We start from the raw sequence: 115,343 nt of genomic DNA on the forward strand, positions 1-115,343 counted from the left end.
GTGGGAGCTGGCTTGCCTGCGATAGCGGTGGGTCAGCCACTACCTTCAGCGACTGACACACCGCTTTCGCGAGCAAGCCCGCTCCCACATTGTTTTTTGTGGTGTTTGGGGGAGTGGCTTACAGCTGCGGGGTGTCTTCCGGCGGCTTGGTCTTGTCGACGCCCGGTACATGCAGGTTGCCTTCGACCACCTGGTTGCCTTCCAGCTGCGGCTGGGTCACCCAGGTGAGGATGTCGTAGTAGCGCCGGATGTTCGCCACGAAGTGCACCGGCTCGCCGCCCCGCGCATAGCCGTAGCGGGTCTTGCTGTACCACTGCTTCTGCGCCAGGCGCGGCAGCATTTTCTTCACGTCCAGCCACTTGTTCGGGTTCAGGCCTTCTTTCTTCGCCAGCAGGCGCGCGTCGTCCAGGTGCCCGGTGCCGACGTTATAGGCGGCGAGGGCGAACCAGGTGCGATCCGGCTCGGCGATGCTGTCGTCCAGCTCATCCTTGATCTTGGCCAGGTACTTGGCGCCGCCCATGATGCTTTGCTTGGCGTCCAGGCGGTTGGACACGCCCATCGCCTGGGCGGTGTTCTGGGTCAGCATCATCAGGCCGCGCACGCCGGTCTTGGAGGTGACCGCCGGTTGCCACAGGGACTCCTGATAGCCGATGGCGGCCAACAGGCGCCAGTCGACCTTTTCTTCCTTGGCGTAGGTGCGAAAGTGCTTTTCGTACTTGGGCAGGCGCTGCTGCAAATGCTGGGCGAAGGTGTAGGCGCCGACATAGCCGAGTACATCGACGTGCCCGTAATAGCGGTCTTTCAGGCGCTGCAGGGTGCCGTTCTTCTCGACCTTGTCCAGGTAGCTGTTGATCTCGTTGAGCAGGCTGTTGTCGTCGCCGGCGGCCACGGCCCAGCTCTGGTTGCTGGCATTGCCGAGGTCGAATGCCACGCGCACGTTGGGGAAGTACACCTGGTTCATCGCGACTTCGTTGGAGTCCACCAGGGTCAGGTCGATTTGCCCCTCGTCGACCATGCGCAGCAGGTCGACTACTTCAACGGCGTCGGATTCTTCGTATTCAATCGCAGGATTCTGCTTTTTCAGCTCCGCCAGTTGTTCGGCGTGGGTGCTGCCCTTGAGCACCATGATCTTCTTGCCCACCAGGTCCGCCGCGTTGGTCGGGCGTGACTGGCCGTTGCGGTAGATGATCTGCGGGGTGACTTCCAGGTAAGGGTGGGAGAAACGCACCTGCTGCTGGCGCTGCTCGCTGCTGACCAGGCCGGCGGCGGCGAGCACCGGACCGTTGGGTTTGCCCAACTGGCCGAACAGGTCATCGAGGTTGTCGGCGGTCTCGATCTCCAGTTTCACGCCCAGGTCATCGGCAAAGCGCTTGACCAGTTCGTATTCGAAACCGGTTTCACCGTTGCGGTCCTGGAAATAAGTCGCCGGGCTGTTCCGGGTGATCACCCGCAATACGCCATCCTCCTTGATTCGCTCGAGCGTGCTGGGCTTATCAACACAGGCGCTGAGCATCAGGAAGAGTCCGGTTGCGATGAGCCATTTGGCGCATCGCGGGCGCAAAGCAGTAGGGGAGAACATCTGCGCAGTATACGCAAACGGCCCACGGCGCCATATCTCGACAGCATGGGACTTGTCTGCTAGCGCCGGCAAAACTGTGCTGCAGCCCGCAGAAACGTGGCCTGGCAGCCGATTGTGACGGTTAAAATAACTGCTCCGAATAGCCGGGAAAACGCCCCGATACCGTGCAAACCGTGCCAACTGACGTCCGGCAGCGGCCACTGGTGCCGTTTCGGGTGCCGTTGGCGATGGTTTACGCTAGAATGCACGGCCTCAAAGCACACCCCCTTCCCGAGGCTGTCCCGAAGATGTTGATCCTGCGCGGCGCTCCTGCCCTTTCTGCCTTTCGCCACAGCAAACTCCTTGAGCAACTGAGCCAGAAGGTTCCAGCTGTTACAGGCTTGTATGCTGAATTTGCTCACTTCGCCGACGTTACCGGCGTCTTGACCGCCGACGAACAGCAAGTGCTCGCACGCCTTCTGAAGTACGGCCCCAGCGTTCCCGTTCAAGAGCCGACCGGCCGCTTGTTCCTGGTTCTGCCACGGTTCGGCACCATCTCGCCCTGGTCGAGCAAGGCCAGCGACATCGCCCGCAACTGCGGCCTGGAGAAAATCCAGCGCCTGGAACGCGGTATTGCCTTCTATGTAGCCGGGCAGTTCAGCGATGCCGAGGCCGAGCTGATCGCCAGCAGCCTGCACGACCGCATGACCCAGATCATCGTCAGCCAGCTGGAACAGGCCGCCGGTCTGTTCAGCCACGCCGAGCCCAAGCCGCTGACCGCGATTGACGTGCTTGGCGGTGGCCGCGCCGCCCTCGAGAAGGCCAACACCGAACTCGGCCTGGCCCTGGCCGAAGACGAGATCGACTACCTGGTCAACGCCTTCAACGGCTTGAAGCGCAACCCGCACGACATCGAACTGATGATGTTCGCCCAGGCCAACTCCGAGCATTGCCGTCACAAGATCTTCAACGCCAGTTGGGATATCGACGGCGAGAGCCAGGAAAAAAGCCTGTTCGGCATGATCAAGAACACCTACGTGATGCACAGCGAAGGCGTTCTGTCGGCTTACAAGGACAACGCCTCGGTGATCGTCGGCTCCGTTGCCGGCCGTTTCTTCCCGGACCCTGAGACCCGCCAGTACGGCGCGGTGCAGGAGCCGGTGCACATCCTGATGAAGGTTGAAACCCACAACCACCCGACCGCGATTGCCCCGTTCCCGGGCGCAGCCACCGGTTCCGGCGGCGAGATCCGTGACGAAGGTGCAACCGGCCGTGGCGCCAAGCCCAAGGCTGGCCTGACCGGCTTCACCGTGTCCAACCTGCAGATCCCGGGCTTCGAACAGCCGTGGGAAGTGCCGTACGGCAAGCCTGAGCGCATCGTTACCGCGCTGGACATCATGATCGAAGGCCCGCTGGGCGGCGCCGCGTTCAACAACGAATTCGGGCGTCCGGCGCTGACCGGTTACTTCCGTACCTTCGAACAATCCATCACCACCCCGCGTGGCGATGAAGTGCGCGGCTACCACAAGCCGATCATGTTGGCCGGCGGCATGGGCAACATCCGTGAAGAACACGTCAAGAAAGGCGAGATCCTGGTCGGCTCCAAGCTGATCGTGCTCGGCGGCCCGGCGATGCTGATCGGCCTGGGCGGCGGCGCCGCTTCCTCCATGGCCACCGGCACCAGCTCGGCAGACCTGGATTTTGCTTCCGTGCAGCGCGAAAACCCTGAGATGGAGCGTCGCTGCCAGGAAGTCATCGACCGTTGCTGGCAGTTGGGTGACAAGAACCCGATCAGCTTCATCCATGACGTCGGCGCCGGCGGTTTGTCCAACGCCTTCCCGGAACTGGTCAACGATGGCGACCGCGGCGGCCGTTTCGAACTGCGCAACATTCCAAACGACGAGCCGGGCATGGCCCCGCACGAAATCTGGAGCAACGAATCCCAGGAACGCTACGTGCTGGCCGTCGGCGCCGAAGACTTCGCACGCTTCCAGGCCATCTGCGAACGCGAGCGCTGCCCGTTTGCCGTGGTCGGCGAAGCCACTGCCGAGCCGCAACTGACCGTCACTGACAGCCACTTCGGCAACAGCCCGGTCGACATGCCGCTCGAAGTACTGCTGGGCAAGGCCCCGCGCATGCACCGTTCGGCGGTACGTGAAGCCGAGCTGGGCGATGATTTCGACCCAAGCACCCTCGACCTGGCCGACAGCATCGAACGCGTGCTGCACCACCCGGCCGTGGCGAGCAAAAGCTTCCTGATCACCATCGGCGACCGCACCATCACCGGCCTGGTGGCCCGTGACCAAATGGTTGGCCCGTGGCAGGTTCCCGTGGCCGACGTTGCCGTCACCGCCACCAGTTTCGACGTCTACACCGGCGAAGCCATGGCCATGGGCGAGCGTACGCCGCTGGCCCTGCTGGACGCCCCGGCGTCGGGCCGCATGGCCATTGGTGAAACCCTCACCAACATCGCAGCCTCGCGCATCGGCAAGCTGTCCGACATCAAATTGTCGGCCAACTGGATGTCCGCTGCTGGTCACCCGGGTGAAGACGCGCGTCTTTACGACACCGTAAAAGCGGTCGGCATGGAGCTGTGCCCTGAGCTGGGCATCACCATCCCGGTGGGCAAGGACTCGATGTCCATGGCCACCCGTTGGAACGATGAAGGCGTGGACAAGAGCGTCACCTCGCCGCTGTCGCTGATCGTCACCGGTTTCGCCCCGGTCACTGACATTCGCCAGACCCTGACCCCGCAACTGCGCATGGACAAGGGCACCACCGACCTGATCCTGATCGACCTCGGCCGTGGCCAGAACCGCATGGGCGCCTCGATCCTCGCACAAACCCACGGCAAGCTCGGCAAGCAGGCGCCGGACGTCGACGATGCCGAAGACCTCAAGGCCTTCTTCGCCGTGATCCAGGGCCTCAACGCCGATGGCCACCTGCTGGCTTACCACGACCGTTCCGATGGCGGCCTGCTGACCAGCGTGGTCGAGATGGCGTTTGCCGGTCACTGCGGCCTGAACATCGTGCTCGACAGCGTTGCCGAGGATGCTGCCGAAATCAACGGCATCCTGTTCAACGAAGAGTTGGGTGCGGTGATCCAGGTGCGCCAGGACGCAACCCCGGACGTACTCGCACAGTTCAGCGCCGCTGGCCTGGACGACTGCGTGGCGGTGATCGGCCAGCCGATCAACAACGGCGAGATCAACATCTCGTTCAATGGCGACACCGTGTTTGCCGGCCAGCGCCGCTTGCTGCAACGCCAGTGGTCCGAGACCAGCTACCAGATCCAACGCCTGCGCGATAACGCCGACTGCGCCGAGCAGGAATTCGACGTGATCCTGGAAGAAGACAACCCGGGCCTGAGCACCAAGCTCAGCTTCGACGTCAACCAGGACATCGCCGCGCCGTACATCAAGAAAGGCATCCGCCCACAAGTTGCCGTACTGCGTGAGCAGGGCGTCAACGGCCAGGTGGAAATGGCGGCCGCGTTCGACCGTGCCGGCTTCAATGCGATCGACGTGCACATGAGCGATATCCTCGCCGGTCGCGTTGACCTCAACGAGTTCAAAGGCCTGGTGGCCTGCGGCGGTTTCTCCTACGGCGACGTGCTGGGTGCCGGTGAAGGCTGGGCCAAGTCGGCCTTGTTCAACAGCCGTGCCCGCGACGCGTTCCAGGGCTTCTTCGAACGCAACGACAGCTTCACCCTGGGTGTGTGCAACGGTTGCCAGATGATGTCCAACCTCCACGAGCTGATCCCGGGCAGCGAGTTCTGGCCGCACTTCGTGCGTAACCGTTCCGAGCAGTTCGAAGCCCGTGTTGCGATGGTGCAGGTGCAGGAATCCAACTCGATCTTCCTGCAAGGCATGGCCGGTTCGCGTATGCCAATCGCCATCGCCCACGGTGAAGGTCATGCCGAGTTCGAAAGCGAAGAAGCCTTGCTCGAAGCCGACCTGTCCGGTTGCGTGGCCATGCGTTTCGTCGACAACCACGGCAAGGTCACCGAGACCTACCCGGCCAACCCGAACGGCTCGCCGCGCGGGATCACCGGTCTCACCAGCCGTGACGGTCGCGTGACCATCATGATGCCGCACCCTGAGCGTGTGTTCCGTGCCGTGCAGAACTCGTGGCGCCCGGAAGAGTGGAACGAAGACGGCGCCTGGATGCGCATGTTCCGCAACGCGCGCGTGTGGGTGAACTAAGGCGGTGTACAAGCTTGCCTTCTTTGTGCCCGACAGCCATGTAGAGACGGTGAAAACCGCCGTCTTCGCAGCCGGTGGCGGGCGCATCGGCGACTACGACAGCTGCGCCTGGCAAGTGCTGGGCCAGGGCCAATTTCGCGCGTTGGACGGCAGCCAGCCATTTATCGGGCAAGTCGGCCAGGTGGAAGTGGTTGAGGAATGGAAGGTTGAGCTGGTGGTGGCGGATGGGCTGATTGTGGCCGTTGTGGCCGCGCTGAAACTCAGCCACCCCTACGAAACACCGGCTTATGAAGTGTGGCAGTTGGCGGATTTCTGACCCGCAAGCTGTCATCAAGAAACCCGCTGGGCCAGGTTGGCCAGCGGGTTTTTTGTGGGCTGTCATCCAGCCGCAGCTGACACTTTACGGTGCGGGGACTAACCCCACTTCAACATGCAACGCGTCGATCAATATCTTTTCGTAGCTGAAGCGCTGGCCTTGCATCGGCGCCCAGCGGTCGACATAAAACAGCCCATCGTTATCGATCTTGATCGGTGTCGAGACGATCTCCCCGCTGCGGGAGTGATGCACCAGGTTGCTCTGTGACGGCGACGGGCGTTCGATCAGGTACAAGCCGGGTCGGTTCAAGCGCGACCTGTCCGCAGGCACAAAGGGGGCTGGAGCCTGGGTTCCGGCAACGCCGGCGTCGAGTATGAAATCGCCGCGCAAGGCCCTCGGGCTAATGCCCTCGTGCAGGGTCTCCCAGCCACCCGGACGAATGTTCTTGGCCAATGCCGGGGCCGTATCCCTGACATGCAGGCTGACCGCGCCTTGCAGTTCCGCCAGGCCCGGAACGCCCAGGTTCATGTTGGTGTGAGTGCTGCCAACGAAGGCGACCCATTTGTGAGGCCCGTTCGCCGCCTGGTCGGCCGCGATGACCTTGGAGGCGAAGTAGCTGAACATCTGGTTGCGGGCCAGGTCTTTCTCCGCCAGCCCCTTGATGTTGTAACTGGCGATGCAGTCCAGGGCGCGGATGCGCAGGCCGTGCCTGGCCGCCGCCTGGACAACCTCGGTATAGGTGTCGCTGCCTTTGTAATTGGGCATGTAACCCCGATCCAGTTGTTTGAGGTAGCGCTTGAGGTCGTCCGGAAGCCGTTGCGTGGTCAAGAACAGATCCAGCTGGGCCTGATGCATATCGGTCAGCAGGTGCTCCACGTAAAGGGTCTTGAATCCCAGCGTCTTGAGTTTCCCCATCGACTCGCGCAGCCACCGCTTGCTGGATCGTGCAGTTTGACCCTCACCGATTACGAGCCCTGCGAAGTCGCTCTGGCGCAGGTTGTCCAGGAACGCCTCCGCAGGCTTGGGCGAAGCCAGGATGGCGGGATCTGGCCGGGTTGGCGGTACGTGGGTGTCCAGGTAGTTTTTTGCATCTGTACTCAAGCGATGCCTGGCGTCCTTGAAGGCCTGGAACGCTTCGTGATGGGCCGGATTCTGCGGAACATAGATGGGATTGAGCCCATGCGGCACCTCCGCCTGGCGGGTGATGCTGCCATGTAGTGCGGGGGCAATGTCGTAGTCGCTGTAATGCGTCATCGCATCCGCCACCGCGCTGGACGCCGCTGCAGCCTTGGGCGCTGTGTACGGGGTCTGCAGGGTCAGGCGGTAATCGCCCTTGGCCAGCGAGTCACCGGCAATGGCGCCCGGCGCGTCGAGCCACACGCCGACAGGCTGATCCGCGGCCACATCCACCACGCGCAGTGCGACGGCGTCCTGCAGGTCTGCCAGGCCTGGGGTACCCTCGAACGTGCGCACGCGGGAATGATCCACCAAGGCTATCCAGCGCTCATCCAGCTCGTTGAGCGCATCGGCCTCAATGGCCTTGTGGGAGTAGAAATTCCTCACACTGTTGCTGCGTGGCAGAGTCGGTGGGGTGTCGCCCATCAGCAGGGCATCGTCCAGCAGGTAAGACGTGGAGGCGTCCAGGGCGTTGACCTTCATGCCCTTTTCCTGGGCCTTGCGCACCAGGCTGACGTAGGAATACTCGGCGTTTTCGGCAAAGCCCAAGGCTTTATCCACAGCCTTGAGATGCTTTTCGATGTGTAGCCAGGATTTGCCGCTGTTGAGCTTCTGCAGTTTCGAGCGGAAGACATCGGTGGGCAGGTACTCGATGTAGAGGTGTTTGAAGCCTTTGCTGATCAAGGTGTCCATCTGGGTGATCAGCAGTTGTTTGCTGGCGATGGAGTCGGGTATCGCGCCGATCACCAGGTTCTTGTTGGCGCTGAAGGCGTCGCTGGCGAGCAGTTGCGAGAACGGCATGCTGGCGTCGATCGCCGGTGGATCAGCGCGAACGGGCAGCGGGTCGAGGTTCTTGAAAAAATCCTCGGCGTCCGTGGCCAGGCGTTCGGCCTGTTGCAGGTACGCGGTGCGCAGGGGTTTGAGTTCCACCGCAGCACTGCCCAGAATCACGTTCGGCGAGTCGAAATTCCATTCAGACCAGCGCATCATCCCTTCGCGCACCTGCGGGTTGAGGACCGGCTCCAGTTTGCTCGCGTACTTTGCCGGCATCTCATAGGGTGTGAGCTGCAGCGGTGTGTCGGGTAGCCTTTCATATTTGGGCGCGCCACCGACAACTCCCGTACGGCGCCACACGCCTTGCGCGTCAGGAGCTGCCACGCGGGTGGTGGAAACCAGCTTGCCGGTGGCCGGGTCGAGCCGGTAGAGCAAATAGCGACCGATCGGGTCCGGGGTGTTTTTCGCCCACAGGGCTTCACCGTCAAACAGCACGGGTTGCATGTTCTGCGGCGCCGGCGGCTTGGGTTGCAGCGGCTCGACCAGGTTCAACCGCTCGCTCGACAGCGCGCTGCTTTTGGCGACTTGGCGTACGCCCGGACGTGCAAGCTGCTTGAGCGAGACCAGCGCCGGGCGCAGGTCGGTGAATGCTGCGCCGGCGCTGTTGAGCACGTAACCGATCAAGTGCTCCACGGCCGCTTCGTTGTCACCCTGCTGATAAGCGTGCAGGGCCAGCATGCCGTCCTTGAATGCCAACAGCATGCCCAGGCTCAGGCTGAGAGTCGGGAACGGCGCAGTGGCGATGGCGGTGACCCACTCCACGCAGGTCCACAGGATGCCGGTGACCATTCGGGTGCGGTTGTTCGTGGTGCCTTCAATGTCGTCGATCTTGCGCTGCAGCGGCATGTCATACAGGGCCCGGCGCAGATCCTGCAACGGTGTTTGCTCGCGGGTCGAATCATAGCGTGGCGGGCTGATGTCGGTGCGGTTCAGGCCCTCGGGCAGCTGTGCCTTGGCGGCATCCAGGAAGGCACGCACCCTGACCTGGGATTGGGTACCCACCCGCTGGGTGAAGTAACCGAGCATGGCGGGGATTTTTTTCAGCAGGTAGTTGAACTGCCGAGCCTCGCGAAAGCTGATACCATCCGGTGCATTGGGGGTGTAGAGCACTGTCGGGAAACCGGCATGGCTGAAGAGGAAATTTCCCATTACCCATTCGCCATCCAGCAGCAGGCGATGGATCGCATACGTGGTGCGCGTGGCGGGGGCGGTCTCGCCCATGCTGGCGATACTGCGCTCCAGCCATGCCCAATCACTTCCGGCGATCTCCCCCTGCAGGCGGCATTCAAGGCCGGCGTTCTGCATCTGGCGCTGAGTGATGGCCAGGGTCGCATTGCGTCGCAGGTCATAGTCCGCACTGCCGACGTTCAGCAGTTGGGCCTTGACCTTGTTGATGTAGCGTTGGCCGACCCAGGTGCCCGTCACCGAGCGCGCCACCGTGAGCGCGCCCGTGGGCCCCGTGATCGGGCTCAGGTCAACACCCTTCGGGCCTCTGAACCGCGCTGAGCGGGAGAATTTCTCGTCGAGAAAACCCACGCCATCGGCGTAACCGTCGCGGTACAGCTGTGTGTAGGTCATGGGCGCAGGGGTCGATGAGCCAATCAATGCCGGGGGCGAGAAGGCCCACACGGTGTCGGGGTCCACATCGTTGCCCCTGCGTCCCAACAGCAGGTTCAGGCGCTGTCTGGCCTGTTCATGCAGATAGTCATTGAAGCTTGGGAACTTCGCGTCAGACAGCGGAAACTCGTTATAGGTGAGCAGCGCGCCCTCGCCGTCTTCCACCAGCTTCAATAGCTTCTGGCGGGTGTCGATGCTGGTGGAGCGGAACCAGTTCGGGGTGCTGAATTCATAGTCATCGACCCGTGTGGCCAGCACGTGCGCCGCCATGGCCTTGAGGCACGCGGCGTGGCTGCCGATGTGGCCGAAGCTGATTTCTATGGATTCATGCGCACCTGGCTCGATGCTCATGCTGGTCAATACGTGTGTCATTGCTGCGCGAAAACGCAGCGCAACCCGCTTGATCAGGTAGTCGGTGAGCGTGCCTGGCGGATGCCGCGTGCCGTTGTCCAGGCTCCAGCCAAGAATATGGCTTCGGCACTCGCCCTCACTGTTGAACACCAGGAACTGCTGGTCTCGAGGCGCTTGCGGCGTGCACAGCAGCAGGCGGATTACAGCGCCGCTGGCGTCGGTTTTGCGCAACACCCACAGGTCCTGCAACTGCGCTTCGTGCAGCGACAGTGTGGCGGCGCTGAGGTGGGGGGCGTTGCCCTGGCGCAGGTCGGTGATCAGCCCGTAGTCCTCGTCACTGAGATGCCCCTGCAACACGGCGGTGTACGCCAGTGCGTTGATGCGTTGGTCGAGCATCCGTTCGATCGCCTGGCTGACGGCCGGTTTGGCATGCATCTGTTGTTGCAGGTCGGCGAACTCGATACGCGGTTGCAACGTGCCCAGCGTCTCCACCAGCCAGGCAGGTGTCAGGTCCCGGTAGGCCTTGGGCAGGGGGGCATCCTGGTAGGTCAGGGTGGTTTTGGTGAGGAAGTCCGAGCCCGCCAGCGCGTCGCCGGTTTGCAGCCCGCGCAGGGCCAGGTCGATCAGGCTGCGCTCGTGTTCATATTCGCCGATGGGATCGACGTAGCGCCGGGTGCTGATCATCAGGTCCTGTGGCGCCAGGTCGTGGATGTCCAGTTCATCGCTCAAGCGTTCGAGCCATTGGTAGCGCGCCAGGTCTTCAGGTGTGGTGACCGGGCCCAGCAGGTCGAGCAGCTGCTCGCGGGCCTCGTTGTAACTTGCCAGGTGGGTGGCGAGCGTGGCGCGGCGGGTGTCGCTGGCGCTGCGATACCAATCCGGCGCGCTCTGGCGCAGGTAGCGCTCCAGTAGCTGTCGGGCGCGCCAGCCCAGGCGTGCGTTGAAGTCCGCCAACGCTGCGGTGATGGCACGGTCCAGTGCGTCAATCAGTTGGGCGGCGTCGTGCGTCGGGTTGTCCTCCAGGCTCAAGGCGCGCTCGATGTCCTGGGTGCGCTTGTCGATCAGCGCGTCATAGGTGTGTTCAAACAGCGGTTTGTCACTGATCGGCGTCAGCGCCAGCGGCCAGATCGCCCCTGGCGTGATATCGCCATAGCGCGCGGGCAGCAGGTGCATGAAGGTGCGCCGTTGCTCGGCATCGTCCATCGCCTGCAGCCATTGGCTGTTCAACTGCGCCAGTGAGCCGAAGCACTCGATGCCGCGCGCAGGGGTGTACAGCATCACTTCCCCAACCGGCGGTGCAGATGTCAGGTCGGCGACCTGCGGGCTGGATTTTTCCGTCAGCACAAAGGCGCCCGCCAGTTCGACGGTGCGTTGCTGGTAGCTGAAGCTCAACGCATACAAGCCAGGGCGCAACGTGATACCCAGCGGCACACGCTCAAGCATGGCCTGTTGCTGCGGATGCAGCAGGCGATCCTCGGCACTCAGCGCGGTTTCGTTGGCCAGCGCCGTGTACCCGGCGTCAAACGTCATGAAGGATTTAAGGGGCTTGCCATCGATTTGCTCATAGCGATCGAGGTGCAGCAGGTGAGCGTTCAGTGTGGTCTTGAGCGCCGTCACTTGGGTGGGCAGATTGCTTGACGTCAGTCCTTGATAGAGGGGCCGGCTCTTGGCCAGGAATTGCTGGCGGTAATTCTTCAGGATCCGATTGATGCGCTCCAGATAAGCCAGGGCTGCGGACGGCGTGTGTTCGGGGACTAACGGCGACTCGACCTGGAGCAGGTGATGCCCGATCTGGTTGAGGTGGCCCTTGATGCCTTCAAAGGTCTGGGGTGTGGTGCTCACAGGCACGCTCTCCATGCTGGGGGTAAGAACCCTCAGCATGCGCAGGCGAGCAGTTGACCAGGCGGTAGATAACTAGCGCAGGCAGGTCTTATTCCGAGGTGCCAGCGCAACGGTAATCGGCGTCTGTGAGGCCCATTCGCGAGCAAGCCCGCTCCCACCCTTGACCGCATTGCCTGGTCGGGCACCGATCAACTGTGGGCGCGGGCTTGCCCGCGAATGGCCCGCACTGCCACCGCTGCGCTATACCTTGGCGCCAACCTCGCGGGCATTGACCAACCGTTCAAGCGCTTCGCTCAACCCCGACGCCTTGTCGCCAATCAGCAGGTGCCACACACCGCTGTCCAGCTGGCTCACCCCCTGGCACCCGAGCGCCGTCAGTTGAGCTTCGGACAACCCCGAATCATCGCCCAGTTCCACCCGCAGCCGGGTCATCGCCACCGCTTCCAGCTGGCGCACATTCGCGCGACCGCCGAGTGCGCTCAGCCATTGCTCGGCTTCCTGCACATTCACGGCGACAGACTTATCCACAGGTGCCCCTGCCACCGGTGCGCTGGCCACAAACGATGGCATGGCCAGCCGAATTTCATCGGCAATGCTGTCAGCCAGTGGCCCGACCACCACTTGCAGGCTGCCCCCATTGCCAGGCCGCACGACGGCCATCGCCCCCAGGGCTTTCAACTCGGCATCCACGGCTTTGTTGCGGTCGACCATGTCCAACCGCAGGCGCGTGGTGCAGGCGCCCACGCTGAGCAGGTTCGCCGCGCCGCCCAAGGCCTGGATATAAGCCGTGGCGCGCTGGTTGACAGTCATCGCTTCAGCCTGCGCCACCTGGATATCCTCGCGGCCCGGCGTTTTCAGGTTGAAGCGGCGGATGCAGTAACTGAAGACGCTGTAGTAGATCGCGGCATATGCCAGGCCAACCGGGACCACCAGCCAGCCATTGGTGGATTTGCCCCAGCCCAGCACCATGTCGATAAACCCACCGGAGAACGTGAAGCCCAGGTGGATATTCAACATATTGGTCAGCGCCATCGACAGGCCGGTGAGCAGCGCGTGGATCAGGTACAGGAACGGCGCCAGGAACATGAAGGCGAATTCAATCGGCTCGGTCACGCCGGTGAGGAACGAGGTCAGCGCCATCGACAGGAAAATCCCGCCCATCACTTTGCGCCGCTCCGGCAGGGCGTTGCGGTACATCGCCAGGCACGCGGCGGGCAGGCCGAACAGCATCACCGGGAACATGCCGGTCATGAACTGGCCGCCTTTGGGGTCGCCGGCAAAGTAGCGGGTCAGGTCGCCGGTGACCACCGCGCCGGTCACCGGGTCGGTAAAGCTGCCGAACACAAACCACGCCATGTTGTTGAGGATATGGTGCAGGCCGGTGACGATCAGCAGGCGGTTGAACACACCAAACACGAACGCGCCGAAGCTGCCGCTTTCCATCAGCAGCACGCCGAAGCTGTTGATGCCGTGCTGGATCGGCGGCCAGATCAGGCCAAAGATCACTCCCAGGGCCACCGCCGAAAACCCGGTGACAATCGGCACGAACCGTCGCCCGCCGAAGAACGCCAGGTACTCCGGCAGCTTGATGTCCTTGAAGCGGTTATACAGCGCACCGGCCATCAGCCCGCTGGCGATACCGGCGAGCATGCCCATGTTGATGGTCGAGTCCATCACCTTGAGCGTGGAGACCATCACCAGGTAGCCAATGGCTCCGGCCAGCCCGGCGGTGCCGTTGTTGTCGCGGGCAAAGCCCACGGCGATGCCGATGGCGAAGATCAGCGCGAGGTTGGCGAAGATTGCCTGCCCGGCATCGTGCATGACGGCGATGTTCAACAGGTCGGTGTCACCCAGGCGCAGCAGCAGGCCGGCAATCGGCAAGATCGCGATGGGCAGCATCAGCGCGCGGCCCAGGCGTTGCAGCCCTTCGATGAATAATTGGTACATGGCGGGTCTCCTTTTTCTTGTTGTTGTCAGCTCAGCGGCCAGTGGTGTTGACAGGCTTGGCGAACCGCCCTGGCACTGCTCAGGTCGAGCAGCCCTTGGCTCAGTTGCCGGCATTGCGCCGCGTCCAGGTGACGGACACGGTCCTTGATTTCTCCGATTTGCGGCGCACTCACCGACAGCTCGCTGACCCCCAGGCCGACCAGGACCGGCGTCGCCAGCGGGTCGGATGCCAGGGCGCCACATACCCCAACCCAACGCCCATGCTTGGCGGCGCCAACGCACGTCTGGTGGATCAACCGCAGCAAGGCCGGGTGCAAGGCATCGACCCGCGCGGCGAGGCCGGCGTGGTCGCGGTCCATGGCCAGGGTGTACTGGGACAGGTCATTGGTGCCGATGGACAGAAAGTCCGCATGCTTGGCCAACTGCTCGGCCATCAGCGCGGCGGCGGGCACTTCGATCATGACCCCCAGCTCCGGGCGTTGGGTCAGTTCCAGCTCAGCGCACAGCTCATCCAGGCGCTGGCGGATCTGCAGCAGTTCGTCGACCTCGCTGACCATCGGCAGCAGGATGCGGCAGCGCTCCAGCGGGCTGACTTGCAGCAACGCGCGCAGCTGCTGGTCGAGCAATTCCGGGCGCAGCTGGGCCATGCGAATCCCGCGCAGGCCCAGCACCGGGTTGGCCTCAACAGGCAGCGGCAGGTAGTCGAGCTGCTTGTCACCGCCGACGTCGATGGTGCGGATGATCACCGACTTGTCGCCCATCGCATCCAGCACGGCTTGATAGGCCTGGCGCTGTTCCTGTTCGTCCGGCGCAGTGCGGCGGTCAACGAAGAGGAATTCGGTGCGCAGCAGGCCAACACCGTCGGCGCCGTTCGCAAAGGCCAGTTGGGCCTCGGCGCTGGAGGCAACATTGGCCGCTACCTCGATGCTCACGCCATCGAGGGTGTGCGCCGGTTGCCCGGCCTGGGCCTGTTGCTGCTGGCGACGGCGTTGCTGCACGTCGCGAATCTGGTGCACTTCGGCGTGGCGCGCTTCGCTGGGCGCCAGTTCCAGGCGACCGTTGCCGGCGTCGAGCACCACGCGCTGGCCTTGCGGCACATCGAGCACTTCTGCCCCTAACGCGACCACACACGGCAGGCCTTTGCCCCGCGCAAGGATCGCCACGTGGGAGGTGGCGCCACCTTCGGCCATGCAGATACCGGCCGCGTTTTGCGCGCTCAGTTGCAGCAAGTCCGACGGCGTCAGTTCGTGCGCGCTGACAATCGCCCCGGCGGGCAATTCGACGTGCCAGGCTTCGCCGAGCAGCGCGCGCAGGACCCGCTGCTGCAGGTCGCGCAGGTCATTGGCGCGCTCGGCGAACAGCGGTTTGCCCAAGGCCAGCAACACTGCGCATTGCGCCTGGATTGCATCACGCCAGGCATGGGTGGCGGCGCTGCCCTGTTCGATGGCTGCGGTGGCGGCTTCCAGCAGGGTCGGGTCTTCCAGCAGGGCGAGGTGGGCGGCGAAGATCTCTTCTTCCTCGACGGCCTGGCGTTGCCGGGCGTGGTCCAGGGTCTTGCGGATTTCGCCGCGCACCTGCTCCAGGGCCGCGTCCAGGCGTTGCAGTTGTTCGTCGGCGCGATGCTGGCCGAGGTCTGCCGGCAGCTCGATACCCGCCAGGCGGAACAGTGGGCCACAGACCAGCCCGGGTGCCGCGCATACGCCTTGCAATACACCGGCTTCGGTATTCGCCCGCCGTGGGGCCGCGACGAGCGGCGCCGGGGGGGCCTCCTTGACCGCGACTGACAGCGCCGCGACCAGCGCCTGCAACGCGGCCTCGGCGTCTTTGCCGCGGCACGTCACGCGCACCTCGTCGCCTTCGCCGATCCCCAGGCCCAGCACACCGATCAGGCTGTTGCAGGCGGCCGACTGGGCGCCGAAATGCAACTGCGCCTGGCTGCTGAAGCCCTCGGCGGTTTTGCGGATCAGCGCCGCCGGCCGTGCGTGCAGGCCGCCGCGATGGGTGATGCGCACGCTCGCGCTGGCTTCAGTCAATGAGTTATCCACAGCGGTTTGGCCCGGCGCGGTTGAGCGCGGTATCACGTGCAGCAACGGTTCACCGACTTTGACGCTTTGCGCGGCCACCGGACGCAGTTCGAAGCGCTCGCCATTGGTCAGGATAATCAAGCTGACCAGGCTCTTGCACTGGCGCGCAATGCGGTCCAGGTCGAACTGCACCAAAGCCTGGCCACTGCTGACCCGTGCCCCTTGCTTGACCAGCAAGGCAAAACCTTCGCCGTTGAGTTCCACGGTGTCGATGCCCACGTGCATCAGCAACTCGGCACCGTTTTGCGCGCGGATCGTCAGCGCGTGCCCGGTGCGGGCGACATGAATGATCTCGCCATCGCAGGGCGCGTGCAGGCAATCGTTGAGCGGATCGATGGCGATACCGTCGCCCATGGCGCCGCTGGCGAACACTTCGTCGGGAACGTTGCCCAGGGTCAGCAGCGGACCACTGAGTGGGGCGCTAAGGGTCAATTCATTATTGTTGTAGGACATGGGCACGGTACTCATCAGGAAAACGCGACTCAGTGAGTGCGGGTAACTTTGCTCAGGTGACGCGGCTGGTCCGGGTCCATGCCCCGCGCTTCAGCCAGGCCGGCGGCCATCACGTAAAAGCTCTGGATCGCCAAGATCGGGTCCAGGCTCGGGTGTTCGGCGCGGCTCAAGGTCAGGTCGCGCTCGGCGATATCGTCCGGTGCGGCCAACAGCACGCGGGCGCCGCGCTGGCGCATATCGGCGGCCAGGCTCAACAGGCCGGCCTGCTCGGCGCCGCGGGGGGCGAATACCAGCAAGGGGTAGTCTTCATCGATCAAGGCCATCGGCCCGTGGCGCACTTCGGCGCTGCTGAAGGCTTCGGCCTGGATCGCCGAGGTTTCCTTGAGCTTGAGCGCGGCCTCCTGCGCGATGGCAAACCCGGCGCCACGGCCGATCACCATCAATTGCTGGCAGTCGCGCAGGGCGTCGATGGCGGGGTGCCAATCCTGCCCGGCGGCTTCGCTCAGGCCTTCGGGCAGGGCACGGCAGGCCTGGAGCAAATCGGCTTCCTGGTTCCAGTAGCCAATCAACTGCGCGCTGGCGCTGAGGGTGGCGATAAAGCTTTTGGTCGCGGCGACACTCAGTTCCGGCCCGGCGCACAGCGGCACGTGGAATTCACACGCAGCCTCCAGCGGCGAGTCTTCGGCGTTCACCAGCGAAATGCTCAAGGCTCCCCGCTTGCGCAGCAGGCGCAGGCTGTTGACCAGGTCCGGACTTTGCCCCGATTGCGAAAAGCCGAACGCCACCTGGCCGCTGACTTTCAAGGGCGCCTGCAACAGGGTCACCACCGACATCGGCAACGATGCCACCGGGATGCCCACGTGCTGCATGGCCAGGTAGGCGAAGTAACTGGCGGCGTGGTCCGAACTGCCGCGCGCGATGGTCATCGCTACTTGCGGCGGCTGGCGACGCAGGCGGCCGGCGATTTCTTCCAGCAGCGGGTCCAGGCGTTGCAGTTGCGCCGCAACGGCATCGCGGGAGGCCAGGGCCTCTTCAAGCATTTTTGAAGACAATGGTTTCTCCTTCGACCATGACGTCGGTGAGGTGCAGGGAGCGGTCCAGGCGTACGCAGTCGGCGAAGCTGCCGGGTTGCAGGCGGCCGCGTTCTTCCAGGCCCAGGTAGTCCGCAGGAAATTGCGACAGGCGTTGTGAGGCTTCGCTGATAGGCAGGCCGATCTTCACCAGGTTGCGCAGCGCCTGGTCCATGGTCAGGGTGCTCCCGGCCAGGGTGCCGTCGGCCAGGCGTACGCCGCCCAGGCACTTGGTCACGGTGTGGCTGCCCAGCTTGTATTCGCCATCGGGCATGCCGGCGGCGGCGGTGGAATCGGTGACGCAGTACAGGCATGGGATCGAACGCAGGGCGACGCGCATGGCACCGGGGTGCACGTGCAGCAAGTCCGGGATCAGTTCGGCATATTGCGCGTGTGCCAGCGCGGCGCCGACGATGCCCGGCTCGCGGTGATGCAGCGGGCTCATGGCGTTATACAGATGCGTGAAACTGGTGGCGCCGGCGGCGAGGGCGGCGACGCCTTCTTCGTAGCTGCCCAGCGTGTGGCCGATCTGCATGCGCACCCCGCGTTGGCTGAGGGCACGGATCAGGCCGTCATGCCCGGCGATTTCCGGGGCGATGGTGATCACCCGGATCGGCGCCAGGCGCAGGTAGGCTTCCACTTCTTCCATCAATGCGGTGTGGGCGAAGTTGGGTTGTGCGCCGAGTTTTCCGGGATTGATGTAGGGCCCTTCCAGGTGCACACCGAGGACACGGGCGCTGCCTGTAGGACGCTGCTCACAGAAGGTGCCGAGCTGGCCGAGCACGCTGGAGATTTCATCCACCGGTGCGGTCATGGTGGTGGCCAGCAGCGAGGTGGTGCCAAAGCGCACGTGGGTGCGGGTGATGGTCTCGAAGGCGTCGGCACCTTCCATGATGTCCTTGCCGCCACCGCCGTGCACATGCAGGTCGATAAAGCCCGGCAGCAGGTAGGGAAGCTCGTTGTCGGCAGGGTCGCAAGGCACGCCTTCAATGGCGGTGACCTTGCCGTGCTCGTGCACCAGGCGGCCGCGCATCCAGCCGTGGGGCGTGAGGATATTGTCTTCGGACATGGGCAGTTCTCTAAGGCCGCAGCTCGGCGGCAAAGTCATAGCGGCGCAGCTCTGCGACAAAGTCGTAGTAGTCATTGCGGCAGTAGGTGTCGGTGATTTCGATCGGCGTGTTGTCGGCGGTGTAGCCGACCCGGGTCATCAGCAGCATGGCGGTGCCGGGGGCGATGCCCACCAGCTTGGCGAACTCGTCCGAGGCGTTGATCGCCTGGATGTGTTGCAAGGCGCGGACGACGGGTTTGCCGATGCCTTCGAGGTATTCGTACAACGAGTTGCCGATGGCCTGCGGCTGCGGCAGTACGGAGGCGGGCATTGCCGTCATCTCAATCGCCATGACCGTATCATCGGCCTTGCGCAGGCGTTTGAGCCGCGCGACCTTGTCGGTCGGCGACAGGCCCAGGCGGATCAGTTCTTCGTGGGTCGGCGGGGTGATGTCGCGCTCCAGCCACTGTGAGGTGGGCACAAACCCCTTGAGGCGCAACATCTCGCTGAAGCCCGACAGGCGCGACAGCGGCTGTTCCAGGCGTGGCGTGATAAACGTGCCGGAGCCCTGGCTGCGGCGAATCAGGCCTTGGGTAAACAGCACTTCCAGCGCCTTGCGGGCGGTGACCCGCGAAATGCTCAACTGCTCGCTGAGGGCACGCTCCGAGGGCAACGCCTGCTCGGATTTCCACTGGCCGGCGTGAATCGCCGCTTCCAGGTTGCGCGCCAGTTGCAGGTACAGCGGCGTGGATTGTTTGTCGTCGGGACGCAGCGTCAGGATGGGGTTCATCGTTAAGGTTTCCGATGCGGTTATTGGAGTGTTGTCGCCCGGTATTGGCCGGAAGCTAATACCACTTAAATACCATGTCAATGCTGCCAAAACGGTGCAAGTGCCGGTTTCAGGGTGCCTTAAGGGTGCATGGTATCAAGTGGTATTAGAGAGGTCTTTAGGGCGCGCAGAAGTGCACAGCCCGCGCGGTGAACTGGTATTCACCGGCAGTGGGCTGCGCAGGGCAGGAATTATTTTCGAATTATTTTACCGGCGGTCGAGGATTACGGCCGAATCTCGATCATGGTGCCGTCCTTGACCAGGTTCCAGACTTCGCGCATGTCGACGTTGCGCATGCCGATGCAGCCGTCGGTCCAGTCCAGGGTATGGAACCACTGCTCGGGGTAGTCTTCGCTGTCGGGCGTGCCGTGGATCATGATCATGCTGCCGGGCTTCACGCCCTCGCGGCGGGCGCGGGCCGAGTCGCTGATATTGGGGTAGGAAATGTGCATGGCCAGGTTGAAGCGGTCGCTGGTCTTGCGCCAGTCGATCCAGTAGAAGCCTTCGGGCGTGCGGCGGTCGCCTTCGAACAACTTGGTGCCCTTGGGGTTTTTGCCGAGCGAGATGCGGTAGGTCTTGAGGGGCTTGCCGTCGTTGATCAGTTGCAACTGATGGGCGGATTTGAGCACCAGGACTTTTTCGACAGGTTTGCCGCCCAGGGTTTCCAGGGTGGAGGCGCAGCACAGCGTAGCGAACGACAGGCAGATCAGAGCAAGCAACCAACGCATTGAAACGGTATCCCTTGGGCGACGATCTGCCGGATGGTTATTGGGCGGGCTTTGACAGCGGTGGCACAGACTCGCTGCGCACCGGGAACGCCTGTTGGCGGCGGTCAGCGAAAAAGCATTCTAAGGTACGCCCGACCGTGCGGAAAGCCAGCTCGGACCAAGGGATGTCGGCTTCGTCGAACAACTGCACTTCAAGGCTTTCGGGGCCGGCGGCGAAGTCCAGGTCAACCAGTTCGGCGCGGTAGAAGATATGCACCTGGCTGATGTGCGGCACGTCGATCAGCGTGTAGATACTCAGGTTGCGCACACGGGCGCAGGCTTCTTCGAGGGTTTCGCGCATGGCCGCCTGTTCCACGGTCTCGCCGTTTTCCATGAAGCCTGCGGGCAGGGTCCAGTACCCCAGGCGCGGTTCGATGGCGCGGCGGCACAGCAGCACCTTATCGCCCCACACCGGTACGGTGCCGGCGACGATATTGGGGTTCTGGTAGTGAATGGTCGAGCAGTGATCACACACAAAACGCAGGCGTGCGTCGCCTTCGGGAATGCGTTGGGTAACCGGTTTACCGCACTGGCTGCAGAAGTTCATGCTGGGGTTCCTGGAAAGTGCGTCTATCTTGGCGTGGCCGGCAGGGCCCTGCAAGTTGTCGTTTAGCGACACCGCGCGGGTTTTGGGGTTGGGCACCCGCACGCTTTGGTGCATGATGCAAGGTAGCCAACAGACCGAGATGACTCATGCTGGACGAGCTACTTCGCCGGGTAAGCAATCACACACCCCATACGCTGGAGACTGACGGGCGTTTCCCCGAGGCCGCCGTGCTGGTGCCGATTACCCGCAGTGACGAACCTGAGCTGATCCTGACCCTGCGCGCCAGCGGCCTGTCGACCCACGGTGGCGAAGTGGCCTTTCCCGGCGGGCGTCGCGACCCCGAAGACCCGGACCTGATCTTCACCGCCCTGCGTGAAGCCGAAGAAGAAATCGGCCTGCCTCCCGGCCTGGTCGAGGTGATCGGCCCGCTGAGCCCGCTGATTTCCCTGCATGGCATTCGGGTCACGCCCTATGTCGGGGTTATCCCCGATTACGTTGAATACCTGGCCAACGATGCCGAGATTGCTGCCGTTTTCAGCGTGCCGTTGGACTTTTTCCGACAGGACCCGCGCGAACATACCCACAGAATCGATTACCAGGGCCGCAGTTGGTATGTGCCCAGCTATCGGTTCGGCGAATACAAGATCTGGGGGCTGACGGCGATCATGATCGTGGAGCTGATCAATCTGCTCTATGACGACGCCAAGATCAGCCTGCACCAGCCACCCAAGAGCTTCATCAATATCTAAGCCATCGCTTGAATGGCCAGCCGTGAGGACACACCATGAAATACCGCCTGGGCGATGCCCGCGTCGAGACGCACCCACACAGCTGGGTGGCCCCGAATGCCACGCTGGTGGGCAAGGTCAAGCTGGAGGAGGGCGCCAACGTCTGGTTCAACGCGGTATTGCGTGGCGACAACGAACTGATCCTGATCGGCAAGAACAGCAACGTGCAGGACGGCAGCGTGATGCACACCGACATGGGCTACCCGTTGACCCTGGGCACCGGCGTGACCATCGGCCATAACGCCATGCTGCACGGCTGCACCGTCGACGACTACAGCCTGATCGGCATCAATGCGGTGATCCTCAACGGCGCCAAGATCGGCAAGCACTGCATCATCGGCGCCAATTCGCTGATCGGCGAAGGCAAGGAAATTCCCGATGGCTCGCTGGTGATGGGCTCGCCGGGCAAGGTGGTGCGTGAACTCACCGACGCCCAGAAGCGCATGCTCGAAGCCAGCGCCGCGCACTATGTGCATAACGCGCAGCGTTACGCGCGAGACCTGGCCGAGCAGGACGCATGAACCCGACAGAACGCCCCGTCGCCTCGCCGTGCGTGAGCATTTGCGCGCTGGATGACGACGACATCTGCACCGGCTGCCAGCGCACCGTGGATGAAATCACGCGCTGGAGCCGCATGGACAACGTCGAGCGCCGGGTGGTGCTGGGGTTGTGCCATGAGCGGGCGAAGGCGAGTGGGTTGGTGTGGATGCTGCCGGGGAAGTCCGGCGGCTGACGTGTTTGCGGTGGCCTCTGCGCTGTGGACTGTTGCGACGAGCGAGCTTCTTGTGGTGAGCGGGCTTCTTGTGGCGAGCGGGCTTGCCCGCGTTGGGCTGCGCAGCAGCCCCAATAGGCGCGCCGCGTTACATCAGACGAACCGCGGTGCAGGTTTCAGGGCTGCTGCGCACACCAACGCGGGGCAAGCCCGCTCGCCACAGAGGGTGTGGTGCATTACCCTGTGCGCATTATTTACAGGTCCCGCGCCCCATGTTCTTCCTGATCGCCTACATCAGCAGCGTCGTGCTGATCAACTTCGCCTTCTCCACCGCCCCACACCTGGACGTCATCTGGTCGGCCTGGGGTGGCCTGGTGTTTGTCCTGCGTGACATGGTGCAGACCCGCTTCGGCCATGGTGCGATCATCGCCATGCTGGCGGCGCTGGTACTGTCGTATATCACCTCCGATCCTTCCATCGCCCTGGCCAGCGCCACGGCGTTCGCGGTGTCGGAGTGCATCGACTGGCTGGTATTCAGCATCACCAAGCGCCCGCTGCATGACCGCCTGTGGATAAGTTCGGCGCTGAGCATTCCCCTCGATACGTTTATCTTCTTCGGCCTGATCGGCGCGCTCACACCCGCCGTGGCAGGCACCGCGCTGGTGTCGAAGTTCGCCGGAGTCACGGCGGTGTGGTTGATCATGGCCTGGCGTGTGCGCAAGCGGGCCGTCGCCAACTGAGGCCAATTTTTACAGTTCATGTAAAATGCCGGCCTTTCTCCAAATGATCCGCTCCCCTGAGGACCTGAGATGACCCGAATCGGAACTCCATTGTCGCCAACCGCGACCCGCGTTTTGCTGTGTGGCTGCGGTGAGCTGGGCAAGGAAGTGGTAATCGAACTGCAACGCCTGGGCGTTGAAGTGATTGCCGTGGATCGCTACGCCAATGCGCCGGCCATGCAGGTGGCGCATCGCAGCCACGTGATCAACATGCTCGACGGCGCGGCCCTGCGTGCGGTGATCGAAGCGGAAAAACCGCACTTCATCGTGCCGGAAATCGAAGCCATTGCCACCGCCACCCTGGTGGAATTGGAGGCCGAAGGCTTCACCGTGATCCCGACCGCACGGGCTACCTCGCTGACCATGAACCGCGAAGGCATCCGTCGCCTGGCCGCCGAAGAGCTGGACCTGCCGACCTCGCCGTATCACTTCGCCGACACCTTCGAAGACTACAGCAAGGCCGTCCAGGACCTGGGCTTCCCGTGCGTGGTCAAGCCGGTGATGAGTTCGTCGGGCAAGGGCCAGAGCCTGCTGCGCAGCGTCGACGACGTGCAGAAAGCCTGGGACTACGCCCAGGAAGGCGGGCGTGCCGGTAAAGGCCGGGTGATCATCGAGGGCTTTATCGACTTCGACTACGAAATCACTCTGCTGACCGTGCGTCACGTCGGTGGCACCACCTTCTGCGCGCCGGTCGGTCACCGTCAGGAGAAGGGCGACTACCAGGAATCCTGGCAGCCGCAGGCCATGAGCCCGATTGCCCTGGCGGAATCCGAGCGGGTTGCCAAAGCCGTGACCGAGGCGCTGGGTGGCCGTGGTCTGTTTGGCGTGGAATTGTTCATCAAGGGCGACCAGGTGTGGTTCAGCGAAGTTTCGCCGCGCCCGCATGACACTGGCCTGGTGACCCTGATTTCCCAGGACCTGTCGCAGTTCGCCCTGCACGCGCGCGCCATTCTTGGCCTGCCGATTCCATTGATCCGTCAGTTCGGCCCTTCGGCGTCGGCAGTGATCCTGGTGGAAGGGCAATCGACCCAGACGGCATTTGCCAACCTGGGCGCAGCCTTGAGCGAGCCGGACACGGCGTTGCGTCTGTTTGGCAAGCCGGAAGTGAATGGCCAGCGCCGCATGGGCGTGGCGTTGGCGCGGGATGAGTCGATTGAGGCGGCCCGGGCTAAAGCTACCCGTGCTTCGAAGGCTGTTGTTGTAGAGCTGTAATCCCACGTTGAGCGGTCCCGCGCTTCGCGTGGGAACGCCGCGTCCGCTCTTAAGGGCGTGACGCAGGGCGTCAGCGGATACATTCCCACGCAGAGCGTGGGAATGATCGTCATCAGGCGACCTTGTTCAAATCATTGTTACGCGTTTCTTTCAGGCACAGCACAGCAATCAGGCTGAGCAACGCTGCCGCCGACACATACCCACCGACATAACTCAGCCCACCCATCGCCACCAGCTTGGTCGCGAAGAACGGTGCGGCCGACGCTCCGACAATCCCACCCAGGTTGTACGCCGCCGAAGCACCGGTATAACGCACGCGCGTCGGGAACAATTCCGGCAGCATCGCGCCCATCGGGGCGAAGGTCACACCCATCAGGAACAGCTCCAACGCCAGGAACAGCGCAACCGCCCAGGTCGAGCCGTGGGTCAGCAGCGGCTCCATGGTAAAGCCCGACAGAATCGCCAGGATCGCGCCGACGATCAGCACCGGCTTGCGCCCGTAGCGGTCACTGGCCAAGGCTGCCAACGGTGTGGCCAGGCCCATGAACAGCACGGCAAAACACAGCAGGCCCAGGAACGTCTCGCGGCTGTAGCCCAGGGTCGACACACCGTAGCTGAGGGAAAACGCCGTGGTGATGTAGAACAGCGCATAGCACACCACCATCGAGGCGGCGCCCAGCAGGACCGGCAGCCAGTGCTGGCTGAACAGTTCCACCAGCGGCACTTTCACCGGCGCTTGCTTGGCGACGGCATTGGCGAATACCGGGGTTTCATGCAGCTTCAGGCGCGCGTACAGGCCAACCATCACCAGCGCGGCGCTGAGGATGAACGGGATCCGCCAGCCCCAGCTGCGGAACTGCTCGTCGCTGAGGTTCATGGCCAGGATCAGGAACAAACCGTTGGCCGCGAGAAAGCCAATCGACGGGCCCAGTTGCGGAAACATGCCGAACCAGGCGCGCTTGCCTTTCGGTGCGTTTTCAGTCGCCAGCAACGCCGCACCGCCCCATTCTCCGCCGAGCCCCAGGCCCTGGCCGAAACGCAGCACACACAACAGGATCGGTGCCCAGGCGCCGATGCTGTCATAGCCGGGCAGCAAGCCGATCAACGTGGTGCACACGCCCATGAGCAGGAGCGAGGCAACCAGCGTGGATTTGCGCCCGATACGGTCGCCAAAGTGTCCGAACAGCGCCGAGCCCAGCGGGCGGGCGATGAAGGCAATGCCGAAGGTCAGGAACGACGCCAGCATCTGCGCAGTGCCAGAGCTCTGCGGAAAGAACACCGGGCCGATCACCAGCGCGGCGGCGGTAGCGTAAATATAGAAATCGTAGAACTCGATGGCCGTGCCGACGATGCTCGCGGTGGCGACGCGGGCGGTCGAGTTGGTCGGGGCGGCGGTTGCGGCCTCGTTATAGGCGGTGCTCATTGAAGTATCCCTGATGGTCATTGCGCGTTTGGACGCGGATTATTATTGGTCGAACACCCATGGATCAGGGCAGTGCGCGGGGCGGCTCGGGATGGGAGCGAACACCGGTCAGACACGATAGAGCGGTGCCTGGACGCGCTGTGTGCGGGTAGCACGCGGTCGGGCAGGGCTTGGGTAAGCCGCACCGATTATAGGAAGGGGTTTGCGGATCCAACAAGAGGCTCAGTCACGATCTATCAAACGCTGCAAATCAACTGTGGGAGCGGGCTTGCTCGCGAAAGCGGTGGGTCAGTTAAAGATGGGCTGACTGATCCACCGCTTTCGCGAGCAAGCCCGCTCCCACATTGGAATGCACAGTGCCGAAAAGCTAGGCGGCGACGGGCACGCGGCTGGTGTGCCAGATCAGCACTTTGCTCACACGGTTGTCCTCGGTCTCGAGGATTTCCAGGCGGTAGCGCCCGATTTTCAGGCACACCGCGCAATCCGGGATGGTCTCCAGCGCTTCGGTCACCAGGCCGTTGAGGGTCTTGGGGCCATCGCTGGGCAGGTGCCAACCCAGGCTCTTGTTCAGCTCGCGGATCGAGGCGGCGCCGTCGATGATGTAGCGGCCATCGGGCTGCGCTTCGATATGCGGGTTGTCTGCGGCCTGATCGCTTTCGAATTCGCCGACAATTTCTTCGAGGATATCTTCCAGGGTGACGATCCCCAGTACTTCGCCGTATTCATCCACAACCATGCCCAGGCGTCGCTGCTGTTTGTGGAAGTTCAGCAGTTGCAGCTGCAGCGGCGTGCTTTCAGGGACGAAGTAGGGCTCGTGGCAGGCGGCGAGCAGGGCTTCCTTGGTCAGGCTGGCGTCGGGCAGCAGGTGCTGGATCTGCCGGGTATTGAGCACCGCTTCGACCTGGTTGATATCACTGTGGAACACCGGCAGGCGGGTGCGCTGCGAAGTGCGCAGTTGTTCGATGATGGCTTCGATCGAGTCATCCAGGTTGATGCCGTCCACTTCGCTGCGCGGCACCAGGATGTCATTGACGGTAATGTTGTCCAGGGCGTGGATGCCTGGCATGCCGGGGGTGCGGCTTTCGTCGGCGTCCGGTTCCGGCTCGTCGTCGTGGTCGGGCAGCGGTTCGTCGCTTTTTTTCACCACGCCGGTCTTGCGCGCGAACGGGCGCAGCAGCAACAGGCTGATGCCATTGAGCAGCCAGGCCAGCGGATAGAGGATTTTCAACGGTATGCCCAGCAGCGTGTTGCCAAAACCCAGCACCGCTTGCGGATGGCGGGTGGCGAGCGCGCGCGGCAGGTAGTCGGCGAGGATCAGCAACAGCGCGCAGGAGATCAGCCAGCCGAGCCACGGGCCGTTCTGTGCCCAGGCATAAATTGCCAGCAGGGTGCACAGAATCACCACCGCGGCGCGGCACAGGCTGTTGCACAGGATCAGGCTATGACGGGGGAAACTCAGGCGGGCGGCGGCCTTGTCACCCTGGCGTGTGCCGGGGCGCAGGGCCAGCAGGTGCTGTTGCGCGGCTTCGATGGCGGTAAACAGCGCCGCCCATAACACCAGCAGGGCGATTACCGCGAACATCGGCTCCAGGGGCAAGTTGTCCATGATTGCAGCCCGTCAGATATGCAGGATGTATTCGCGGACCAGCTTGCTGCCGAAATAGGCCAGCATCAGCAGGCAGAAACCGGCCAGGGTCCAGCGAATCGCTTTGTGCCCACGCCAGCCGAGGCGGTTGCGGCCCCACAGCAACACGCTGAACACCACCCAGGCCAGGCACGCCAGCAGGGTCTTGTGCACCAGGTGCTGGGCGAACAGGTTTTCGACGAACAGCCAGCCGGAAATCAGCGACAGCGACAGCAGCGTCCAGCCAGCCCAGAGAAAGCCGAACAACAGGCTTTCCATGGTCTGCAGCGGCGGGAAGTTCTTGATCAGCCCGGACGGGTGCTTGTGCTTGAGCTGGTGGTCCTGCAGCAGCAGGAGCAGGGCCTGGAACACCGCAATGGTGAACATGCCGTAGGCGAGGATCGACAGCAGGATATGCGCGAGGATGCCCGGTTCTTCATCGATCACCTGCACGGTGCCGGTGGGGGCGAATTGCGCCAGCAGTACAGTCAGCACGCCCAGCGGGAATAACAGCACCAGCAGGTTTTCGACGGGGATCCGATAGCAGGCCATCAAGGTCAGCGCGATCACCGCAGCAGCGATCAGGCTGGCGGCACTGAAAAAATCCAGGCCCAGGCCGACCGGCGTCATCAGGTGGGTGAACAGGCTCGCGGCATGGGCCAGCAGGGCGAGGACGCCCAGGCCGACCAGCAGGCGTTTGTCGGCCTTGGTGCCTTGGGCGAGGCGAGTGCCCTGATAGAGGGTCGCAGCGGCATACAAGAGGGCGGCGGCGAGGCTGGGTAGCAAACTGGGTGACAAGGGGACCATAAATCCTGATAGACAAGCCCGAAAGGCGCTGAGTTTGGCATACACCTGCGTTCCACGAAAGACTCCCGGGCCAGACAGCGGGTGTGCATGGACGCAGTCTTCGCTATAATCCGCGACCTGCCCACGCCGCAGGCTCGCCGAGCGCTATTTTTAATAGCGATTTACCACAGCCTGGGCTGCCATTACCTCGGTCTACCAATGCATTTCGATGAATAGGGCCTGAAAGGATCGCGCATGTTTGAAAACCTGACTGACCGTCTCTCGCAGACGCTGCGCCACGTTACCGGCAAGGCCAAGCTGACCGAGGACAATATTAAAGACACCCTGCGTGAAGTGCGCATGGCGTTGCTGGAAGCCGACGTGGCCTTGCCGGTGGTGAAGGACTTCGTCAACTCGGTCAAGGAACGTGCAGTCGGCACCGAAGTGTCCCGCAGCCTGACGCCGGGCCAGGCCTTCGTGAAGATTGTCCAGGCCGAACTCGAAAGCCTGATGGGCGCGGCCAACGAAGACCTGAACCTCAGCGCCGTGCCGCCGGCCGTCGTATTGATGGCCGGTCTGCAGGGTGCGGGTAAAACCACCACCGCCGGCAAGCTGGCGCGCTTCCTTAAAGAGCGCAAGAAGAAGTCGGTGATGGTGGTATCGGCCGACGTGTACCGTCCGGCGGCCATCAAGCAGCTGGAAATGCTCGCAGGCGAAGTGGGCGTGACCTTCTTCCCGTCCGACCTGAGCCAGAAGCCGGTCGACATTGCCAACGCGGCAATTAAAGAAGCCAAGCTGAAGTTCATCGACGTGGTCATCGTCGATACCGCCGGTCGCCTGCACATCGATGAAGAGATGATGGGCGAGATCAAGGCGCTGCATGCCGCGATCAACCCGGTCGAGACGCTGTTCGTGGTCGACGCCATGACCGGCCAGGACGCGGCCAACACCGCCAAGGCCTTTGGCGACGCACTGCCGCTGACCGGCGTGATCCTGACCAAGGTCGACGGCGACGCGCGTGGCGGTGCCGCGCTGTCGGTGCGTGCCATCACCGGCAAGCCGATCAAGTTCATCGGTATGGGCGAGAAGAGCGAAGCGCTCGAGCCGTTCCACCCTGAGCGTATCGCCTCGCGCATCCTCGGCATGGGTGACGTGCTCAGCCTGATCGAACAGGCCGAAGCCACGCTCGACAAGGACAAGGCCGACAAACTGGCCAAAAAGCTGAAGAAGGGCAAGGGCTTCGACCTCGAAGACTTCCGCGACCAGCTGCAACAAATGAAGAACATGGGCGGCCTCGGCGGCCTGATGGACAAACTGCCGAACATCGGCGGCGTGAACCTGGCGCAAATGGGCAATGCCCAGGGTGCGGCAGAAAAGCAGTTCAAGCAGATGGAAGCCATCATCAACTCCATGACCCCGGCCGAGCGCCGCGACCCTGAGCTGATCAGCGGTTCGCGCAAGCGTCGGATCGCCATGGGCTCCGGCACCCAGGTGCAGGACATCGGTCGCTTGATCAAGCAGCACAAGCAGATGCAGAAGATGATGAAGAAATTCTCCGCGAAAGGCGGAATGGCCAAGATGATGCGCGGCATGGGCGGTATGTTGCCCGGCGGCGGCATGCCAAAGATGTAAAGAATTCGCGCGGGAGCCCAGCTCCTGCTCCGACCCACAGGGATGTGGGATCTCCAGCAAACCCGCCATTGGCGGATGCTGACTCGCCGTTTTAACCGACGGCTCTATAGCAGATCTGAGTGGCACGCTGATAGGCGCCAGAAAAAGACATTTGCAAAAGTCCGGATATTCCTTAGAATATGCGGCCTTTCGGGCACCTATGCCCGCTGTGCATTTAGATTTGCAGCACCGACTACAGGAACGATGTTCACATGCTAACAATCCGTCTTGCCCTTGGCGGCTCCAAAAAGCGCCCGTTTTACCACTTGACCGTAACTGACAGCCGCAACCCACGTGACGGCTCTCACAAGGAACAAGTTGGCTTCTACAACCCGATCGCTCGTGGTCAAGAAGTCCGCCTGTCCGTGAACCAAGAGCGCGTAGCCTACTGGCTGAGCGTTGGTGCACAGCCTTCTGAGCGTGTTGCCAAGTTGTTGAAGGACTCGGCTAAGGCCGCAGCCTGAGCAATATGAACGCGACGCCAGCTGTTGCTGATGATTTGATCGTTATCGGCAAGATTTATTCGGTTCATGGCGTTCGCGGCGAAGTGAAGGTGTATTCCTTTACTGATCCGACTGAAAACCTGCTTCAGTACAAAACCTGGACGCTCAAGCGCGAAGGGAGTGTGAAACAGGTCGAGCTGGTCAGTGGACGCGGGAGCGACAAGTTCCTGGTCGCAAAGCTCAAGGGTCTTGATGATCGTGAAGAAGCTCGTCTTCTGGCTGGTTATGAGATCTGCGTGCCGCGCAACCTGTTCCCTGAATTGACCGACGGCGAGTACTACTGGTACCAGCTGGAAGGTCTGAAGGTCATCGATCAACTGGGGCAATTGCTCGGGAAAATCGATCATCTTCTGGAAACCGGCGCCAATGATGTAATGGTGGTCAAGCCTTGCGCTGGCAGCCTGGATGATCGCGAACGCCTGTTGCCGTATACCGAGCAATGCGTGTTGGCCGTCGACCTGGCAGCGGGCGAGATGAAGGTGGAATGGGACGCGGACTTCTAAGCGTGGCTAATTTGCGCATTGAAGTGATCAGTTTGTTTCCCGAGATGTTTTCCGCCATCAGCGAGTACGGCATCACCAGTCGGGCGGTGAAACAGGGGCTGTTGCAGCTTACCTGTTGGAACCCGCGAGACTACACGACGGATCGACATCACACTGTGGACGATCGCCCATTTGGCGGTGGCCCGGGCATGGTGATGAAGATCAAGCCCCTGGAAGACGCGTTGGTTGAGGCCAAGGCAGCTGCCGGGGAGAAGGCGAAGGTAATTTACCTGTCCCCTCAAGGCCGCCAGCTGAAACAGGCTGCGGTACGCGAACTGGCGAATGAGGAAGCACTGATCCTGATTGCCGGTCGCTATGAAGGCATTGACGAGCGGTTTATTGAAGCTCATGTCGATGAAGAGTGGTCGATTGGGGACTATGTCCTGTCTGGCGGCGAGCTGCCGGCGATGGTCCTGATAGATGCGGTTACACGACTGCTGCCTGGAGCTTTAGGGCATGCGGACTCCGCGGAGGAAGATTCCTTCACGGATGGTTTGCTGGATTGCCCGCACTACACCCGACCGGAGGTGTATGCGGATCAGCGTGTTCCCGACGTATTGCTAAGTGGCAATCACGCACACATCCGGCGTTGGCGTTTACAGCAGTCCCTTGGTCGGACCTATGAACGACGCGCCGATCTTCTGGAAAGCCGCTCGCTTTCTGGAGAAGAGAAGAAGCTGCTCGAGGAATACATCCTCGCGCGGGACGATAGTTAACAACGTATCGATGGTAGGTCCATTGACTTACCTTAGGAGCACAGCATGACTAACAAAATCATCCTTGCACTCGAAGCAGAGCAGATGACCAAAGAGATCCCTACCTTTGCCCCGGGCGACACCATTGTCGTTCAGGTGAAAGTGAAGGAAGGCGACCGTTCGCGTCTGCAAGCGTTCGAAGGCGTGGTAATCGCCAAGCGTAACCGTGGTGTGAACAGTGCTTTCACTGTTCGTAAAATCTCCAACGGTGTTGGCGTAGAGCGTACTTTCCAGACCTACAGCCCGCAAATCGACAGCATGGCCGTCAAGCGTCGCGGTGACGTACGTAAAGCCAAGCTGTACTACCTGCGTGACCTGTCCGGTAAAGCAGCTCGCATCAAGGAAAAACTGGCTTAAGTCCAGCTTCTCGATGCAGAAAAAAGCAGCCTACGGGCTGCTTTTTTGTGCCTGAAATTTGTCCCTCTGCCGGTACTTTTCCATGACCACTCGCCTTGAAGAAATCCAGCGCCGCACCGACCTGTCCGTCACCCACGTGACCAAGGCCGTGTTCCCGCCGACCACCAACCACCACAACACGCTGTTCGGCGGCACCGCCCTGGCCTGGATGGATGAAGTGTCGTTCATCACCGCAACGCGCTTCTGCCGCCTGCCGCTGGTCACGGTTTCCACTGACCGCATCGACTTCAATCACGCCATCCCGGCCGGCTCCATCGTTGAGCTGATCGGCCGCGTGATCAAAGTCGGCAACACCAGCCTCAAGGTTGAAGTCGAAGTGTTCGTCGAGAGCATGAGTGCCGATGGCCGTGAGAAGGCGATCCAGGGCGTGTTCAGCTTTGTGGCGATTGACGCCGACAAGCGCCCGGTGCCGGTACTTCCAGGTTTCGTGGACTGAAATATTCCCCGTAGGAGCCGGCTTGCCGGCACTGGCGGCCTCAAGGACTGCGGTGCCGTTGCGGGCCTCATCGCCGGCAAGCCGGCTCCTACAGAGCGCGCAGCTAGGGTAGCATCTACCTACTTTTTCAGCGTCCGAGCCCTCATGCCCGCCATTGACCACCCCCTGATCGACCGCTTCCTCGACGCCCTGTGGCTGGAAAAAGGCCTGTCCGACAACACGCGCCAGGCTTATCGCAGCGATCTCGCGCTGTTCAATGGCTGGCTGCAGGACAAAAACCTCGAACTGATCAACGCCGGCCGCGAGCTGATCCTCGATCACCTGGCCTGGCGCCTTGAGCAGAACTACAAGCCGCGCTCCACCGCGCGATTTCTTTCCGGCGTGCGTGGCTTTTATCGTTATTTGCTGCGGGAAAAACTGATTGCCGTCGACCCGACGCTGCAGATCGATATGCCACAGCTCGGCAGGCCATTGCCCAAGTCCCTGTCGGAAGCGGACGTGGATGCCTTGCTCGCCGCCCCCGACTTGAGCGAAGCCATCGGCCAGCGCGACCGCGCCATGCTGGAGGTGCTGTACGCCTGCGGCCTGCGGGTGACCGAGTTGATCAGCCTGACCCTGGAGCAGGTCAACCTGCGCCAGGGCGTGCTGCGCGTGATGGGCAAGGGCAGCAAGGAGCGGCTGGTGCCGATGGGCGAAGAGGCGATCGTGTGGGTCGAGCGCTACATGCGCGATGGGCGCAGTGAATTGCTTGGCGGGCGCCCCAGCGATGTGCTGTTTCCCAGCCAGCGGGGCGAGCAGATGACCCGCCAGACCTTCTGGCACCGCATCAAGCACCAGGCCAAGGTGGCCGGGATCGGCAAGGCGCTTTCGCCGCACACCCTGCGCCATGCGTTCGCCACGCATTTGCTCAATCACGGCGCGGATTTGCGCGTGGTGCAAATGTTGCTCGGGCACAGTGACCTGTCCACCACCCAGATCTACACCCACGTGGCGCGTGCACGCTTGCAGGATATGCACGCCAAGCACCATCCGCGCGGTTGAAAACCGCCAATTTATCCTGCCACGGGCTGCCCTGCGGCCCAACTGTGGTAGGCTTTGCCGGTTAGCAAAGGGGACGGCCACAGCCCGAGTTTCCATATCGGTGTTCTGCTCCCGTCCCTGCATCTGCCTTCAGGAGTTCCCATGCGCTTGACCCAGATTATTGCCGCCGCAGCCATTGCGTTGGTTTCCACTTTTGTTGTCGCCGATGACGCTGCCGAGCAAACGATTCGCAAGAGCCTGGCCAACCTGCAGCTCGACACCCCGATCGAAAGCATCAGCGCCAGCCCGATGGCCGGCCTGTACGAAGTCAAGCTCAAGGGCAGCCGTGTGCTGTACGCCAGCGCCGACGGCCAGTACATCGTCCAGGGCTACCTGTTCCAGTTGAAGGACGGCAAGCCGGTCAACCTGACCGAGAAGGCCGAGCGCCTGGGCGTGTCCAAGCTGATCAACGGCATTCCGGTGGCTGAAACCGTGGTTTACCCGGCCATCGGCGAGACCAAGACCCATATCACCGTGTTCACCGACACCACATGCCCTTACTGCCACAAGCTGCACGCCGAAGTGCCGGCGCTGAACAAACTCGGTGTGGAAGTGCGCTATGTAGCGTTCCCGCGCCAGGGCCTCGGCTCGCCGGGTGACGAGCAGCTGCAAGCCGTGTGGTGCTCGGCCGACAAGAAAGCGGCCATGGACAAGATGGTCGATGGCAAGGAAATCAAGGCGGCCAAATGCGCCAACCCGGTTTCCAAGCAGTTCGCTCTTGGCCAGTCCATTGGCGTGAACGGTACACCGGCCATCGTTTTGGCAGACGGCCAGGTAATTCCGGGCTACCAGCCGGCGCCACAAGTTGCCAAACTGGCGCTGAGTGCCAAATAAACCTGCATCGTCGAACCTTTGACGAGCAAGGCCCTTCGACCAGTCGACGGGTCGTTAATTGAAAGCCGCAGTTGTGCGGCTGTTTTCCACGGCCGACCTAGCGTCGGCCGTTTCATGGGGAGTTCTTCAGTGAAACCGGTCAAAGTAGGCATCTGTGGGTTAGGGACCGTCGGTGGCGGCACCTTTAACGTACTTCAGCGTAACGCTGAGGAAATTTCCCGCCGTGCAGGTCGCGGGATTGAAGTGGCGCAAATTGCCACGCGTTCGCCAAAGCCTCAGTTCCAAACGACCGGTATTGCGATTACCAACGATGTCTTCGCCGTGGCCACCAACCCTGAAATCGATATCGTCATCGAGCTGGTAGGCGGCTACACCGTGGCCCGCGAGCTGGTGCTCAAGGCCATCGAGAACGGCAAGCATGTGGTCACCGCCAACAAGGCGCTGATCGCCGTGCACGGCAACGAGATCTTCGCCAAGGCGCGCGAGAAGGGCGTGATCGTGGCGTTCGAAGCCGCCGTGGCCGGTGGTATCCCGGTGATCAAGGCGATCCGTGAAGGCCTGTCCGCCAACCGCATCAACTGGGTGGCCGGCATCATCAACGGCACTGGCAACTTCATCCTGACCGAGATGCGCGAGAAGGGCCGTACCTTCGAAGACGTGCTGGCCGAGGCCCAGGCCCTGGGTTATGCCGAAGCCGACCCGACCTTTGACGTGGAAGGTATCGACGCGGCGCACAAGCTGACCATCCTGGCGTCCATCGCCTTTGGTATCCCGCTGCAGTTCGACAAGGCCTACACCGAAGGCATCACCCAGCTGACGACTGCCGACGTGAACTACGCCGAAGCCCTGGGCTATCGCATCAAGCACCTGGGCGTGGCGCGCAGCACTCCGGCCGGTATCGAGCTGCGTGTGCACCCGACGCTGATCCCGGCTGACCGCCTGATCGCCAACGTCAATGGCGTGATGAACGCCGTGATGGTCAACGGCGACGCCGCCGGTTCGACGCTGTTCTACGGTGCCGGTGCCGGCATGGAGCCAACCGCTTCGTCGGTGATCGCCGACCTGGTGGACGTGGTTCGCGCCATGACCAGCGACCCGGAAAACCGCGTGCCGCACCTGGCCTTCCAGCCGGATTCGCTGTCGGCCCATCCGATCCTACCGATCGAGGCGTGCGAAAGCGCCTACTACCTGCGGATCCAGGCCAAGGATCATCCGGGTGTGTTGGCCCAGGTGGCCAGCATCCTGTCGGAGCGCGGTATCAATATCGAGTCGATCATGCAGAAGGAAGTCGAGGAACAGGATGGCCTGGTGCCGATGATCCTGCTGACCCACCGCGTGCTCGAGCAGCACATCAACGATGCCATCCGGGCTCTCGAAGCTCTTCAGGGCGTGGTTGGGCCGGTCGTTCGTATTCGCGTCGAACATCTAAATTAATTCAGCTTCAAGCGCCAAGCTGCAAGCTGCAAGTAAAAGCAGATCTGCTGTTACTTGCAGCTTGTCACTTGAAGCTTGCAGCCCAAACTGAAGGTTTGCCCCTATGCGTTACATCAGCACCCGCGGCCAGGCACCGGCCCTGAATTTCGAAGACGTCCTGCTGGCAGGCCTTGCCACCGACGGCGGCCTGTATGTGCCGGAAAACCTGCCACGCTTCACCCAGGAAGAAATCGCTTCGTGGGCCGGCCTGCCGTACCACGAGCTGGCGTTCCGGGTGATGCGCCCGTTCGTCACCGGCAGCATTCCGGATGCCGACTTCAAGAAGATCCTGGAAGAGACCTACGGCGTGTTTTCCCACAGCGCCATCGCGCCGTTGCGTCAACTGAACGGCAACGAGTGGGTGCTGGAGCTGTTCCACGGCCCGACCCTGGCGTTCAAGGACTTCGCCCTGCAACTGCTCGGTCGCCTGCTGGACTACGTGCTGGAGAAGCGTGGCGAGCGCGTGGTGATCATCGGCGCCACCTCCGGTGATACCGGCTCGGCCGCCATCGAAGGTTGCAAGCACTGCGAAAACGTCGACATCTTCATCCTGCACCCGCACAAGCGTGTGTCGGAAGTACAGCGCCGGCAGATGACCACCATCTTCGGTGAGAACATCCACAACATCGCCATCGAAGGCAACTTCGATGACTGCCAGGAAATGGTCAAGAACAGCTTCGCCGACCAGAGCTTTCTCAAGGGCACGCGCCTGGTGGCGGTGAACTCGATCAACTGGGCGCGGATCATGGCCCAGATCGTCTACTACTTCCACGCTGCCCTGCAGCTGGGCGGCCCAGCGCGCTCGGTGTCGTTCTCGGTGCCGACCGGCAACTTCGGCGATATCTTCGCCGGCTACCTGGCCCGCAACATGGGCCTGCCGATCAACCAGTTGATCGTCGCCACCAACCGCAACGACATCCTGCACCGCTTCATGAGCGGCAACCAGTACGTCAAGGAAACCCTGCACGCGACCCTGTCGCCGTCAATGGACATCATGGTTTCGTCGAACTTCGAACGCTTGCTGTTCGATATGCACGGTCGCAATGGCGCGGCCCTGGCCGAGTTGATGAACAGCTTCAAGCAAGGTGGCGGTTTCAGCGTCGAGCAAGAGCGCTGGACCGAAACCCGCAAGCTGTTCGACTCCCTGGCCGTGGATGATGAACAAACCTGCGAGACCATCGCCGAAGTCTACGCCCAGACCGGCGAGGTGCTTGACCCGCACACCGCCATCGGCGTGAAGGCCGCCCGCGAATGCCGTCGCAGCCTGGACATCCCGATGGTGATCCTCGGCACTGCGCACCCGGTCAAATTCCCCGAAGCGGTGGAAAAGGCGGGTGTCGGCAAGGCGCTGGAGCTGCCGGAGCACTTGGCTAACCTGTTCGAACGTGAAGAGCGTTGCACCGTATTGGCCAATGACCTGAAGGCTGTGCAGGCGTTTGTCAGCCAGCATGGCAATCGCGGCAAGCCTTTGTAAGGCGAACTGCGCAGACAAAAACGCCGCTTTCCCATCCTTGGGTCAGCGGCGTTTTTTTATGGCAGGCCCGGTCTCGTGTTACGAGAACAGTTTCTGGGCAACGACTATGACGGTGCCAACTGCAGCATAGAACCCTGTCGCGATACCCACCGGGTACCAGAAAGTCTCACAGGTTATCTTCAGGGATTCTTTGTTGAGTTTGTTTTGCTCTGCGTTCATACGTGCTATTTCAGCAAAAATACGTGATACCTCGGCGTGCATTCTGTCTGTCGACGTCTGGTGTTCATTTGGTTCCGCCATCGTAATCATCCTTCGTAATAAGGGCCTTTTCACATGCGCCTTTGCCTGCATTGCAGAGTGACCAGCGCTCACCGAGTATAGGATTCACCCCCGACCTGCGCGCCCGGCGAACCCCAAAACGGCAGCCCATTGCGTAAGCACTTATGTGCCGCCGTTTTTTCGTTGTCATGTTGCTGGCGCATGCTGGTCCTCGTCACTCCCTGACGGCCCCATAAAGACGAAAAAGCGAACTTTCCTACGTCACAACCAGTCACTTAGGATAGATGCAGCTCCCGTTGAAACGATTGTTCCCGAACTATTGAGTGGTGATCGAGATGGAAAGTATCAGCCTATTGCTCGAAGAAGCACTGAGCCCTTATCTGGTTACGCTGACCACCTCTGGCGTGCAGGGCGAATGCCTGGTGACGGTGAAAAACCCTGCTGGCGCGATTGTGGTCGAGCGTGAAGTCGACCAGGCGCAATTGATGGATAAACGCGTGCTGGTGGATGTTGTGGATTGCCTGCTGCGCGACCTCAAGATCGCCGAAGGGCGACTGGAGCCCTCGGTTATCGCGGCCTTGCGCAATGCTGCCCAGACCCGCAGCGCTGCTGTCGCATGAAGAATTGTTTATACGCGGAAACTTCCGACTGCAGGGCCTGTCAGATTTTGTAACAGCAAGAGCAAACATTGTGCTCCGGTGTTTGTGCCTTGTTGTACTGGTCTTTGTAAGGCCACGTTTAACCCCGAAGTGTCTCCCCACTCTTCGGGGTTTCTTTTTGCCCGCGATTTGTCACGGCACGGGTGAATTCTGGAAAAACCGCGGGTTGTCGCGCAGGTACTGCTCGCGCATGAGCGGATCCAGCCACGCGGCGTAGGACTGCTGCACGCGTTCCTGAGGGATGTCGAGCAGCACCTGGTTGATCCGTTCGATGGCCTGGCGCCCCTGGGGCGTATCCGAGCACGCGATATGCGTGCGTTGGTAGGGCGCTGTGCCTTTGATCGGATAGAAACTCAGGTCGTTGGACGCAATCCCCTGTTGCAGTGCGTGATAGCGGATTTCCGGCCAATAACCCAATACCACCTCCAACCGTCCGAGGCGCTGCATTTGCAACAAGCTGCCGAGGGCGTCGTTGCCGTAGTGGAGGGCGAGCTTGTGCGCGTCGACGTGTTTGAGTTGTTCATCGATGACTGGCCCGTAGCTGCGCTCCGCGGTGGCGCCCACCCGCGTCCTGTGAGCATCGAGAAATGCTTGCAGGTCGAACTGGCCGTCCACGATAAACGACGCCATGGCGTCCTGCTGGCTGCGCCGGATCGTCACGCCGTTGCTGGGCACTGCAAACGCCTGGCGAGAAAACACCACGTACTTGGCCCGCTCCGGCGTCCACAGCAACGAGGGGTCACAGGTGAACGAGGGTTCGCGCAACATTTGCGTGCCGCGCGCGCGGTTGACGTGCAGCACCTGGTGACGATACTCCGGCAGACGCACGGCCAGGATTGGCAGCAACTGGTCCAATGCGCCCTGGCCTTTGCTCGGTCCTTCGAAAATGGTCAGCGGCGGCAAATCGCGCAGCAGCCAGATCAGCGTGTCTTCGGCCCGCGCTGACGAGAGCCAGCCGCCGGCCATCAGGGTGGCGACGCCCAGTTTCAAGAGCCAGCGTTTGCACCGGGACGCCATTAGATTGCGCCTTCCTCACGCAAGCGGACGATGGCAGCGGCGTCGTATCCCAGCTCACCCAGCACCACGCCGTTGTGTTCGCCCAACTGTGGCCCTACCCATTCGCAACTGCCCGGCGTGTCCGACAGCTTGGGCACGATCCCGGGCATCTTGAAGTCCTTGCCGCCCGGGAGCTTGGCCTTGAGGAACATCTCCCGGGCCAGGAATTGCGGGTCGCCGAGCATGTCTTCGGCACTGTAGATACGGCTGGCGGGCACCTCGGCCTGATTCAACTGCTCCACCACCTGCTCCAGGGGCAGCGCGTTGACCCAGCGGTCGATCACGCCATACAACTCGTCGCGGCGGCTGTCCCGTCCGTCGTTGCTGGCAAGTGCAGGATCGTTGGCCAGGTCTTCGCGACCGATGGCCGACATGAAGCGCTTGAAGATCGCATCGCCGTTGGCGCCAATCTGCACGTGCTTGCCGTCCGCGCTGGTGTGGATCGACGATGGGGTGATGCCGGGCATGATGTTGCCGGTACGTTCGCGAATAAAGCCGAACACATCGAACTCGGGGATCATGCTTTCCATCATCGCGAAGATGGCTTCGTACAGCGCCACGTCGACCACCTGGCCCAGGCCGCCGTTGACTTCGCGATGACGCAGCGCCATCAGCGCTCCGATCACGGCCCACAGCGCAGCGATGGAGTCGCCGATGGAGATCCCGGTGCGCACCGGTGGGCGGTCCTCGAAACCGGTGATGTAGCGCAGCCCGCCCATGGATTCGCCCACCGCGCCGAACCCTGGCTGGTCCTTCATCGGTCCGGTCTGGCCAAAGCCGGAGAGACGCACCATGACCAGCTTGGGGTTGAGCGCATGCAGGGTTTCCCAGCCCAGGCCGAGTTTTTCCAGCACGCCGGGGCGAAAATTCTCGATCAGGATGTCGGCATCGGCGAGCAGCTGCTTCAGGATCGCCAGGCCGTCCGGGTGCTTGAGGTTCAGCGTCAGCGACTTCTTGTTGCGCGCCTGCACAAACCACCACAGCGACGTGCCTTCATACAGCTTGCGCCACTTGCGCAGCGGGTCGCCGCCATCCGGCGATTCCACCTTGATCACCTCGGCACCGAATTCGGCGCAGATGCGTGAGGCGAACGGGCCGGCGATCAGGGTGCCGAGTTCGATGACTTTCAGGCCGGCAAGCGGTTTGGCATTAAACGACATGAGGATCCTTTTCTGCGCGGGGCGGTGGTGTGAAGCCTTTTAACATAGGCGAGCGGCCCAGGGATAAGGATGATGCTGCGCAGGATTCGTTGAATGGCCTCGCCATCGGTTAGACTGGCCGCCTTTTCCTGTCTCTAGAAGTCCGTTCATGGCCCAGCCGTCCACGACCTACAAATTCGAACTCAACCTCACCGACCTCGACCGCTCGGTGTACGAGAGCGTCAAGCAGACCATCGCCCGCCACCCTTCGGAAACCGAAGAGCGCATGACCGTGCGTCTGCTGGCCTACGCCCTCTGGTACAACGAGCAGTTGTCGTTCGGGCGTGGCCTGTCAGATGTAGACGAGCCAGCCCTGTGGGAAAAAAGCCTGGATGACCGGGTCCTGCACTGGATCGAAGTCGGCCAGCCGGATGCCGACCGCCTGACCTGGTGCTCGCGTCGCACCGAGCGCACCAGCCTGCTGGCCTACGGCAGCTTGCGTGTGTGGGAAGGCAAAGTGGTGCCCGTGGCCAACAACCTCAAGAACGTGCACATCGCTGCGGTGCCGCAGGACGTCCTCGAGACCCTGGCCAAGGACATGCCGCGCGTGATCAAGTGGGACGTGATGATCAGCGAAGGCACGATCTTCGTGACCGATGATCGCGGCCAGCATGAAGTGCAGCTGCAGTGGCTGGTCGGCGAGCGCGGCTGAACCTGTGGGCGCTGGGTTGTGTGGGAGCGGGCTTGCTCGCGAATGCATCACCTCGGTATAGCTGGAAGACCGAGGTGTCTGCATCGCAGGCAAGCCAGCTCCCACACATGCCAGCTCCCACAGAAGCCGGCTCCTACAGTTGATCCATGTTGCTTTCAGCATTGTTGTTTAACCGTTGTACTAGAAGAGAAGCTTCCGTCACCCCATGCGTATCGATCCTCGCCCGTTGCCTGCTGTCCTGCCGTTTCTCGGTGAATTGCCACCGCTGTTGACGCGTCTCTACGCCGCGCGCGGGGTGCAGTCCGAGGCTGAACTGGACAAAAGCCTGGCGCGGTTGATTCCCTACCAGCAACTCAAGGGCATCGACGCGGCAGTGGACCTGCTGGTGACCGCATTGGAGCAGCGCCAGCGCATCCTGATCGTGGGCGACTTCGACGCCGATGGCGCCACCGCCAGCACCGTGGGCACCCTTGGCTTGCGTCTGCTCGGGGCGGCGCATGTCGACTACCTGGTGCCCAACCGGTTTGAATATGGCTATGGCCTGACCCCGGAAATCGTCGCGGTGGCCCTGCAGCGGGAGCCGCAGTTGCTGATCACCGTGGACAACGGCATCTCCAGCGTCGAAGGCGTGGCGGCGGCGAAGGCGGCGGGGTTGCAGGTACTGGTCACCGACCACCACTTGCCGGGGGATGAATTGCCGGCGGCGGACGCCATCGTCAACCCGAACCAGCCGGGCTGTGAGTTCCCGAGCAAGGCATTGGCCGGCGTGGGCGTGATCTTCTATGTGCTGATGGCCCTGCGCGCGCGTTTGCGCAGCCTGGGCTGGTACGACAACAAGCCCCAGCCGAACATCGGCGAACTTCTCGACCTGGTGGCCCTGGGCAGCGTGGCCGACGTGGTGCCCCTGGATGCCAACAACCGCATCCTCGTGCATCAGGGCCTGGAGCGTATTCGCGCCGGTCGCGCGCGGCCGGGGATCAAGGCGATCCTCGAAGTGGCCAAGCGCGATGCTGCGCGGATTACCTCCACCGACCTCGGCTTTATCCTCGGGCCACGCCTGAACGCCGCCGGACGCCTGGATGACATGAGCCTGGGCATCGAATGCCTGCTCACCACTGATTTCGCGGCGGCGCGGGAAATGGCCGCGCAATTGGACGGCATGAACCAGGACCGCAAATCCATCGAACAAGGCATGCAGCGCGAGGCCCTGGCCCAGCTCAAGGACCTGCCGGTGGAGTCGATGCCCTATGGGCTGTGCCTGTTCGACCCGGAGTGGCACCAGGGCGTGATCGGGATTCTGGCGTCGCGCATGAAGGAGCGTTACTTCCGCCCGACCATCGCCTTCGCCGACGCCGGTGATGGCCTGCTCAAGGGCTCTGGGCGCTCGGTGCCGGGTTTCCACATCCGTGATGCCCTGGCGGTGGTCGCAAGCCAGCATCCCAACCTGATCGCCAAATACGGCGGTCACGCCATGGCGGCGGGTCTGACATTGCCCGAGGCGAATTTCCCACTGTTTGCCGAAGCCTTTGATGCTGAAGTGCGTCGGCAACTGCGCGAAGAAGACCTTACCGGGCGCCTGCTGTCCGACGGCACCCTGGCGGTTGAAGAGTTTCACCTCGAACTGGCGCGCGCCTTGCGGCATGCCGGGCCGTGGGGGCAGCACTTTCCCGAGCCGTTGTTCCATGGTGTGTTTCAGCTGGTAGAACAGCGCGTGGTGGGGGAGCGGCACCTGAAGGTGGTGCTCAAGAGCGAATGCGGCTCGGTGAAGCTCGATGGCATTGCGTTTGGGGTCGACCGTGAGGTCTGGCCGAACCCGACAGTGCGTTGGGTGGAATTGGCCTACAAGCTGGACGTGAACGAGTTCCGTGGGCAGGAAACCGTGCAGTTGATGATCGCGCATATAGAACCGCGCTAGCGTTCGCCCACACTGCAAAGCAAATGTGGGAGCTGGCTTGCCTGCGATAGCATCACCCTGATGTGTCCGTCACATCGCGGCGCCCCTATCGCAGGCAAGCCAGCTCCCACATAACCCCGCCGACATTGGGGCCTGAGTACAGCCTGAAGCTACTCGGTTTTGTCCTTGGCCTGGTGCTTCACAATGATGTCCACCAAGCGCTGAGCCAGCGCCGGGTAGTTCTCATCGAAGTGATGCCCACCGGGCAGTTTCACCGCCTCGCCCACCGCAGTCTTGTCGGTGCAGCCGCTCTCGTCGACTTCTTCTGCGCCGTAGATGCACACCACTTTATCCGCCGGCAGCTTGGCCATCTCCGGGCCGGTCGCGGCTTCTTTGCCGGCATTGCCCAGCCAGCCTTCCACTTCGATTTCAAAGCTGCCCGTACGGGCGAACGCCAGCAGGATGATTGCGTCCACACGCTGCTGCTCGTTTTCAGGCAGGCGGTTGTAGATCGCCGGCAGCACGTCGGCGCCGAACGAGTAACCGGTCAGCACGAAGCGCTTGGTGCCCCACTTCTGACGGTAGTGCTGCATCAGCTCGGTGAGGTCCTTGGCGCTTTGTTCCGGGGTCTTGTGCTGCCAGTAGTAGCGCAGGGTGTCGATGCCCACCACCGGGTAGCCGATCTTGGCCATTTCGCCGGCCACATCGCGGTCCAGGTCACGCCAGCCGCCGTCACCGGAGAGGAACAGCGTCACCGTGTCCTTGGCCTGGCCCGCGGGTACTTCCACCACGGGAATCGCCAGGCCGCCGTTGTCCGAACCCACCAACTGCTTGCGCAACTCGTTGTTCAGCACTTGCGGGTAATGGATGTCGTAGTCGCTGATGCTGGTAGTGGCGCGCGGTGTGTCGCGTACGAAACTGGCCGCATCATCGTCAGGGTTGTCGTTCCAGGCCACCAGCCAACTGCCGTGTGCGGACGTTTTCGGCAGCGGGTCCTTGCAGCCTTCCTGGGTCATGGCGAAGCCGACGGAGATGGCGTTGGCCTTGTCGTCGTTCTGTGCCGCCAGCCAGCGCCAGGCCAGGCTGGCACCCGGGCCGATCCCGCTGACCAGGGTCGCCGGGCCCTTGAGCTGGGCCAGGGCGCCTTGCAGCGCTTGTTCCTGCAGCGTGCAGTCATCCTTGGGCAGGATCACCTGGACGATCTGCGCCTTGCCGCCCTGGCTCAGGGCGATCAGTTGGCTGTCGGTCAGGGTTGAATCGGCCAGCACCGCCACGGCCACACGGGCCTTTGCCGTGCCGGCGGGGGTTACGCGGGTCATGACCGAACCGTCGGCCTGGGGCAGTTGCTCCAGGGTCGGCTGTGGGGCAGGGCGGTTCCAGTACCAATAGCCACCACCCAGGATCAGGGCGAGCAGCACAACAAAGGCCAATACATACCGCCAGGAGCGTCGAATCATCAGCGTTTCACCAATCCAGTCAAGCCGCCCGCGATCAGGGCGGCGGTATCGGCCAGTGCCACCAGCGGATCGAGTCCTGCGGGCACGGCCATATAACGGGGTTCCCAGTCAGGCTGGAACTTGTCTTTGAAGCGGCGCAAGCCTTGGAAGTTATACAGTTGCTCGCCGCGGCGGAACACCATCGAGCCCAATCGTTGGGTCAGCGGGGCGCCCCGGCGCGGTTGCAGGCCCGACAACGGCACCATGCCGAGGCTGAAGCGGGCGTAGCCGTGACTCTTATAATGTTGAATCAGGCCGACCATCATGAACTCCATGGTCAGCTTGGGCGCGTCCGGGTGGGCGCGCATCAGGTCGAGACTGGCCAGGTCGTGGTTGTAGGTCTCGAGCAGGTTGGCGAAGGCTACCGGGCGCCCTTCGAAGCGAATGATCGCGATGCGAAAGTGCTTGAGATAGTCGTCGCTGAAGCGTCCCAGGGAAAAGCCTTTTTCCCGCACGTTCTTGCCGGTCAGCCAGGCATCGGAGATGACCTTGAGTTCATCCATGGGGGCCGTGCCGGGTTCATGGATCTCCAGGGACAGGCCGTCACGGCTGCCACGGTTCCAGGTGTAGCGCAGATCCTTCATCTCTTTGCCCTTGGCTTCCAGGTCAAAGCGCTTGAGGTCGACACGCGCCTCTTCACCCAGCTTGATCGCGGTCAGGCCGATGTCCATGTAGTACGGCAGGTTCTCGGCGCGTACTTGGTAGAACACCGGGCGCGCGTGGTGAATGTCGCACAGGTCGCGGAACTGCCAGATCATTTCGGCGCGCGGCTGGGTCGGGCCGATCGGGTCGTACAGGGCCACCAGGCTACGCCCGCGACGGGCATACATCAGGAAAGCCTCGTCGTTGGGGTGAAACAGCAGCGCCTTGTCACCGGTCAGCGCCAGGCCGCCGTCGGGCTGCGAGGAGGCCATCAGGATCTTGGTGGCACGCTCCAGCTCGTCAGGGGTCGGCAGGTGGATCACCGGGCGCGCGGTGCGCAGCAGCCAGGTCAACGATACGATCACCAAGAGGACTGCGGCGCCGAGCAGCGAACGCAGGCCGCGCGGGGCGTTGGCATCCAGAGTGAACTGCCACCACAGTTGATGGCTGTAAGGCACATCCTGATAGGCAAACAGCAGCAGCCAGATCGAGGCCCCCAGCACGCAGACGCTGGCCACCAGGTACAGCGGCGAGAACGGCAGTTCGGTCAGGCGGCTGGCGCGGTAGAACGAGCGCCGGAAGATCGCCAGCAGCACCGCCGTCATGATCATCAAGCTGGCTTCTTCCCAGTCGAAGCCTTTGAGCAGCGAGAGCAGGGCGCCCGTCAGCAGCAGCACCATGGTCAGCATCCAGGCGGCCGACAAGCGACGACGCAAGCCTTGGGCGAGCAGCAGGCACAGCACGCCGATCAGGCTGGCACCAAAGTGCGAGGCATCAATCAGGCGATGAGGAATCAGGAAGCCGATGTTTTCCAGGCGTGAGTCGATTTCCGGCGTGGCGCCGGAAAACAGCAGGACCACGCCGGACAAAAAAACCAGTACGGCCAGTACCGGTGCCGCCAGGCCCGAGGCCACTCGCAGGCTTTGTTGCGTCTGGAACAGGCGCTGCGCTTCATTGACCAGCAGGAACACGCAGGCGATCAGCAACGGCAGCACCACATAGATCATGCGATACAGCAGCAGTGCGGCAGCCAATGGCGCGGCGCCCAGCTTGTCGGCAAAGGCCGCGAGCAGGATCGCTTCGAACACTCCCACGCCACCCGGTACATGGCTGAGCACGCCGGCAGCCAGGGCCAGCAGGTACACCAGCAGGAAGGGCCCGAAGGGCGGCGCTTCCGGCAACAGCATATAAAGGACGGTGGCAGCAGCGGCCACATCCAGTGCGGTAATGATCAGTTGCAGGAAGGTCAGGCGCCGGCCAGGCAGGCGCAGGGTGCGACGGCCGGCTTTCACCAGCAGGTTGTCGGGGTACGGCTGTTCCGGCAGGCGGCGACGATAAATGCCGATGCACAGCACGGCCGACAGCAGCAGCACGGCGCCGGCAATGCCGCCGAGCAGGGTTTGCGGCAGGTGCAGATAGGTCGACGCGGCCGGCAGGTTACTCAAGGTGGCCAATGCCGCCAACGGTGGCAGGGCGCAGCCCAGCGCCAGGCTGGCGAACACGGTCATGTGGGCGACTTCCGACGCGCCGATGCCATGACGTGCATATAAACGGTAGCGCACCGAACCGCCCGAGAGCATCGACAGGCCGATGGCGTTGCCGATGGCAAACGCAGTGAAGCCGCCCAGGGCCAGGGTCTTGGCGGGCAGTTTCACCCCGGCGTAGCGCGCGCCGGAAAACTCATAGCCCAACAGAATGATGAAACCCACGACGGCCGCTGCAAATGCGCCGAGCAATGCGGGCCTGGGCACTTCCAGGATCGAATCGTGGAGGGCATAGAGGTCCAGCTCCAGCAGCAAGTGTCGGCAGGCGATCAAGGCAATTGCGAACAGCAACAGGGTGACAGCCAACCCGATGGGTTGCCGGTATTTGCTCAACAGATCCAGCCAGCGCAAACGGGTGGGAGCGATCGGTTGTTCTGCTGTGACGGTGTCTTGTGGTTCAGACGAGTTGGCGCGCATCAATCACCTCGTGGATTGTGCGCGACAGGATGGAGGTATCCAGCCAAGTTACCAATCCCTATGGACAAAATAATTACAAATATTAACGCGTATCACCGGGTGGGGCGACTGCGGCCATTGGTCGTAGAGGGTAGTACTTGCGTCTTAGCATAGCTTGCAATGAGATGGACTCTACAAACCGTGTACGGTTTCATGAAAGATGCCATGCCATTGTTTCAGAAGAACTTTTTCACCGGATACAAAAAAGGCCACTCTTTCGAGTAGCCTTTTTTGATGTTTGGTTGCGGGAGCCGGATTTGAACCGACGACCTTCGGGTTATGAGCCCGACGAGCTACCAGACTGCTCCATCCCGCGTCTGTGGGCGGCATTCTACAGCCCAACGGCGAGGTGTCAACCGTTAATGGGTCGACGGGTCAAATAAGTGTGAATCAGCCGCTCAAGCCACCTAAGTTCGCGATAGAAAACGAATTTTATGGCGAGCAGGCTTGACCTGCGTCGGACTGCCAAGCCGTTCGTGGTGAAGCGCATTTGATCGCAGGCATGAAAAACTGACGCGCACAAAAAAGGCCACTCTTTCGAGTAGCCTTTCTTGATGTTTGGTTGCGGGAGCCGGATTTGAACCGACGACCTTCGGGTTATGAGCCCGACGAGCTACCAGACTGCTCCATCCCGCGTCTGTGTGTCGGCATTCTACAGAGGAACGCCAGTGTGTCAACCTGTGAATCGAAGAAAAGCGCTTGTGGTTCAATCGGTTAGCTCTCCATTCAGGCCGGCAGGGTCGCTCCGGGCCAGTCTGGCCGAGGGTTTCAGCTCTATCGGCAGGCGAAATTCGATTGAGAAAATAAATTCATCTGGGAAATTTCCTACCGCTTAAGCGGAAGATTCAAACTACTGGTGCTATATACAGGGGTGAGTGCGATACTGGCCATCCGTTGAATCAACCCTCTGTTTATATGACGCAACGCAAAATCATCCACGTCGACTGTGATTGCTTCTACGCCGCCATCGAGATGCGCGATGACCCGAGCCTGGCGCAAAAGCCCCTGGCCGTCGGCGGCTCGGCAGACCGGCGTGGGGTGATCGCTACCTGCAACTACGAGGCACGGGCCTACGGCGTGCGCTCGGCCATGTCGTCCCGCCATGCCTTGAAGCTCTGCCCGGACCTGACCATCGTCAAGCCGCGCATGGAGGCCTATAAAGAAGCCTCGAAGGAAATCCAGACGATCTTTCGCGACTACACCGACCTGATCGAGCCGTTGTCGCTGGACGAGGCCTACCTGGATGTTTCCGAATGCCCTCACTTCGGCGGCAGCGCCACGCGTATCGCCCAGGATATTCGTCGGCGGGTGTCCAACCAATTGCACATCACCGTGTCTGCCGGCGTGGCACCGAACAAGTTCCTGGCGAAGATTGCCAGCGATTGGAAAAAGCCCAACGGCCTGTTTGTGATTACCCCGGACCAGGTCGAAGATTTTGTCTCGCAATTGCCGGTGAGCAAGCTGCATGGCGTGGGCAAGGTCACCGCCGACAAGCTGGCGCGCCTGGGTATCGAAGACTGCCTGCAGTTGCGTGACTGGAACAAGCTGGCGTTGGTACGCGAATTCGGCAGTTTTGGCGAGCGACTGTGGAGCCTGGCCCGTGGGATTGATGATCGCGCGGTGCAGAATGACAGCCGACGGCAATCGATCAGTGTCGAAAACACCTACGACGTGGATCTACCGGACCTTTCAAGCTGCCTGGCAAAATTGCCCGAACTGATGGATACCCTGACCGGGCGTATGGCGCGCATCGACAGCAGCTACCGGGCGGGCAAGCCATTTGTGAAGGTGAAGTTTCATGACTTTACCCAGACGACCCTGGAGCAGGCCGGGGCAGGGCGGGACCTGGAAAGTTATCAACAGCTGTTGACCCAGGCGTTCAATCGCGGTGCAAAGCCGGTGCGGTTGCTGGGGATTGGCGTGCGGTTGCTGGACCTGAGCGGCGGCAACGAACAGCTCGAACTGTTTACCCGTTAATCCTGCAGGAGACCGGCAAGCCGTTCTCCTGCAGAACGGTGTTCAGCGTGCGCCCGGATCTGCGACGAGTCGCCCCGCATCCTTGGTCAGCGCCTGCAGAAACTCCTGCTGCAACTCCGGATCATTGCGTGTCAGTTCGATCAGGCTTTGTTCCAGTTCGCTGGCTTCTTCTTCCAGGCCCAGCTCCGACAGGCGTTTGACGCGGTGCACCCACTGGCTCACTTCGTCATCTTCCAGGTCGTCGTAGATCAGGCCGTGGGCTTCGAGCAACTTGCCGCGCAGGGTGTTGCTGATCGCCAGGGTCGAGTCGGAATGCACGTCGTCCTGGCCATCTTCCACGCTGATCTTCAAGGTCGTGACACGGTTCAGGTCCTGCTCGGCAAACGGGCTGTCCAACAGGTTCAGGCGCAGCACGCCGTTACGGTCGGTGGTCAGCTCATGGATCTGCTTGCCGGCAGTCACTTGTACCGGGCGTTCGCTCCAGGGCAGGCTCGAATACTCCACGCGCTTGTCGCGCTGGACTTCATCGATGCCTGCAAGGTTCTGTTGCGCACGGCCATGGGATTGCACGTTCATGAACGGGTTGAGGCCGTCCACGCCGTAGGTCAGCCAGTCGTGGGTCATGCTGGTCGGCAGGTTGCCGAGGGCGAAGATATTCACCACGTTGGCGCCCGCGCCGGCGACCAGGGCAACCGCGCCCAGGGGCATCTCGTAGAGTTTGCGCCAGGCCTGGTAGGGGGTGTAGCGGTCGTAACGACGGGTGACTTCGAACTCGGTGACCTCGAAGGTCTTCTGCTCGTGAATGCGGACCCGGCGTTGCGGCAGCTCCAGCACTCTGGGTTCGCCGACATCGATCTGCAGGCTATGGTCGAGCAATTTACGCTCGACCCGCTCCTCGTGCTCACTGCGTTGCGACATCTGGTTGGCGCAGCCGCTGACCAGCAGGGCGCCGCACAAGGCGGCGCCCCCCAGGGCTCTGGTGTTTCGCTTGAACATGACTTCTCTTGATCTGGTTTTCAGCGACGAATACGCGCCTGGAGGAAAGACAGCACGTCAGCCACCGGCAACGGTTGGGCTTCGGCTTCGGTCCGGCTTTTGTATTCCAGATTGCCATCGGCCAGGCCGCGGTCACTGACCACGATCCGGTGTGGGATGCCAATCAGTTCCATGTCGGCGAACTTGATGCCCGGGCTGGTTTTCTTGTCGCGGTCATCCAGCAGCACTTCGAAACCGGCGGCGGTCAGTTCGGCATACAGTTTGTCGGTAGCCTCGCGTACCTGCTCGGTTTCGTAGCGCAGCGGTACCAGGGCGATCTGGAAAGGCGCCAGGGCGTCGCTCCAGATGATGCCTTTCTCGTCGTTGTTCTGCTCGATGGCAGCGGCAACCACGCGCGATACGCCAATGCCGTAGCAGCCCATGTCCAGGGTGATCGGCTTGCCGTTCTCGCCCAGCACTTCGCACTTCATCGCCTTGCTGTACTTGTTGCCCAGCTGGAAGATGTGCCCGACTTCGATGCCGCGCTTGATTTCCAGGGTGCCCTTGCCGTCCGGGCTTGGGTCACCGGCGACCACGTTACGCAGGTCGGCCACGGTCGGAACCGGCAGGTCACGCTCCCAGTTCACGCCGAAGTAGTGCTTGTCGTCGATGTTCGCGCCGATACCGAAGTCGCTCATCAGCTCGACCGAGCGGTCGATGATGATCGGCAACGGCAGGTTCAGCGGGCCCAGGGAGCCGGCGCCGGCGCCAATTGCGTCGCGCAGTTCGGCATCGGTGGCCATGACCAGCGGGCTGGCTACGCCAGGTTGCTGGGCTGCCTTGATTTCGTTGAGTTCGTGGTCGCCACGGATCACCAGGGCGATCAGCTTGCCTTCTTCCTCGGCACGCACGATCAGGGTCTTGATGGTCTTTTCAATCGGCAGATTGAATTTTTCCACCAGCGCCGCGATGGTCTTGGTGTCAGGCGTGTCGACCAAGCGCAGCTCTTGCGCCGGTGCAGGGCGCGAAGTTTCGCGTGGCACGGCTTCGGCTTTCTCGATGTTCGCCGCGTAGTCGGAGCCATTGCTGAAGACGATATCGTCTTCGCCCGACTCGGCCAGCACGTGGAATTCGTGGGAGCCGGCGCCGCCGATGGAGCCGTTGTCCGCTTCAACCGGGCGGAACTTCAGGCCCAGGCGCGTGAACACGTTGCAGTAGGCCTGGTGCATGCGGTCGTAGGTGACCTGCAGGGACGCCTGGTCTGCGTGGAACGAATAGGCGTCCTTCATGATGAATTCGCGGCCGCGCATCAAACCGAAGCGTGGGCGGATTTCGTCACGGAATTTGGTCTGGATCTGATACAGGTTCAGCGGCAGCTGCTTGTAGCTGCTCAGCTCGTTGCGCATCAGGTCGGTGATCACTTCTTCGTGGGTCGGGCCGGCGCAGAAGTCGCGGCCATGCCGGTCCTTGAAGCGCAGCAACTCAGGGCCGTACTCTTCCCAGCGCCCGGATTCCTGCCACAACTCAGCCGGTTGGGTGCTCGGCATCAACACTTCCAGAGAGCCGGCGGCGTTCATTTCTTCACGAACGATGGCTTCGACCTTGCGCATCACCTTCAAGCCCATGGGCAGCCAGGTGTACAGGCCAGAGGCCAGTTTGCGGATCATGCCGGCGCGCAGCATCAGCTGATGGCTGATCACGACCGCGTCGGAAGGCGTTTCTTTCTGTGTGGCGAGCAAATATTGACTGGTACGCATGGTAGGCCGTTGTCGGTTGCTTGGACTTGAAATGACTTGGGATTGTACGGGCGCTTGCTGCTGGAGTACAGGCATCAGGTCGTGGTGAGGCTTCTGTTAAAGCCTTTGTGCAGGCGCTGGCTTGCCTGCGCTGGCATCGCCTCGTTGTCACTGTAGACCAAGGTGTGCGCATCGCAGGCAAGCCAGCCCCTGCAGTGACCGGTCGTGTCAGTCCTCGGCCGGAGGATTCAACCGAATCCGCCGATTCTCCTGAAACCAGTGCAGCGCAATCAGGAACAGCGTCGGCACACCGAGCAGGCAGGTGATCAAGAAGAAATTGTGATACCCGAACTTCTCCACCATCACCCCCGAGTACCCACCGATCAGGCGCGGCAGCAACAGCATGATCGAGCTGAGCAGCGCGTACTGCGTGGCGGAGAACTTCAGGTTGGTCAGGCTCGACAGGTACGCGACGAAGGCCGACGTCGCCAGCCCTGAACTGAAGTTGTCCAGGGAGATGGTAAAAATCAACATCTGCAGGTCCGGGCCCATGTCCGCGAGTGCGACGAACAACAGGTTGGTGCCGGCCGACGCCACGCCGCCGATGAACAGGATCGGCAGGATGCCGAAGCGCACAATCAGCAGGCCGCCCATGCCGGCGCCGAGCAGGGTCATGATCAGGCCGAAGATCTTGCTGACCCCGGCGATCTGGTCCTTGGTGAAGCCCTGGTCGATGTAGAACACGTTGGCCATCACGCCCATCACCGTGTCTGACATCCGGTAGGTGGCAATCAGCCCCAGCAGCAGCAAGGCCTGCCAGCGGTAACGCAGGATAAAGTCGTTGACCGGCGTCAGCACCGGCGCCAGGCCACGCCGACCCATGGCCGAGAGGCACAGGGCGGTAAGGGTGATATAGAGGATGGCGCGCAGGAAGGCGCGGTCTTCCATCAGCAGCTCCCACAGGCTCATGCCGTGGAACAGCACGCTGGCAAAGTCGGTGTTGTACAGCTGGGTAAACATCGCGGGCACCGACACCAGCAGCACGATCAGTACGAACACCGACACCAGTTGATGCACGAAGCTGTAGCGCCCGGCCTGCAATTGGGTGCGCAATGGCACATTGGGTTCGCGCATGAACAGGGTGGTCAGCAGCGCCGGGATCATCAGCACGCCGAACAGCACATAGGTGCCGGTCCATGCCGAGTGCTTATAGTTGAAACCGGTGGAACCGAAGCCTTCGGCAAAAAACAGCGCGCCGGCCGTGGCCAGCAGGGCGGCGATCCGGTAGCCGGACATATAGCTGGCAGCGAGGGCGGCCTGGCGGCTGTCGTCGGCGATTTCCAGGCGGTAGGCGTCGACTGCGATGTCTTGCGTCGCCGAGGCAAAGGCCACGATTACCGCAATGGCGATCAGCCAGGACAGGTGTTTCTGAGGGTCGCAGAACCCCATGCCGATCAATCCGAGAATCACCAGCGACTGGGCCAGCACCAGCCAGGAACGACGACGTCCGAGTTTACCGAGCAGCGGCAGGCGCCATTGGTCGAGCAGCGGCGACCACACCCATTTGAAGGCGTATGCCAGGCCGATCAGGCTCGCATAGCCGATGGTCTCGCGGGCCACACCGGCCTCACGCAACCACACCGAAAGCGTCGAGAACACCAACATGTAAGGCAAGCCGGCGGCAAAGCCGAGCAACAACAGGACTAACGTCGAGGGGCTGGCATAGGCGGCGAGCGCGGCGCGCCAGGTTTTACGGGGCATGGGCTGGAGTCTGCCTCAGATTCACGGAAACAAAGCGCGCACTCTAACCGCTGTGCTCTACCGGGCGCCAGCCATGGCGCTGAATATCCACGCGATTGTTGCGGACTGTGATGCCTTCATCGCGCAAACGCGCGCGTTGTTCGTCGCCCGAGGCACTGCCCACGGGCAGACTTATCCGACCACCGGCACCCAGCACACGATGCCAGGGCAGTTTGGTGTCCTCGGGCAGCTGGCTCAGGGTGCGCCCCACCCAGCGCGCCGCGCGCCCCAAGCCGGCCAAGTGCGCCAACTCGCCGTAACTCACCACGCAACCTGGCGGGACCTGCGCCAATGTCAGGTACAGCGCGGTGCGGCGCATTTCGGCGGGGCTTTGCGGCGTTTCGGCGGTTGGATTCACTGGGGTCTATCCGTAGGGAATGGCGGTCTATCTGTAAGAAACGTCTGAGAACATGGCGATGAGCATGGAACTCAACCTGAATCCTTGAGTCAGTCCTAGCTATCTAACACGATAAGTGCCCCTTTTCGCCAACCTTGAGCCTCTTACTTGCTTATGTTGTCCAGAACCCTGCTGTGCCTCGCTGTTTTCAGCGCCTCCTCGCCCTTGTTGGCCGATACCGTCTGGTTGAAGAACGGTGACCGCCTGACCGGCAAGATCAAGGTCTTCGACGGTGGCAAATTGCTGATCCAGACCGATTACGCAGGCGCCATTCCGGTCGACTGGAAACAGGTGAAAACCCTGGAAAGCGATCAGGAGCTGCTGGTCAAGCAGGATGCCTACACCGGCGAGAAGGCCAAGTCGCTGAAAGCGGCGGACGATGGCAAGGTGGTCCTGGCCAATGGCGAAGCGCCCAAGACCGTCGAGTTGGCGAGCATCCAGCAGATCATCAAGCCCAAGCCTGTGATCGAAGACCTGGTGTGGAAGGGCAATGTCGACCTGGCGCTTGACTACAAGCGTGCCGACAAGGACACCAACGACTACGACGTCGACTTCAAGACCACCGCACGGCATGGCCAGTGGCGCCATACCGGGCAGGGCGAATACAACCGCGAGTTCCAGGACGACGTGACCACCACCGACAACTGGGCGCTGGAATACGACCTCGACCGGTTCATCACCGAGCACTGGTTCTGGCAGGGCCGCCTGACCTACAAGCGCGACAAGGTTGAAGACCTGTCTCGTCAACGCACTGTCGGTACCGGCCCGGGCTATCAGTTCTGGGACGACGAATTGGGCGCGTTCTCCCTCGGTTCGCTGGTCAACCGCACCGACTATGAATACGCCGATGGCGGCAAGGACAACTTCTATTCCCTGGCCATGAAGTGGAACTACAACCGCTACCTGGTAGGCAAGACGGTCGAGTTCTTCACCAGCGGCGAGGTCGGCAAGCCGCTGTCCGGGCCGGCCGCCTATTCCCTGGATTCGGAAATAGGCCTGCGCTACAAGGTCACCGAGTGGGCCTCGCTCAACCTCAAGGCCGAGCGCGACATTATCAGCGGCGACTCGGAAAGCAGCCTGAGCAAGACCCGCTACACCGCAGGCTTCGGCGTGGCCTGGTAATCCGGCCGCGTAAAACCCGCTTGGCAACCTTTGCTGATATTGATTACCTTGTGTTGAGATCCATTCCCATATGCTATGGGCGGCCGCATACCCGAGGAGTCATACGTTGAGCACGCACGTTGCCAAGAACGCCCGAGAGCTGTTGCTCAAGGAATACCGTGGGGCTCTCTCCACATTGTCCAAGGCCATGCCCGGCTTTCCCTTTGGTTCGGTCGTGCCCTATTGCCTGGACGAGCAGGGCCGCCCGCTGATCCTGATCAGCCGCATCGCCCAGCACACCCACAACCTGCAAAAAGACCCCAAGTGCTCGCTGCTGGTCGGCGAGCGCGAAGCGGACGATGTGCAGGCAGTGGGGCGCCTGACTTACCTGGCCGAAGCCGAGAAACTCGAAGACGGCGCTGCCATCGAGGCGGCCGCCGAGCGTTATTACCGCTACTTCCCCGATTCGGCCAACTATCACAAGGCCCACGATTTCGACTTCTGGGTGCTCAAGCCGGTGCGTCACCGTTATATAGGTGGCTTTGGCGCGATTCATTGGGTCGACCAGCTGACCCTGGCCAATCCGTTCGCGGGCAAGGCCGAGCGCAGCATGATCGAGCACATGAACAGCGATCACACCAAGGCCATCGCCCACTACGTCGCCCTGACCGGCTTGCCCACCTTCGAACCTGCGCAATTGGCCGGTATCGACAGCGAAGGCATGCACCTGCGTATTGGCCAATCGCTGCACTGGTTGCCTTTCGCAACGTCTTGCAACACGCCGACACAAGTACGCGAAGCCCTAGTTTCATTGGCCCATGCCGAAGTCTGGCCGAAAAAAGCCAGCGCTGACGCTTGAATTCACGAAATGGCGACGTCATCTAAGGTGGACTGGCAAGGCATTCTTGCGTTGAGGAACCATTTGATGCGCCCTTTTTTGTTGCTCTTTCTGCTGTTCCCGGTGTTGGAGCTGTTCGTATTCGTACAAGTCAGCAGTGCAATCGGCTTTTTCCCGGCGCTGCTGCTGATCATTCTCGGCTCGATGCTCGGCGTTCTGGTGCTGCGTGTCGCCGGCCTGGCCACGGCACTGCGTGCGCGTGAAAGCCTGAACCGCGGCGAGTTGCCGGCCCAGACCATGCTCGAAGGCCTGATGATGGCTTTGGCGGGCGGCCTGTTGATCCTGCCGGGCTTTATCAGCGACGTGGTCGGCCTGGTCATGTTGCTGCCGGTCACCCGCAAGCTGCTGGCCGGCAAGATGCGCCAGCGTGCCGAAGAAGCTGCGATTCGCCAGCGCGCATTCGCCGATGACCTGCAACCTCGTGGTGGCCCGGCTCCGCGCCAACCCCTGGGTCGCGAAGGTGATGTGATCGAAGGCGAGTTCGAGCACCGCGACAGTAAATAACCGCTTCATTGCCACGGCACCTTCGGGTGCCGTGTTGCATTTATAGGCGGGCAGATGCAAAAAAATTTCCTGCCCGGCCCCTTGTAATAAGCTTATGCGCCCTTATGTAACGGTCACCGCAAGGTTTCTGGTGGCGACACCAGACAGACTTCCGCGTCTTGCTTGGCGAGGCGCGACCGGCACAGCCGGAATACAACCCGCCGGTACCGATACCGGCCGATGAAAAACACAATTAGGAGAGATCGACAATGAGCAAGCTTCGTCCTCTGCACGACCGCGTCGTTATCCGTCGCAGCGAAGAAGAAAAGAAAACCGCTGGCGGTATCGTTCTGCCAGGTTCGGCTGCTGAAAAAGCCAACCACGGTGTGATCGTCGCTGCAGGCCCAGGCAAGACTCTGGAAAACGGTGATGTACGTGCGCTGGCCGTTAAAGTCGGTGACAAGGTTGTATTTGGTCCTTACTCCGGCAGCAACACTGTGAAAGTCGACGGCGAAGACCTGCTGGTGATGGCTGAGAACGAGATTCTCGCTGTTCTGGAAGACTGATTTTCCCGCTCATTTTCCCGTTACTACAAAGTATTTAAGGAATATCGATCATGGCTGCTAAAGAAGTTAAATTCGGCGATTCCGCCCGTAAGAAAATGCTCACCGGTGTCAACATCCTGGCTGACGCAGTAAAAGCGACCTTGGGCCCGAAAGGCCGTAACGTGATCATCGAGAAGAGCTTCGGCGCTCCGACCATCACCAAGGACGGCGTTTCCGTCGCTAAAGAAATCGAACTCGAAGACCGTTTCGAAAACATGGGCGCGCAGCTGGTCAAAGACGTTGCCTCCCGTGCCAACGATGACGCAGGCGACGGCACCACCACCGCTACCGTCCTGGCTCAGTCGATCGTCAACGAAGGCCTGAAAGCCGTCGCTGCCGGCATGAACCCGATGGACCTCAAGCGCGGTATCGACAAGGCCACCATCGCCGTTGTTGCCGAGCTGAAAAACCTGTCCAAGCCATGCGCTGACACCAAGGCTATCGCTCAGGTAGGCACCATCTCCGCCAACTCCGACAGCTCCATCGGCGACATCATTGCCGAAGCCATGGAAAAAGTCGGTAAAGAAGGCGTGATCACCGTTGAAGAAGGCACTGGCCTGGAAAACGAACTGTCGGTTGTAGAAGGCATGCAGTTCGACCGTGGCTACCTGTCCCCGTACTTCGTCAACAAGCCAGAAACCATGGTTGCCGAGCTGGAAAGCCCGCTGATCCTGCTGGTCGACAAAAAGATCTCCAACATCCGCGAAATGCTGCCAGTACTGGAAGCCGTTGCCAAAGCCGGCCGCCCACTGCTGATCGTTTCCGAAGACGTTGAAGGCGAAGCCCTGGCAACGCTGGTTGTGAACAACATGCGTGGCATCGTTAAAGTCGCAGCCGTCAAGGCTCCAGGCTTCGGCGACCGTCGCAAGGCCATGCTGCAGGACATCGCCGTATTGACCGGCGGTACCGTTATCTCCGAAGAGATCGGCCTGAGCCTGGAAAGCGCCACCCTGGAAAACCTGGGTAGCGCCAAGCGCGTGACCATCTCCAAGGAAAACACCATCATCGTTGACGGTGCTGGCGTTGACGGCGACATCCAGTCGCGTATCAACCAGATCCGCGCCCAGGTTGCCGAAACTTCCTCGGACTACGACCGCGAAAAACTGCAAGAGCGTCTGGCCAAGCTGTCCGGCGGCGTTGCAGTGATCAAGGTTGGCGCTGGTTCCGAAGTTGAAATGAAAGAGAAGAAAGCCCGCGTTGAAGACGCCCTGCACGCAACCCGCGCAGCCGTCGAAGAAGGCGTGGTACCTGGCGGTGGCGTTGCGCTGATCCGTGCTCTGGAAGCGCTGGTTGACCTCAAAGGCGACAATGCTGACCAGAACGTCGGTATCGCTGTTCTGCGTCGCGCCGTTGAATCCCCACTGCGTCAGATCGCTTCCAACAGCGGCGACGAGCCAAGTGTTGTGGTCAACGAAGTGAAGAACGGCAAAGGTAACTACGGTTACAACGCTGCAACCAGCGAATACGGCGACATGGTTGAAATGGGCATCCTGGACCCAACCAAAGTGACCCGTTCCGCGTTGCAGGCAGCCGCTTCGATCGCTGGTCTGCTGCTGACCACCGAAGTTGCGATTGCTGACAAGCCGAAGGCTGAAGGCTCGGCTGGCGGCGGTATGCCAGACATGGGCGGCATGGGTGGCATGGGCGGCATGATGTAAGCCAGCCTTACCCCCGTACTGAAAAAGCCCCGCCTGCAGTGATGCAGGCGGGGCTTTTTTATGGGGGCTGGGGTGTCTGGATCCATGCTTGCTGGTGACAGAGGGCTTGACCGCGACAAGAGGTGTGCCAGTCACACTGTAATCGCAGGCCAGCTCGGTTCTGCGGGGTCAGCGTTCGCTCAACTGTGGCGCCGCTGGCTTCGGCGGCTTCCAGCTCAGCAATTGTTGCTTGAACCCATAACTGGCGGCCTGATAGTAGGTGATCGCCCGTTGGATCAATGGATCATCACTGCCGACCCGGACTTCCTGGCTCGCCGCCAAGGCTTGATAGTGACGACGCAAACCCAGGCGTGGGCTGAGAATCGCCAGGTCCTGGCCATCAAACAGCCCCAGGTGCTGGTAGTTGCCGACCACCACGCGCGGTGGCAGTGGATTGTCCTGCAACAGGTTGCGGCCAAAGAAGGTTGATTCGTAGCTGAGGTTGATCAGCCCCAGCAGCGTCGGCGCCAAGTCGATCTGGCTGGCCAGTTGTGCGGTTTCGCGGGCGTCGATCAGCTTCGGTGCATAGATAAACAGCGGAATCTGGTAGTTGCTGATCGGCAGGTCTTCCTTGCCGGCGCTGCCGGCCGTGTGGTCGGCGACGAACACAAAGATCGTGTTATCGAACCAGGGCTTCTGCCGGGCCGCCTCGAGGAATTCGCCGATGGCATGGTCGGTGTACTTCACCGCGCCGTCACGACCATTGCCGGATTTGATATCGATGCGCCCATCCGGGTAGGTGTAGGGGCGATGGTTTGAGGTGGTCATCAGTTGCAGCAAAAACGGTTGCTGCTTGGCGTAATCGGCATCGGCCAGTTTCAGGGTTTGGCGATAAAGATCTTCGTCGGCCATGCCCCAGGCATTTTTAAACGAAATTTCCGCTTCGGGCACGCTGCTCTGGTCGACCACCCGATAACCGTTGCCGCTGAAAAACGCGTTCATGTTGTCGAAGTAACCCCGCCCGCCGTAGACAAACACACTGTCGTAGCCAATCACACTGAGTTGTTGTCCGAGGCTGGCAAAGCCGCTTTCGCGGCCAATGCGCTTGACGATCGAGCGGCCCGGCGTGGGGGGAATCGCCAGGGTGATCGCCTCCAGGCCACGGTCGGTACGGGTGCCGGTGGCATAGAAGTTACTGAAGTACAGGCTCTGTTTACGCAACGCATCGAGGTTGGGCGTGAGGTTGCGCCCATCGCCATTGCTGCCCATGTATTTGGCGCTGAAGCTTTCGATGGTCACCAGCACGATGTTGGGTTTGCGCGGTGTTCCAGGGTTGGTGATCGCGCGCCGGATATCCAGCGGGTCCTGGTCGATGAAGCGCGCGTTGGGCTCACTCAGTTCCGCGCGCAACTGTTTGGCGACCACCTCGGTGGGCAGGCTTTGGTAGAACTGTGAATAGTCCAGCTCGTTGTTGCGGAAGGCGGCGAAAAACTGGTACGGGCCATTGCTCGCCAGCTCGTTGTTGTACGCGTTGCCGCCCTGGGTGCGTGGGCTGTCCTGGCTGATCAGTTGCAGGCTGAGGCCGGCGACAACCAGCAGCGCCAAGGCATTCACCACACGGCTACGCAGCGCAGGCAGCGGCGCGTTCATTGCGGCATTGAACGGCTTGCGCAACACCACACTGAAGACAATCGCAAGCATCGCCAGCAGGCTCAGCAGTTTGCCGATCGGATAGGACTCCAACAGGTTGTTCAACACCTCATCGGAATACACCAGGTAATCGACGGCAATGAAGTTGAAGCGTACGCCGAACTCATCCCAGAACAGCCACTCGGCCGCCGACGTGAACAGCATGGCAAACAGGCTGACGGTGAGCACCGCCTGCAGGAACCAGCGGTGGCCGCGGCGGCGCCACAGGGCCGGTGGGCACAGCAGCAGATACAGCCCCAACGGCAGTGCCGCATAGGCCAGGAACCCCAGGTCGTAGAGAAGGCCCACGCCAAACACCGGCAGCAGATTGCCGCCGACTTCATCCAGGTGAGCGATGAGCAGCACGCTGCGCGTGAGCAGGAATACCACTAACCAGGCACCGGTTATCAACAGCAAATAGCGCATTGGCGCTGTTTTGACAAAACCCATGTCTATGTTCCTTATATCAATGGGGGGCGATCTTCGCCCTGACACTGTAGTCAGTTTGTGAAGCTATAGTGAAAAACTCGTTCAGCCTATCAATCAGTTGAAAACCTTTATCGACGGGCCTTTCAGCTCTATCCCTGAGCCACACTTGGCCTTAAGCTGCGCGAGCCAACACGGCCGTTACCGCGTACGGAGACACTGCCCATGCGAATTTTATTGGTTGAAGACAACCGCGATATTCTGGCCAACCTGGCGGATTACCTGGGGCTGAAAGGCTATACCGTCGACTGCGCGCAGGACGGTCTGTCGGGCCTGCACCTGGCCGCCACCGAACATTACGACTTGATCGTGCTCGACATCATGCTGCCCGGCATTGATGGCTACACCTTGTGCAAACGCCTGCGCGAAGACGCGCGTCGCGACACGCCGGTGATCATGCTCACTGCCCGCGATCAGTTGGATGACCGGCTGCAGGGCTTCAAGTCCGGCGCCGATGACTACCTGCTCAAGCCGTTTGCCCTGTCGGAATTGGCCGCGCGCATCGAAGCCGTGCTGCGCCGTGCCCAGGGTGGCGGTCGCCGTGCCCTGCAAGTGGGTGACCTGAGCTACGACCTCGACACCCTCGAGGTGACCCGCGAAGGGCGCTTGCTCAAGCTCAACCCGGTGGGCCTGAAACTGCTCGCGGTGCTGATGCAGAAGAGCCCGCATGTACTGCGCCGGGAAATCCTCGAAGAGGCGCTGTGGGGCGATGACTGCCCGGACAGCGACAGCCTGCGCAGCCACGTGCACCAGTTGCGCCAAGTGATCGATAAGCCGTTCGCCAAGCCGTTGCTGCAGACGGTGCATGGTGTGGGCTATCGCCTGGCCGAGGGCCGAGATGGAGTTTAAGCAAAGCCTTGCGCAACGGATCATCATCGCCTTTGCCTTGATGAGCGCGTTGGTGGCGGGAGCCTTCGCCATGGGCATCGTCGCGACGGTGCACCTGGTAGAAGAGAAGTTGATTTCGGCAGGCCTCGGCGGTGACTTGCAACGCCTGTTGCTGATGGACACTGTCGAAGATTGGCGGCACCGACCCGAACCGGACCAGCTGTTTTACTTCAGCGGCGGGCCGGGCGATTTCGAATTGCCCAAGGACCTGCGGCATCTGGAACCGGGCTTTCACGAGGTGTTTCGTGAGGCGCTGTCGTACCACGCCATGGTCGAAGTGGTCGATGGCCGGCGCTATGTGTTGCTGCAGGATCAGAGCGATTTCGAAGAGCGTGAGCGCGTATTGTTTGCGGTGGTGCTGGTGGGCTTCGTGCTCAGCCTGGCGCTGGCGGTATTCCTCGGCTGGGTGCTGGCCCGCAAGGTGATGGCGCCGGTGGTGCGCCTGGCCCGCCAGGTGCGACATCGCGATCAGTTACTCGGTCTCGCGCCGCCGCTGGCGCCGGACTACGCGGCCGATGAAGTCGGTGAGTTGGCCGTGGCCTTCGATGCCACCCTCGGGCGTCTGCGCCAGGCGTTGTCCCGCGAGCAGTTGTTTACCAGCGATGTCAGTCACGAATTGCGCACGCCCTTGATGGTGCTGGCCAGCTCTTGCGAATTGTTGCTGGAGAACCCGGCCATCGATCAGCGCGGGCGCAATCAGGTTGAGCGCATCGCCCGGGCTTGTGAGGAAATGCGCGAACTGGTGCAGACCTTCCTGATGCTGGCCCGCGCCGAGCATGACGATGGCACCATGTCGCCGCAGGTCAGCCTGGAGCAGGTCGCCGACGACTTGCTCGGTATCTGGCGCGAACCCATCGAGCGCAAGGGCCTGGAGTTGATCTATCAGCGCGGCAACCCGCTGGACACGCGCTACAACGCCACCTTTCTGCATGCGGTGATGGGCAACCTGCTGCGCAATGCCTTGCACTACACCGAGCTGGGGTTCATCCGCCTGACCCTGGAGCCGAGTGGCTTCGTGGTCGAGGACACCGGCGTGGGCATCCCTGAAGACAAACGCGAAGCCATGTTCGAGCCTTTTGTGCGCGGCAACGAAAAGCGCGGCGATGGCCTGGGCCTGGGTCTGTCGCTGGTCCAGCGCATCTGCGAGAACCAGGGCTGGAGCGTCAGCCTGAGCACCATGGAGCCGAATGGCTGCCGCTTTCATGTCGAATTGAGTCAGGTCAAACCCTGATCCCATCCCCTGCCGCTATCCTGCCGAAGTACCCCGTACTTCGGCGAAGGTGGCCCCATGCTATTGCTTGTGTCTGTAAAGTCTTGAAATGTATGAGATTGGACAGGACAAGTTTTTCACAACGGGTTGACCTGGTGATCACAGCTCGCTGCATAAGGTTGTAGGCATCAGCAACTGGAGATCCGTTGATGTCTACCCCGATCAAACTCGAATTTTCCGAAAAGTACGACGATCAGCACGCCCACGAATATTTGCTCAAGCATCAGGACAATTTGGCTCGCCGGTTGTCCCACAAACGCGACGAGCAATTGGCCCGTGGCGCGCTGGCGATGGCCGGTGAGCCTGGCCTGGTGCTGGACCTGCCGTGCGGTGCCGGACGTTTCTGGCCGCTGCTGGCTGAAAAACCCAACCGCGTGATCATCGGTGCCGACAATTCGGCCTCGATGTTGAAGGTGGCGACGGTCGCCCAGCCGGCGGATGTGGTGAAACGGGTACGGCCCTTGCAGACGTCTGCTTTTGACATTGATTTGCCGGACAATTCGGTCGACAGCATTTTCTGTATGCGCCTGCTGCACCACATTGGTGATCCCGCGCATCGGCTGGCGATACTGCGGGAGTTTCAACGCGTTACCCGCGACAGCGTGATTATTTCGCTGTGGGTCGATGGCAATTTCAAAGCGTGGAAACGCAAGCGTCTCGAAGGACAGCGTCGCGAAAAAGGTGAGCAGGAAGGTTACCAAAACAGATTTGTGTTACCGGCTGCTACTGTTGAAGCAGAGTTTGAGCAGGCCGGTTTTCGTGTTCAGGAATCCCTGGACTTCATACCGCTCTACGCCATGTGGCGAGTGTATGTATTGCGCAAGAGGTAACAGGATGGCAGTTGAGTGCGTAGCAGGCAGTCATGTAGCGCCCGAAGAACGCTTCGATTATTTCTGGCGCCAGCAGGGCGAGTGGGTCGAGGAACCCAATCGTCGGCGTGGTGGTGAAAGTGGTGTGCAGCGAGTAACGAGTGCCAATGGCCGTTTGCTCTACAGCAAGCGCCAGACCGGACACATCTACCGCAGCTGGCTGCACCCCTTCGGACGCCCCACCGTGCTTCGCGAGCGGGATGCACTCAAGGGCCTGCGCCTGCTGGATGTACGCGTGCCGGAAATGGTCTTTTGCGAAGCACGTCGCGACCCCGAGCACCGTTGGAAGGCATTGCTGGTCACGGCCGCCCTGGAGGGCTTCGACGAGATTGAAAACTGGTACGCCGCCGGTGGTCGCGAACAGTATGGCGAGTTGGTCCACGAGCGCCTGCTCAAGGAATTGGCTGGCACCCTGGCGCGTATGCACAAAGGGCGCTGGCAGCATGGTTGCCTGTACATCAAGCACATTTTCGTACGCGTGACGGGTGAAGGCGACTCGGCCAATGTGGAAGTGGCACTGCTGGATTTCGAGAAATGCCGCCAGCGCCTGACCGCTTATCGCGCGGCTTCCCATGACATGCTGCAACTGCGCCGCCATTCGTCGTGGAACAGTACAGACTGGGAAAAACTCAGCTACTTTTATGAGACGGCGTTTGGCAGCGCTATCAAGGGTTTAACCAGATGAAGCTAGAAATAGCACGAGGTCTGTTCCTGGTTGGGGCGATGGGCGTTGCAGCCCTGGCCCTGGCAGCGTGGGAACAGCCTCGCACACAAGTACTCAGCGCGGTGCAAGGTGGTGGGCAATGCCTGTTGCCGCGCGTCGCCAAGGCGAGTGTGGCGGTCAAGCCTGATCATGAGTTGCTGTTGTTCATGTTTGGGATGTCTCAAGGGATGAGGCCGCAGAGTTGAAACGATTCAAACCCCCGAAACAGGGCCTTGCGATGCGAGGCCCTTTTTTTTGCTTCAAATCAGGTGCAGATGGTTATCCCAAAGCCCCGCCGGCAATTCCAGCGGTTTGGCAACCAGCTGTTTCTGCCGGCAATCGTAGAAACGGCAACGGCCCTGGCCTGAGGTGACGACAAACCCATCCGCCACCGCGCCGACCCCGGCGCAGTCGGGCAACGGCCCATCCAGGCGCAGCTCCGCGCTGTCCATGTCCCAGATGAAGAAGCGGTTGCCCCGTGGTGCGGTCAATGCCACCAGGCGCAATTCGCTGTGCACCGCGACACTGGCGGTGTAATGCCCCATCGCCTGCAACTGCTCATCGGCCACCGGGAACGCCACGAACGGCTGCCCTGGCCGCTTGATCGCCAGCAGCTCGGAACGCTCCTGGGACGCGCCCATGAACTGCTGGCCGGTGAGGATCGTGCCATCGCTGGCGATCCCCATATGGCGCACGCTGTTCATCTGTTGGCCGAGGGTTTCCTTGCTGATCAGGCTGCCATCGCGGTGCATCAGCACCAGGCTTGGCTCCATCGCATTGAGGTTCATCTCCACACGGCTTTCGGCTTCGGTACGAATGCCGCCGTTGGCCACCACCAGGGTCTCGCCGTCGGGCATCCACGACACCTGATGCGGGCCGATACCGTGCGTCGAGATTTCGCCGCTGTGCACCAGCCGCTCACCTTCGAACGCGTACACCCCGAGCAGGCCACGGCCCGGGTCGGAGGTGTCGTTCTCGGTGGCATACAGCCAGTCGCCGCTCTTGTGAATCACCGCGTGGCCATAGAAGTGGCGATTGGCATGCGAGGTGATGGTCTGCAGCAGCGTGCCATCACGCAGGTCGATCAGGTAGCTCTCGGTGCCCGGGCGACGGGCGACAAACAGTGCAATCGGCAGTGTCGGGTGGTTGATGATGTCGTGGCAGCGCTGGCCGACCCGGGTGGCAAATACCGGCTTGCCATCCAGCCGATAGCCCACGGCATAGTGGTTGCCGTCCGCATCATCGCGCGCCGACAGCAGCAGCGGGCCCTTGTCTTTCTGCTTGAACAGCGTCCAGCCACCCAGCGTGAGAGCACTGAGCAGCACGCTGCCAACCGCCAAAGCCTGTCGCCTGAGCATCATCAGTCACCGTCGTTGGCGTTAAAGCCCAGTTGGATGCCCAGCGCCTTGGCCAGTTCGCCTTCGTGCAGGCGGTGGACGACGTTGAGGCTGTCGTAGATATCGTTGAGCTGCTGGCGCCCGGCGTCATCGTTCAACAGTTCGTTGAGGCTGCGCTGGTTGCTGGCGAACAGTTTCAGCGAGGCCGCATAGGCGGCGTCGATCTTGTCGGCCAACGGCTTCTGTTCGGACGGCAGCAGGCCACGCAGGCCCTTGTTGTCGACGCCAACCCACACGGTCTGGGCGGCGGCGAGGCTGGCTTCGAGGCTTTGCAGGGACGACTGGCTGCGCCATGCATCGGCCTGGAACGGCTGCGGGATGCCCTTGGTCTGGCGGCCCATCGGCGTGCCGAGCTTTTTCTTCAGGGTGTCCAGGGCGGTCACCTGGACGCGCAGTAGATCGGCAATCGCTTCGTGGGAATCGGCGTAGCGCTGGTTCGGAAACTTGGTCATCTGCGCGAGCATGCCGTCGGTGCTGTTCCAGCTGGCCAGGATCTCTTCGGCGAGGGCTTTCTGGCGTTCGCCAATGGCCACCAGCAGCGGGCAGTAGCGGGCTTTCTGGGCTTCGTCGGCGACGTCGGTCTTGGCGTCATAGAGGATGTATTCGTAAGCCGACAGGCCTTGCACCACGACACTGGACTTGGCCAGGGCGGCGGCGTCGATCTGCGGTTGGGCGATGACCAGTTGCTCGACCTGGCGACCCACCAGGTTCTTCTTGTCCGGCCAGAATTGGATCTGCCAGGCGCGGTTGCCTTCGGCCAGTGGGCCGATCAGCAGCGGTTGCAATTCGGCCCAGGCTTTTTGCGCATGGAGGAAGTCGGCGCGGGCGGTCTCCAGGCTTTCCTTGCCCTGGCAGTAGGCCAGGGCGCTGACGGCCAGTTGGCGGTCGGCTTCAACCCAGCGGCTGTAGGTCGGCAGGATCACTTGCTTGGCGATCGCCGCCGAGGTCACGGCTTGTGGATCCTGGGGCGAGCAGGCGCCGAGGGCGAGGGCGGCCAGGCTGGTGAACAACAACTTGGGACGAAACATGTCGAGCTCCCTTCTGTAATTGGGGCGAAGCTTATAAAGAATTCAGGAACGCCAGCAACGCAGCGCGCTGCTCGGCATTGAAGGACAACACATGCTGCTGCGCCGCTTGCGCTTCACCGCCGTGCCACAGCACGGCCTCGAGCAGGTTGCGGGCGCGGCCGTCATGCAAGAACTGGGTGTGGCCACTGACGGTCTGCGTCAGGCCGATGCCCCACAACGGCGCGGTGCGCCAGTCGCGGCCACCGGCCTTGAATTCGGTGCGGTTGTCGGCCAGGCCTTCGCCCATGTCGTGCAACAGCAGGTCGCTGTAGGGACGGATCACCTGGTTGGCCAACTCAGGTTCGGCCGCCGTGGCTGGCGTGGTGAATGATGGCTTGTGACAGCCCTGGCAGCCAGCCTGGTAGAACAGGTTTTTCCCGGCCAGCACCTGCGGCGCGTTGACGTCGCGGCGTGCCGGCACGGCAAGGTTGCGCGTGTAGAACAGCACCAGGCGCAGGATGTTGTCGCTGACTTCCTGCTCGCCATCGGCGCCATTGCCGTTGGGCGCCTGTTTGCAGGCGACTTGCGCGTCGGTGCAGTCATCAAAGGGTCTCAAAGACGTGGTGAGGCCCATATCACCAGAAAACGCGTGAACATTTTGTTGATTGAGGTTGGGTTGTCCGGCTTTCCAGCCAAAGCGCCCGAGTACGGTTTTTTGTTCGGCGTCGTCCCAGACCCAATTGGCGCGGCCGACGATGGCTTCTTTGTCGGCGGTCTTCGGGTCGGTGTTGCGCAGGATATCGGCGTCGGTGATGGCTTCGAGCAGGCCCAGGCCAATCATCGGCGGAGCGATGCGCGCGGAGAAAAGTGTGTCCGGATGCATCGGGCCATAGCCGAGCTGGGTGATCTGCAGGTCCGGCTTGCGCAACTCGACCACGCTGCCATCCTTGAAGGTCACCTTGACCGGCGTGTAGTCGACGCGCACCTTGCCTTCCGGTGCGACCCCCGGCACGGCCATGTCCTGCAGCTGCCCGCCATACACCGGCTCGGGCACCACGCCGACCTGCTCGATGAGCTTGGCGTAGGACGGCTGCTCCTGGATAGACAGGGGGATCGACAGGCGCACCAGCATCGACACCGCATTGGCCGCATCGGGCAGCGGCGGGTGGCCACGGCCGTCCTTGATATGGCAGTTCTGGCAGGCGTTGGTATTGAACAGCGGGCCCAGGCCATCGCGTGCGGTGGTGGTGGACGGCGCGATGACCCACGGGCTGCGAAAGAAGCTGTTGCCGACGCTGAAGTCCAGGCGGCGCGTGGGCGACAGGTTGGCCGACGGCAGGGAGAACGCGTTCTGGTCGCGCTTGTTCACCGTCGTCGCGCCGCCAGCACGCGCTTCACCAGGCTCTGCCTGGGTGAAACGTGGGGCGTCATCGCAGGCAGTCAGGCTTAAAGCCATCACTGCTGCGGAGAGGCGAAAAAGCGAACCGAACATCAGGTTTCCTGAACGAAGGCTGAAAATATGGGCGCAAAGTCTAACAGGGCAGGGCGCAATGAATAAGAGCAATTATCGTTTGCTCGAATCCGATTCATTCCCGCTAGAATGACCGCACATTTTTTCTGGAGGTGGCCAATGCAGGCTCTCGACGCTTTGCTCAACCGTGTTTCCGTGCCGCGTTTGCTGGAACCGGCACCGACCCAGGAGCAGCGTGATGTGCTGTTCGCCGCGGCCATGCGCGCGCCCGACCATGGTCAACTGCGCCCTTGGCGGTTCCTCACCGTAGAAGGTGCCGCCCGTGAGCAGATGGGCACCCTGCTGGCCGAAGCGGCGCGCCTGCAAGACCCCGACGCTGCGCAAGCGGTCATCGACAAGGCCCAGAACGGCCCGTTGCGCGCGCCGCTGGTGGTGGTGGTGATTGCCCGCCTGCAGGAACACTTCAAGGTGCCCAAGTCCGAACAACTGTTGGCAGCCGCCTGCGCGGCCCACGGTATTCTGCTGGCGGCCTATGCCCAGGGGATTGGTGCGGTGTGGCGCACGGGTGAACTGTCCTACTCGGCTCATGTCGCCAAAGGCCTGGGGCTGACGGCGGATGAGGAAGTGATTGGCTTCCTTTATTTGGGGACACCGCAGAACCCACCGCGTACGGCGCCGAAGGAAGATGTGGCGGCGTTTGTGCAGGCCTGGACGGGTCTCTAAGCAGTAGGCGGTCAAAATGTGGGAGGGGGCTTGCCCCCGATGACTGAGTGTCAGTCTACTTATCTGTAGCTGACACACCGCTATCGGGGGCAAGCCCCCTCCCACATTTGACCGTTGGTGTGTCTTACACCTTGAACTGATCCATCAGCTTCATCTGCTGGCTGGCCAATGCATTGAGTTGGCTGCTGATCGCCGCCGACTCGGTGGCCTGGCCGGTGAGGGTTTCGGTCACGCCGCGAATCGCCGAGACGTTGCGATTGACCTCTTCGGCCACGGCGCTCTGTTGCTCGGCGGCGCTGGCGATCTGCAGGTTCATGTCGCTGATTACCGTCACGGCATCGCTGATCTTGCCCAAGGCTTGCACTGCCTGATGAATCTGCCCGGCATTGCTCTGGGCTTGGTGCTGGCTGGAGTGCATGGTCGCCACCACGCCGCGGGTGCCGCTCTGGATCCGTTCGATCACCAGGCGGATTTCTTCCACGGAGTCCTGGGTACGCTTGGCCAGGTTGCGCACTTCGTCGGCGACGACTGCAAAGCCGCGCCCGCTTTCGCCGGCCCGGGCCGCTTCGATTGCCGCATTGAGGGCCAGCAGGTTGGTCTGTTCGGCGATGCTGCGGATCACTTCCAGCACTGAACCGATCTGCTCGCTGTTGACGGCCAGGGCTTCGACTTCACCCACGGCCTTGCTGACTTCCTCGGCGAGGGTGGTGATGTCGCGGGTGCTCTGCTCGATGATCGACATGCCTTCACGCGCCGACTGATCGGCACCGCGTGCCGCGCTGGCGGCATTCGATGCACTGTTGGCAACGTCATGGGCGGTGGCGCTCATCTCGTTGGAGGCCGTGGCGACCTGGTCGATTTCGCGGAATTGCACCTGCATGCCTTCGCTGGTCTGGCGCGCGATGGCCGAGGACTGGTCGGCGGTACCACGCGCCTCGGTGATGCTTTGCTTGATCTGCGCAATGGTCGGTTGCAACTTGTCGAGGAAGCGGTTGAACCAGTTCACCAACTCGCCCAGTTCATCGTGCTTGGCGTAGGCCAGGCGCTGGGTGAGGTCGCCGTCACCACTGGCAATGTCCTTGAGCATCGCGGCCACGCTGTTGATCGGCCGGGTCACACCGGTGGCCGTCAGCCAGATCAGCAGCAGGCCCAGCAAGCCGGCGGCGGCGCCTACCAGCAGCGCCTTCAGGGTACCGGAGGCCTGGGCCTCGTCGAGCAGCGCCTGCAGCTTCACGGTGTCGGCCAGCATCACGTCCTTGGGCAGCTTGATCACGACGCCCCAGGACTTGGCGTCGGCAATCGGCTTGACCGGGTACACCGCGCGAATCGTGTCGTCCTGCGCGCGGATCATGCGGGTGTCACTGGCCAGCAGTTGCACGATTTCCTTGCCTTCGGCACCGAGGGTATCGATCAGGTTTTTCCCGACTTTGGCCGGTTCACCGCTGTAGGCCGCGATCAAGCCGCTGCTGGCGAGAATTTCCAGGTGCGCGGCACTGTTGAACAAGTCTTTCTGTGCCGCATCGGTGGCCGCTTGCAGGGCGGTGAGGGCGATGTCGATGCCGACCACGCCGATGACTTTGCCGTCCACCAGCAGTGGCAGGGAAAGGGTGGTCATCAGCACCGGTTTGCCGGCCACCGTATCTTCGTACGGGTCGAGCAGGCAAATACGGCGGGTATCGCGTGGGCAGGTGTACCAGATGTTGTAGGGCGTGCCGCTGAGGTTGAGGGTGGTCTTGGTCAGGTCGTCCTCGACCATGATGGTGTTCAAGCCTTCGCCACCGGCGCGGCTCCAGTAACTGGAGAAACGGCCTTTTTCGTTGGAGGCGCGTGCCTTGTCGTCGACGAATTCGCTGTCCTTGCCATCCAGCCCATTGGGTTCGAACGACAGCCAGATACCCAGCACCTTGTCGTTGCGTTCGAAGGCGGTCTTCAGGCTCTGGTTGAGTTCTTCGCGCAAGGCGCCGGGCGCGAGGTCGCGCTTGGCTGCCAGAGTGCGCAGGTCTTTGACCTGGTCGCCGAGGGCGACCACGGCGACCAGGCTGTCGCCGAAGGTTTTCTGCAATTGCACGGCTTGCTCTGCGGCCTTGGCCTGCAACAGTTGTTCGACGCTGGCGGCGAGCATGTGCGAGCTGGAATCGCTGACCAACTGATCATTCTGAGCGGTGTTGTAGAGGTTGATACTGACGACCAGCGCAATCACCCCCAACAGGCAAAGGCCGGACAACAGCACGATTTTCAGGCGGATGGAGAGGGTGTTGAACATAGGCTCACTCGCGAATGGACTTGTTGGAAGGCACGCAGTGCAGGCCAAGTCCATTCAGCGCTATGTCTGGAACATCGGCGTAACAAATCATTTCATGAGAAGCAGGCGATGAGCGGTAGGAAAACGGCTACAGCCAGTGCTACGCGGGCTCTGCAAGCCGTTCAGGGCGTGACCAGATCCATAGGTTGCCCAGGCTCATCCCGGCAATGGCCAGGTAGATCGGCCAGCCATGATCGAGCATCACCAGCATCAGGATGGCGCACAGCAGCATGCTCACCGTGGCGCTGACCTTGGCCCGGCGCGCGATGATCTTGCCGTTGCGCCAGTTGAACAGGATCGGGCCGAACAGGCGGTGGTTTTCCAGCCAGGCGCTCAGGCGCGGCGAGCTTTTGGTTGCGGCCCACGCGGCGAGCAGGATGAACTCGGTGGTCGGCAAGCCCGGTATGACAATCGCCACCAATCCGATGCCCAGGCTGACGTAGGCCAGCAGGCCGAAAAGGATCTGTGCGATTTTCGAGGTGGATTGGGTTTTGCCGGTCATGGGAAGCAATTTGCAGAAGGAAAGGGTTGCTTACTCTGTAGGAACTGGCTTGCTGGCGATGGCGTCCGTGAAGTTGCTATCGCCGGCAAGCCTGTTCCTACCGAGGGGGTTCGAGTCAGGCCAGTTCAGGGGCGCTAGCGTACGCCTGTTCCAGCAACACGGTGAAGCGCACAAACGCGTCGATCGCACCTTTTTCCACTGCGGCTTCCTCTTCGGCGCTGAATTCCAGGCCGTCCAGGGTACGAGTAAAGCTTTTCCAGCCTTCGGCACGACCGCCGGCCGGCTCACCCAGGTGGCGTGCACCGAAGGTTTCGCTCAGGCCCAGGCCCACGGCGCGCTTGATCAGGAACGCAGCGCCCAGCTTGGAGCCTTCGGACACGAACAGCCAGCCCAGGGCTTCGGCCTTGCTCGGGTTCTTCACCGCACCGGCGACCGGCGCCGGCACGTCGGTGTCCAGGTCGCCCAGGTCCAGCTTGGCGGCTTCGGCGCGGCAGCGCTCGGCCAGGTCCGGCACGATCTTGATCAGTTCGGCATCGTTGTAGAGGCTCACCAGTTCCGACTGGAACAGGTACTGCGCGACCACGAAGCGGGCGAAGTTGGCTTGGGTTTCAAACGGGGCGTGTGCCTTGACCAGTGCGTCCAGCTTGGTGTGTGGCTCGTTGGTGATCTGGTTCAGGCGCTGGGAGCGCAGGCTCGGGCGTTCTGCGGTAGAGGAAGCGGTCATGAAAAAGTCCTTGAGAAGAGGAGCGCCTTGGTGCTCTGAAAGAGAGCTGTTATCAACTAGACGAACAAGAAGACGCGGCACAGTAAAAAATCCTCACCCCGGCGCTGAAAATCGACGAGGTGAGGGTGGGCGTTATCAGATGTCCCAGATCACGTTGATCGCAAAGTTGCGACCGGGCTGGGTCAGGCGGTCAAGGTTGGCGGGCGCGGTCACACCGGCTTCGCCGACGCCGTCGTAGCTGCGCACGTCATCCCAGTTCCAGTATTTCTTGTCGGTCAGGTTGTACAGGCCGCCGTTGATGGTCACGTCGTTGGTGACCTTGTAGAAGCCGGTCAGGTCGACGATGCCAAAGCCGGGCGTCTTGAAGGGCGCACCAGTGCTGCCGTCGGGCGCATGGAAGGTGGTGCTGTCGACGCGATCCTGCTTCTTCACCAGGGTCCAGCTGACCAGCGCCCCGTATTGCTCTTGCTCATAGCCCAGGCCGAAGACGCCCTTGAGCGGGTTGACGCTGTTGAGCGGCTCGCCATTGTCGTCGTTGCGGCCATAGGTGTAGCCAACCGAGCCCTGGGTGTACAGGCCTTGCGGTGCGCCGAAGGCGTCCAGGTCCAGGCGCCCTTTGGCTTCGATCCCCTTGATGGTCGCGTGCTTGATATTGTTGGCTTCGAATTGCTGTGCGGTGCCGCCGGCGACGGAGGCGTCCTCGTCGATGAAGTTGCGGTATTTGTTGTAGAACACTGCGATATCAAACGAACCGGAATCGAAGTTGCCGCGAATCCCGGTTTCCACGCCCTTGCTGCTTTCTGGCTTGAGATTCGGGTTGGGCTCGACGGTGTAGCCCTGCTGCAGGTTTTCAAAGCGCCCGTACAAGGCTTTGGCCGACGGGGTGCGGAAGCCTTCAGCGTATTGGCCGAACCAGGTGTACTGGTCGGTCAGCGCATAGGTCAGGCCGAATTTCGGCGTGACGCGGTGCCAGGTTTTTTCCTTGTCACTGTGGGCGTAGATCCGCGTCGGGTCGACGGTGTTGAGGAACTCATCAGTCAACTTGGGCTTGAGTTGGGTGTAGTCGTAGCGCAGGGCGGGCAGGAAGGTCCACTTGTCCCAGGTGATCTGGTCCTGTGCGAACAGCGAATACGTGTTGATGGTCGGGTCCGGGAAATCACTGGCCTTCTTCACGCTGTCGCTGGCGATCGGGCTAGGTGCGCCGATGGCCGTGCAACCGCCGCCGACAGCCAGGCAGGTCGCGGCGCCTTCGCGGGAGCCGGTGACCTTCTGCTGCTTGAGGGTGGTGCCATAGGTCACTTGGTGATCGGTTTCGCCGATGCTGAAGGCCTTGTCCAGCTGGGCATCGAAGACCCATTGCTTTTCTTCGTACAGGGTCTCGCGGGTGCGCAGGACTCGGCGGGACGGCTGGTAGATCTCGGCGGTGGACTGGTCCGTCTTGGCGATCTGGTAGTTGAGGCTGGTCTTGATCTGATCGGCTATCGGTGAGTCCAGGGCGAAGCGGTTTTCGATGCCAAAACGCTCGCGGGTGATGGTGTCGTTGCCCGAACGAGCCCGGTAGAAATTGAAGCCGCGTCCGCCGGTGAACGGACCGCCCACGGCATTCATGAGGTTGACGTCGCGATCGTCCTTGTACTTCTCGTACGTCAGGCCGAGGCGATTGTCATCACCATAGTTCCAGCCCAGCTTGGCCAGCACGTTGGTCGTGCGCGCGTCTTCCGGGTTGGCGCCGGTGCGGGCCAGGCCGGTGGCATTGTTGCCGTCGTAGGACTCCATCTCGTGGCCATTGCGCTGGCTCAGGTGCAGCAAACCGTCGACGTCCTGCACGCGGCCGGCGACGGTGCCGGAAGTCAGCCAGCTGTCGTCGGCGGAGCTGTAGCCGGTCTTCAGGCGGGCGCCGACGTCCTGGCCGGGCTTGATGATGTCATCGGGATCGAGGGTGAAGTAGCTCACCGCGCCACCAATCGCGCTGCTGCCGTACAGGGCCGAAGCCGGGCCGCGCAGGATCTCCACGCGCTTGACGATTTCGGGGTCGACGTAGTTGCGGCGGGTCTTGGCGTAGGGGCCGTTGAAGAAGTTGTCCGGCACTTCCACGCCGTCGACCTGGGTGAGGATGCGGTCGCCATCGATGCCGCGAATGTTGTAGCCCGAATTGCTCGAGCGGCCACCGGCACCGCCCACCGAGACGTTGGGTTCGTAACGCACCAGTTCACGAATGGTATTCACGTTCTGGCGGTCCAGCTCTTCGCGTTCCTGCACGGTCACGGTGCTCGGCACGCTGCTGATGTTCTGCTCATTCCGGGTGGCGCTGATGGTGACCTGTTGCAGGTTGAGGGCGCCGCCCGCCGCGCGCTTTTCCAGCACGATGTTGTTGCTGCCCAGTTTGCGGTAGCTCAGGTTGGTCCCCACCAACAGCCGGTCCAGGGCTTTCTCCGCTGACAACGGGCCGCGCACGCCCGGGGACGACACACCTTGGCCGAGTTCCGCCGGCAGGCCGACTTGCCAGCCGGTCACCGCGGTGAAAGCGTTGAGCGCCGAGACCAGCGGCTGTTGCTCGATGCTGAAGGTGTAATTGCCGTGGCTGCGCTGCACCGGTTCAGCGGCGGTGGCCGCCATGACCGGCGTGCCGGCCAGCAGGATGGCCGCAGTCAGCAGGGACAGGACGGGCGAAGAGGGCCGGCGGTTGAAACGAGAGGACATCGAGAGCGCTCCGGAAGGTACGAATCTTATAGTTGCGAACCGAATCAAATAGGAATCAGTTGCATTGGCTAAGACGAGACGTACCGCCGAAGGCTATCGAGTAAAAATAATTCTCATTTAGTTGAGGATCACCAGCGCCGGGTATTCCGACAGTTTGGCCGAGGTGATGTGGGCCAGGGAGCGCACCACGTCCAGGGGCTGGTCGAGGCGGTAGTTGCCGGTGACGGCAACGCTGGCGAGCTTGTCGTTGGTGTTGACGATCCAGCCGGGGTAATAGCGACGCAACTCGGCGAGCACTTCGCTCATCGGGCAGTTTTCGAAAATCAGCCGGCCCTGCACCCAGGCCAGGTCCTTGTTGGCATCCAGCTTGGCCGGTGGACCGAAACCCTTGGGCCCGATGCGGATGCTTTCGCCGGCGCTCAAGCGCACGCGGGCATCGTCGAAGGTGTTGCTCAGGTCCACGTCGCCGCGCTGCACCTGCACCTGGGCTTCGCCGTTGAGGTAGCGCACGGCGAAAGCGGTATCACGCACGCTGGCGCGCACGGGGCCGGCGTCGATTTCCAGCGGCAGGCCATGGTTGGGCACGATTTCGAAGAACGCTTCGCCCTGGTAGAGGCGGGCGATGCGCTGATGATCCTTGATGCTGCTGGAGAACGCCGAGTTGGTGTTGAGCAACACTTTCGAGCCGTCGTCCAGTTGCAGGCGCTGGCGTTCACCGACCACGGTGAGGTGGTCGGCCTGCAGGCGCACCGGCAGGTTGCTGAAGCTGAACAGGCCGATCAGCAGCACGGCGGCGGTGGCCAGTGGTTTCCAGTGCGGCCGGATACGACGCCAGGCACTGGGCTTGCGCGGCGCGGCCAGGGCGACGGCGGCGCTGTGCACGGGCGCGGCGCCCCAGGCAGCCTGGGCTTTGCCAAACGCGTGAACATGCGCAGGGTCCTGTGCCAGCCACGCTTCAAATTCGGCTTGTTGCCCGGGCTGCGGGCACTGCAGGGCGATCAGCCAGTCGAGGGCTTGGTCCATAGCCATGTCTTGCAACACCTCATGAGCCAGCTCATGGGGGCGCAGTTTATTCGGGTCCGTCACGGTGTTCCTCGGGTCTTCGCCACGTTCTATTCAAATGTCCTACAGCCTTGGGTGACATTTCTGTCGGGTGAAGCTTAAGGCCGATCCAGCCTTTGGGCCACACCTACGCAGATGGCCATGATCAATTTCAGTTCCTTTTGTACGGTGCTCAAGGACACTTCCAATTGGTCGGCAATCTCCTGGTAGCTGCAGCCGTGCAGGCGGCTGAGGATGAAAATCTGCTGTTGGCGGGCGCTCAGTTGACCGAGGCTGACACTCAGGTGCTCCAGCAGTTGCTCGGCCTGGGTCGCGTCTTCGGGCGTGCTGATGGGGGCGGCGACGCTTTGCAGGACGTCCAGCGGGACATCTTCCTGCAGCGTGCGCGCCTGGATCCGACGCGCGCGCAAGTGGTCGAGTGCGAGGTTGCGCGCGGTCTGGTAGACGAAGGGTTCAAGATGATCGATCGGCCGCTCGCTGAGGGCCCGGGTCACGCGCAGGTAGGTTTCCTGCAAGAGGTCCTCGGCGGTGCTGTGGTTATTCACCATCCGCTGCAACGTGCGAAGCAGAATCACCCTTTGGGTGAGGAAGACGTGATTGAAGCGAGATTGGCTCACAGTGCTACCAGATCGATTTGCAGTTAATGATAATGCTTATCATCAACGCAAATGGCAAGTGGCACTTGGGGGTGTTGCCTGGATACCGGTGTGTGGGCTTGTGTGGGAGCCGGGCTTGCCCGCGATGCAGGCACCTCGGTTTTCCAGTTGCACCGAGGTGATGCTATCGCAGGCAAGCCAGCTCCCACACAAGCCAGCTCCCACATCAGCCAGCTATCACACAGGCGAGCTTCCATGCTGGGGAGCTGCCAAAGGGGTTATTCGGCGTTGCAGAGCGCCAGGCAGTTATCCAGCATACGGTTGGAGAAGCCCCATTCGTTGTCATACCAGGCCAGCACTTTCAACAACTTGCCACTGACCTTGGTGTGGTTGGCGTCGAAAATCGACGACAGCGGGTTATGGTTGAAGTCACTCGAAACCAGCGGCAGGGTGTTGTAGCCGAGGATTTTCGAGTGCTGGCTGGCTTCCTTGAGCAGTGCGTTGACCTCGTCGGCGGTGGCGTCTTTTTTCAGCGTCACGGTGAGGTCGACCAGCGACACGTTGATCACCGGCACCCGCACGGCCATGCCGGTCAGCTTGCCCGCCAGTTCCGGCAGTACCAGGCCCACCGCTTCGGCGGCGCCGGTCTTGCTCGGGATCATGTTCTGGGTGGCCGAACGCGCGCGGTACGGGTCGGTGTGGTAGACGTCGGTCAGGTTCTGGTCGTTGGTGTAGGCGTGGATAGTGGTCATCAGGCCGCTCTCGATGCCCAGCTCGCGGTGCAGCACCTGGGCGACCGGCGCCAGGCAGTTGGTGGTGCAGGAGGCATTGGAGATGATCTGGTGGGATTGACGCAAAATGTCATGGTTTACCCCGTAGACCACGGTGGCGTCTGCGCCCTTGGCGGGGGCCGAGATGATCACCTTGCGCGCGCCGGCGGTAATATGGGCGGCAGCCTTGTCACGGTCGGTGAACAGGCCGGTGCATTCGAACACTACGTCGATCTTGTGTGCAGCCCACGGCAGGTCGGCGGGGTTGCGAATGGCACTGACGGCAATCCGGTCGCCATTGACGGTCAGGCTTTCCTGATCGTGGGCGACCTCTGCGTCGAAAGTGCCATGTACGGTGTCGTATTTGAGCAGGTGGGCATTGATCGAACTGTCGCCGAGATCGTTGATGGCGACGATCTGCAAATCCTGGCGGTAGCCTTGGGTATACAGTGCGCGCAGGACATTACGGCCGATACGGCCAAAACCATTGATTGCGATACGAAGAGTCATTGGAAAGTGCCTGTCGTCGATTTGTTGTAAGAATTACAAGATTATTCGCATAAAAATAGAAAACAAGCCTTTTTAGTGGCAATATTTTGTTCAATCTACAACGAGTGACCTGAATCAACTGGTCCGAGTGGTCAAGTAACACCCTGCCAACCTTTTCGCGGCGGGCGTTTGACCAGCATAGGAACGAGGGTCGCCACATCCGTTAGCCTGGAGTTCTATACATGCATCCCCGCGTTATTGAGGTCACCGAACGGCTTATCGCCCGCAGTCGTGCAACCCGCGAGGCTTACCTTGCACTCATTCGCGGCGCTGCCAGCGACGGCCCGATGCGCGGTAAGCTGCAATGCGCCAACTTTGCCCACGGCGTGGCCGGATGCGGCACTGAAGATAAAAATAGTCTGCGAATGATGAATGCCGCCAACGTGGCAATTGTTTCGTCATATAACGACATGCTCTCGGCGCACCAGCCGTACGAACATTTCCCCGAGCAAATCAAGAAAGCCCTGCGCGAAGTCGGCTCGGTCGGTCAGTTCGCCGGCGGCACCCCGGCCATGTGCGACGGCGTGACCCAGGGCGAACCCGGCATGGAGCTGAGCCTGCTCAGCCGCGAAGTCATCGCCATGTCCACGGCGGTAGCGCTGTCCCACAACATGTTCGATGCCGCGCTGATGCTGGGCATCTGCGACAAGATCGTCCCGGGCCTGATGATGGGCGCGCTGCGCTACGGCCACCTGCCGATGGTCTTCGTGCCGGGCGGCCCGATGCCGTCGGGCATCTCCAACAAGCAGAAGGCCGATGTGCGCCAGCGCTACGCCGAAGGCAAGGCCACCCGCGAGGAGCTGCTGGAGTCGGAGATGAAGTCCTACCACAGCCCCGGTACCTGCACCTTCTACGGCACCGCCAACACCAACCAGTTGCTGATGGAAGTCATGGGCCTGCACCTGCCGGGCGCCTCGTTCGTCAACCCGTACACGCCGCTGCGTGACGCGCTGACCCGCGAAGCCGCGCACCAGGTCACGCGCCTGACCAAGGCCAACGGCAACTTCACGCCCATCGGCGAGATCGTCGACGAAAAATCCATCGTCAACTCCATCGTCGCACTGAACGCCACCGGCGGTTCGACCAACCACACCCTGCACATGCCGGCCATCGCCATGTCGGCGGGCATCATCCTCACCTGGCAGGACATGGCCGACCTCTCCGAGGTGGTGCCGACCCTGTCCCACGTGTATCCGAACGGCAAGGCCGACATCAACCACTTCCAGGCGGCGGGCGGGATGTCGTTCCTGATCCGCGAACTGCTCGAAGCCGGCTTGCTCCACGAAGACGTCAACACCGTGGCTGGCAAGGGCCTGAGCCGCTACACCCAGGAACCGTTCCTGGTCGACGGCGAGCTGATCTGGCGCGAAGGCCCCATCGAAAGCCTCGACGAAACCATCCTGCGCCCCGTGGCCCGTGCGTTCTCCCCGGAAGGCGGCTTGCGCGTGATGGAAGGCAACCTCGGCCGTGGCGTGATGAAAGTCTCGGCCGTGGCCCTTGAGCACCAGATCGTCGAAGCACCGGCGGTGGTGTTCCAGGACCAGCAAGACCTGGCCGATGCATTCAAGGCTGGCCAGCTGGAAAAAGACTTTGTCGCGGTGATGCGCTTCCAGGGCCCACGCTCCAACGGCATGCCGGAATTGCACAAGATGACCCCGTTCCTCGGCGTCTTGCAGGACCGTGGCTTCAAGGTTGCATTGGTGACAGACGGGCGCATGTCCGGCGCGTCGGGTAAGATCCCCGCCGCGATCCACGTGAACCCCGAAGCCCAGAGCGGCGGGCCACTGGCACGCGTGCGCGATGGCGATATCATTCGCGTGGATGGCGTGAAGGGCACCTTGGAGCTTAAGGTGGACGCCGAAGAATTTGCAGCGCGCGCGCCTGCCACGGGCCTGTTGGGCAACAACGTGGGGGCCGGTCGCGAGCTGTTTGCATTTATGCGCTTGGCCGCAAGCTCCGCAGAGCAGGGCGCCAGCGCCTTTACCTCTGCCTTGGAGACGCTTAAGTGAAGCTTGCGCTGGTCGGTGACATCGGGGGTACCAACGCCCGTTTTGCGTTGTGGCGGGATCAGGCTCTGCATTCGATCCGCGTGCATGCCACGGCGGATCACCAGAGTCCCGAGGACGCGATCAAGGCCTACCTCAAGGAAGAAGGCCTGGAAATCGGTGACATCGGTGCTGTCTGCCTGTCGGTTGCCGGGCCGGTGAGTGGCGATGAATTCAAATTTACCAACAACCACTGGCGCCTGAGCAAGACTGCGTTTTGCCAGGCGTTGCAGGTGGATGAGCTGCTGCTGGTGAATGACTTCACCGCCATGGCCCTGGGCATGACCCGCCTCAAGCCCGACGAATTCCGCGTGGTCTGCGAAGGCACGCCGGAACCGTTGCGCCCGGCGGTGGTGATCGGGCCGGGTACCGGCCTGGGCGTCGGCACGTTGCTGGACCTCGGTGCCGGTCGTTACGCGGCATTGCCGGGTGAGGGTGGACACGTTGACCTGCCCCTGAGCAGCCCGCGTGAAACCCAGCTGTGGCAGCACATCTACACTGAGATCGGCCACGTCAGCGCCGAAACGGCCTTGAGCGGGGGCGGTTTGCCGCGTGTCTACCGCGCCATCTGTGCGGTCGACGGGCATACCCCGGTGCTGGATACCCCCGAAGCCATTACGGCGGCGGGCCTGGCGGGCGATCCAGTGGCGATGGAAGTGTTGAACCAGTTCAGTATCTGGCTGGGCCGCGTCGCCGGTAACAACGTGCTGACCACCGGTGGACGCGGTGGTGTGTATATCGTGGGTGGGGTGATTCCACGGTTTGCCGACTTCTTCATCAACAGTGGTTTTGCCAAGAGTTTCAGCGACAAGGGCTGCATGAGCGACTATTTCAAAGGCATCCCTGTGTGGTTGGTGACCGCGCCGTATTCCGGGTTGACTGGGGCTGGAGTCGCATTGGAACAGGCTTTTGCGTAGGCGCTGATGGCCCCTTCGCGAGCGAGCCCGCTCCCACTTTGACCGAGTTCCAACGTTGGAATGCCGGCAAATGTGGCAGCGGGCTTGCTCGCGAAGGGGGCCTCAAGGGCAACAAATGACATAAGCTTGGCCATAACAACAAGGAGGACCCCGTGAGCGTAATCAGTAAATCGATTCTCCTCGTCGATGACGACCAGGAAATCCGCGAATTGCTGCAAACCTACCTCAGTCGCGCCGGTTTCCAGGTGCGTGGCGTGCCGGATGGCGCCGGGTTCCGCCAGGCGATGAACGAGGCGCCCTGCGACCTGGTCATCCTTGATGTGATGTTGCCGGACGAAGACGGTTTCAGCCTTTGCCGCTGGATCCGCCAGCACCCGCGCCAGGCGCAGGTGCCGATCATCATGCTCACCGCCAGTTCCGACGAAGCCGACCGCGTGATCGGCCTGGAGCTGGGTGCCGACGACTACATCGGCAAACCCTTCAGCCCCCGCGAGCTGCAGGCGCGGATCAAGGCGCTGTTGCGGCGCTGCCAGTTCGGCCAGGAGCGCAGCGGCAATGGCGACGTGCTGGTGTTCGATGAATGGCGCCTGGACATGATCAGCCACCGGCTGTTCCACGTTGACGGTGAAGAGGTGATCCTGTCCGGTGCCGACTTCGCCCTGCTCAAGTTGTTTCTCGACCATCCCCAACAGATCCTCGATCGCGACACCATCGGCAATGCCACCCGTGGCCGTGACCTGATGCCGCTGGACCGGATTGTCGACATGGCCGTCAGCCGCCTGCGCCAACGCCTGCGCGACACCGAAAAACCTCCGAGGCTGATCCGCACCGTGCGCGGCAGCGGTTATCAACTGGCAGCCAGCGTGGTTGCCGGCAATGCCCACTGAACACCTGATCGAGCGCCGCCGCCGCTTCCCGGTGCCGCGCTCGCTGCTGGGGCGCATGTTGCTGCTGACGTTGCTGGCGGTGCTGTTCGCCCAGGCGCTGTCCAGCGTGATCTGGGTCTCGCAATTGCGTGCCACCCAGCTCGAAGGCCTGGTCACCAGCGCCCGCAGCCTGGCGCATTCGATGACCGCCAGCGTGAGTTATTTCCGTTCATTGCCGGTGGCCTACCGGCCGTTGGTCCTCGACCAGTTGCGCAGCATGGGCGGCACGCGTTTCGTAGTGACCCTCAATGACCGTCCGCTGGACATGGCGATACTGCCGCAGACCCCGCGCAAGCAGGCGGTACTGCAAGCGGTGGATGAGGTGCTGCGCCAGACTTTGGGCGCCGACGTGCATATCTCGGTGGAGTTTGTCAGCGCCGAAGACCTGCGCATTTTCAACGCCGGCCTGAAGCTCGATGAACTGCCGCGCTCCTGGGCGCATTACGCGCTGACCCTGGAACCGGTGAACCCGCCGGTGCTGGTCACACAGATTCAACTGGCCCCCGGCGAGTGGTTGTACATCGCCTCCTTGTTGCCCGAACCCTACACCAGCCTCGAAGAGCAAGGCCTGCCCTCGCAGCAGGTGTGGTTTATCGTGCTGACCAGCGGTTTTCTGCTGCTGTTCATCGGCCTGCTGGTGCACTGGCAGAGCCGGCCGCTCAAGCGCCTGGCGCGGGCCGCGCGGGATATGTCGCTGGGCGCGGACGTGGAGCCGGTGGCCGAAGGCGGCGGCAGTGAAGTGGTGGAAGTGGGGCGCGCGTTCAATGCAATGCGTGAGCGCATCAGTCGATACCTGACAGAACGCAGCCAGCTGTTCAGTGCGATTTCCCACGACTTGCGCACCCCCATTACCCGCTTGCGCCTGCGTGTGGAACTGCTGGAAGACGAGAACCTGCAAACCAAATTCGGCCGCGACCTGGATGAGCTGGAGTTGCTGGTGAAGGGCGCGCTGCAATGTGTGAAAGACACGGATATCCACGAAAACATCGAGCCGGTGGACCTGAACCACGTGCTCGACTGCCTGGTGGAACCGTACCTGGCGCCCAACGGCAACGGCCGAGTGACCCAGCATGGGCGCGCGCTGACGACTTATCCGGGCAAGCCGCTGGCGCTCAAGCGCTGCATCGGCAACCTGATCGACAACGCGTTGAAGTATGGGCAGAACGCCCATTTGCATATCGAGGACGACGGTGCGGAGTTCATCCTGCACGTCGACGATGAAGGCCCCGGCGTGCCGGAACAGCGCCTGGAGCAAGTCTTCGAACCGCACTTCAGGCTCGCTGGGCAGCAGCAGGGTTACGGCCTGGGGTTGGGCATTGCGCGCAACATTGCGCATAGCCATGGTGGTGAAGTGAGTCTGCAGAATTTGCGCGAAGGCGGGTTGCGGGTGACCTTGCAGCTGCCGCGAACCCTGGATTGAACACGATTCCTTTGTAGGAATACGGCTTGTCGAATCCCGGCGGCCGGGAGATCGCCATCGCCGGCTAGCCGGGCTCCTACAGAGGCGTCAGATGCTTTGGCGCAATCGGGCCAGGTCTCTCAGCGGCGGAGCACCGAATAACCGGCTGTATTCGCGGCTGAACTGCGACGGGCTTTCATACCCCACGCGATACCCCGCCGCCGAGGCTTCCAGGCCTTCGGCGATCATCAATCTGCGTGCTTCCTGCAGGCGCAGTTGCTTCTGGTACTGCAACGGGCTCATCGCGGTGATCGCCTTGAAACGGTGGTGCAGCGTCGAGACGCTGAGGTTCACTTCCTTGGCCAGGTCATCGATGCGCAGCGGTTGCTCGTAGTTGCCGTTCAGCCACGTGATCGCCTGGCTGACGCGATGGCTCTGACTGTTGGCCACGGCAATTTCGTACAGGCGATAGCCCTGCGGCCCACGCAGCAATCGGTACAGAATTTCGCGATTGATCAACGGCGCGAGCATCGCGATGTCCTTCGGCGTGTCCAGTAGACGCGCCAGGCGCAACACGGCATCCAGCAGTTGCGTGTCGATACGGTCGACGTACATCCCACGGGATGTCGGTCGCGAAGGCACGCCCATCGGGCCCGCCTCGGCAATCAGCGCGGTGAGCTGCGCCGGGTCGATATTGATGCGCACCGACAGGTTGGGGTCTTCCGGGGTGGCTTCGATGATCCGGCCGGCCACCGGCATCGCGACCGAGAACACCAGGTAGTTGAGCGGGTCGTAGGCGAAGATTTCATCGGCCAGGCGTACTTCCTTGCTACCACTGGCAAGGATGCACAGCGCCGGTTCCACCAGCACCGGCGTGAAGTCGCGCGGCGTGTTGTGGCGGTTCAGGTACAGCGAGGTGATCGCCGTGCCGTAGGAGCCGTCCTCCCAGGTATGGCGGTGGACGATGCTGGCCAACTCCGCGCGTTGTTTTTCCATCTCGGCATCGAGGGGCATGGGCTGATGTTCGGGCGACGACATGAGGCGTCCTCTGCATGCTTTTTTGATGGGCTCAGCTTAGCGGTGGCCTTTGAATAAGTGTTACGTCGATTCTGCACAATCCTTGCCTGATCCTGCGACACATCGTGAATCAGGCAAGCAGCGGGGCTGTCATCTCAATGAAACAAGGCGCTCGCCCGTGGAATAAACCCGCCAGCCAAACGTCCTGTCTACGCTTCTCGCAGGATTGTGCAATAAGCCTGCAGGAATTGACTAACCGCGCCCACACCCGCGCCGTTATCTTTGATCCTGTGGCAACACGCCCTCACAGTGCTTGCCGAGCATCACTTCTCAACGGGAGAGTCGAACATGTCCACCCCCATTCCCGCGAGCCATATGGCCTTTATCCGTGCCCGTACCGGGTGCAGCACCGAACTCGGTGCACGCTTGAGCAGTTTGATCGAACCGGGCCGTCAGGCTCAGGGTTGCCTGCAATTCTCGTTGCAGCATTCCCAGGTCGATCCCGATGTGTGGTTGATCTCCGGTTTCTGGAGCAGCGAGCAGGCGATGAGCGCCTACTTCAACTCTGCGGCGCTGGTGATCTTTACCGAGCTGTTGAACGACATGGTGATCCGCAGCATGGACTTCCAGACCTTCACCGACGCTTCTGCCGCCAACGCCTACGGCGAGTACCTGCAACTCGCCGGTTAAAAGCCCTTTGCCTGACGGCAACAGCACTCCTCAAGAAGTATCGTATTTGCGAGGCACTGCACTGGTTTAGAATGGCCAACTTTCCATTGGCCAGGACCTGCAACATGGCACGTAGACAATTTGCCCATCACGAAGCCGTTTCCGCCGTAGTACCGGGCGAAGGGGGCTACAGCGCCGCCGTCGCCGTCAAGGCACTGGATGGCATGGGCGCACCGCAGTTTCACAAGATCCTGGATGGACAGAAGTTCAAGACCGCCTCTGACGCCGACGATGCAGCGACGCTGCAACTGGAATGCCTGGTCGATGTGGACGAAGACGGTCAACTGAGCTGGGCCTCTACTGCCAACTGACTGAAGCACGCTGCTGATCCACATGTGGGAGCGGGCTTGTGTGGGAGCTGGGCTTGCCCGCGATGCTGGCACCTCGGTTTTCCAGTGGCATCGAGGTGCTGCTATCGCAGGCAAGCCAGCTCCCACACAAGCCCGCTCGCACAGTTTTTATTGCATGAAAGTCAGCGTGGCGTGGCGCCTGGGCGATACATCTTGAACAGTGCTTCCGGCCCCAACTGGAAGTAGTCCGCCGGGCCACCGCCACGCAGGATCGGCTCGGCAGCGGCGGTGTCGTAGATGCCGTCCTTGAGCAACCACTTGGCGATGTGCACCGCCACGACTTCGCCGAGCACCAGCCAGCTGGGTACCAACTGCTGATCAGCGCGCTGCAGTTGGATGATCTGCGTCACCTTGCACTCGAACGACACCGGACTTTCGCCCACACGGGGGACGCCGACGATTTTCGACGCCACCGGCGTCAGGCCGGACAATTCGAACTCATTCACCTCGGGCGATACGGCGGCGCAACTCTGGTTCATCTGCTCGGCCAGCGGGCGAGTGGCCAGGTTCCAGACAAACTCGCCGGTCTGCTCGATATTGTTCAGGCTGTCTTTGCGCCCGACACTGGAAAACCCAATGATCGGCGGAATGTAGTTAAAGGCATTGAAGAAACTGTAGGGCGCCAGGTTCAGGCGACCCTCGCTGTCGTGTGACGAAATCCAGCCGATCGGCCGTGGGCCGACGATGGCATTGAAGGGGTCATGGGGCAGGCCGTGGCCGTTGGCGGGTTCGTAGAAGTGGATATCGTCAGACATGACCTGTTCTGCTCTCGATTTCGGGATGTGCATCATACCCAATGTGAGAGCGGGCTTGTGTGGGAGCCGGGCTTGCCCGCGATGCAGGCACCTCGGTTTTCAATTGCGCCGAGGTGATGCTATCGCAGGCAAGCCAGCTCCCACACAAGCCCGCTCCCACCATTTTTTATCGCGACAGACAGTTAGTCCGTGGTGATGCGCGAGTGCTTGCGGGTGTCCTTCATGGTCACGTAGACCACCAGCGACACTGCGATACACGCGGTCACGTACCAGTAGTAGCCGGTTTCCATGCCAATGCTCTTGAACCATAGCGCAATGTATTCGGCGGTACCGCCGAAGATCGACACGGTCAGGGCATACGGCAGGCCTACGCCCAGTGCACGGATTTCAGTCGGGAACAGCTCGGCTTTCACCACTGCGTTGATCGAGGTGTAGCCGCTGACGATGATCAATGCCGCCATGATCAGGAAGAACGCGCCCCACCAGGTCTGGATGGTGTGCAGGGTGGTGAGGATCGGCACAGTGAACAGGGTGCCGAGGATGCCGAAGGCAATCAGGATCGGCCGGCGGCCGACTTTATCCGACAGCCCGCCGATGATCGGCTGCAGGCACATGAACAGGAACAGGGTGGCTGCGGAAATCGTGGTGGAGTCGGAAATGCTCATGCCGACGGTGTTCACCAGGTACTTCTGCATGTAGGTGGTGTAGGTGTAGAAGGCCAGGGTACCGCCCATGGTCAGGCCAACCACGGTCATCAGTTCCTTGGGGTGACGCATCAAGGTGCGCATTGCGCTTTCCTTGGCTTTTTCCTTCTTGGTGAACGACTCGGTTTCTTCCATGCCGCGACGCAGGTACAGCGCGACCACCGCACACAGGGCGCCGATGGCGAACGGGATACGCCAGCCCCAGTCGTACAGCTGCTCGGTAGTGAGGGTCTGTTGCAGCACGATCAGCACGCCAAGGGCGATGAGCTGGCCGGAGATCAGGGTCACGTATTGGAAGCTGGAGTAGAAACCGCGACGTTCCTTGGTCGCCATCTCGCTGAGGTAAGTGGCGGAGGTACCGTATTCGCCACCGACCGACAGGCCCTGCAGCAGACGGGCAAAGACCAGCAGGATCGGCGCACCGATGCCGATGATTTCATAGCCCGGGCTCAGGGCAATCAGCAACGAGCCGAAGCACATCAGGTAGACCGATGCCATCAGCGCCTTTTTACGTCCGACTTTGTCGGCATACAGGCCCATCAGCCAGCCGCCGATCGGGCGCATCAGGAAGCCCACGGCAAAAATTGCGGCGGTGTTGAGCAGTTGGGCGGTCGTGTCGCCTTTCGGGAAGAAGGTTTTTGCGAAGTACAGCGAGAAAGCGGCGTAGACGTACCAGTCGTACCACTCGACCATGTTGCCGACGGAGCCACTGAAAATCGATTTGATCCGGCTGGAGGTGGTGCGTTCTTTCGCCGGCGCGGCCGCCGACCCCAGAGGCAAGGTGTTGGAGTTATCCATTCAAGGATCCTTCATCTAGTTGTTTTTATGGAGCGTGCGCGAGCACAGCCTGTCCGGGGCTATAGCAGGAGCTGTGCCAAGCCGGGGGAGGCCCGGTCTAGAAGGGGTGGGGGACTTTTTTGAGCGGAAAGCCGCTGATGATTTTTGAGTGGTGAGCGGAAATCCGCTTATGGCGGCTGTTCAGCTCCCACACCTGAATGTATTCGCAGATCAAAATGGAGGCGCTGGCTTGCCTGCGGTGAGGCCCTCAAAGGGCCCCTCAATCAATCGAGAGAAACATTTCCCGGGTCAGCCCATGGCGCTGCATCTTTTCATTGAAGGTGCGCCGTGGCAGTTGCAGCTCGGCCAGCACCGCCTTGATATCGCCCTTGTGCCGGGTCAACGCGGCTTTCAGGCAGTGCGCCTCAAACGCTTCCTGCTGCGCCGCCAGCGATTGCCCGGCCTCGATACCTTCCGGCTCAGGCTCGCCCAACCCCAGCACCTGGCGTTCAGCGAAGTTGGCCAGCTCGCGCACATTGCCCGGCCAGTCGTGGCTGAGCAGCCGTCCCAATTGCGCGCCGCTCAAGGGTTCGACGCTACGGCCCAGGCGTTCGGCAGCGCTTTGGGCGAAGTGATCGAACAGCAGCGGGATATCTTCACGACGTTCGCGCAGCGCAGGCAGGCGCAGTTGCGCGACGTTCAACCGATAGGCCAGGTCTTCGCGAAAGCGTCCGGCGCGGGCTTCTTCGAGCAAATCCGGCTTGGTGGCGGCGATGATGCGCAAGTCCACATGAATGCTCTGGTTGGAGCCCAGCCGTTCGAGCTTCTGCTCCTGCAGCACCCGCAGCAGTTTCACCTGTTGGGCGAGGGGCATGCTTTCGATTTCATCGAGAAACAGCGTGCCGCCGTGGGCGTACTCGAGTTTGCCGATGCGCTTGCCCTGGGCGCCGGTGAAGGCGCCGCTTTCGTGGCCGAACAGCTCGGCCTCGAACAACTGCTCGGGGATCGCCGCGCAGTTGAGGGCCACGAACGGCTTCTTGGCGCGCGGGCCGAAATCATGCAGGCAGCGGGCGACCAACTCCTTGCCGCTGCCGGTCTCGCCTCGGATCAATACGTTGACCGGCAGCGTCGCCAGGTCCAGCACTTGCCGACGCAGATTCTGCAGGCCGCGCGACACACCGAGCAGGCTGGACTCCAACTGCGCCCGATGATCGGCCTGTTGATGCAGACGGCGGTTTTCGAGGATCAGCCCGCGCTTGTCCAGCGCGCGGCGCAGGCTGTTGAGCAGGGCGTCGGGGCTGAAGGGTTTCTCGAGGAAGTCGTAGGCCCCGTCGCGCATGGCCTCGACAGCCATGGGCACGTCGCCATGACCGGTCAGCAGGATGACCGGCAGGTCGGCGTCGCGGCGTTGCACTTCGGCCAGCAGTTCCAGGCCACTGAGGCCGGGCATGCGCACATCGCTGAGGATCACCCCAGGGAAATCCTTCGGCAGCCGCGCCAGGCATTCCTCGGCACGGCTGAACAGTTGCACGTCAAACCCCGACAGGCTCAGCCATTGCTCGACGGCCGTGCGAATACTGGCTTCGTCATCGACCACAATCACTGCATTCAACATAGGTCCGGCGTCTCCAGCGCGATGGGCAAGGTCAAGGTAAACACCGCGCCGTCGCCACGGTTGCCGGCACTCAGGCGCCCGCCCAATTCGTGCACGATCGCGTAGGACACCGCCAGCCCGAGGCCGAGCCCGTCACCCACCGGCTTGGTGGTGAAGAACGGGTCGAACACATTGTTCAGGTGCTCCTCGGCAATGCCACCGCCGCTGTCGCTGACGGTCAGTTGCCACAATTGCTGATCGGCGTGCAGGCGGATTTCCAGGCGTTTGCGCGGCTTGTCGGCCATCGCATCAAGGGCATTGCGCAGCAGGTTGATCAGCACTTGTTCAAGGCGGATCGCATCGCCACGCACCCAGGCCGGGCGGGTCAGGTCCAGCACCACGCCGATGGCTTCATCGCGCAGGCGCGCGTCGAGCAGGTGCAAGGATTGGTCGACCACCGTGGCCAGGTCCAAGCGCTCGCGCAGGCCGCTGGGACTCTTGCGCGCGAAGGTCTTGAGATGGCCGGTGAGCGCGGCCATGCGCGTGAGCATTTCGTCGAGGGGGGTCAGGGCCTTGTAGGCATCGTCCACCCGCCCATGGTCGAGCAGCAGGCGCAGGGTCGCCAACTGCATGCGCTGGGCGGTCAGCGGCTGGTTGATTTCATGCGCGAGGGCGGCCGACATCTGCCCCAGCGCCGCCAATTTGGCCGATTGCACCAAACCGTCCTGGGCGGTGCGCAGGGCCTGGGTGCGCTCCTCCACCAGTTGTTCGAGTTCTTCGCGGCTGCGCTGGCGCAAGCGGGCCAGGCGCCAGCGCTGCGTGAGGAACAGCACCAGGAACACCAATGCCAGCCAGGAGCCGGCAGCGGCCAGGCCGGCGTTGCGCTGGTCTTCAAAGGCGAACTGGGGTTTGCGCAACAAGTGCAGGGTCCAGCCTTCGGCCTTGAGCGGCAGCGACTCCCAGATGTAATTGGCATTGCCGTCGGGGCCGTTGACGCGCATCAGGTGGCTGTTTTCGTCAAAGCGTTGCAGCACCTGGGTTTCCAGCGGCTGCAGGTGTTTCTTGTCGTATTGGCGAGTGGCCTTGAGTTCGACAAGATCGTTCGCCGACAGCGGCCGCAGGTTGCGATATCGCCAGCCCGGCTGGTTGGCAATAAACACGATGCCGCGTGCATCGCTGACCAGCAGCAGGTCATTGCCCTGCGCCCACTCGCGTTCCAGCTCGGGGAATTCCAGCTTGACCACCATCGCGCCGAGGAACTGCTCGTGTTCATCCAGCACCGCGCTGGAGAGAAAATACCCCGGCACACCGGTGGTCACGCCCACCGCATAAAACCGCCCGGTGCCCTGGCTCAGGGTTTGGCTGAAATACGGTCGAAACGCGTAGTTGTGCCCGACATAACTGCTCGGCAGGTTCCAGTTGCTGGCGGCCACGGCCAGGCCGGTGCGGTCCATCAACTCCAGGGTGGAGGACTGCGCGGCGCCGTTGATGCGCTCCAGTTTGCGGTTGAGCAGGTCTTGGGTCGTGGCTTGCAGCGGGCCCTTCAAGGCGTTGATCATTTCCGAGTCCAGCGCCAGCACGGCGGGCAGGGCGCGGTAGCGTTCGATCAGGGTGTGCAGCGAATTGGCGTACAGCGCCAGTTGTTGATTGGCACGGGCGGCATCATCCACCAGGGCCTGGCGCTCGGCATGGCGGGTGGCCAAGGCCGCGGCCAGTACGGCACCGGCAATGATCAGCAAAGAGTAGAAGGTCAGTCGCAGGGGGCGAGGGATCACGATCATACGATGATGAGCAGGCACAGTAAGGGGAGAGCACCATAGCATGCGCGGCTTGGATCTTGTGGTGAGGGCTGTTGTGGCTGATGGGGAGAGTGGGCTGGTGCGGCGAGCAGGCTTCTTGTGGTGAACGGGCTTCTTGGGTGAGCGGGCTTCTTGTGGTGAGCGGGCTTGCCCCGCGTTGGGCTGCGAAGCGGCCCCATAAAGATCAGCGCATTCCTTCAGGTCAAACCGCATTGCCTGGTTTTGGGGCCGCTTCGCAGCCCAACGCGGGGCAAGCCCGCTCACCACAAGAAGCGCTTACCACAATAGACCCGCTTGCCACAGGTGAAACAGCAGGCAATAAAAAAGCGACCGGGCCATGGGCCGCGGTCGCTTCAGTCTTGCGGGAGGGTGCTTACTGCACTTCTACCGCCAGGCTTTCACTGATCTTTTTCTGCCAGATGGCAGGACCGGTGATATGGACGGATTCGCCCTTGCTGTCCACCGCAACGGTGACCGGCATGTCCTTCACGTCGAACTCGTAGATGGCTTCCATGCCCAGTTCGGCGAAGGCGACAACGCGCGACTTCTTGATGGCTTGCGCCACCAGGTAAGCAGCGCCGCCCACGGCCATCAGGTACACGGCCTTGTGGTCCTTGATCGCTTCGATTGCGGTCGGGCCGCGCTCGGATTTGCCGATCATGCCCAGCAGGCCGGTTTGCTCGAGGATTTGACGGGTGAACTTGTCCATCCGCGTGGCGGTGGTCGGACCGGCTGGGCCAACCACTTCTTCGCGCACCGGATCAACCGGGCCGACGTAGTAGATAAAGCGACCCTTGAGGTCCACCGGCAGGGTTTCACCCTTGTTCAGCATCTCGACCATGCGCTTGTGCGCGGCGTCACGACCGGTGAGCATCTTGCCGTTGAGCAACACGGTTTCGCCCGGCTTCCAGCTCTGCACTTCTTCCGGGGTCAGGGTGTCGAGGTTGACGCGACGGGCCGACGGGCCAGCTTCCCAGACGATCTCCGGGTAGGCGTCCAACGGTGGCGCTTCCAGCGACGCCGGGCCCGAACCGTCGAGCACGAAGTGCGCGTGACGGGTGGCGGCGCAGTTGGGGATCATGCACACCGGCAGCGAGGCGGCGTGGGTCGGGTAGTCCATGATCTTCACGTCGAGCACGGTGGTCAGGCCACCCAGGCCCTGGGCGCCGATGCCCAGTTGGTTGACCTTCTCGAACAGCTCCAGGCGCATCTCTTCGATACGGTTCTGCGGGCCGCGCTTTTTCAGCTCGTGGATGTCGATGGATTCCATCAACACTTCCTTGGCCATCACGGCTGCTTTCTCGGCGGTGCCGCCGATGCCGATGCCGAGCATGCCCGGTGGGCACCAGCCGGCGCCCATGGTCGGAACGGTCTTGAGCACCCAGTCGACGATCGAGTCGGACGGGTTGAGCATGGCCATTTTCGACTTGTTCTCGGAACCGCCGCCCTTGGCCGCCACGTCCACTTCCACGGTGTTACCCGGGACGATGGAGTAGTGGATCACGGCCGGGGTGTTGTCCTTGGTGTTTTTACGCGCACCGGCCGGGTCGGCGAGGATCGATGCACGCAGGACGTTTTCCGGCAGGTTGTAGGCGCGACGCACGCCTTCGTTGATCATGTCGTCCAGGCCCATGGTGGCGCCATCCCAACGCACGTCCATGCCCACGCGCACGAACACGGTAACGATACCGGTGTCCTGGCAGATCGGGCGATGGCCGGTGGCGCACATGCGCGAGTTGATCAGGATCTGCGCGATGGAGTCACGGGCTGCCGGCGATTCTTCGCGCAGGTAGGCCTCGTGCATCGCCTGGATGAAGTCAACGGGGTGGTAGTAGGAAATGAATTGCAGGGCGTCGGCAACGCTCTGAATCAGGTCGTCTTGCTTGATCACGGTCATGAGTCGCGCTCCTCTATAAGGGAACATTCAATAAAGGTGGGCTCAGTGTTGCATCGGTCGGCTGAGCTCACCTTTCCAAGGCACGCCAAAGTGGTGCAGGCGCGACGCTAAAAAGGCGCGGCAGTATAACCCGACGCGGTGGCCGATACACCCGACTATGGTCAAACTGTCGCAGGCGTGATTCCCTGTGCGCGCCCCTTGTGATTGAGTCCTTATATGCCTGAACTGTACGTCGGCGAACGCCATTGGTCGGTATCTGCCGGCAGCAACCTGTTGGACGCCTTGAACCAGGCAGGTGTCGCCGTGCCCTACAGTTGCCGCGCCGGCAGTTGCCATGCCTGCCTGGTGCGTTGCCAGGGCGAGGTCGAGGACCTGCAACCCGAGGCCTTGAGCCTCGCGCAACGCCAGGACGGCTGGCGGTTGGCTTGCCAGTGCCAGGTCAGCGGGGATCTGCGCGTCGAAGCGTTTGACCCGACGCGTGATGGGTTGCCGGCCCAGGTGGTGGGTGTCGATTGGCTGAACCCGACGGTGCTGCGCCTGCGCCTGCAACCGGAGCGGGGCCTGCGTTACCAGGCCGGGCAGCACCTGGTGCTGTGGGCGGGGCACGTTGCACGCCCGTATTCCCTGGCGAGCTTGCCGCAGGAGGAGCCGTTCCTGGAGTTTCACCTGGATTGCCGCCAGCCCGGTGAGTTCAGCGATCTTGCCCGGCAGTTGCAGGTGGGCGATGGTCTGCGACTGGGCGAATTGCGGGGCGGGGCACTGCAGTATGATCCCGACTGGCAGGCTCGGCCGTTATGGCTGCTGGCCTCCGGCACCGGCCTGGGACCGTTGTGGGGCGTGTTGCGCGAGGCGCTGCGCCAGGATCACCAGGGCGCTATCCGCGTGATTCACCTGGCTCATGACGCCGGCAGCCATTATCTGGCCGAGCCCCTGGCGGAGCTGGCTGCGCAGCATCCCAACCTGACTGTCGAGCTGTGGACGGCGGCTGAGTCGGCCCAGGCATTGGCGCAACTGCGGCTTGTTTCGCGGCAAACTCTGGCCTTACTCTGCGGACACCCAGCCAGTGTCGAGGCGTTTTCCAAGCGTCTGTTCCTGGCTGGCTTGCCGCGCAATCAACTGCTGGCCGACGTGTTCCTGCCGCGTGGTTGAGCGCTGAATTCTACCGCCGCGAGATTCGCCATGACCGATGCCATCCTGCAGCACCGCGAACGTGGGCTGCTGACCTTGCAGCTCAATCGCCCGGACAAGAAAAACGCCCTGACCCGCGCCATGTACACGCTGCTGGCCGAGGCGCTGGAGCAGGCGGATGCGGATGCAGATGTGCGATCCGTGCTCATCCAGGGCAGCAGCGAATGCTTCACTGCTGGCAACGACATCGCCGACTTCCTCGAGCAGCCGCCCAGCGACCTCGACAGCCCACCGTTTCACTTCATGAAAAGCCTGCTCAACTGTCGCAAGCCGGTAATCGCTGCCGTGGCAGGGGCGGCGGTGGGTATTGGTACGACGCTGCTGCTGCACTGCGACCTGGTGTACATCAGCCGGGACGCGCGGTTGCGCATGCCGTTCGTCAACCTTGGATTGTGCCCGGAGTTTGGCTCGAGCCTGATCCTGCCGCGCCTGCTGGGGCACGCGAAAGCTGCTGAACTGTTGCTGTTGGGCGAGGGCTTTAGCGGCGAACAAGCGGCGGCGTGGGGGATTGCCACCGAAGCGTTGGGCAGTGGCGAAGCGGCGCTGGCCAAGGCTCGGGAAATGGCCGAGCGCTTTGAAAACCTGGCGCCGGGAGCCGTGCAGGTGACCAAGCAATTGATGAAGAGTGTTGATCGTGAGCAGTTGCGGCAGGTGATCAAGGAGGAGGGGGCGTTGTTTGTGCAGCGTCTGAAATCACCGGAGGCGATTGCGGCGTTGTCGGCTTTCATCACTCGGCGCTGAAGGTAGGTTGATTGGTCTGGCCTGATCGCGGGCAAGCCCGGCTTGCACATCGGAGTGCAGTCAACTGTGGGAGCCGGGCTTGCCCGCGATGAGGTCGTGACAGCCAGCCGGTCACTCTGGTCTGAAATGCAAAAAGCCCCGCCATTCACATGGCGGGGCTTTTGTTTTTCAGCGTGTCACTCAGTACTGCGGGTCGCCCACGTGCAGGATCTTCATGCCATTGGTGCCACCGGTGGTGTGGTAGCTGTCGCCCTTGGTGAGGATGACCCAATCGCCTTGCTCTACGACGCCGCGCTTGACCAACTCGTCGATCGCCTTCTGGCTGACTTCGTTCGGTGCCAGCGAAGCCGGGTCGAACGGAATGGTGTACACGCCACGGAACAGCGCCGCGCGGGCCTGGGCTTCGCGGTGCGGGGTGAACGCGTAGATCGGCACCGACGAACGGATGCGCGACATGATCAACGGCGTGTAGCCACTTTCGGTCAAGGCGATGATCGCCTTCACGCCCGGGAAGTGGTTGGCGGTGTACATGGCCGCCAGGGCGATGCTCTGGTCGCAGCTTTCGAACACTTTGCCGATGCGGTGGCTGGAGGTCTTGCTGGTCGGGTGCTTCTCGGCACCGACACAGATACGCGCCATGGCCTGGACGGCTTCCAGCGGGTACGGACCCGCGGCACTTTCAGCCGAGAGCATCACGGCGTCGGTGTAGTCGAGCACGGCGTTGGCCACGTCGGACACTTCGGCACGGGTCGGCATCGGGTTCTGGATCATCGACTCCATCATCTGGGTCGCCACGATCACTGCCTTGTTGTGGCGGCGTGCGTGCAGGATGATCTTCTTCTGGATACCGATCAGCTCGGCATCGCCGATTTCCACGCCCAGGTCACCACGGGCCACCATCACGGCGTCGGATGCCTTGATCAGGCCGTCGAGGGTCTCGTCATCGGCCACGGCTTCGGCGCGTTCGATCTTCGCTACCAGCCAGGCGGTGCCGCCGGCTTCGTCGCGCAGCTTGCGGGCGTATTCCATGTCGGCGGCGTCGCGCGGGAAGGACACAGCGAGGTAGTCCACTTCCATTTCGGCGGCGAGCTTGATGTCAGCCTTGTCTTTTTCAGTCAGTGCCGGCGCCGTCAGGCCACCACCACGACGGTTGATGCCTTTGTGGTCGGATAGCGGGCCGCCGATGGTCACGGTGCAGATCAGTTCGGTGCCGGTGGCAGTGTCGACGCGCATGACCACGCGGCCGTCGTCCAGCAGCAGTTCGTCACCGACGCCGCAATCCTTGACCAGGTCCGGGTAGTCGATACCCACGACTTGCTGGTTGCCTTCGGTCAGCGGATGGCTGGTGGAGAAGGTGAAGGTGTCACCGATCTTCAGCTCGATACGCTTGTTGGCGAATTTGGCGATGCGGATTTTCGGGCCTTGCAGGTCACCCAGCAGTGCCACGAAGCGGCCGTGCTTGGCGGCCAGGTCACGCACCAGCTTGGCGCGAGCCTTGTGCTCGTCCGGGGTGCCGTGGGAGAAGTTCAGACGGGCAACGTCCAAACCAGCCAGAATCAGCTGTTCGAGGACTTCCGGCGAGTTGCTGGCCGGGCCAAGGGTGGCGACGATTTTGGTACGACGGACGGACATGCACAGACTCCTGAGTTCAAGCGCTGAGGAAGGCTACTATGCTCTTTCGTTGTAGTCATTGTTCGTTTGCACTACTTATCGACGATCGGCTTGTTTTTGCTGCGGTTGAATAGACGAAGACTCTTGAAGATTTTCGACGAGGGGTCGATACACTGCACAAGACAGGAGAACCCTCATGCGAATTTTGCTCGTTGCTGCCCTGGCCGTCAGTGTTGTCGGCTGCACCCGCTGGTCGATGGACCACCATTTGAACAACGCCTACCGCGCCTACGGGGTCGGCGATTGCCAGCGCGTCACCCTGGAATTATCCCAGGTCGACCGCGAAAGCCGCACCCGGCGTTATGTGCAACCGGAGGTCTCGATGCTGCGCGGCCAATGCCTGGAACGCCAGAAACTGTTCGTCGATGCGGTGCAGACCTATCAATTCATCATCAATCAGTACCCTTCCAGTGAGTATGCGTACCGGGCTCGCGCAAGGCTGGATACCCTGCAACAACTGGGGCACTACCCCGGCGCAAGCGCCGCCCAGCCACGTCCTGCGTCGTTGTGATGATATTCATCATGTCATGACTGGCCTGCCGCCAGTCTTGGGCTATTCTTCGAATGTTCATTTGTACAAGTTTCTATTCGAATGGATGCAAGGCCCGGACTCGACAGCTGTTTAGTGACCAAAAAGGTGTTTGTTGTCACACCGAGTTTCAGGGAGAGCGAGCGTTTTTTGCTCGTTCCGAATCACTGGCGCGGCCAGATCTTGGCCACTGGATGGCGATCTCACCATGTTTACCGACCGACGGATCGAGCGGCATCATCTTCCTTACTTCCTGCAAGTGTTTAACCGTCTTACCGACAAACCCATTGGCTTTTTAGGGAACGTCTCTGAAGACGGGCTGATGTTGATCAGTCAGTTGCCCTTGATGGTGGGCGTAGACTTCGAGCTACGCCTGAAAATCCCAGGGGCGGACGATACCTTCCATGCAATCGACCTCACGGCGACCTGCTTGTGGAGCCATGAAGATATCAATCCTCAGCATTATGATTCGGGGTTCAGTGTGCAGCAGGCCCCGGAGGAATATGGGCAATTGATCAATGTCTTGTTGCATTACTTCAGCTTTGATCCCTTGCAGGCCTCAGCCTAGCTATAGCGCGTTGTCGGCCTGGTTTGAGGGATCGTCCCCGCCGTGACCGTGCGCCTTTTTCAGCTGGACCTAGAACACCCCGGCTTTTTTCCAGCTCAGGTAGCGTGTCACCAGGCACGCTCCCAGCTGTGAGGGTGAGGTATCGATGACCGACAGGCCGTGGGCACTCAAGCGTTCGTGCAGTTCTTCGCGGGTATTGAGGTAATCGACGGTGCCGCTATAGGCCAACGCTTCCGGCAGGGTCTGTACCGGGGACTGGCGCAGTTGATCGAGTACTTCCTCACGCAAACTGGCCACCAGCACCCGATGCTGGCGGCTGATACGCTTGACGGCGGACAGTAGCGCTTCATCGTCCTCATCCCGCAGGTTGGTAACCACAATCACCAATGCGCGGCGTTTTTGCCGGGCCAGCAGTTGGCTGGCCGCCGCCTGGTAATCGGCCGTGCGTCGGGTGGTATCCAGGTCGTACACCGTGTTGAGCAACAGATTCAACTGGCTGCTGCCCTTGACCGGCGCCAGGTAGCGCGGCTGGTCGCCGGCGAAGGTACACAGCCCCACCGCATCGCCCTGGCGCAAGGCGACATAGCTGAGCAGCAGGCAGGCGTTGAGGGCATGGTCAAAGTGGGACAGCTCGTCATCCTGGCTGCGCATGCGCCGGCCGCAATCGAGCATGAATACAATCTGCTGGTCGCGCTCATCCTGATACTCGCGGGCGATGGGCGTGCGTTGTCGTGCCGTGGCCTTCCAGTCGATCTGGCGCAGGCTGTCGCCCTCGCGAAACTCGCGCAGTTGATGAAACTCCAGCCCCAACCCTCTCCGCTGGCGTTGCCGCACACCCAGTTGGCTCAGCCAGTTATCCACCCCCAGCAACTGTGCGCCGTAGAGACGGGCGAAATCCGGATAGACGCGGGTGACATCGCTGACCTCGATAAAACGCCGTGTCGACCATAACCCGAAGGGGCTCGGCAGGTGGATTTCGCAACGGCTGAAGCTGAAGTGCCCACGCCGCAGGGGGCGAAGGCGATACCCCAGCTCACTGCGTTCACCCGGCCGCAGTGCTATGGACTGGGGCATGTTCTCCACCATCAACCCGTCCGGCGCATGATCGAACACCTGTACCGTCAACGGCTGCGGGTAGGCATGCTCCAGTGTCAGGCGGACCTCGCCCCAGCGGCCCAGCGCCAGGCTGCCGGGCATCTGCCGCTGTACACGGGGGGACGGGCGTCGATGCTGGCGCACGGCGTCCAGCCCGGCCAGCAGCAACAACGCGAGGAGCAAGCCCCATGCAATGGAGTGCAGGGTGTCAGGCACTTTGAGCGCCAGCGCCACTGCGATGCCCAGCAGAATATTCAGGCCCAGCAGCACGCCAAGCCAGGCCAGTAACAGACGAGTCGGTTTCATGGGCGGGTCATTGGCGTGGGGCCGGGATCTGGTCCAGCAGTTGCTTGAGCACCTGGTCGACCTCCAGTCCGTCGATGTCCAACTCGGGCGCGATACGCACCCGATGGCGCAGCACTGCGAGGGCGCACCCCTTGATGTCATCCGGGGTGACGAACTCCGCACCGCGCAGCAGTGCCCGCGCGCGGGCGCCGCGGACCAGTGCAATCGAAGCCCGAGGGCCGGCGCCGATGGCGAGGCCCGGCCAACTGCGGGTGGCACGCGCCAGGCGCACGGCATAGTCGAGAACTTGTTCATCCAGGGCCAATTCACTGGCGATCTGCTGTAACAGCAGTACATCGTCGGCCACCAGGACCCTGCGCAATGGCTGCACATCCAGCATGTCGGCACGGGACGAGCGCGTTACTTCGCGCACCATGTCCAGCTCCTGCTGCGCATCCGGATAATCCATGCGGACCTTCAGCATGAAACGGTCCAGCTCAGCTTCCGGCAACGGATAGGTGCCTTCCTGCTCGATGGGGTTCTGGGTCGCCAGCACCATGAACGGCTGGCTGATGGGCAGCGCTTCGCCTTCGAGGGTAACTTGGCGCTCCTGCATGGCTTCGAGCAGGGCTGCCTGGGTCTTGGCCGGGGCGCGGTTGATTTCGTCGGCGAGCAGCAGGTGGGTGAACACCGGTCCCTTGCGCAGCTTGAATTGTTCGGTGCGCTGGTCGTACACGGCGTGCCCGGTAACATCGCTGGGCATCAGGTCGGGGGTGAACTGGATGCGTGCGAACTCGCCGTCAAAACAACGCGCCAGGGCACGTACCAGCAGGGTTTTACCCAGTCCCGGCACACCTTCGAGCAACACATGGCCGCCGGCAATCAGCGCGGTCAGCACATCATCGATCACCTGGTCCTGGCCAATCACTGCCTTGCGCAGCTCGACGCGCAAGGCCTGGGCTAGCTGGCTGGCACGGTGCAAGGCTTCGCGGTTCACGGCAGTGGCGCTTGGAAAATCGCTCATAGGGCATTCCTGAGAGTTTGCAGGCACGCCACCTGTCGGCTGAAATCGGCACTGGAAAGCCGTTTCGCCGCAGGTGGGCCAAGGGCCTGGCTGATGACGTGAGAGGGTTGGCGCGTCAGGTGCTCAAGCACCCGCCACTGTTCTGCGTTGTCGAGGTGTTCAAAGCCAGGGTGGCGGCGCCGGGCGGCGCGCAGGATATCGCGCTGCAAAGCCTGCAACAGGGTGCCCTGGCCGCTGCGGCGTAGCAGGAAGTCGGCACTGGCTTTCAAGTGCTCCTGCAACTGTCGGCGCGCCTTGGGAGCGGGGGCCTGGATCGGGCCTTGGCGCATGCCGGCGTGCCAGAGTCCTAATGCGATCAGGGCAATGAGGGCTACCAACGCTTGGGGGAAATACCGTATCAGCAGGGTGAACAAGTTGTCGAAGTCGCTGTTGAACAGCAGGGTGACGGCCGTGCCCTGATTCAGGTACCACAGCAGCCAGGCATTGTCGTGCTCGCCGATTGCTGGAGTTTTCCACAGGTCGCTGTCGGTGATCACCGTGACGCGGCCTTGCCCGAGGTCAAGTTGCATCAGGTGGCTTGAGCCGGCGCTATTGGCTGAAAATTGTGCCAGGTGCCTGGGGTCGATCAGGTTGAAGTGGGTGTCGAAACTGAAATAGGCCGGGGCGGTTTCATTGTCGACGTAGAGCTTGGTCAGGTCCGGCGCTTTCTTTTTGCGGGCCGGGGCCGGTTCTTCAGGGTCGTCACTCAAGGCCTGGTGGATGGACAGGCGATCAAGCAACAGGTCGCCGCTTTTGCCGGCCTCTTCATCCCAGAGGGCCTGTGCCACCAGCAACAGATGACCGCCGGACTTCGCCCACGCCAGCAGTTGCTCGACCTGGCGTGGCGACATCGTGCTCCGGTCGCCCAGTAACAACAGGCTGTTGCCCTTGGCGGGGAGGGTAGCCAGCCGCTCCAGGCTATTGGCATGTTCCACGGCCACGCCCTGCTGGCGCAGGAAGTGTTCGGCTGCCAGATAGGGGTTGGCCGTGGCCTCGGGTGAAGGGCCGCGATCCACCACGACCTCGTAGGGCGTCGCTTTGCTCCACGCGTAAAAACCGCCAGCACCCAGCAGGCAGGCCAGCAGTAACGCCACCCACACTAATGGCCGGTTCATGGGCGGCCCTCCGGACTGAATAGCGTACGCCAATCACTGCAGAGTTTTTGCTGGGCCGAGGTGGGCGGAAGGAGATGACCGTAGGCGAGGTTTTGCCAGTGCCGGGTCAATTCATCGCTGAAGGCCAGTAGCTGCGGTTGCTGCAACTGATGAACACGCTCCAGCACCTGGCCCTCGGTGTCTGCGCTTTTCAGCGGCAGGTTGAAGTCATGCAGTAACCGGCTGAGCAGGCCGCGATACAGAAGGCCCAGAGCGTCCCTCGGTCGCGTCGCCCACAGTTGCTCGGCGGTGCTGGCAATATCCTCGGGCAATGTCTCAGCGCCCAGTTCCAGGCCGAACAACTGTGTCGGTACGGGCTTGGCCACGTTGGTTTTGCCTGGCCCGCGCCGGCTGGCAAACGTGCGTAGCCAGTCACGGTATCGCCATGCCAGCAGGGCCAGGCCACCGATCAAAAGTCCCCATAAAAGCACTTCCAGGCCTTGGGCGATGTGCTTGAAGGTGTCGCTGTTGAGGTTATCCAGGAATGCCTGCAGCCAGGCCGGAAGCTTGCCATCGCCGTGAGCCTTGTTTTTAACCACGGGTTTGTCTTCGCCAAAGTGGTAGCGGGTGACGGTTTCGGGGTTTTTGAACGGCGGCTTGTCGAGCAGCGACTGGATGGAATGACTCGCGCCTTGGGTGCTCAATGGTTTTGGCGCAGGGGATGTCTCGGCCATGACGGGCGGGCTGACAGGCAGCAGTGTCAGCCCGGCGACCAGCACGAGCAGCATGGCCGCACTGCTCAGGCGCTGGCGAAGACGGCGGAACACCAGCTCCAGGTCCCAGGCTTCCAGCACTGTGCGGCGGTTTAGGTAGAGGCTGAATCCGCAGGCCACGTAGATGGGCTCCCAAAACACCAGGATCAAGGCGTAGAAGGCATTGCCCAGATGTGTCAGCCACAGCCCTTCCGAACTAGAGGCCAGTGCCAGGCGTTGCCAGTCCCACTGCATTTCGACGTCCTGGGGGATAAACAGGTAGAACAACGCCATGCAGCCGAACCACAGGCCGATTTCCAGATGCACCCCGACGATGGTCAGCCAGCGTGCGGCACCGGCGTTACGTTGCTGCAGTACACCCAGGCGTTTCTGGCGCGCCTGGCCATCCAGGCCTTCGAGTTGACTGACCGGCATGACGAAGCTGCGACTGAGGCTGAGCCGCCGCCAGGTCAGGCTGGCCAGCAGTTGGCCCTTGAGCAGCCGCGGCCATTGGTGAACGGCCTGCTTGAGGCTGGGCGTTTCACCAAACAGGGCCTTGGACAGGATATACAGCGGCAGGCGATCGAATGCGGGCTTGAACCACCAGAACAGGAATATGGCGGTAGACGGGTAGTTCCACAGCAGCGCGGTGAGCAGGGCGAACACAGGCAGGGTTATCAGCGCCCAACTGCTCATCAGTTGCTGGCGATGTTCGCGGGCCATCAATGCACCCAGGTCCATGGCTTCCCAGGCGGTGCGTGGGCGGATCACCACGCTGGCATCACTCAGGCGCATGATGGCTCCTTCCTGCAAGACTCAGGTAAGCGATCACCAGCAGCCACAGGGCTGCGCCCACCAGGTACTTGACCCAAGGGGCTATCCCAGTGGTGGACGACCAGTAGGCCTCGATAAAGGCTGCGATCAGCAGGAACACCATGACCCCGCACATCATCTGCACGCTTTTATGGGCGGCGAGCCGCAAGGATTCACCCCGGGTCAGGCACCCGGGGGCGATCAGTGCCCAGCCCAGTTGCAGCCCGGCAGCGCCGGCTAGGGCGATGGCGGTCAGCTCGAAGGCCCCATGACCGATGACGAAGGACCAGAAGGTCTGCCCGTAGCCGATTTCGGTCAGGTGTCCGGAGACTGCGCCGATGACCAGGCCGTTGAAAATCAGAAAGAACACGCTGCCCAGGCCGAACAGCAAACCGGCCGCGAACGTCTGGAACGCGATGCCGATGTTATGCATCACGTAGTAGCCGAACATCATCCAGTCTTCACTGGACGCACGTTCGGCGGCGCGACCCAGTCGGCTGGCGTCGGGGTCGTACATACCCTGCATCTCGGCCACCTGCTGGGGGCTGACGATGCTGTAGATCAGGTCGGGAAACAGGAAGACCAGCAGGGCAATGCCCGCCAGGCTACCGAAGAACAGTAGGCTGGCAGTTAGTACGAAACGCCATTGCTCCCGCACCAGGCGCGGAAAGTCGGCGAGTGCGAAACTCAGGATATTGGCCGCCAACTGGCTGCGATGCCGGTACAGCTGTTGATGTCCGCGCAGTGCCAGTTGTTGCAGTGGGTCCACCAGATAGCTGCTATAGCCACGCTCCTGGGCCAATGCCAGGTGCTGGCACAGACGCCGGTATTGATGGGGGAAGTCCGCCACGTCACTGGATTTTGCCTGGCCTTGTTCCAACTGTTTCAGTTGTTCGGCAAAGGCTTGCCACTGGGGCTGGTGACGGCTTTCGAACAGGCTCTGCTTCATGCGGGCCCCAACAGGCCACGGGCCACGCCATTGAGTTGTTCGACGGCGCGGGCCGGGGATACCTGTAAAGGCGTGGCGAGGATCGCGGCCAATTCGTGAACGCGCTCGGCGGAGAGTTCTCCCTGGCGTTCCGCAAAGGCAAGGATGGCCCGTTGCTCGCTCAGGTCCAGGGCAAAGGGCAAGCGCAATGCCGGCGCTTGAGGCACCCGGGGGCGGGCAAGTGGCTGTTCGCGGTAGATCACCAGCGTGCCGGCGGCCAGGTCGCCGAGGCGCTTGAAGTGAGGGTGCTGCAGGCAACTGATTGCGCCGAGAAAATAGCCAAACGGCAGCATGTCGACAAACCGCAGCAGGTTGCGGATCAGTGATGAGGACCAGCCGATCGGGGTGCCGTCGTCCTGGACGACGCGCAGGCCCATCACCTGTTTGCCCGGTGAGCAACCCTGGTTGAGCACCTCGAAGAGCACCATGTACCACCAACTGATCAGGAACAGCAGCAGTGAACCGAGGCCAATGCCGATGTTGCCCAGCAAGGCCAATGGCACCAGCAGGACGCCCATGACCACTCCTCGCAAGCCCAGGTCGAAGGCGAAGGCCAGCGCACGCGGCACCAGGCCGGCAGGGCGCAGGGGCAGGTCGATGCCCTCCGGGGTCTCGATCTGGTAGCGGGTGTCCAGTGGGGTTGATGGCATCGCGATCCTTGGCAGTGCAGAGTGGCTCAGAGACAGGGATGCTAGCAGCGTCGACGATGGAAGCAACCACTCAAGGTTTTGCTGGATGTTTGTACAGTGCAATGCGTGCTGGCCTCGAAGGCGGTTCAGCGCCTAGACTTTGCCGATCTTCAGTACAGGAATAGCCCGTGACCTCCATTTTCTGGTACGACTATGAAACCACCGGCATCAACCCGCGCAATGACCGCCCCCTTCAGGTAGCCGGTATCCGTACGGACCTGGACCTCAACGAAATCGGCGCGCCGGTCAATCTTTATTGCCAACCCAGCGACGATATCCTGCCGCACCCCGCCGCGTGCGCGATTACTGGCATTACCCCGGCAATTCTCGCGGAAAAAGGCCTGGCCGAGGCTGACTTCATGACTCGTGTACACGCCGAACTGGCCGCCCCAGGGACCTGCGGTGCCGGTTACAACACCTTGCGGTTTGACGATGAAATGACGCGCTACAGCCTGTATCGCAATTTTTTCGACCCTTATGCGCGCGAGTGGCAGGGCGGTAACAGCCGCTGGGATTTGATCGACGTCGTTCGCACCGCTTACGCCCTGCGCCCCGAAGGTATCGAGTGGCCACAACAGGACGGGCGCGTCACGCTCAAGTTGGAGCGCCTGACGGCTGCCAACGGCATCGATCATGGCCAGGCGCACGACGCGTTGTCCGACGTGCGCGCCACGATTGCGCTGGCGCGGCTGGTGCGTGAAAAACAACCGAAGCTCTACGAATGGTTGTTCCAGTTGCGCAGTAAACAGCGGGTGATGGACCAGGTGCGCCTGTTACAACCCATGGTCCATATCTCCGGGCGCTTTTCCGCCGAGCGTCATTACCTGGGCGTTGTCCTGCCGCTGGCCTGGCACCCGCGCAATCGCAATGCGTTGATCGTCTGCGACCTAGGGCTCGACCCCCAAGGGCTGCTCGACCTTGATGCCCAGGCCTTGCGCCAGCGCCTCTACACCCGGCGTGACGAGCTTGCCGAGGGCGAATTGCCGGTGCCGCTCAAGTTGGTGCATATCAATCGTTGCCCGGTGGTCGCCCCCCTGAATGTGCTGCGGGCTGAAGATCGACAACGCCTGCACTTGGATATGACTGTTTATCAGGAACGGGCGCTGCGGCTAACTGACGCACAGGAACTTTGGCGCGATAAGTTGGCGCTCATTTATGCCGAGGAAGATTTTGCCCCGAGTGCCGACCCTGAACAGCAGCTTTATGACGGTTTTATCGGCGATCGTGATCGACGTTTATGTGAACAAGTCCGGGCAGCCGAGCCTGCGCAATTAGCACGCCAGCAGTGGCCTTTTGATGATCAGCGTTTGCCTGAATTATTATTTCGCTACCGTGCACGTAACTTCCCCGAGACCTTGAATAGCGAGGAGCAACAACGTTGGAAACTTTTTTGTCAGCAGCGTTTGTCCGACCCTGAATGCGGGGCTCCGAATACCCTCGAAGCATTTAAGCAGGCCCGGCAGGAGTTGGCTGTAAGTGCTACACCGTTTCAGTGTGAGGTGCTGGAGCAGTGGCAGCAATATGCCGATGATTTGGCCGCCCGGGTAAATGTGTAGTCCGTTTCATGGAGAGCCTGCAGACAATAAAAAACGCCAGCAAGCTGGCGTTTTTAATGTGTCGCGGATCAGGCGCAAGCCTGGCGAAGCTTAGCCCAGCAGGGTAGCCCAGCCTTCAACCACGTCACCGCCCCACTTGGCTTTCCACTCTTTCAGGGTTTTGTGGTTGCCACCTTTGGTTTCAATCACTTCGCCGTTGTGCGGGTTTTTGTATTGTTTGACTTTGCGAGCACGCTTGGTACCGGTAGTTTTCACGGCGCCACGCGGTGCTTTAACTTTCGACTCTGGATCCAGCAGTGCGATGATGTCACGCAGGGATTTGGAGTATTCGCCCATCAGGGTGCGCAATTTGCCTTCGAATTCCAGCTCGGTTTGCAGTTTGTCGTCTTGGGACAGGTTCTTCAAACGGGCTTGCAGCTCTTTGATAGCTTCTTCGGTGGCACGGTATTCGTTGATCAGAGACATGTGGACTACCTTATGTAGAGCGCTGATTGACAGGGACAGTGACCTAATAATAGTCAGGCGGTTTGCCCAAGTAAACATTTAAGCGTGCATTTATGTGAATTGCGTTGAATGTTTTTAACAAACCTACGCAATCGAGTTAATTACTAGGTCGTAGACCTTAAGGTAATCGCCTGACAAACCGTGGAAGAATCCAAGGTGACGCAGTAGATTCATATTAAGGTGGTAAAACCTTAGGCGATTAAGGGGCAAGGGCCAGGCCGGCGATCAGAATAAGCGTTAACGAATACTGCAGTTTTCCTGCGCAATCGCTAGAATGGCGGCCTTTGCGAAGTTCTGGAGTTTTCCCCTAATGCGCACTTTTCGGCTGGTGATTGCTTGCCCGGACCGGGTCGGCATCGTTGCCAAAGTCAGTAACTTTCTGGCTTCCCACAATGGCTGGATTACCGAGGCGAGCCATCACTCGGATAATCTCAGCGGTTGGTTCTTCATGCGTCACGAAATCCGTGCCGACACGCTGCCGTTTGGTCTCGAGGCTTTTCGCGAGGCCTTTGCGCCGATCGCCGAAGAGTTTTCGATGACCTGGCGCATCACCGACACCGAGCAGAAAAAACGCGTGGTGCTGATGGCCAGTCGTGAGTCCCATTGCCTGGCGGACTTGCTGCACCGCTGGCACAGCGACGAGTTGGACTGTGATATTGCCTGCGTTATTTCCAACCATGACGACCTGCGCAGCATGGTCGAATGGCATGGCATCCCGTACTACCACGTGCCGGTCAACCCGCAGGACAAGGAGCCGGCGTTCGCCGAAGTGTCTCGCCTGGTCAAACAGCACGAGGCCGATGTCGTGGTCCTGGCGCGCTACATGCAAATCCTGCCGCCGGAACTGTGCAGCGAATACGCTGGCAAGGTGATCAACATTCACCACAGTTTCCTGCCATCGTTCGTCGGTGCCAAGCCGTACCATCAGGCTTCCCTGCGTGGGGTCAAGCTGATCGGCGCAACCTGCCACTACGTCACCGAAGAGCTGGACGCCGGCCCGATCATCGAGCAGGACGTGGTGCGTGTCAGCCACAGCGACAGCATTGAAGACATGGTGCGCTTCGGCCGCGATGTCGAGAAGATGGTGCTGGCCCGAGGGCTGCGCTACCACCTGGAAGACCGCGTGCTGGTGCACGGCAACAAGACCGTCGTGTTCTGATTGACGCGTTGTGATTGAAGAATGAGGGGCCTGGGCGTTAAATCGTCCCAGGCCCTTTTTCTTTGCCTGCCGTTGAGGATTTTGACCATGAGCGATCCACTCGATAAAGCCACCTCCAAGGCGCCCGCTACCGTGGGCGAAGGCTGTCTGAGTCGCTATGACCCGGACGCGCTGGATGCGGAGGACGGTACTGACTTTCCTGGTGCCGCCCAGTTGTGGGAGCAGTTGCAGACCCCGGACGCGCCGCTTGGGCCCGCTGAAAAAGACGCTTGAGCAAAGGCTTGCCAACCATCAGTAGAAATACCGGCCCGCCGGCCAGCAGATAAAAGTAATACGTTACGGCGCGCCAGATCAGGATTGCCGCCGCTGCGGTGGATTTGCCGACCATGGGCGCCAGTAACGCCGCGGAGGTCAATTCCGCAGCCCCCGCCCCGCCAGGTAGCAGGCTGAATTGCCCGGCCGTCAATGCAAGCATCTGGATCAGAAAGCTCCAGGCCCATTGCACATCCCCGCCCAATCCGCGTAACGCCAGATAGAGCACGCTGTAGCGCAGGGTCCAGTGCGCGCTCGTGAGAAAAAATACGCTTATCAACGTAGACCACGGCAATTTCAGCGTGTCGGTGAATGCCGCCAGGAAGCGCAACAGCCTGCGCGCCCAGCGTCGACGAACCTTTGGGCGCACCCGTAGTTGCTTGAGGACCGCGCCCGTCAGGCGGATGGCCTGGCGGTGAAAGCGCACCAGCAATACGCCACAGAACAGCCCACCCACCATCGATACAGCGCTGAGCTCCAGCAGCCATTCCAGTCGCGGGTTCAGGGTGTGGAAAAGGGCATACAGCGCAATGCCCGTCAGTGCGCATAAAAAGAACAGCAAATCGCTCAACTGGTCCATGGCAAACACCGCGCTGCCATGGGCTGGTCGTATGCCGTTGCGCGCGAGCAACGCCATCAAGGTCAGTGGGCCGCCACTGCCACCGGGGGTGGCGCACATGGCGAACTCGGTCGACATCACGACACCGAGGCTTTTCACACGGCTCAGTTGGCCGATGTGCTCACCCAGCAGCAGGCGCAGGCGCATGCTGTTGATCACCCAGCACACTACGATCATGGCGAACATGGCCAGTAACAGTTGCCAGGGGAATTGCACCAGGCGCGCCACGGTTTCACCGCCGCCCAGCCACGCCGGAATGATCAGCGCGACGATCAGCGCCAGCAACAGCCAGAGCAAGCGGCTCATGGTTGGGAAGCCAGCCAGGCCACTTTGGTCATAGGCGTGCGACCCGCGTCCAGCAGGCGTTGCAGCGTTTCGAGCCAATAGCGGCGGGAAAAGTCATGACGCATGTCCACAGGATGCAGGCCCAGGCGAATCACCGGGGCGTTTTGCCAGCGTTGCTCGCGGCGGTCGCTGAGGATTTTGGACACGCCCCGGCGCCAGCTGCTGCGCGCACTCCACACCAGGCCGGGAGCCGCCACCGGGGTGAAATCCGGCAGCCGATACAGGTGTTGCGGATCACTGGTGTAGCTCAGGGGTAATTGGCGCAAGGCTTCACGGGTGCCTGGGCTCATCAACCAGGCCGGTGCGACGAAGCCGTGGAGGGGCCAGTGGTTTTCGCGAAATACCTCGATACCTTTATGCAGACGTTCCAGGGCTTGGGCTTCTGACAGCTGGTAAAATTCACCTTCGTGGGTATAGATGCGTCGCATGAACCAGTCTTTTGGCGTGCGCGGCGACGGTTGGTCGTCGCTATGGGAGTAGCCATGCAGCGCCAGTTCATCGCCCCTGGCGACGCGGCTGTCAAGCAGTCGCCGAAACTCGCCTTCGGCGGGCAAGGCATCCTGATGATGAAAGTCCGGCACCACCAGCCAAGTGATAGGCACCGCGCCCAGCGCGTCCACCGCTTCGACGAAGGGGCGGTAGTCGACCCAGTTGTGCGGCGCCACATCGTGCAATACCAGCAAGACCGAACGCTCAGCCATGGCAGAGCATCGGCTTGTGGGTACCGAGTACCGCGCAGTAATGGCCGAGCAGGCTGTCGACCACCGTATCCCACGCGTAATGGTGTTCTACATGCCGCCGGGCCTGCGCACCCAGGCGTTGGCTGTCGACGCTGAACAGTTCGCGCACCGCGTCGGCCATCGCCTTGGGATTGTTCGGCGTGCACAGCAGGCCACAGCGCTCGTCGACAATTTCATTGAAGGCCCCGGCGGCCACGGCGATTACCGGGATACCGCAGGCCATCGCTTCGAGGATGACCAGGCCAAACGTTTCCTGATCGCCGCCATGCAGGAGCGCATCGGCGCTGGCCATCAAACGCGCGACATGTGCGGCCGGGCGGAAGCCGTCGATCACCGTAACGTTGTCCGGCACGCTCGCGGGCATGCCAGACCCGACCAATAGCAGGTGGTAGCCATCGCCCAGGCGCTTCATGCAGTTGAGCAGCACCGGCAGGTTTTTCTCCTTCGAACCGCGCCCGGCGAAGATCAGCAGGCGCGTGTCTTCACTGATCCCCAGTTCGGCGCGCAAGCCGGGATCGCGGACCTCGGGTGTGAAGGTTTGCAGGTCCACGCCCAACGGCTGAACGAAGACGTTCTTCACGCCAAGCCCGGTGAGTTTGTCGGCCATCACCTGGCTGGGAGCCAGTACCCGGTCAAAATTCCCATAGAGTTTGCTGACATAGGCTTCAACGTTCGGGGTAAACCACGGCCCCATGCGGTTGCTGACCAGCAACGGCAGATCGGAGTGATAAAAGCCGATGACCGGTACATCCAGCTGGCGCCGAGCATCCAGTGCGGCCCACGCGGTGAGATAGGGATCGCCGACTTCGATCAGATCGGGCTGTAAATCGTGCAGGACGTTTCGCCATGGCGCCAGGCGCAGCGGGAATCGATAGCCTTTGCCGAAGGGCAGGGCGGGGGCCGGTACCTTGTACACCCCATCCTGTTCGCTCAAGTGGGCGCCGGGGATCAACAGGCTGTGGCGAATGCCGGGCTTGAGCGTCAAGCGTCGGTGCTTGGCGTCCAGATAAGTCCGCACGCCGCCGCTGGCTGGGGCGTAGAACATGGTTATGTCAGCGATATGCACGATGAACATCCCTCCGATCCATTGCTCTCCTTAACGTGGACCTGAGGTAAGGATAGATGTTCGATCGGGATGAGTGTGTCGTCGCAGACAACGACCACGCAGGAGCGGGCAAGCCCGCTCCTGCAGGGGTTGGAGGATTTCTGTCAGATCCGGAAGCTGCCAACCAGTTGCTTCAGCCTGGCCGCCTGCTGTTCGAGGTCGGCACAGGCGCGCAGGGTCGAGTGCAGGTTTTCCACACCCTCCTGGTTAAGCGTGTTGATCTCGGTAATGTCCATATTGATCGACTCTACCACCGAGGTCTGTTCCTCGGTCGCAGTCGCCACCGACTGGTTCATGCCATCAATCTCGCCGATGCGCTGCGTCACGCTGTTCAAGCGCTCACCGGCCAGGTTGGCGATTTCCACGCTGTCATTACTGTGGCGCTGGCTTTGGCTCATGGTGCTGACCGAGTCGCGGGCCCCGACTTGAAGCTCCTCGATCATTTTTTGCACTTGCTGTGCCGATTCCTGGGTGCGATGCGCCAGGTTGCGCACTTCATCGGCCACCACCGCAAAACCACGGCCAGCCTCACCTGCGCGGGCGGCTTCGATGGCCGCGTTGAGGGCCAGCAGGTTGGTTTGCTGGGAAATACTGGTGATGACCTCAAGAATCTGGCCGATATTCACGGTCTTGCTGTTGAGCGCTTCGATGTTGCCGCTGGAGGCGCTGATCATCGCCGACAGCTCTGTCATCGCCTTGATATTGCGCTCCACCACCTGTTGGCCGTCCTCGGCCAGGTGCCTGGCGTCGCTGGCCTGGCTGGAGGCCTGTGCGGCATTGCGCGCGATTTCCTGGGCGGCGGCCCCGAGTTCATTGATGGCGGCGGCCACACTGTTGGTGCGGTTGGCCTGTTCATCGGAGTTGACCATCGAGGAGTTGGACGCGCTGACCACCCGCAATGCCACTTCATTGACCTGTTCGGTGGCCGAGGACACTTCGCGGATTGATGTGTGAATCCGCTCCACGAAGCGGTTGAACGCGTTACCCAGGGTGCCGAACTCGTCGTTGTTCTGGATCGCCAGGCGGCGGGTCAAGTCACCTTCGCCGTCGGCAATGTCCTGCATGGCGCGGGTCATCACGTGCAGCGGTTGCAGGAGTACGCGGATCAGCATGCCCAGCAGGGCGATGATGATCACCACCGCAATGATCGTCGCGATCACCGCGGAAGTGCGGAATTCGCTGAGCATGGCGAAGGATTTGTCTTTATCCACCGAAATACCCAGGTACCAGTTCACCGAGGGCAGGCCCTTGATCGGGATGAAGGTCACGATGTTGTCTTTGCCGTTGGCCTCGACTTCGCTGAAATCGCTGCTGATTTTCGGCGTGTTTTTTGGATACACATCGGCCAGGGTTTTCATCACCAGGTCTTTGTTCGGGTGCACCAGCACCTTGCCGTCGGCACTCACCAGGAACGCATAGCCTGTGCCGCCGAAGTTCAGCGCGCCAATGTTATCCACCAGTGTCTGCAGGCTCAGGTCGCCGCCGACCACGCCGATGCTCTGGCTGCCCCGGTTACTTGGGGTGGCCACGGAAATGATCAACTTGCCGGTGGCGGCATCGATGTAGGGCTCGGTCAAGGTCGAGCCGTTGCTGCTCTGCGCACCTTTGTACCAAGGCCGCACGCGCGGATCGAAGCCGTCCGGCATCTTGGTGTCGGGGCGGATGGTGAACGCGCCCTGGCTGTCGCCGACGTAGGTTGCCATGAAGGCGCTTGTCAGTGCTTTCTGCTCCAGCAGGCTGGCGACCACAGATGGTTCGGGGTTGGTGGCGATGTTCTGTGCGGCGTTTTCCACCAGGGCGATGCGCCCGTTCAGCCAGGTCTGGATGTTGCTGGCAGTGACATTTCCCATCTCATGCAGGTAATTGTTGAGATTGTCGCGAATGGCGTTGCGCTGCAGGTAGTCGTTGTAGAGGGTAAACACCGCGAACGCGGCGATGACGATAAGGGAGGCTGCAAGCAGGATTTTGTGGCTGAAACGCAGATTTTTATTCATGGCTTGTAGGGTCCGCTAAGGTCTTAATATCCGAAGCGCGTCCTTATGGGAGGCGCAAAATGGCAGCGTCAAAAAAGGTGTGATACTTCTTGCGGTAGCGCTAAGGGTCCCTGTAGGAACTATCTGACCTATTTTTGGACTTTGTGGGTCTCACACTTGCCTGTATCGACCTGGCGACACTAAAGATTAACCATGGGTGACGAAATGCCTGACTCCTCGCAACTCCTCATTGGCGCAGACCTGTCTGGCCAGCCGATTGCCCAGGCCATGCGCCTGGCCAACCGCCACGGGCTGATCGCCGGCGCTACCGGCACGGGCAAGACCGTCACGTTGCAACGCCTGGCTGAGGCTTTCAGTGACGCGGGCGTGGCGGTGTTTGCCGCGGATATCAAAGGCGACCTGTGTGGCCTGGGTGCGGCGGCGAACCCCCAGGGCAAGGTGGCTGAGCGGATCGCCGGGATGCCGTTCCTCCATTACACGGCCAAGGCCTATCCGGTGACGTTGTGGGATATCCACGGGCAGTCCGGTCATCCGTTGCGTACGACCATCAGCGAAATGGGGCCGTTGCTGCTCGGCAGTTTGCTGGAACTCACCGACAGCCAGCAGTCGGCGCTTTACGCGGCCTTTAAAGTGGCCGACCGCGAAGGCTTGTTGTTGCTGGACCTCAAGGACCTCAAGGCACTGCTCAACCACCTGCGTTATCACCCGGAACTGCTCGGCGAAGACGCAGCATTGATGACCACCGGTTCCAGCCAGGCCCTGTTGCGGCGCCTGGCGGTGCTGGAGCAGCAGGGCGCGGAGGCGTTGTTCGGCGAACCGGCGCTGCAGCTTGAAGATATCCTGCAGCCCACGGGCGACGGGCGCGGGCGCATTCATCTGCTGGATGCCAGCCGCCTGGTGCATGAGGCGCCGAAGGTGTACGCGACGTTCCTGTTGTGGCTGCTGGCGGAACTGTTCGAGCAACTGCCCGAACGCGGTGATGCGGACAAACCGCTGCTGGCGCTGTTTTTCGATGAGGCGCATTTACTCTTCGCCGATACGCCCAAGGCCTTGCAGGACCGCCTGGAGCAGGTCGTGCGACTGATTCGTTCCAAAGGCGTTGGCGTGTATTTTGTCACCCAGTCGCCGGGCGACCTGCCGGACAGCGTGCTCGCCCAGCTCGGCCTGCGCATCCAGCATGGTTTGCGGGCATTTACCACCAAAGAGCAGAAATCCCTGCGCGCCGTCGCGGAGGGTTTTCGGCCAAACCCGGCATTCGATGCCTTGGCGGTGTTGACGGAGTTGGGCACGGGTGAGGCATTGGTGGGCACCTTGCAGGAAAAGGGCACGCCGGAAGTCGTCCAGCGTGTGCTGGTTGCGCCGCCGCAATCGCGGATCGGACCACTGAGCGAGGCCGAGCGTGCCGCGCTGGTCGCCAGTTCACCGCTGCTGGGGCGCTACGACAAGCCGATCGACCGTGAGTCTGCCTACGAAGTGTTGATGGCGCGCAAGGAGCTGGGGCCGACCGAAGAGGCCAAGCCCGCCGCCGAGGAGCCGAGCTTTACCGACAAGGCCGGCGCGTTCCTGGGGACCACGGCAGGCAAGGCGCTGAAATCGGCCATGCAGCAAGCCGCCAATCAGATGGGGCGGCAGTTGGTACGTGGGTTGTTGGGCTCGTTGCTGGGCGGCAGCAAGCGCAAGTAACGGCTCAGGCCTTGGGCTTGGCGTGGGCGGCCAGGCGCTCAAGCGCTGCGCGCAGGCCCGGGTCGCTGATGCCGTCGGCCGTTGCCTGAATGGTTTCGGCGGCATTGGCCGACAAATCCATGGTATGCCCCACCGCGCCTTGCTGGACGGTGGGCGGCTGCACCTTGAACTGGATGCGCATCAGGCTGGCGAACTCATCAAACGCCATCAATTGGCGCTGCAGGCGTTTTTGCTGATAGCGCAAACGGGTCGCCCAATGGCCGTCAGTGACGATTAAAAGCAAATTGCCTTCACGCCAGGACGCCACATGACAATGTTCACGTGCGGCCGGTTGCAGTTGGCTTTCGAGCAGGCGTTGCAAATGGCCCAAGCGTTGCGCGTGGCCAAAGATGGCTTTCAACGGCTTGGCTTCGCGAAGCAACACGCCGGGAGCGCGGGCTGTAAGAGGGCGAAATGCCATGATTAGACACCTTAAGTAACAGAGCCGCCATCTTAGCAGAAAGCGTCTGCACGCCCCCAGGCAATGCATCGCCGGGGCCGTGCCCGGCAAATCAATAGGTAACTTCTGCATCCGATGGGTTGAAGTTCCGCCAAAAG

96 protein-coding genes, 2 tRNA genes and 2 pseudogenes are annotated in these 115,343 nt (G+C 61.8%); 45 read left to right on the plus strand and 55 right to left on the minus strand.

Features of this window, described 5'->3' with window-relative positions; genetic code table 11:
• Positions 1–118: 118 nt before the first annotated feature.
• Positions 119–1,579 carry a membrane-bound lytic murein transglycosylase MltF gene (mltF, locus tag AC07SI_RS23975; protein ID WP_065908659.1) on the minus strand — a complete coding sequence of 487 codons (1,461 nt, stop codon included), beginning with the start codon at positions 1,577–1,579 and terminating at the stop codon, positions 119–121.
• A gap of 287 nt (positions 1,580–1,866) precedes the next feature.
• On the opposite strand from mltF, the gene purL reads away from it, so the two are divergent.
• Positions 1,867–5,763, plus strand: coding sequence for a phosphoribosylformylglycinamidine synthase (purL, locus tag AC07SI_RS23980; protein WP_106802697.1), 3,897 nt, complete (start codon positions 1,867–1,869; stop codon positions 5,761–5,763).
• A gap of 4 nt (positions 5,764–5,767) precedes the next feature.
• Positions 5,768–6,079 (plus strand): NGG1p interacting factor NIF3, encoded by a 312-nt coding sequence (locus AC07SI_RS23985; RefSeq protein ID WP_495006637.1) that lies wholly within the window; start codon positions 5,768–5,770, stop codon positions 6,077–6,079.
• A gap of 84 nt (positions 6,080–6,163) precedes the next feature.
• On the opposite strand, the gene AC07SI_RS23990 is transcribed toward AC07SI_RS23985, so the two are convergent.
• The 8 genes from AC07SI_RS23990 to AC07SI_RS24025 form a co-directional block, all read right to left on the minus strand.
• Complete coding sequence (locus AC07SI_RS23990) at positions 6,164–11,896, minus strand: membrane-targeted effector domain-containing toxin (protein ID WP_495006638.1); 5,733 nt, start codon at positions 11,894–11,896, stop codon at positions 6,164–6,166.
• Between the two features lie 240 nt (positions 11,897–12,136).
• Complete coding sequence (gene nagE / locus AC07SI_RS23995; protein ID WP_495006639.1) at positions 12,137–13,843, minus strand: N-acetylglucosamine-specific PTS transporter subunit IIBC; 1,707 nt, start codon at positions 13,841–13,843, stop codon at positions 12,137–12,139.
• Positions 13,844–13,869: 26 nt separating this feature from the next.
• A complete protein-coding gene (ptsP, locus tag AC07SI_RS24000; RefSeq protein WP_495006640.1) occupies positions 13,870–16,380 on the minus strand; it encodes a phosphoenolpyruvate--protein phosphotransferase in 2,511 nt (836 codons plus the stop codon).
• Positions 16,381–16,409: 29 nt separating this feature from the next.
• A complete protein-coding gene (locus tag AC07SI_RS24005) occupies positions 16,410–17,432 on the minus strand; it encodes an SIS domain-containing protein (protein WP_495006641.1) in 1,023 nt (340 codons plus the stop codon).
• Positions 17,413–18,519, minus strand: a complete 1,107-nt coding sequence (gene nagA / locus AC07SI_RS24010; RefSeq protein ID WP_065908679.1) for an N-acetylglucosamine-6-phosphate deacetylase — start codon at positions 18,517–18,519, stop codon at positions 17,413–17,415. Before nagA ends, AC07SI_RS24005 begins: the two co-directional genes overlap by 20 nt.
• A 10-nt stretch (positions 18,520–18,529) precedes the next feature.
• Positions 18,530–19,288 carry a GntR family transcriptional regulator gene (locus tag AC07SI_RS24015; protein WP_065908681.1) on the minus strand — a complete coding sequence of 253 codons (759 nt, stop codon included), beginning with the start codon at positions 19,286–19,288 and terminating at the stop codon, positions 18,530–18,532.
• Positions 19,289–19,551: 263 nt separating this feature from the next.
• Positions 19,552–20,055, minus strand: a complete 504-nt coding sequence (locus tag AC07SI_RS24020; protein WP_201145824.1) for a L,D-transpeptidase family protein — start codon at positions 20,053–20,055, stop codon at positions 19,552–19,554.
• 37 nt (positions 20,056–20,092) lie between these two features.
• Positions 20,093–20,641 carry an NUDIX hydrolase gene (locus AC07SI_RS24025; RefSeq protein WP_065908685.1) on the minus strand — a complete coding sequence of 183 codons (549 nt, stop codon included), beginning with the start codon at positions 20,639–20,641 and terminating at the stop codon, positions 20,093–20,095.
• A gap of 146 nt (positions 20,642–20,787) precedes the next feature.
• Between AC07SI_RS24025 and AC07SI_RS24030 the strand changes: the two genes are divergently transcribed.
• From AC07SI_RS24030 to purT, 5 genes are all read left to right on the plus strand, one after another.
• Positions 20,788–21,390, plus strand: coding sequence for a CoA pyrophosphatase (locus AC07SI_RS24030; RefSeq protein ID WP_016971944.1), 603 nt, complete (start codon positions 20,788–20,790; stop codon positions 21,388–21,390).
• Positions 21,391–21,425: 35 nt separating this feature from the next.
• The gene (locus AC07SI_RS24035; RefSeq protein ID WP_065908687.1) at positions 21,426–21,950 is read left to right on the plus strand and encodes a gamma carbonic anhydrase family protein; all 525 of its coding nucleotides are present in this window, start codon (positions 21,426–21,428) and stop codon (positions 21,948–21,950) included.
• Positions 21,947–22,162, plus strand: a complete 216-nt coding sequence (locus tag AC07SI_RS24040; RefSeq protein WP_495006642.1) for a DUF1289 domain-containing protein — start codon at positions 21,947–21,949, stop codon at positions 22,160–22,162. The genes AC07SI_RS24035 and AC07SI_RS24040 overlap by 4 nt, the downstream gene beginning before the upstream one ends.
• A gap of 251 nt (positions 22,163–22,413) precedes the next feature.
• Positions 22,414–22,881: a preQ0 transporter gene (locus AC07SI_RS24045; protein WP_065908691.1), complete on the plus strand. Its 468-nt coding sequence runs from the start codon at positions 22,414–22,416 to the stop codon at positions 22,879–22,881.
• A gap of 69 nt (positions 22,882–22,950) precedes the next feature.
• Complete coding sequence (gene purT, locus AC07SI_RS24050; RefSeq protein ID WP_078050076.1) at positions 22,951–24,132, plus strand: formate-dependent phosphoribosylglycinamide formyltransferase; 1,182 nt, start codon at positions 22,951–22,953, stop codon at positions 24,130–24,132.
• A 112-nt stretch (positions 24,133–24,244) separates the two neighbouring features.
• On the opposite strand, the gene AC07SI_RS24055 is transcribed toward purT, so the two are convergent.
• The 3 genes from AC07SI_RS24055 to AC07SI_RS24065 form a co-directional block, all read right to left on the minus strand.
• Entirely contained in the window at positions 24,245–25,555 is a 1,311-nt protein-coding gene (locus AC07SI_RS24055) for an MFS transporter (protein ID WP_495006643.1), read from the minus strand.
• Positions 25,556–25,922: 367 nt separating this feature from the next.
• Entirely contained in the window at positions 25,923–27,161 is a 1,239-nt protein-coding gene (locus AC07SI_RS24060) for a transporter associated domain-containing protein (protein ID WP_106802704.1), read from the minus strand.
• Positions 27,162–27,173: 12 nt separating this feature from the next.
• Positions 27,174–27,986 carry a cytochrome C assembly family protein gene (locus AC07SI_RS24065; RefSeq protein ID WP_065908699.1) on the minus strand — a complete coding sequence of 271 codons (813 nt, stop codon included), beginning with the start codon at positions 27,984–27,986 and terminating at the stop codon, positions 27,174–27,176.
• Between the two features lie 234 nt (positions 27,987–28,220).
• Here AC07SI_RS24065 and ffh point away from each other — a divergent pair, with 234 nt between their 5' ends.
• The 10 genes from ffh (at position 28,221) to thrC (ending at position 37,150) form a co-directional block, all read left to right on the plus strand.
• On the plus strand, positions 28,221–29,597 hold the full coding sequence (ffh, locus tag AC07SI_RS24070; protein WP_003193965.1) for a signal recognition particle protein: 1,377 nt from the start codon (positions 28,221–28,223) through the stop codon (positions 29,595–29,597).
• A gap of 251 nt (positions 29,598–29,848) precedes the next feature.
• Positions 29,849–30,100, plus strand: coding sequence for a 30S ribosomal protein S16 (gene rpsP, locus AC07SI_RS24075; RefSeq protein ID WP_016971935.1), 252 nt, complete (start codon positions 29,849–29,851; stop codon positions 30,098–30,100).
• Positions 30,101–30,105: 5 nt separating this feature from the next.
• The gene (rimM, locus tag AC07SI_RS24080; RefSeq protein WP_003175898.1) at positions 30,106–30,642 is read left to right on the plus strand and encodes a ribosome maturation factor RimM; all 537 of its coding nucleotides are present in this window, start codon (positions 30,106–30,108) and stop codon (positions 30,640–30,642) included.
• Positions 30,624–31,397, plus strand: coding sequence for a tRNA (guanosine(37)-N1)-methyltransferase TrmD (trmD, locus tag AC07SI_RS24085; RefSeq protein WP_177343966.1), 774 nt, complete (start codon positions 30,624–30,626; stop codon positions 31,395–31,397). Before rimM ends, trmD begins: the two co-directional genes overlap by 19 nt.
• Before the next feature lie 45 nt (positions 31,398–31,442).
• Entirely contained in the window at positions 31,443–31,793 is a 351-nt protein-coding gene (gene rplS / locus AC07SI_RS24090) for a 50S ribosomal protein L19 (protein WP_003175895.1), read from the plus strand.
• An 82-nt stretch (positions 31,794–31,875) separates the two neighbouring features.
• Positions 31,876–32,289 carry an acyl-CoA thioesterase gene (locus tag AC07SI_RS24095; protein ID WP_003193963.1) on the plus strand — a complete coding sequence of 138 codons (414 nt, stop codon included), beginning with the start codon at positions 31,876–31,878 and terminating at the stop codon, positions 32,287–32,289.
• A gap of 144 nt (positions 32,290–32,433) precedes the next feature.
• Positions 32,434–33,330 carry a site-specific tyrosine recombinase XerD gene (gene xerD / locus AC07SI_RS24100; protein ID WP_065908700.1) on the plus strand — a complete coding sequence of 299 codons (897 nt, stop codon included), beginning with the start codon at positions 32,434–32,436 and terminating at the stop codon, positions 33,328–33,330.
• A 141-nt stretch (positions 33,331–33,471) separates the two neighbouring features.
• Positions 33,472–34,203, plus strand: a complete 732-nt coding sequence (locus AC07SI_RS24105) for a thioredoxin fold domain-containing protein (protein ID WP_064053737.1) — start codon at positions 33,472–33,474, stop codon at positions 34,201–34,203.
• A 129-nt stretch (positions 34,204–34,332) separates the two neighbouring features.
• On the plus strand, positions 34,333–35,637 hold the full coding sequence (locus AC07SI_RS24110; protein WP_106802705.1) for a homoserine dehydrogenase: 1,305 nt from the start codon (positions 34,333–34,335) through the stop codon (positions 35,635–35,637).
• Between the two features lie 103 nt (positions 35,638–35,740).
• Entirely contained in the window at positions 35,741–37,150 is a 1,410-nt protein-coding gene (gene thrC / locus AC07SI_RS24115; protein ID WP_213553350.1) for a threonine synthase, read from the plus strand.
• 78 nt (positions 37,151–37,228) lie between these two features.
• On the opposite strand, the gene AC07SI_RS24120 is transcribed toward thrC, so the two are convergent.
• A complete protein-coding gene (locus AC07SI_RS24120; RefSeq protein ID WP_065908706.1) occupies positions 37,229–37,450 on the minus strand; it encodes a hypothetical protein in 222 nt (73 codons plus the stop codon).
• Between the two features lie 314 nt (positions 37,451–37,764).
• Here AC07SI_RS24120 and AC07SI_RS24125 point away from each other — a divergent pair, with 314 nt between their 5' ends.
• Positions 37,765–38,049 (plus strand): DUF3509 domain-containing protein, encoded by a 285-nt coding sequence (locus AC07SI_RS24125; protein ID WP_065908708.1) that lies wholly within the window; start codon positions 37,765–37,767, stop codon positions 38,047–38,049.
• A gap of 171 nt (positions 38,050–38,220) precedes the next feature.
• On the opposite strand, the gene AC07SI_RS24130 is transcribed toward AC07SI_RS24125, so the two are convergent.
• Together AC07SI_RS24130 and AC07SI_RS24135 are read right to left on the minus strand one after the other, a co-directional pair.
• Positions 38,221–39,105: a TIGR02285 family protein gene (locus tag AC07SI_RS24130; RefSeq protein WP_495006644.1), complete on the minus strand. Its 885-nt coding sequence runs from the start codon at positions 39,103–39,105 to the stop codon at positions 38,221–38,223.
• On the minus strand, positions 39,105–40,304 hold the full coding sequence (locus AC07SI_RS24135) for a CaiB/BaiF CoA transferase family protein (RefSeq protein WP_495006645.1): 1,200 nt from the start codon (positions 40,302–40,304) through the stop codon (positions 39,105–39,107). The genes AC07SI_RS24130 and AC07SI_RS24135 overlap by 1 nt, the downstream gene beginning before the upstream one ends.
• A 148-nt stretch (positions 40,305–40,452) precedes the next feature.
• Here AC07SI_RS24135 and AC07SI_RS24140 point away from each other — a divergent pair, with 148 nt between their 5' ends.
• Positions 40,453–40,995 carry a YaeQ family protein gene (locus AC07SI_RS24140; protein WP_065908711.1) on the plus strand — a complete coding sequence of 181 codons (543 nt, stop codon included), beginning with the start codon at positions 40,453–40,455 and terminating at the stop codon, positions 40,993–40,995.
• Positions 40,996–41,200: 205 nt separating this feature from the next.
• A complete protein-coding gene (gene recJ / locus AC07SI_RS24145; protein ID WP_065908717.1) occupies positions 41,201–42,910 on the plus strand; it encodes a single-stranded-DNA-specific exonuclease RecJ in 1,710 nt (569 codons plus the stop codon).
• A 149-nt stretch (positions 42,911–43,059) separates the two neighbouring features.
• Here recJ and AC07SI_RS24150 read toward each other — a convergent pair whose 3' ends face one another.
• From AC07SI_RS24150 to AC07SI_RS24165, 4 genes are all read right to left on the minus strand, one after another.
• Positions 43,060–44,346 (minus strand): virulence factor family protein, encoded by a 1,287-nt coding sequence (locus AC07SI_RS24150; protein WP_065908719.1) that lies wholly within the window; start codon positions 44,344–44,346, stop codon positions 43,060–43,062.
• Positions 44,346–46,988 carry a bifunctional lysylphosphatidylglycerol flippase/synthetase MprF gene (gene mprF, locus AC07SI_RS24155; RefSeq protein ID WP_065908721.1) on the minus strand — a complete coding sequence of 881 codons (2,643 nt, stop codon included), beginning with the start codon at positions 46,986–46,988 and terminating at the stop codon, positions 44,346–44,348. The genes AC07SI_RS24150 and mprF overlap by 1 nt, the downstream gene beginning before the upstream one ends.
• Before the next feature lie 278 nt (positions 46,989–47,266).
• A tRNA-Met gene (locus AC07SI_RS24160) sits at positions 47,267–47,343 on the minus strand.
• A 243-nt stretch (positions 47,344–47,586) separates the two neighbouring features.
• Positions 47,587–47,663 (minus strand) — tRNA-Met (locus tag AC07SI_RS24165).
• Positions 47,664–47,942: 279 nt separating this feature from the next.
• On the opposite strand from AC07SI_RS24165, the gene dinB reads away from it, so the two are divergent.
• A complete protein-coding gene (gene dinB, locus AC07SI_RS24170; RefSeq protein ID WP_495006646.1) occupies positions 47,943–49,004 on the plus strand; it encodes a DNA polymerase IV in 1,062 nt (353 codons plus the stop codon).
• Positions 49,005–49,046: 42 nt separating this feature from the next.
• On the opposite strand, the gene AC07SI_RS24175 is transcribed toward dinB, so the two are convergent.
• The 4 genes from AC07SI_RS24175 to AC07SI_RS24190 all read right to left on the minus strand — a co-directional run bounded on the left by AC07SI_RS24175 (position 49,047) and on the right by AC07SI_RS24190 (position 53,834).
• Complete coding sequence (locus AC07SI_RS24175; protein WP_495006647.1) at positions 49,047–50,000, minus strand: hypothetical protein; 954 nt, start codon at positions 49,998–50,000, stop codon at positions 49,047–49,049.
• 20 nt (positions 50,001–50,020) lie between these two features.
• Positions 50,021–51,736 (minus strand): proline--tRNA ligase, encoded by a 1,716-nt coding sequence (locus AC07SI_RS24180; RefSeq protein ID WP_106802712.1) that lies wholly within the window; start codon positions 51,734–51,736, stop codon positions 50,021–50,023.
• Between the two features lie 207 nt (positions 51,737–51,943).
• The gene (locus AC07SI_RS24185; RefSeq protein ID WP_065908726.1) at positions 51,944–53,476 is read right to left on the minus strand and encodes an AmpG family muropeptide MFS transporter; all 1,533 of its coding nucleotides are present in this window, start codon (positions 53,474–53,476) and stop codon (positions 51,944–51,946) included.
• A gap of 43 nt (positions 53,477–53,519) precedes the next feature.
• Positions 53,520–53,834 carry an MGMT family protein gene (locus tag AC07SI_RS24190; RefSeq protein ID WP_207200899.1) on the minus strand — a complete coding sequence of 105 codons (315 nt, stop codon included), beginning with the start codon at positions 53,832–53,834 and terminating at the stop codon, positions 53,520–53,522.
• Positions 53,835–54,026: 192 nt separating this feature from the next.
• On the opposite strand from AC07SI_RS24190, the gene AC07SI_RS24195 reads away from it, so the two are divergent.
• The 5 genes from AC07SI_RS24195 (at position 54,027) to groL (ending at position 58,657) form a co-directional block, all read left to right on the plus strand.
• Positions 54,027–55,034: a DUF481 domain-containing protein gene (locus AC07SI_RS24195; protein WP_065908728.1), complete on the plus strand. Its 1,008-nt coding sequence runs from the start codon at positions 54,027–54,029 to the stop codon at positions 55,032–55,034.
• 106 nt (positions 55,035–55,140) lie between these two features.
• The gene (locus tag AC07SI_RS24200) at positions 55,141–55,872 is read left to right on the plus strand and encodes a HugZ family pyridoxamine 5'-phosphate oxidase (protein WP_065908730.1); all 732 of its coding nucleotides are present in this window, start codon (positions 55,141–55,143) and stop codon (positions 55,870–55,872) included.
• A 66-nt stretch (positions 55,873–55,938) separates the two neighbouring features.
• Positions 55,939–56,415, plus strand: a complete 477-nt coding sequence (locus tag AC07SI_RS24205; protein ID WP_016971150.1) for an FxsA family protein — start codon at positions 55,939–55,941, stop codon at positions 56,413–56,415.
• Between the two features lie 248 nt (positions 56,416–56,663).
• Positions 56,664–56,960: a co-chaperone GroES gene (locus AC07SI_RS24210; RefSeq protein ID WP_003175874.1), complete on the plus strand. Its 297-nt coding sequence runs from the start codon at positions 56,664–56,666 to the stop codon at positions 56,958–56,960.
• 50 nt (positions 56,961–57,010) lie between these two features.
• A complete protein-coding gene (gene groL, locus AC07SI_RS24215) occupies positions 57,011–58,657 on the plus strand; it encodes a chaperonin GroEL (protein WP_034109202.1) in 1,647 nt (548 codons plus the stop codon).
• A gap of 168 nt (positions 58,658–58,825) precedes the next feature.
• On the opposite strand, the gene AC07SI_RS24220 is transcribed toward groL, so the two are convergent.
• Positions 58,826–60,775, minus strand: coding sequence for an LTA synthase family protein (locus AC07SI_RS24220; protein ID WP_495006648.1), 1,950 nt, complete (start codon positions 60,773–60,775; stop codon positions 58,826–58,828).
• 201 nt (positions 60,776–60,976) lie between these two features.
• On the opposite strand from AC07SI_RS24220, the gene colR reads away from it, so the two are divergent.
• The 5 genes from colR to AC07SI_RS24245 all read left to right on the plus strand — a co-directional run bounded on the left by colR (position 60,977) and on the right by AC07SI_RS24245 (position 64,747).
• On the plus strand, positions 60,977–61,660 hold the full coding sequence (colR, locus tag AC07SI_RS24225) for a two-component system response regulator ColR (protein ID WP_003175870.1): 684 nt from the start codon (positions 60,977–60,979) through the stop codon (positions 61,658–61,660).
• On the plus strand, positions 61,650–62,930 hold the full coding sequence (locus tag AC07SI_RS24230; RefSeq protein WP_495006649.1) for a sensor histidine kinase: 1,281 nt from the start codon (positions 61,650–61,652) through the stop codon (positions 62,928–62,930). Before colR ends, AC07SI_RS24230 begins: the two co-directional genes overlap by 11 nt.
• A gap of 188 nt (positions 62,931–63,118) precedes the next feature.
• The gene (locus tag AC07SI_RS24235) at positions 63,119–63,799 is read left to right on the plus strand and encodes a class I SAM-dependent methyltransferase (RefSeq protein WP_065908735.1); all 681 of its coding nucleotides are present in this window, start codon (positions 63,119–63,121) and stop codon (positions 63,797–63,799) included.
• A gap of 4 nt (positions 63,800–63,803) precedes the next feature.
• Positions 63,804–64,523, plus strand: coding sequence for a lipopolysaccharide kinase InaA family protein (locus AC07SI_RS24240; protein ID WP_106802715.1), 720 nt, complete (start codon positions 63,804–63,806; stop codon positions 64,521–64,523).
• The gene (locus AC07SI_RS24245; protein WP_065908738.1) at positions 64,520–64,747 is read left to right on the plus strand and encodes a hypothetical protein; all 228 of its coding nucleotides are present in this window, start codon (positions 64,520–64,522) and stop codon (positions 64,745–64,747) included. The genes AC07SI_RS24240 and AC07SI_RS24245 overlap by 4 nt, the downstream gene beginning before the upstream one ends.
• Before the next feature lie 54 nt (positions 64,748–64,801).
• Here the strand turns inward: AC07SI_RS24245 and AC07SI_RS24250 are convergent, their stop codons facing one another.
• Genes AC07SI_RS24250 through AC07SI_RS24260 form a run of 3 tightly spaced genes read right to left on the minus strand, consistent with a single transcriptional unit; the run spans position 64,802 to position 68,437 of the window.
• Positions 64,802–65,899: a DUF1513 domain-containing protein gene (locus AC07SI_RS24250; RefSeq protein WP_495006682.1), complete on the minus strand. Its 1,098-nt coding sequence runs from the start codon at positions 65,897–65,899 to the stop codon at positions 64,802–64,804.
• A 2-nt stretch (positions 65,900–65,901) separates the two neighbouring features.
• Positions 65,902–66,966: an imelysin family protein gene (locus tag AC07SI_RS24255; RefSeq protein ID WP_065908742.1), complete on the minus strand. Its 1,065-nt coding sequence runs from the start codon at positions 66,964–66,966 to the stop codon at positions 65,902–65,904.
• Between the two features lie 31 nt (positions 66,967–66,997).
• Positions 66,998–68,437 (minus strand): di-heme oxidoreductase family protein, encoded by a 1,440-nt coding sequence (locus AC07SI_RS24260; RefSeq protein ID WP_065908743.1) that lies wholly within the window; start codon positions 68,435–68,437, stop codon positions 66,998–67,000.
• Positions 68,438–68,575: 138 nt separating this feature from the next.
• On the opposite strand from AC07SI_RS24260, the gene AC07SI_RS24265 reads away from it, so the two are divergent.
• Positions 68,576–69,139, plus strand: coding sequence for an NAD(P)H nitroreductase (locus tag AC07SI_RS24265; RefSeq protein ID WP_262135526.1), 564 nt, complete (start codon positions 68,576–68,578; stop codon positions 69,137–69,139).
• Positions 69,140–69,263: 124 nt separating this feature from the next.
• On the opposite strand, the gene AC07SI_RS24270 is transcribed toward AC07SI_RS24265, so the two are convergent.
• The 8 genes and pseudogenes from AC07SI_RS24270 to gap form a co-directional block, all read right to left on the minus strand.
• Positions 69,264–70,019: a methyl-accepting chemotaxis protein gene (locus AC07SI_RS24270; protein WP_371920689.1), complete on the minus strand. Its 756-nt coding sequence runs from the start codon at positions 70,017–70,019 to the stop codon at positions 69,264–69,266.
• 102 nt (positions 70,020–70,121) lie between these two features.
• A pseudogene (locus AC07SI_RS24275) lies at positions 70,122–71,456 on the minus strand (methyl-accepting chemotaxis protein); the annotation flags it as partial.
• 85 nt (positions 71,457–71,541) lie between these two features.
• Positions 71,542–71,943 (minus strand): YbaN family protein, encoded by a 402-nt coding sequence (locus AC07SI_RS24280; RefSeq protein WP_065908749.1) that lies wholly within the window; start codon positions 71,941–71,943, stop codon positions 71,542–71,544.
• 115 nt (positions 71,944–72,058) lie between these two features.
• The gene (locus AC07SI_RS24285; RefSeq protein ID WP_065908750.1) at positions 72,059–72,667 is read right to left on the minus strand and encodes a biliverdin-producing heme oxygenase; all 609 of its coding nucleotides are present in this window, start codon (positions 72,665–72,667) and stop codon (positions 72,059–72,061) included.
• Positions 72,668–72,802: 135 nt separating this feature from the next.
• Positions 72,803–75,367, minus strand: coding sequence for a TonB-dependent receptor (locus tag AC07SI_RS24290; RefSeq protein ID WP_495006650.1), 2,565 nt, complete (start codon positions 75,365–75,367; stop codon positions 72,803–72,805).
• Between the two features lie 117 nt (positions 75,368–75,484).
• Positions 75,485–76,453, minus strand: a complete 969-nt coding sequence (locus tag AC07SI_RS24295) for a FecR family protein (RefSeq protein WP_065908754.1) — start codon at positions 76,451–76,453, stop codon at positions 75,485–75,487.
• Between the two features lie 74 nt (positions 76,454–76,527).
• Complete coding sequence (locus tag AC07SI_RS24300; RefSeq protein WP_065908756.1) at positions 76,528–77,046, minus strand: RNA polymerase sigma factor; 519 nt, start codon at positions 77,044–77,046, stop codon at positions 76,528–76,530.
• A gap of 257 nt (positions 77,047–77,303) precedes the next feature.
• On the minus strand, positions 77,304–78,305 hold the full coding sequence (gene gap, locus AC07SI_RS24305; protein WP_106802722.1) for a type I glyceraldehyde-3-phosphate dehydrogenase: 1,002 nt from the start codon (positions 78,303–78,305) through the stop codon (positions 77,304–77,306).
• Between the two features lie 221 nt (positions 78,306–78,526).
• On the opposite strand from gap, the gene edd reads away from it, so the two are divergent.
• The 4 genes from edd (at position 78,527) to AC07SI_RS24325 (ending at position 83,652) form a co-directional block, all read left to right on the plus strand.
• Entirely contained in the window at positions 78,527–80,353 is a 1,827-nt protein-coding gene (gene edd, locus AC07SI_RS24310) for a phosphogluconate dehydratase (protein ID WP_065908759.1), read from the plus strand.
• Positions 80,350–81,306, plus strand: coding sequence for a glucokinase (locus tag AC07SI_RS24315; RefSeq protein ID WP_065908761.1), 957 nt, complete (start codon positions 80,350–80,352; stop codon positions 81,304–81,306). The genes edd and AC07SI_RS24315 overlap by 4 nt, the downstream gene beginning before the upstream one ends.
• A 152-nt stretch (positions 81,307–81,458) precedes the next feature.
• Positions 81,459–82,193: a response regulator gene (locus AC07SI_RS24320; protein ID WP_024077192.1), complete on the plus strand. Its 735-nt coding sequence runs from the start codon at positions 81,459–81,461 to the stop codon at positions 82,191–82,193.
• Positions 82,194–82,224: 31 nt separating this feature from the next.
• Entirely contained in the window at positions 82,225–83,652 is a 1,428-nt protein-coding gene (locus AC07SI_RS24325) for an ATP-binding protein (protein ID WP_205571682.1), read from the plus strand.
• An 87-nt stretch (positions 83,653–83,739) separates the two neighbouring features.
• Here the strand turns inward: AC07SI_RS24325 and AC07SI_RS24330 are convergent, their stop codons facing one another.
• Entirely contained in the window at positions 83,740–84,669 is a 930-nt protein-coding gene (locus AC07SI_RS24330; protein ID WP_065908765.1) for an AraC family transcriptional regulator, read from the minus strand.
• Positions 84,670–84,996: 327 nt separating this feature from the next.
• On the opposite strand from AC07SI_RS24330, the gene AC07SI_RS24335 reads away from it, so the two are divergent.
• Together AC07SI_RS24335 and AC07SI_RS24340 are read left to right on the plus strand one after the other, a co-directional pair.
• Positions 84,997–85,338, plus strand: coding sequence for an antibiotic biosynthesis monooxygenase family protein (locus AC07SI_RS24335; RefSeq protein WP_120449750.1), 342 nt, complete (start codon positions 84,997–84,999; stop codon positions 85,336–85,338).
• Positions 85,339–85,409: 71 nt separating this feature from the next.
• Positions 85,410–85,688 carry a hypothetical protein gene (locus tag AC07SI_RS24340; RefSeq protein WP_495006651.1) on the plus strand — a complete coding sequence of 93 codons (279 nt, stop codon included), beginning with the start codon at positions 85,410–85,412 and terminating at the stop codon, positions 85,686–85,688.
• A gap of 161 nt (positions 85,689–85,849) precedes the next feature.
• Here the strand turns inward: AC07SI_RS24340 and AC07SI_RS24345 are convergent, their stop codons facing one another.
• The 5 genes from AC07SI_RS24345 to AC07SI_RS24365 all read right to left on the minus strand — a co-directional run bounded on the left by AC07SI_RS24345 (position 85,850) and on the right by AC07SI_RS24365 (position 93,253).
• A complete protein-coding gene (locus AC07SI_RS24345) occupies positions 85,850–86,482 on the minus strand; it encodes a flavin reductase family protein (protein ID WP_065908770.1) in 633 nt (210 codons plus the stop codon).
• Between the two features lie 182 nt (positions 86,483–86,664).
• Positions 86,665–87,984 carry an MFS transporter gene (locus tag AC07SI_RS24350; protein ID WP_120449748.1) on the minus strand — a complete coding sequence of 440 codons (1,320 nt, stop codon included), beginning with the start codon at positions 87,982–87,984 and terminating at the stop codon, positions 86,665–86,667.
• Between the two features lie 259 nt (positions 87,985–88,243).
• Positions 88,244–89,578, minus strand: a complete 1,335-nt coding sequence (locus AC07SI_RS24355; RefSeq protein ID WP_065908773.1) for a sigma-54-dependent transcriptional regulator — start codon at positions 89,576–89,578, stop codon at positions 88,244–88,246.
• Positions 89,572–91,338 carry a sensor histidine kinase gene (locus AC07SI_RS24360; RefSeq protein ID WP_065908775.1) on the minus strand — a complete coding sequence of 589 codons (1,767 nt, stop codon included), beginning with the start codon at positions 91,336–91,338 and terminating at the stop codon, positions 89,572–89,574. Before AC07SI_RS24360 ends, AC07SI_RS24355 begins: the two co-directional genes overlap by 7 nt.
• A gap of 391 nt (positions 91,339–91,729) precedes the next feature.
• Positions 91,730–93,253 (minus strand): fumarate hydratase, encoded by a 1,524-nt coding sequence (locus tag AC07SI_RS24365; RefSeq protein ID WP_010208051.1) that lies wholly within the window; start codon positions 93,251–93,253, stop codon positions 91,730–91,732.
• A gap of 216 nt (positions 93,254–93,469) precedes the next feature.
• Between AC07SI_RS24365 and AC07SI_RS24370 the strand changes: the two genes are divergently transcribed.
• Positions 93,470–94,402, plus strand: coding sequence for an iron-sulfur-binding ferredoxin reductase (locus tag AC07SI_RS24370; RefSeq protein ID WP_495006652.1), 933 nt, complete (start codon positions 93,470–93,472; stop codon positions 94,400–94,402).
• Between the two features lie 30 nt (positions 94,403–94,432).
• Positions 94,433–95,182 (plus strand): enoyl-CoA hydratase-related protein, encoded by a 750-nt coding sequence (locus AC07SI_RS24375; RefSeq protein WP_495006653.1) that lies wholly within the window; start codon positions 94,433–94,435, stop codon positions 95,180–95,182.
• A gap of 180 nt (positions 95,183–95,362) precedes the next feature.
• On the opposite strand, the gene pyk is transcribed toward AC07SI_RS24375, so the two are convergent.
• Positions 95,363–96,814 (minus strand): pyruvate kinase, encoded by a 1,452-nt coding sequence (gene pyk / locus AC07SI_RS24380; protein ID WP_025854788.1) that lies wholly within the window; start codon positions 96,812–96,814, stop codon positions 95,363–95,365.
• Positions 96,815–96,989: 175 nt separating this feature from the next.
• Here pyk and AC07SI_RS24385 point away from each other — a divergent pair, with 175 nt between their 5' ends.
• Both AC07SI_RS24385 and AC07SI_RS24390 read left to right on the plus strand, forming a co-directional pair.
• Positions 96,990–97,364, plus strand: a complete 375-nt coding sequence (locus AC07SI_RS24385; RefSeq protein ID WP_065908783.1) for a tetratricopeptide repeat protein — start codon at positions 96,990–96,992, stop codon at positions 97,362–97,364.
• 226 nt (positions 97,365–97,590) lie between these two features.
• Complete coding sequence (locus AC07SI_RS24390; RefSeq protein WP_213553325.1) at positions 97,591–97,950, plus strand: PilZ domain-containing protein; 360 nt, start codon at positions 97,591–97,593, stop codon at positions 97,948–97,950.
• Between the two features lie 69 nt (positions 97,951–98,019).
• Here AC07SI_RS24390 and AC07SI_RS24395 read toward each other — a convergent pair whose 3' ends face one another.
• The 6 genes from AC07SI_RS24395 to AC07SI_RS24420 are packed head-to-tail and all read right to left on the minus strand — an operon-like array spanning position 98,020 to position 104,690.
• On the minus strand, positions 98,020–99,351 hold the full coding sequence (locus AC07SI_RS24395; protein ID WP_495006654.1) for a DUF58 domain-containing protein: 1,332 nt from the start codon (positions 99,349–99,351) through the stop codon (positions 98,020–98,022).
• 7 nt (positions 99,352–99,358) lie between these two features.
• Positions 99,359–100,354, minus strand: a complete 996-nt coding sequence (locus tag AC07SI_RS24400) for an AAA family ATPase (RefSeq protein WP_065908789.1) — start codon at positions 100,352–100,354, stop codon at positions 99,359–99,361.
• Entirely contained in the window at positions 100,351–101,508 is a 1,158-nt protein-coding gene (locus AC07SI_RS24405) for a DUF4350 domain-containing protein (protein ID WP_495006655.1), read from the minus strand. Before AC07SI_RS24405 ends, AC07SI_RS24400 begins: the two co-directional genes overlap by 4 nt.
• A complete protein-coding gene (locus tag AC07SI_RS24410; protein WP_495006656.1) occupies positions 101,505–103,034 on the minus strand; it encodes a DUF4129 domain-containing protein in 1,530 nt (509 codons plus the stop codon). Before AC07SI_RS24410 ends, AC07SI_RS24405 begins: the two co-directional genes overlap by 4 nt.
• Entirely contained in the window at positions 103,021–104,001 is a 981-nt protein-coding gene (locus AC07SI_RS24415; protein ID WP_495006657.1) for a stage II sporulation protein M, read from the minus strand. The genes AC07SI_RS24410 and AC07SI_RS24415 overlap by 14 nt, the downstream gene beginning before the upstream one ends.
• Entirely contained in the window at positions 103,998–104,690 is a 693-nt protein-coding gene (locus tag AC07SI_RS24420; RefSeq protein WP_065908793.1) for an RDD family protein, read from the minus strand. Before AC07SI_RS24420 ends, AC07SI_RS24415 begins: the two co-directional genes overlap by 4 nt.
• A 167-nt stretch (positions 104,691–104,857) precedes the next feature.
• Between AC07SI_RS24420 and sbcB the strand changes: the two genes are divergently transcribed.
• The gene (sbcB, locus tag AC07SI_RS24425; RefSeq protein ID WP_495006658.1) at positions 104,858–106,285 is read left to right on the plus strand and encodes an exodeoxyribonuclease I; all 1,428 of its coding nucleotides are present in this window, start codon (positions 104,858–104,860) and stop codon (positions 106,283–106,285) included.
• A gap of 90 nt (positions 106,286–106,375) precedes the next feature.
• On the opposite strand, the gene mvaT is transcribed toward sbcB, so the two are convergent.
• Complete coding sequence (gene mvaT, locus AC07SI_RS24430; protein WP_005790963.1) at positions 106,376–106,750, minus strand: histone-like nucleoid-structuring protein MvaT; 375 nt, start codon at positions 106,748–106,750, stop codon at positions 106,376–106,378.
• 349 nt (positions 106,751–107,099) lie between these two features.
• Between mvaT and purU the strand changes: the two genes are divergently transcribed.
• Entirely contained in the window at positions 107,100–107,948 is an 849-nt protein-coding gene (purU, locus tag AC07SI_RS24435; RefSeq protein ID WP_106802733.1) for a formyltetrahydrofolate deformylase, read from the plus strand.
• Positions 107,949–108,075: 127 nt separating this feature from the next.
• On the opposite strand, the gene gpgF is transcribed toward purU, so the two are convergent.
• The 5 genes and pseudogenes from gpgF to AC07SI_RS24460 all read right to left on the minus strand — a co-directional run.
• Positions 108,076–109,185: a glucosaminyl phosphatidylglycerol flippase gene (gene gpgF, locus AC07SI_RS24440; protein ID WP_495006659.1), complete on the minus strand. Its 1,110-nt coding sequence runs from the start codon at positions 109,183–109,185 to the stop codon at positions 108,076–108,078.
• Entirely contained in the window at positions 109,182–109,925 is a 744-nt protein-coding gene (gene gpgD, locus AC07SI_RS24445) for an N-acetylglucosaminyl phosphatidylglycerol deacetylase (protein ID WP_201145799.1), read from the minus strand. Before gpgD ends, gpgF begins: the two co-directional genes overlap by 4 nt.
• The gene (gene gpgS / locus AC07SI_RS24450) at positions 109,918–111,039 is read right to left on the minus strand and encodes an N-acetylglucosaminyl phosphatidylglycerol synthase (protein ID WP_495006660.1); all 1,122 of its coding nucleotides are present in this window, start codon (positions 111,037–111,039) and stop codon (positions 109,918–109,920) included. The genes gpgD and gpgS overlap by 8 nt, the downstream gene beginning before the upstream one ends.
• A gap of 134 nt (positions 111,040–111,173) precedes the next feature.
• The gene (locus tag AC07SI_RS24455; RefSeq protein ID WP_404940356.1) at positions 111,174–111,938 is read right to left on the minus strand and encodes a methyl-accepting chemotaxis protein; all 765 of its coding nucleotides are present in this window, start codon (positions 111,936–111,938) and stop codon (positions 111,174–111,176) included.
• 93 nt (positions 111,939–112,031) lie between these two features.
• A pseudogene (locus tag AC07SI_RS24460) lies at positions 112,032–113,063 on the minus strand (HAMP domain-containing protein); the annotation flags it as partial.
• Between the two features lie 204 nt (positions 113,064–113,267).
• Here AC07SI_RS24460 and AC07SI_RS24465 point away from each other — a divergent pair.
• Positions 113,268–114,746 (plus strand): helicase HerA-like domain-containing protein, encoded by a 1,479-nt coding sequence (locus tag AC07SI_RS24465; RefSeq protein WP_065909853.1) that lies wholly within the window; start codon positions 113,268–113,270, stop codon positions 114,744–114,746.
• A 4-nt stretch (positions 114,747–114,750) separates the two neighbouring features.
• On the opposite strand, the gene AC07SI_RS24470 is transcribed toward AC07SI_RS24465, so the two are convergent.
• Complete coding sequence (locus AC07SI_RS24470) at positions 114,751–115,206, minus strand: DUF721 domain-containing protein (RefSeq protein WP_065908804.1); 456 nt, start codon at positions 115,204–115,206, stop codon at positions 114,751–114,753.
• Between the last annotated feature and the right edge of the window lie 137 nt (positions 115,207–115,343).

It is taken from the genome of Pseudomonas sp. GW821-FHT05D12, from assembly GCF_059419825.1.

Bases quoted from the DNA above. Each gene is read 5' to 3' on its own strand.
- AC07SI_RS24195 (WP_065908728.1), top strand. From the start codon at position 54,027: ATGTTGTCCAGAACCCTGCTGTGCCTCGCTGTTTTCAGCGCCTCCTCG.
- recJ (WP_065908717.1), top strand. From the start codon at position 41,201: ATGCGTATCGATCCTCGCCCGTTGCCTGCTGTCCTGCCGTTTCTCGGT.
- gpgF (WP_495006659.1), bottom strand. From the start codon at position 109,185: ATGAGCCGCTTGCTCTGGCTGTTGCTGGCGCTGATCGTCGCGCTGATC.
- thrC (WP_213553350.1), top strand. From the start codon at position 35,741: ATGCGTTACATCAGCACCCGCGGCCAGGCACCGGCCCTGAATTTCGAA.
- AC07SI_RS24140 (WP_065908711.1), top strand. From the start codon at position 40,453: ATGGCCCAGCCGTCCACGACCTACAAATTCGAACTCAACCTCACCGAC.
- dinB (WP_495006646.1), top strand. From the start codon at position 47,943: ATGACGCAACGCAAAATCATCCACGTCGACTGTGATTGCTTCTACGCC.
- AC07SI_RS24060 (WP_106802704.1), bottom strand. From the start codon at position 27,161: ATGGACAACTTGCCCCTGGAGCCGATGTTCGCGGTAATCGCCCTGCTG.
- AC07SI_RS24045 (WP_065908691.1), top strand. From the start codon at position 22,414: ATGTTCTTCCTGATCGCCTACATCAGCAGCGTCGTGCTGATCAACTTC.
- AC07SI_RS24030 (WP_016971944.1), top strand. From the start codon at position 20,788: ATGCTGGACGAGCTACTTCGCCGGGTAAGCAATCACACACCCCATACG.
- AC07SI_RS24025 (WP_065908685.1), bottom strand. From the start codon at position 20,641: ATGAACTTCTGCAGCCAGTGCGGTAAACCGGTTACCCAACGCATTCCC.
- AC07SI_RS24190 (WP_207200899.1), bottom strand. From the start codon at position 53,834: ATGCGCCGCACCGCGCTGTACCTGACATTGGCGCAGGTCCCGCCAGGT.
- AC07SI_RS24415 (WP_495006657.1), bottom strand. From the start codon at position 104,001: ATGAAGCAGAGCCTGTTCGAAAGCCGTCACCAGCCCCAGTGGCAAGCC.
- AC07SI_RS24420 (WP_065908793.1), bottom strand. From the start codon at position 104,690: ATGCCATCAACCCCACTGGACACCCGCTACCAGATCGAGACCCCGGAG.
- rpsP (WP_016971935.1), top strand. From the start codon at position 29,849: ATGCTAACAATCCGTCTTGCCCTTGGCGGCTCCAAAAAGCGCCCGTTT.
- ffh (WP_003193965.1), top strand. From the start codon at position 28,221: ATGTTTGAAAACCTGACTGACCGTCTCTCGCAGACGCTGCGCCACGTT.
- gpgS (WP_495006660.1), bottom strand. From the start codon at position 111,039: ATGTTCATCGTGCATATCGCTGACATAACCATGTTCTACGCCCCAGCC.
- AC07SI_RS24205 (WP_016971150.1), top strand. From the start codon at position 55,939: ATGCGCCCTTTTTTGTTGCTCTTTCTGCTGTTCCCGGTGTTGGAGCTG.
- groL (WP_034109202.1), top strand. From the start codon at position 57,011: ATGGCTGCTAAAGAAGTTAAATTCGGCGATTCCGCCCGTAAGAAAATG.
- pyk (WP_025854788.1), bottom strand. From the start codon at position 96,814: ATGTCCGTCCGTCGTACCAAAATCGTCGCCACCCTTGGCCCGGCCAGC.
- AC07SI_RS24390 (WP_213553325.1), top strand. From the start codon at position 97,591: ATGTTTACCGACCGACGGATCGAGCGGCATCATCTTCCTTACTTCCTG.
- purT (WP_078050076.1), top strand. From the start codon at position 22,951: ATGACCCGAATCGGAACTCCATTGTCGCCAACCGCGACCCGCGTTTTG.
- trmD (WP_177343966.1), top strand. From the start codon at position 30,624: ATGGGACGCGGACTTCTAAGCGTGGCTAATTTGCGCATTGAAGTGATC.
- AC07SI_RS24285 (WP_065908750.1), bottom strand. From the start codon at position 72,667: ATGACCGCTTCCTCTACCGCAGAACGCCCGAGCCTGCGCTCCCAGCGC.
- AC07SI_RS24020 (WP_201145824.1), bottom strand. From the start codon at position 20,055: ATGCGTTGGTTGCTTGCTCTGATCTGCCTGTCGTTCGCTACGCTGTGC.
- AC07SI_RS24340 (WP_495006651.1), top strand. From the start codon at position 85,410: ATGGCCAACTTTCCATTGGCCAGGACCTGCAACATGGCACGTAGACAA.
- AC07SI_RS24185 (WP_065908726.1), bottom strand. From the start codon at position 53,476: ATGCCCCGTAAAACCTGGCGCGCCGCGCTCGCCGCCTATGCCAGCCCC.
- AC07SI_RS24120 (WP_065908706.1), bottom strand. From the start codon at position 37,450: ATGGCGGAACCAAATGAACACCAGACGTCGACAGACAGAATGCACGCC.
- AC07SI_RS24065 (WP_065908699.1), bottom strand. From the start codon at position 27,986: ATGGTCCCCTTGTCACCCAGTTTGCTACCCAGCCTCGCCGCCGCCCTC.
- AC07SI_RS24405 (WP_495006655.1), bottom strand. From the start codon at position 101,508: ATGAACCGGCCATTAGTGTGGGTGGCGTTACTGCTGGCCTGCCTGCTG.
- nagA (WP_065908679.1), bottom strand. From the start codon at position 18,519: ATGTCCGAAGACAATATCCTCACGCCCCACGGCTGGATGCGCGGCCGC.
- gpgD (WP_201145799.1), bottom strand. From the start codon at position 109,925: ATGGCTGAGCGTTCGGTCTTGCTGGTATTGCACGATGTGGCGCCGCAC.
- AC07SI_RS24245 (WP_065908738.1), top strand. From the start codon at position 64,520: ATGAAGCTAGAAATAGCACGAGGTCTGTTCCTGGTTGGGGCGATGGGC.
- AC07SI_RS24180 (WP_106802712.1), bottom strand. From the start codon at position 51,736: ATGCGTACCAGTCAATATTTGCTCGCCACACAGAAAGAAACGCCTTCC.
- AC07SI_RS24250 (WP_495006682.1), bottom strand. From the start codon at position 65,899: ATGCTCAGGCGACAGGCTTTGGCGGTTGGCAGCGTGCTGCTCAGTGCT.
- rplS (WP_003175895.1), top strand. From the start codon at position 31,443: ATGACTAACAAAATCATCCTTGCACTCGAAGCAGAGCAGATGACCAAA.
- AC07SI_RS24130 (WP_495006644.1), bottom strand. From the start codon at position 39,105: ATGGCGTCCCGGTGCAAACGCTGGCTCTTGAAACTGGGCGTCGCCACC.
- AC07SI_RS24395 (WP_495006654.1), bottom strand. From the start codon at position 99,351: ATGAAACCGACTCGTCTGTTACTGGCCTGGCTTGGCGTGCTGCTGGGC.
- gap (WP_106802722.1), bottom strand. From the start codon at position 78,305: ATGACTCTTCGTATCGCAATCAATGGTTTTGGCCGTATCGGCCGTAAT.
- AC07SI_RS24360 (WP_065908775.1), bottom strand. From the start codon at position 91,338: ATGATCGTGATCCCTCGCCCCCTGCGACTGACCTTCTACTCTTTGCTG.
- AC07SI_RS24260 (WP_065908743.1), bottom strand. From the start codon at position 68,437: ATGTTCGGTTCGCTTTTTCGCCTCTCCGCAGCAGTGATGGCTTTAAGC.
- AC07SI_RS24235 (WP_065908735.1), top strand. From the start codon at position 63,119: ATGTCTACCCCGATCAAACTCGAATTTTCCGAAAAGTACGACGATCAG.
- AC07SI_RS24465 (WP_065909853.1), top strand. From the start codon at position 113,268: ATGCCTGACTCCTCGCAACTCCTCATTGGCGCAGACCTGTCTGGCCAG.
- AC07SI_RS24330 (WP_065908765.1), bottom strand. From the start codon at position 84,669: ATGTCGTCGCCCGAACATCAGCCCATGCCCCTCGATGCCGAGATGGAA.
- AC07SI_RS24175 (WP_495006647.1), bottom strand. From the start codon at position 50,000: ATGTTCAAGCGAAACACCAGAGCCCTGGGGGGCGCCGCCTTGTGCGGC.
- AC07SI_RS24150 (WP_065908719.1), bottom strand. From the start codon at position 44,346: ATGATTCGACGCTCCTGGCGGTATGTATTGGCCTTTGTTGTGCTGCTC.
- mltF (WP_065908659.1), bottom strand. From the start codon at position 1,579: ATGTTCTCCCCTACTGCTTTGCGCCCGCGATGCGCCAAATGGCTCATC.
- AC07SI_RS24015 (WP_065908681.1), bottom strand. From the start codon at position 19,288: ATGAACCCCATCCTGACGCTGCGTCCCGACGACAAACAATCCACGCCG.
- ptsP (WP_495006640.1), bottom strand. From the start codon at position 16,380: ATGTCCTACAACAATAATGAATTGACCCTTAGCGCCCCACTCAGTGGT.
- AC07SI_RS24365 (WP_010208051.1), bottom strand. From the start codon at position 93,253: ATGACCGTGATCAAGCAAGACGACCTGATTCAGAGCGTTGCCGACGCC.
- edd (WP_065908759.1), top strand. From the start codon at position 78,527: ATGCATCCCCGCGTTATTGAGGTCACCGAACGGCTTATCGCCCGCAGT.
- AC07SI_RS24040 (WP_495006642.1), top strand. From the start codon at position 21,947: ATGAACCCGACAGAACGCCCCGTCGCCTCGCCGTGCGTGAGCATTTGC.
- AC07SI_RS24220 (WP_495006648.1), bottom strand. From the start codon at position 60,775: ATGGGTTTTGTCAAAACAGCGCCAATGCGCTATTTGCTGTTGATAACC.
- AC07SI_RS24350 (WP_120449748.1), bottom strand. From the start codon at position 87,984: ATGGATAACTCCAACACCTTGCCTCTGGGGTCGGCGGCCGCGCCGGCG.
- purU (WP_106802733.1), top strand. From the start codon at position 107,100: ATGCGCACTTTTCGGCTGGTGATTGCTTGCCCGGACCGGGTCGGCATC.
- AC07SI_RS24270 (WP_371920689.1), bottom strand. From the start codon at position 70,019: ATGCAGGTGCAATTCCGCGAAATCGACCAGGTCGCCACGGCCTCCAAC.
- AC07SI_RS24410 (WP_495006656.1), bottom strand. From the start codon at position 103,034: ATGCGCCTGAGTGATGCCAGCGTGGTGATCCGCCCACGCACCGCCTGG.
- AC07SI_RS24135 (WP_495006645.1), bottom strand. From the start codon at position 40,304: ATGTCGTTTAATGCCAAACCGCTTGCCGGCCTGAAAGTCATCGAACTC.
- purL (WP_106802697.1), top strand. From the start codon at position 1,867: ATGTTGATCCTGCGCGGCGCTCCTGCCCTTTCTGCCTTTCGCCACAGC.
- mvaT (WP_005790963.1), bottom strand. From the start codon at position 106,750: ATGTCTCTGATCAACGAATACCGTGCCACCGAAGAAGCTATCAAAGAG.
- AC07SI_RS24335 (WP_120449750.1), top strand. From the start codon at position 84,997: ATGTCCACCCCCATTCCCGCGAGCCATATGGCCTTTATCCGTGCCCGT.
- rimM (WP_003175898.1), top strand. From the start codon at position 30,106: ATGAACGCGACGCCAGCTGTTGCTGATGATTTGATCGTTATCGGCAAG.
- AC07SI_RS24095 (WP_003193963.1), top strand. From the start codon at position 31,876: ATGACCACTCGCCTTGAAGAAATCCAGCGCCGCACCGACCTGTCCGTC.
- nagE (WP_495006639.1), bottom strand. From the start codon at position 13,843: ATGTACCAATTATTCATCGAAGGGCTGCAACGCCTGGGCCGCGCGCTG.
- xerD (WP_065908700.1), top strand. From the start codon at position 32,434: ATGCCCGCCATTGACCACCCCCTGATCGACCGCTTCCTCGACGCCCTG.
- AC07SI_RS24470 (WP_065908804.1), bottom strand. From the start codon at position 115,206: ATGGCATTTCGCCCTCTTACAGCCCGCGCTCCCGGCGTGTTGCTTCGC.
- AC07SI_RS24370 (WP_495006652.1), top strand. From the start codon at position 93,470: ATGCCTGAACTGTACGTCGGCGAACGCCATTGGTCGGTATCTGCCGGC.
- AC07SI_RS24230 (WP_495006649.1), top strand. From the start codon at position 61,650: ATGGAGTTTAAGCAAAGCCTTGCGCAACGGATCATCATCGCCTTTGCC.
- AC07SI_RS24280 (WP_065908749.1), bottom strand. From the start codon at position 71,943: ATGACCGGCAAAACCCAATCCACCTCGAAAATCGCACAGATCCTTTTC.
- AC07SI_RS24355 (WP_065908773.1), bottom strand. From the start codon at position 89,578: ATGTTGAATGCAGTGATTGTGGTCGATGACGAAGCCAGTATTCGCACG.
- AC07SI_RS24375 (WP_495006653.1), top strand. From the start codon at position 94,433: ATGACCGATGCCATCCTGCAGCACCGCGAACGTGGGCTGCTGACCTTG.
- AC07SI_RS24265 (WP_262135526.1), top strand. From the start codon at position 68,576: ATGCAGGCTCTCGACGCTTTGCTCAACCGTGTTTCCGTGCCGCGTTTG.
- AC07SI_RS24210 (WP_003175874.1), top strand. From the start codon at position 56,664: ATGAGCAAGCTTCGTCCTCTGCACGACCGCGTCGTTATCCGTCGCAGC.
- AC07SI_RS24255 (WP_065908742.1), bottom strand. From the start codon at position 66,966: ATGTTTCGTCCCAAGTTGTTGTTCACCAGCCTGGCCGCCCTCGCCCTC.
- AC07SI_RS24290 (WP_495006650.1), bottom strand. From the start codon at position 75,367: ATGTCCTCTCGTTTCAACCGCCGGCCCTCTTCGCCCGTCCTGTCCCTG.
- AC07SI_RS24385 (WP_065908783.1), top strand. From the start codon at position 96,990: ATGCGAATTTTGCTCGTTGCTGCCCTGGCCGTCAGTGTTGTCGGCTGC.
- AC07SI_RS24105 (WP_064053737.1), top strand. From the start codon at position 33,472: ATGCGCTTGACCCAGATTATTGCCGCCGCAGCCATTGCGTTGGTTTCC.
- AC07SI_RS24400 (WP_065908789.1), bottom strand. From the start codon at position 100,354: ATGAGCGATTTTCCAAGCGCCACTGCCGTGAACCGCGAAGCCTTGCAC.
- AC07SI_RS24055 (WP_495006643.1), bottom strand. From the start codon at position 25,555: ATGAGCACCGCCTATAACGAGGCCGCAACCGCCGCCCCGACCAACTCG.
- AC07SI_RS24345 (WP_065908770.1), bottom strand. From the start codon at position 86,482: ATGTCTGACGATATCCACTTCTACGAACCCGCCAACGGCCACGGCCTG.
- AC07SI_RS24240 (WP_106802715.1), top strand. From the start codon at position 63,804: ATGGCAGTTGAGTGCGTAGCAGGCAGTCATGTAGCGCCCGAAGAACGC.
- AC07SI_RS24455 (WP_404940356.1), bottom strand. From the start codon at position 111,938: ATGGTCAACTCCGATGAACAGGCCAACCGCACCAACAGTGTGGCCGCC.
- colR (WP_003175870.1), top strand. From the start codon at position 60,977: ATGCGAATTTTATTGGTTGAAGACAACCGCGATATTCTGGCCAACCTG.
- AC07SI_RS24035 (WP_065908687.1), top strand. From the start codon at position 21,426: ATGAAATACCGCCTGGGCGATGCCCGCGTCGAGACGCACCCACACAGC.
- AC07SI_RS24125 (WP_065908708.1), top strand. From the start codon at position 37,765: ATGGAAAGTATCAGCCTATTGCTCGAAGAAGCACTGAGCCCTTATCTG.
- mprF (WP_065908721.1), bottom strand. From the start codon at position 46,988: ATGCGCGCCAACTCGTCTGAACCACAAGACACCGTCACAGCAGAACAA.